The 115343-nt window shown below is 45.6% G+C and carries 117 protein-coding genes, 8 tRNA genes and 2 riboswitches (2 of these 127 cut by a window edge); of the genes, 21 read left to right on the top strand and 104 right to left on the bottom strand.

Features of this window, described 5'->3' with window-relative positions; genetic code table 11:
* A protein-coding gene (locus tag M3M37_RS00900) for an Abi family protein (protein WP_252795312.1) crosses the window boundary here: on the top strand, positions 1-3 show its 3' end. It extends 897 nt beyond the left edge of the window; 3 of the gene's 900 nt are visible here — the last part of the coding sequence; its start codon lies beyond the left edge, outside the window; its stop codon occupies positions 1-3.
* Between the two features lie 267 nt (positions 4-270).
* A complete protein-coding gene (locus tag M3M37_RS00895) occupies positions 271-744 on the top strand; it encodes a glutathione peroxidase (RefSeq protein ID WP_252795311.1) in 474 nt (157 codons plus the stop codon).
* 52 nt (positions 745-796) lie between these two features.
* On the opposite strand, the gene M3M37_RS00890 is transcribed toward M3M37_RS00895, so the two are convergent.
* The 12 genes from M3M37_RS00890 to M3M37_RS00835 form a co-directional block, all read right to left on the bottom strand.
* Positions 797-1945: an oxidoreductase gene (locus M3M37_RS00890; protein ID WP_252795890.1), complete on the bottom strand. Its 1149-nt coding sequence runs from the start codon at positions 1943-1945 to the stop codon at positions 797-799.
* 515 nt (positions 1946-2460) lie between these two features.
* Positions 2461-3495: a protein NO VEIN domain-containing protein gene (locus tag M3M37_RS00885; RefSeq protein ID WP_252795310.1), complete on the bottom strand. Its 1035-nt coding sequence runs from the start codon at positions 3493-3495 to the stop codon at positions 2461-2463.
* Between the two features lie 413 nt (positions 3496-3908).
* Positions 3909-5291: a 23S rRNA (uracil(1939)-C(5))-methyltransferase RlmD gene (gene rlmD / locus M3M37_RS00880; RefSeq protein ID WP_252795309.1), complete on the bottom strand. Its 1383-nt coding sequence runs from the start codon at positions 5289-5291 to the stop codon at positions 3909-3911.
* 54 nt (positions 5292-5345) lie between these two features.
* Positions 5346-6293 carry a diacylglycerol kinase gene (locus M3M37_RS00875; RefSeq protein WP_252795308.1) on the bottom strand — a complete coding sequence of 316 codons (948 nt, stop codon included), beginning with the start codon at positions 6291-6293 and terminating at the stop codon, positions 5346-5348.
* A gap of 16 nt (positions 6294-6309) precedes the next feature.
* Positions 6310-7734 carry an Asp-tRNA(Asn)/Glu-tRNA(Gln) amidotransferase subunit GatB gene (gene gatB / locus M3M37_RS00870; protein ID WP_252795307.1) on the bottom strand — a complete coding sequence of 475 codons (1425 nt, stop codon included), beginning with the start codon at positions 7732-7734 and terminating at the stop codon, positions 6310-6312.
* 2 nt (positions 7735-7736) lie between these two features.
* Positions 7737-9194 (bottom strand): Asp-tRNA(Asn)/Glu-tRNA(Gln) amidotransferase subunit GatA, encoded by a 1458-nt coding sequence (gene gatA, locus M3M37_RS00865; protein ID WP_252795306.1) that lies wholly within the window; start codon positions 9192-9194, stop codon positions 7737-7739.
* Positions 9194-9502, bottom strand: coding sequence for an Asp-tRNA(Asn)/Glu-tRNA(Gln) amidotransferase subunit GatC (gene gatC, locus M3M37_RS00860; protein ID WP_252795305.1), 309 nt, complete (start codon positions 9500-9502; stop codon positions 9194-9196). Before gatC ends, gatA begins: the two co-directional genes overlap by 1 nt.
* Before the next feature lie 24 nt (positions 9503-9526).
* Positions 9527-10642 carry a CamS family sex pheromone protein gene (locus M3M37_RS00855; protein WP_420842968.1) on the bottom strand — a complete coding sequence of 372 codons (1116 nt, stop codon included), beginning with the start codon at positions 10640-10642 and terminating at the stop codon, positions 9527-9529.
* Between the two features lie 19 nt (positions 10643-10661).
* Positions 10662-12689: an NAD-dependent DNA ligase LigA gene (gene ligA, locus M3M37_RS00850; protein WP_252795304.1), complete on the bottom strand. Its 2028-nt coding sequence runs from the start codon at positions 12687-12689 to the stop codon at positions 10662-10664.
* Positions 12690-12704: 15 nt separating this feature from the next.
* Positions 12705-14966 (bottom strand): DNA helicase PcrA, encoded by a 2262-nt coding sequence (gene pcrA, locus M3M37_RS00845; protein WP_252795303.1) that lies wholly within the window; start codon positions 14964-14966, stop codon positions 12705-12707.
* 89 nt (positions 14967-15055) lie between these two features.
* The gene (locus M3M37_RS00840; protein ID WP_252795302.1) at positions 15056-16153 is read right to left on the bottom strand and encodes a 5-(carboxyamino)imidazole ribonucleotide synthase; all 1098 of its coding nucleotides are present in this window, start codon (positions 16151-16153) and stop codon (positions 15056-15058) included.
* Positions 16153-16809, bottom strand: a complete 657-nt coding sequence (locus M3M37_RS00835) for a glycoside hydrolase family 73 protein (RefSeq protein ID WP_252795301.1) — start codon at positions 16807-16809, stop codon at positions 16153-16155. The genes M3M37_RS00840 and M3M37_RS00835 overlap by 1 nt, the downstream gene beginning before the upstream one ends.
* A gap of 112 nt (positions 16810-16921) precedes the next feature.
* Here M3M37_RS00835 and M3M37_RS00830 point away from each other — a divergent pair, with 112 nt between their 5' ends.
* Positions 16922-17197, top strand: coding sequence for a DUF2187 family protein (locus tag M3M37_RS00830; protein WP_252795300.1), 276 nt, complete (start codon positions 16922-16924; stop codon positions 17195-17197).
* Between the two features lie 45 nt (positions 17198-17242).
* Here the strand turns inward: M3M37_RS00830 and M3M37_RS00825 are convergent, their stop codons facing one another.
* The 6 genes from M3M37_RS00825 to thrC form a co-directional block, all read right to left on the bottom strand.
* The gene (locus tag M3M37_RS00825; protein ID WP_252795299.1) at positions 17243-18088 is read right to left on the bottom strand and encodes an SPFH domain-containing protein; all 846 of its coding nucleotides are present in this window, start codon (positions 18086-18088) and stop codon (positions 17243-17245) included.
* Positions 18075-18416: a hypothetical protein gene (locus tag M3M37_RS00820; RefSeq protein ID WP_252795298.1), complete on the bottom strand. Its 342-nt coding sequence runs from the start codon at positions 18414-18416 to the stop codon at positions 18075-18077. Before M3M37_RS00820 ends, M3M37_RS00825 begins: the two co-directional genes overlap by 14 nt.
* Before the next feature lie 20 nt (positions 18417-18436).
* A complete protein-coding gene (locus M3M37_RS00815; RefSeq protein WP_252795297.1) occupies positions 18437-19270 on the bottom strand; it encodes a hypothetical protein in 834 nt (277 codons plus the stop codon).
* Positions 19267-19848: a hypothetical protein gene (locus M3M37_RS00810; protein ID WP_252795296.1), complete on the bottom strand. Its 582-nt coding sequence runs from the start codon at positions 19846-19848 to the stop codon at positions 19267-19269. Before M3M37_RS00810 ends, M3M37_RS00815 begins: the two co-directional genes overlap by 4 nt.
* Positions 19849-19953: 105 nt before the next feature.
* The gene (gene thrB, locus M3M37_RS00805; RefSeq protein WP_252795295.1) at positions 19954-20829 is read right to left on the bottom strand and encodes a homoserine kinase; all 876 of its coding nucleotides are present in this window, start codon (positions 20827-20829) and stop codon (positions 19954-19956) included.
* A complete protein-coding gene (gene thrC / locus M3M37_RS00800; protein WP_252795294.1) occupies positions 20822-22348 on the bottom strand; it encodes a threonine synthase in 1527 nt (508 codons plus the stop codon). Before thrC ends, thrB begins: the two co-directional genes overlap by 8 nt.
* Before the next feature lie 66 nt (positions 22349-22414).
* On the opposite strand from thrC, the gene M3M37_RS00795 reads away from it, so the two are divergent.
* Positions 22415-23587 (top strand): homoserine dehydrogenase, encoded by a 1173-nt coding sequence (locus tag M3M37_RS00795; protein ID WP_252795293.1) that lies wholly within the window; start codon positions 22415-22417, stop codon positions 23585-23587.
* 11 nt (positions 23588-23598) lie between these two features.
* Here the strand turns inward: M3M37_RS00795 and M3M37_RS00790 are convergent, their stop codons facing one another.
* The 41 genes from M3M37_RS00790 to rpsL all read right to left on the bottom strand — a co-directional run bounded on the left by M3M37_RS00790 (position 23599) and on the right by rpsL (position 49040).
* Entirely contained in the window at positions 23599-25365 is a 1767-nt protein-coding gene (locus tag M3M37_RS00790) for an ATP-binding protein (protein ID WP_252795292.1), read from the bottom strand.
* On the bottom strand, positions 25355-26524 hold the full coding sequence (locus M3M37_RS00785; protein WP_252795291.1) for an SIR2 family protein: 1170 nt from the start codon (positions 26522-26524) through the stop codon (positions 25355-25357). Before M3M37_RS00785 ends, M3M37_RS00790 begins: the two co-directional genes overlap by 11 nt.
* 23 nt (positions 26525-26547) lie before the next feature.
* On the bottom strand, positions 26548-27351 hold the full coding sequence (locus tag M3M37_RS00780; RefSeq protein ID WP_252795290.1) for a hypothetical protein: 804 nt from the start codon (positions 27349-27351) through the stop codon (positions 26548-26550).
* Positions 27352-27440: 89 nt separating this feature from the next.
* On the bottom strand, positions 27441-27833 hold the full coding sequence (rpsI, locus tag M3M37_RS00775; RefSeq protein ID WP_252750509.1) for a 30S ribosomal protein S9: 393 nt from the start codon (positions 27831-27833) through the stop codon (positions 27441-27443).
* A gap of 13 nt (positions 27834-27846) precedes the next feature.
* The gene (gene rplM, locus M3M37_RS00770; protein WP_252795289.1) at positions 27847-28290 is read right to left on the bottom strand and encodes a 50S ribosomal protein L13; all 444 of its coding nucleotides are present in this window, start codon (positions 28288-28290) and stop codon (positions 27847-27849) included.
* Positions 28291-28414: 124 nt separating this feature from the next.
* Positions 28415-29215, bottom strand: coding sequence for a tRNA pseudouridine(38-40) synthase TruA (gene truA, locus M3M37_RS00765; RefSeq protein ID WP_252795288.1), 801 nt, complete (start codon positions 29213-29215; stop codon positions 28415-28417).
* Positions 29216-30013, bottom strand: coding sequence for an energy-coupling factor transporter transmembrane component T family protein (locus M3M37_RS00760; protein ID WP_252795287.1), 798 nt, complete (start codon positions 30011-30013; stop codon positions 29216-29218). It lies immediately after the preceding gene.
* The gene (locus M3M37_RS00755) at positions 30010-30870 is read right to left on the bottom strand and encodes an energy-coupling factor transporter ATPase (RefSeq protein WP_252795286.1); all 861 of its coding nucleotides are present in this window, start codon (positions 30868-30870) and stop codon (positions 30010-30012) included. The genes M3M37_RS00760 and M3M37_RS00755 overlap by 4 nt, the downstream gene beginning before the upstream one ends.
* The gene (locus M3M37_RS00750; protein WP_252795285.1) at positions 30849-31673 is read right to left on the bottom strand and encodes an energy-coupling factor transporter ATPase; all 825 of its coding nucleotides are present in this window, start codon (positions 31671-31673) and stop codon (positions 30849-30851) included. The genes M3M37_RS00755 and M3M37_RS00750 overlap by 22 nt, the downstream gene beginning before the upstream one ends.
* Positions 31674-31839: 166 nt before the next feature.
* A complete protein-coding gene (gene rplQ, locus M3M37_RS00745) occupies positions 31840-32220 on the bottom strand; it encodes a 50S ribosomal protein L17 (protein ID WP_252766906.1) in 381 nt (126 codons plus the stop codon).
* Between the two features lie 22 nt (positions 32221-32242).
* Positions 32243-33199, bottom strand: coding sequence for a DNA-directed RNA polymerase subunit alpha (locus tag M3M37_RS00740; RefSeq protein WP_252795284.1), 957 nt, complete (start codon positions 33197-33199; stop codon positions 32243-32245).
* A gap of 60 nt (positions 33200-33259) precedes the next feature.
* Positions 33260-33646, bottom strand: a complete 387-nt coding sequence (gene rpsK / locus M3M37_RS00735) for a 30S ribosomal protein S11 (RefSeq protein WP_252766904.1) — start codon at positions 33644-33646, stop codon at positions 33260-33262.
* A gap of 27 nt (positions 33647-33673) precedes the next feature.
* Positions 33674-34024: a 30S ribosomal protein S13 gene (gene rpsM, locus M3M37_RS00730; protein ID WP_252795283.1), complete on the bottom strand. Its 351-nt coding sequence runs from the start codon at positions 34022-34024 to the stop codon at positions 33674-33676.
* Between the two features lie 26 nt (positions 34025-34050).
* The gene (rpmJ, locus tag M3M37_RS00725; protein WP_252795282.1) at positions 34051-34170 is read right to left on the bottom strand and encodes a 50S ribosomal protein L36; all 120 of its coding nucleotides are present in this window, start codon (positions 34168-34170) and stop codon (positions 34051-34053) included.
* Between the two features lie 26 nt (positions 34171-34196).
* Positions 34197-34415 (bottom strand): translation initiation factor IF-1, encoded by a 219-nt coding sequence (infA, locus tag M3M37_RS00720; RefSeq protein ID WP_252766902.1) that lies wholly within the window; start codon positions 34413-34415, stop codon positions 34197-34199.
* A gap of 106 nt (positions 34416-34521) precedes the next feature.
* The gene (locus M3M37_RS00715; RefSeq protein ID WP_252795886.1) at positions 34522-35175 is read right to left on the bottom strand and encodes an adenylate kinase; all 654 of its coding nucleotides are present in this window, start codon (positions 35173-35175) and stop codon (positions 34522-34524) included.
* An 18-nt stretch (positions 35176-35193) separates the two neighbouring features.
* Entirely contained in the window at positions 35194-36507 is a 1314-nt protein-coding gene (gene secY / locus M3M37_RS00710) for a preprotein translocase subunit SecY (RefSeq protein ID WP_252795281.1), read from the bottom strand.
* Positions 36507-36938: a 50S ribosomal protein L15 gene (gene rplO / locus M3M37_RS00705; RefSeq protein WP_252795280.1), complete on the bottom strand. Its 432-nt coding sequence runs from the start codon at positions 36936-36938 to the stop codon at positions 36507-36509. Before rplO ends, secY begins: the two co-directional genes overlap by 1 nt.
* A gap of 30 nt (positions 36939-36968) precedes the next feature.
* A complete protein-coding gene (rpmD, locus tag M3M37_RS00700; protein WP_252795279.1) occupies positions 36969-37154 on the bottom strand; it encodes a 50S ribosomal protein L30 in 186 nt (61 codons plus the stop codon).
* Positions 37155-37167: 13 nt separating this feature from the next.
* Positions 37168-37671 (bottom strand): 30S ribosomal protein S5, encoded by a 504-nt coding sequence (rpsE, locus tag M3M37_RS00695; RefSeq protein WP_252766898.1) that lies wholly within the window; start codon positions 37669-37671, stop codon positions 37168-37170.
* 21 nt (positions 37672-37692) lie between these two features.
* The gene (gene rplR, locus M3M37_RS00690; protein WP_252766897.1) at positions 37693-38049 is read right to left on the bottom strand and encodes a 50S ribosomal protein L18; all 357 of its coding nucleotides are present in this window, start codon (positions 38047-38049) and stop codon (positions 37693-37695) included.
* A gap of 31 nt (positions 38050-38080) precedes the next feature.
* Positions 38081-38620 (bottom strand): 50S ribosomal protein L6, encoded by a 540-nt coding sequence (gene rplF, locus M3M37_RS00685; protein ID WP_252795278.1) that lies wholly within the window; start codon positions 38618-38620, stop codon positions 38081-38083.
* Between the two features lie 31 nt (positions 38621-38651).
* Positions 38652-39050, bottom strand: coding sequence for a 30S ribosomal protein S8 (gene rpsH / locus M3M37_RS00680; RefSeq protein WP_252795277.1), 399 nt, complete (start codon positions 39048-39050; stop codon positions 38652-38654).
* Positions 39051-39082: 32 nt separating this feature from the next.
* Complete coding sequence (locus M3M37_RS00675; RefSeq protein WP_252750528.1) at positions 39083-39268, bottom strand: type Z 30S ribosomal protein S14; 186 nt, start codon at positions 39266-39268, stop codon at positions 39083-39085.
* An 11-nt stretch (positions 39269-39279) separates the two neighbouring features.
* Entirely contained in the window at positions 39280-39822 is a 543-nt protein-coding gene (gene rplE, locus M3M37_RS00670; protein WP_252766894.1) for a 50S ribosomal protein L5, read from the bottom strand.
* Between the two features lie 31 nt (positions 39823-39853).
* A complete protein-coding gene (gene rplX, locus M3M37_RS00665; RefSeq protein ID WP_252766893.1) occupies positions 39854-40162 on the bottom strand; it encodes a 50S ribosomal protein L24 in 309 nt (102 codons plus the stop codon).
* A gap of 34 nt (positions 40163-40196) precedes the next feature.
* Positions 40197-40565, bottom strand: coding sequence for a 50S ribosomal protein L14 (gene rplN / locus M3M37_RS00660; RefSeq protein WP_252766892.1), 369 nt, complete (start codon positions 40563-40565; stop codon positions 40197-40199).
* A gap of 57 nt (positions 40566-40622) precedes the next feature.
* Positions 40623-40889 carry a 30S ribosomal protein S17 gene (rpsQ, locus tag M3M37_RS00655; RefSeq protein ID WP_252795276.1) on the bottom strand — a complete coding sequence of 89 codons (267 nt, stop codon included), beginning with the start codon at positions 40887-40889 and terminating at the stop codon, positions 40623-40625.
* A gap of 28 nt (positions 40890-40917) precedes the next feature.
* Positions 40918-41112, bottom strand: coding sequence for a 50S ribosomal protein L29 (gene rpmC / locus M3M37_RS00650; RefSeq protein ID WP_252766890.1), 195 nt, complete (start codon positions 41110-41112; stop codon positions 40918-40920).
* Positions 41102-41536: a 50S ribosomal protein L16 gene (rplP, locus tag M3M37_RS00645; protein ID WP_252766889.1), complete on the bottom strand. Its 435-nt coding sequence runs from the start codon at positions 41534-41536 to the stop codon at positions 41102-41104. The genes rpmC and rplP overlap by 11 nt, the downstream gene beginning before the upstream one ends.
* A gap of 2 nt (positions 41537-41538) precedes the next feature.
* Complete coding sequence (gene rpsC / locus M3M37_RS00640) at positions 41539-42201, bottom strand: 30S ribosomal protein S3 (RefSeq protein WP_252766888.1); 663 nt, start codon at positions 42199-42201, stop codon at positions 41539-41541.
* A gap of 3 nt (positions 42202-42204) precedes the next feature.
* Positions 42205-42561: a 50S ribosomal protein L22 gene (rplV, locus tag M3M37_RS00635; protein ID WP_252795275.1), complete on the bottom strand. Its 357-nt coding sequence runs from the start codon at positions 42559-42561 to the stop codon at positions 42205-42207.
* Positions 42562-42576: 15 nt separating this feature from the next.
* A complete protein-coding gene (rpsS, locus tag M3M37_RS00630; RefSeq protein ID WP_252766886.1) occupies positions 42577-42852 on the bottom strand; it encodes a 30S ribosomal protein S19 in 276 nt (91 codons plus the stop codon).
* A gap of 49 nt (positions 42853-42901) precedes the next feature.
* Complete coding sequence (rplB, locus tag M3M37_RS00625; RefSeq protein WP_252795274.1) at positions 42902-43747, bottom strand: 50S ribosomal protein L2; 846 nt, start codon at positions 43745-43747, stop codon at positions 42902-42904.
* A 24-nt stretch (positions 43748-43771) separates the two neighbouring features.
* Positions 43772-44059 (bottom strand): 50S ribosomal protein L23, encoded by a 288-nt coding sequence (rplW, locus tag M3M37_RS00620; RefSeq protein WP_252795273.1) that lies wholly within the window; start codon positions 44057-44059, stop codon positions 43772-43774.
* A complete protein-coding gene (rplD, locus tag M3M37_RS00615) occupies positions 44059-44682 on the bottom strand; it encodes a 50S ribosomal protein L4 (RefSeq protein WP_252795272.1) in 624 nt (207 codons plus the stop codon). The genes rplW and rplD overlap by 1 nt, the downstream gene beginning before the upstream one ends.
* A gap of 18 nt (positions 44683-44700) precedes the next feature.
* A complete protein-coding gene (gene rplC, locus M3M37_RS00610; RefSeq protein ID WP_252766881.1) occupies positions 44701-45336 on the bottom strand; it encodes a 50S ribosomal protein L3 in 636 nt (211 codons plus the stop codon).
* A 29-nt stretch (positions 45337-45365) separates the two neighbouring features.
* The gene (gene rpsJ / locus M3M37_RS00605) at positions 45366-45674 is read right to left on the bottom strand and encodes a 30S ribosomal protein S10 (protein ID WP_252766880.1); all 309 of its coding nucleotides are present in this window, start codon (positions 45672-45674) and stop codon (positions 45366-45368) included.
* 270 nt (positions 45675-45944) lie between these two features.
* On the bottom strand, positions 45945-48038 hold the full coding sequence (gene fusA, locus M3M37_RS00600; RefSeq protein WP_252795271.1) for an elongation factor G: 2094 nt from the start codon (positions 48036-48038) through the stop codon (positions 45945-45947).
* A gap of 85 nt (positions 48039-48123) precedes the next feature.
* Positions 48124-48594 (bottom strand): 30S ribosomal protein S7, encoded by a 471-nt coding sequence (rpsG, locus tag M3M37_RS00595; protein WP_252766877.1) that lies wholly within the window; start codon positions 48592-48594, stop codon positions 48124-48126.
* A gap of 26 nt (positions 48595-48620) precedes the next feature.
* A complete protein-coding gene (gene rpsL / locus M3M37_RS00590) occupies positions 48621-49040 on the bottom strand; it encodes a 30S ribosomal protein S12 (protein WP_252795270.1) in 420 nt (139 codons plus the stop codon).
* A 175-nt stretch (positions 49041-49215) separates the two neighbouring features.
* On the opposite strand from rpsL, the gene M3M37_RS07455 reads away from it, so the two are divergent.
* Both M3M37_RS07455 and M3M37_RS00580 read left to right on the top strand, forming a co-directional pair.
* A complete protein-coding gene (locus tag M3M37_RS07455) occupies positions 49216-49890 on the top strand; it encodes a prepilin peptidase (RefSeq protein ID WP_420842967.1) in 675 nt (224 codons plus the stop codon).
* 12 nt (positions 49891-49902) lie between these two features.
* Positions 49903-49998, top strand: a riboswitch (purine riboswitch).
* 35 nt (positions 49999-50033) lie between these two features.
* Positions 50034-50606: a xanthine phosphoribosyltransferase gene (locus tag M3M37_RS00580; RefSeq protein ID WP_252795268.1), complete on the top strand. Its 573-nt coding sequence runs from the start codon at positions 50034-50036 to the stop codon at positions 50604-50606.
* 64 nt (positions 50607-50670) lie between these two features.
* Here the strand turns inward: M3M37_RS00580 and rpoC are convergent, their stop codons facing one another.
* From rpoC to M3M37_RS00520, 12 genes are all read right to left on the bottom strand, one after another.
* A complete protein-coding gene (gene rpoC, locus M3M37_RS00575; RefSeq protein WP_252795267.1) occupies positions 50671-54315 on the bottom strand; it encodes a DNA-directed RNA polymerase subunit beta' in 3645 nt (1214 codons plus the stop codon).
* Positions 54316-54339: 24 nt separating this feature from the next.
* Positions 54340-57939, bottom strand: a complete 3600-nt coding sequence (gene rpoB, locus M3M37_RS00570; RefSeq protein ID WP_252795885.1) for a DNA-directed RNA polymerase subunit beta — start codon at positions 57937-57939, stop codon at positions 54340-54342.
* 293 nt (positions 57940-58232) lie between these two features.
* Positions 58233-60698, bottom strand: coding sequence for an ATP-dependent Clp protease ATP-binding subunit (locus M3M37_RS00565; protein ID WP_252795266.1), 2466 nt, complete (start codon positions 60696-60698; stop codon positions 58233-58235).
* A 19-nt stretch (positions 60699-60717) separates the two neighbouring features.
* A complete protein-coding gene (locus tag M3M37_RS00560) occupies positions 60718-61191 on the bottom strand; it encodes a CtsR family transcriptional regulator (RefSeq protein ID WP_252795265.1) in 474 nt (157 codons plus the stop codon).
* 145 nt (positions 61192-61336) lie between these two features.
* Positions 61337-61410: transfer RNA gene (locus tag M3M37_RS00555), tRNA-Pro, on the bottom strand.
* Between the two features lie 6 nt (positions 61411-61416).
* Positions 61417-61490 (bottom strand) — tRNA-Arg (locus M3M37_RS00550).
* Between the two features lie 5 nt (positions 61491-61495).
* Positions 61496-61581: transfer RNA gene (locus M3M37_RS00545), tRNA-Leu, on the bottom strand.
* Positions 61582-61596: 15 nt separating this feature from the next.
* Positions 61597-61668 (bottom strand) — tRNA-Gly (locus M3M37_RS00540).
* A 4-nt stretch (positions 61669-61672) separates the two neighbouring features.
* Positions 61673-61746: transfer RNA gene (locus M3M37_RS00535), tRNA-Thr, on the bottom strand.
* Positions 61747-61758: 12 nt separating this feature from the next.
* A tRNA-Leu gene (locus tag M3M37_RS00530) sits at positions 61759-61841 on the bottom strand.
* A 25-nt stretch (positions 61842-61866) separates the two neighbouring features.
* A tRNA-Lys gene (locus tag M3M37_RS00525) sits at positions 61867-61939 on the bottom strand.
* A gap of 6 nt (positions 61940-61945) precedes the next feature.
* Positions 61946-62018 (bottom strand) — tRNA-Val (locus M3M37_RS00520).
* 248 nt (positions 62019-62266) lie between these two features.
* Between M3M37_RS00520 and M3M37_RS00515 the strand changes: the two genes are divergently transcribed.
* Positions 62267-63223, top strand: a complete 957-nt coding sequence (locus M3M37_RS00515; protein WP_252795264.1) for an L-lactate dehydrogenase — start codon at positions 62267-62269, stop codon at positions 63221-63223.
* A gap of 59 nt (positions 63224-63282) precedes the next feature.
* Here M3M37_RS00515 and M3M37_RS00510 read toward each other — a convergent pair whose 3' ends face one another.
* Complete coding sequence (locus M3M37_RS00510; RefSeq protein WP_252795263.1) at positions 63283-64449, bottom strand: aminotransferase class I/II-fold pyridoxal phosphate-dependent enzyme; 1167 nt, start codon at positions 64447-64449, stop codon at positions 63283-63285.
* Between the two features lie 123 nt (positions 64450-64572).
* Between M3M37_RS00510 and M3M37_RS00505 the strand changes: the two genes are divergently transcribed.
* The gene (locus tag M3M37_RS00505; RefSeq protein WP_252795262.1) at positions 64573-66915 is read left to right on the top strand and encodes a Xaa-Pro dipeptidyl-peptidase; all 2343 of its coding nucleotides are present in this window, start codon (positions 64573-64575) and stop codon (positions 66913-66915) included.
* A gap of 578 nt (positions 66916-67493) precedes the next feature.
* Here the strand turns inward: M3M37_RS00505 and M3M37_RS00500 are convergent.
* The 9 genes from M3M37_RS00500 to M3M37_RS00460 all read right to left on the bottom strand — a co-directional run bounded on the left by M3M37_RS00500 (position 67494) and on the right by M3M37_RS00460 (position 78752).
* The gene (locus M3M37_RS00500) at positions 67494-69455 is read right to left on the bottom strand and encodes a reverse transcriptase domain-containing protein (protein ID WP_252795261.1); all 1962 of its coding nucleotides are present in this window, start codon (positions 69453-69455) and stop codon (positions 67494-67496) included.
* A 270-nt stretch (positions 69456-69725) separates the two neighbouring features.
* The gene (locus M3M37_RS00495; RefSeq protein WP_252795260.1) at positions 69726-71387 is read right to left on the bottom strand and encodes a formate--tetrahydrofolate ligase; all 1662 of its coding nucleotides are present in this window, start codon (positions 71385-71387) and stop codon (positions 69726-69728) included.
* A 157-nt stretch (positions 71388-71544) separates the two neighbouring features.
* A complete protein-coding gene (gene phnE / locus M3M37_RS00490; RefSeq protein ID WP_252795259.1) occupies positions 71545-72339 on the bottom strand; it encodes a phosphonate ABC transporter, permease protein PhnE in 795 nt (264 codons plus the stop codon).
* Positions 72339-73130 (bottom strand): phosphonate ABC transporter, permease protein PhnE, encoded by a 792-nt coding sequence (gene phnE, locus M3M37_RS00485; RefSeq protein ID WP_252795258.1) that lies wholly within the window; start codon positions 73128-73130, stop codon positions 72339-72341. The genes phnE (M3M37_RS00490) and phnE (M3M37_RS00485) overlap by 1 nt, the downstream gene beginning before the upstream one ends.
* Positions 73130-73891 (bottom strand): phosphonate ABC transporter ATP-binding protein, encoded by a 762-nt coding sequence (gene phnC, locus M3M37_RS00480; RefSeq protein ID WP_252795257.1) that lies wholly within the window; start codon positions 73889-73891, stop codon positions 73130-73132. Before phnC ends, phnE (M3M37_RS00485) begins: the two co-directional genes overlap by 1 nt.
* 14 nt (positions 73892-73905) lie before the next feature.
* On the bottom strand, positions 73906-74844 hold the full coding sequence (locus M3M37_RS00475) for a phosphate/phosphite/phosphonate ABC transporter substrate-binding protein (RefSeq protein WP_252795256.1): 939 nt from the start codon (positions 74842-74844) through the stop codon (positions 73906-73908).
* 187 nt (positions 74845-75031) lie between these two features.
* Positions 75032-76321, bottom strand: coding sequence for a serine--tRNA ligase (gene serS, locus M3M37_RS00470; protein ID WP_252795255.1), 1290 nt, complete (start codon positions 76319-76321; stop codon positions 75032-75034).
* A 273-nt stretch (positions 76322-76594) separates the two neighbouring features.
* Positions 76595-77233, bottom strand: a complete 639-nt coding sequence (locus M3M37_RS00465; RefSeq protein WP_252795254.1) for a deoxynucleoside kinase — start codon at positions 77231-77233, stop codon at positions 76595-76597.
* A 49-nt stretch (positions 77234-77282) separates the two neighbouring features.
* Positions 77283-78752, bottom strand: a complete 1470-nt coding sequence (locus M3M37_RS00460; protein WP_252795253.1) for an amino acid permease — start codon at positions 78750-78752, stop codon at positions 77283-77285.
* 95 nt (positions 78753-78847) lie between these two features.
* A riboswitch (Lysine riboswitch) is annotated at positions 78848-79016 on the bottom strand.
* A gap of 120 nt (positions 79017-79136) precedes the next feature.
* On the opposite strand from M3M37_RS00460, the gene M3M37_RS00455 reads away from it, so the two are divergent.
* Positions 79137-79694, top strand: coding sequence for a cysteine hydrolase family protein (locus M3M37_RS00455; RefSeq protein ID WP_252795252.1), 558 nt, complete (start codon positions 79137-79139; stop codon positions 79692-79694).
* A gap of 52 nt (positions 79695-79746) precedes the next feature.
* On the opposite strand, the gene M3M37_RS00450 is transcribed toward M3M37_RS00455, so the two are convergent.
* Together M3M37_RS00450 and M3M37_RS00445 are read right to left on the bottom strand one after the other, a co-directional pair.
* Entirely contained in the window at positions 79747-80892 is a 1146-nt protein-coding gene (locus tag M3M37_RS00450; RefSeq protein WP_252795251.1) for an MFS transporter, read from the bottom strand.
* Between the two features lie 219 nt (positions 80893-81111).
* The gene (locus tag M3M37_RS00445; RefSeq protein ID WP_252795250.1) at positions 81112-82527 is read right to left on the bottom strand and encodes an APC family permease; all 1416 of its coding nucleotides are present in this window, start codon (positions 82525-82527) and stop codon (positions 81112-81114) included.
* 113 nt (positions 82528-82640) lie between these two features.
* Here M3M37_RS00445 and M3M37_RS00440 point away from each other — a divergent pair, with 113 nt between their 5' ends.
* Positions 82641-83516 (top strand): LysR family transcriptional regulator, encoded by an 876-nt coding sequence (locus M3M37_RS00440; RefSeq protein ID WP_252795249.1) that lies wholly within the window; start codon positions 82641-82643, stop codon positions 83514-83516.
* Between the two features lie 53 nt (positions 83517-83569).
* On the opposite strand, the gene M3M37_RS00435 is transcribed toward M3M37_RS00440, so the two are convergent.
* Positions 83570-84235, bottom strand: coding sequence for a phosphatase PAP2 family protein (locus M3M37_RS00435; RefSeq protein WP_252795248.1), 666 nt, complete (start codon positions 84233-84235; stop codon positions 83570-83572).
* 140 nt (positions 84236-84375) lie between these two features.
* Here M3M37_RS00435 and M3M37_RS00430 point away from each other — a divergent pair, with 140 nt between their 5' ends.
* Together M3M37_RS00430 and M3M37_RS00425 are read left to right on the top strand one after the other, a co-directional pair.
* Complete coding sequence (locus M3M37_RS00430) at positions 84376-85221, top strand: sulfite exporter TauE/SafE family protein (RefSeq protein ID WP_252795247.1); 846 nt, start codon at positions 84376-84378, stop codon at positions 85219-85221.
* The gene (locus M3M37_RS00425; protein ID WP_252795246.1) at positions 85221-85601 is read left to right on the top strand and encodes a DUF1634 domain-containing protein; all 381 of its coding nucleotides are present in this window, start codon (positions 85221-85223) and stop codon (positions 85599-85601) included. The genes M3M37_RS00430 and M3M37_RS00425 overlap by 1 nt, the downstream gene beginning before the upstream one ends.
* Positions 85602-85633: 32 nt before the next feature.
* On the opposite strand, the gene M3M37_RS00420 is transcribed toward M3M37_RS00425, so the two are convergent.
* Positions 85634-86095, bottom strand: coding sequence for a threonine/serine exporter family protein (locus M3M37_RS00420; RefSeq protein WP_252795245.1), 462 nt, complete (start codon positions 86093-86095; stop codon positions 85634-85636).
* Between the two features lie 10 nt (positions 86096-86105).
* Positions 86106-86885 (bottom strand): threonine/serine exporter family protein, encoded by a 780-nt coding sequence (locus M3M37_RS00415; protein WP_252795244.1) that lies wholly within the window; start codon positions 86883-86885, stop codon positions 86106-86108.
* Positions 86886-87042: 157 nt separating this feature from the next.
* Between M3M37_RS00415 and M3M37_RS00410 the strand changes: the two genes are divergently transcribed.
* A complete protein-coding gene (locus tag M3M37_RS00410; protein ID WP_252795243.1) occupies positions 87043-87390 on the top strand; it encodes a hypothetical protein in 348 nt (115 codons plus the stop codon).
* A gap of 55 nt (positions 87391-87445) precedes the next feature.
* On the opposite strand, the gene M3M37_RS00405 is transcribed toward M3M37_RS00410, so the two are convergent.
* The 6 genes from M3M37_RS00405 to M3M37_RS00380 form a co-directional block, all read right to left on the bottom strand.
* The gene (locus tag M3M37_RS00405) at positions 87446-88420 is read right to left on the bottom strand and encodes a type I phosphomannose isomerase catalytic subunit (RefSeq protein WP_252795242.1); all 975 of its coding nucleotides are present in this window, start codon (positions 88418-88420) and stop codon (positions 87446-87448) included.
* Positions 88421-88530: 110 nt separating this feature from the next.
* Positions 88531-89430, bottom strand: coding sequence for a cation diffusion facilitator family transporter (locus M3M37_RS00400; RefSeq protein ID WP_252795241.1), 900 nt, complete (start codon positions 89428-89430; stop codon positions 88531-88533).
* A 62-nt stretch (positions 89431-89492) separates the two neighbouring features.
* On the bottom strand, positions 89493-89933 hold the full coding sequence (locus M3M37_RS00395; protein ID WP_252795240.1) for a nucleoside 2-deoxyribosyltransferase: 441 nt from the start codon (positions 89931-89933) through the stop codon (positions 89493-89495).
* Positions 89934-89954: 21 nt separating this feature from the next.
* On the bottom strand, positions 89955-90356 hold the full coding sequence (locus M3M37_RS00390; protein WP_252795239.1) for a hypothetical protein: 402 nt from the start codon (positions 90354-90356) through the stop codon (positions 89955-89957).
* A 19-nt stretch (positions 90357-90375) separates the two neighbouring features.
* The gene (locus tag M3M37_RS00385) at positions 90376-91251 is read right to left on the bottom strand and encodes an RluA family pseudouridine synthase (protein WP_252795238.1); all 876 of its coding nucleotides are present in this window, start codon (positions 91249-91251) and stop codon (positions 90376-90378) included.
* A 75-nt stretch (positions 91252-91326) separates the two neighbouring features.
* On the bottom strand, positions 91327-92553 hold the full coding sequence (locus tag M3M37_RS00380) for an MFS transporter (protein ID WP_252795237.1): 1227 nt from the start codon (positions 92551-92553) through the stop codon (positions 91327-91329).
* 166 nt (positions 92554-92719) lie between these two features.
* On the opposite strand from M3M37_RS00380, the gene M3M37_RS00375 reads away from it, so the two are divergent.
* Positions 92720-93673, top strand: a complete 954-nt coding sequence (locus M3M37_RS00375; RefSeq protein ID WP_252795236.1) for a DUF4097 family beta strand repeat-containing protein — start codon at positions 92720-92722, stop codon at positions 93671-93673.
* 55 nt (positions 93674-93728) lie between these two features.
* Here the strand turns inward: M3M37_RS00375 and M3M37_RS00370 are convergent, their stop codons facing one another.
* From M3M37_RS00370 to helD, 4 genes are all read right to left on the bottom strand, one after another.
* Entirely contained in the window at positions 93729-95885 is a 2157-nt protein-coding gene (locus M3M37_RS00370) for a heavy metal translocating P-type ATPase (RefSeq protein ID WP_420842966.1), read from the bottom strand.
* A gap of 3 nt (positions 95886-95888) precedes the next feature.
* On the bottom strand, positions 95889-96344 hold the full coding sequence (locus tag M3M37_RS00365; RefSeq protein ID WP_252795235.1) for a CopY/TcrY family copper transport repressor: 456 nt from the start codon (positions 96342-96344) through the stop codon (positions 95889-95891).
* Between the two features lie 121 nt (positions 96345-96465).
* Positions 96466-97380: a type I pantothenate kinase gene (coaA, locus tag M3M37_RS00360; protein WP_252795234.1), complete on the bottom strand. Its 915-nt coding sequence runs from the start codon at positions 97378-97380 to the stop codon at positions 96466-96468.
* A 3-nt stretch (positions 97381-97383) separates the two neighbouring features.
* Positions 97384-99699: an RNA polymerase recycling motor HelD gene (gene helD / locus M3M37_RS00355; RefSeq protein WP_252795233.1), complete on the bottom strand. Its 2316-nt coding sequence runs from the start codon at positions 99697-99699 to the stop codon at positions 97384-97386.
* A gap of 122 nt (positions 99700-99821) precedes the next feature.
* On the opposite strand from helD, the gene M3M37_RS00350 reads away from it, so the two are divergent.
* The 3 genes from M3M37_RS00350 to M3M37_RS00340 all read left to right on the top strand — a co-directional run bounded on the left by M3M37_RS00350 (position 99822) and on the right by M3M37_RS00340 (position 103357).
* Positions 99822-100472 (top strand): histidine phosphatase family protein, encoded by a 651-nt coding sequence (locus M3M37_RS00350; protein ID WP_252795232.1) that lies wholly within the window; start codon positions 99822-99824, stop codon positions 100470-100472.
* Entirely contained in the window at positions 100472-101734 is a 1263-nt protein-coding gene (hflX, locus tag M3M37_RS00345; RefSeq protein ID WP_252795231.1) for a GTPase HflX, read from the top strand. The genes M3M37_RS00350 and hflX overlap by 1 nt, the downstream gene beginning before the upstream one ends.
* Positions 101735-102013: 279 nt before the next feature.
* Positions 102014-103357 carry an APC family permease gene (locus tag M3M37_RS00340; RefSeq protein WP_252795230.1) on the top strand — a complete coding sequence of 448 codons (1344 nt, stop codon included), beginning with the start codon at positions 102014-102016 and terminating at the stop codon, positions 103355-103357.
* A 38-nt stretch (positions 103358-103395) separates the two neighbouring features.
* Here M3M37_RS00340 and M3M37_RS00335 read toward each other — a convergent pair whose 3' ends face one another.
* Complete coding sequence (locus M3M37_RS00335; protein ID WP_252795229.1) at positions 103396-104340, bottom strand: NAD(P)H-dependent flavin oxidoreductase; 945 nt, start codon at positions 104338-104340, stop codon at positions 103396-103398.
* 155 nt (positions 104341-104495) lie between these two features.
* On the opposite strand from M3M37_RS00335, the gene M3M37_RS00330 reads away from it, so the two are divergent.
* Complete coding sequence (locus tag M3M37_RS00330; protein WP_252795228.1) at positions 104496-105158, top strand: SDR family oxidoreductase; 663 nt, start codon at positions 104496-104498, stop codon at positions 105156-105158.
* A gap of 60 nt (positions 105159-105218) precedes the next feature.
* On the opposite strand, the gene M3M37_RS00325 is transcribed toward M3M37_RS00330, so the two are convergent.
* The 4 genes from M3M37_RS00325 to M3M37_RS00310 form a co-directional block, all read right to left on the bottom strand.
* Positions 105219-105842, bottom strand: a complete 624-nt coding sequence (locus M3M37_RS00325) for a DUF975 family protein (RefSeq protein WP_252795227.1) — start codon at positions 105840-105842, stop codon at positions 105219-105221.
* A gap of 108 nt (positions 105843-105950) precedes the next feature.
* Positions 105951-107327: an amino acid permease gene (locus M3M37_RS00320; protein WP_252795226.1), complete on the bottom strand. Its 1377-nt coding sequence runs from the start codon at positions 107325-107327 to the stop codon at positions 105951-105953.
* 333 nt (positions 107328-107660) lie between these two features.
* A complete protein-coding gene (locus M3M37_RS00315) occupies positions 107661-107948 on the bottom strand; it encodes a CsbD family protein (protein ID WP_252795225.1) in 288 nt (95 codons plus the stop codon).
* Positions 107949-108026: 78 nt separating this feature from the next.
* The gene (locus tag M3M37_RS00310) at positions 108027-108953 is read right to left on the bottom strand and encodes a metal ABC transporter solute-binding protein, Zn/Mn family (protein ID WP_252795224.1); all 927 of its coding nucleotides are present in this window, start codon (positions 108951-108953) and stop codon (positions 108027-108029) included.
* A gap of 125 nt (positions 108954-109078) precedes the next feature.
* On the opposite strand from M3M37_RS00310, the gene M3M37_RS00305 reads away from it, so the two are divergent.
* The 3 genes from M3M37_RS00305 to M3M37_RS00295 all read left to right on the top strand — a co-directional run bounded on the left by M3M37_RS00305 (position 109079) and on the right by M3M37_RS00295 (position 112798).
* Positions 109079-109714: a TetR/AcrR family transcriptional regulator gene (locus tag M3M37_RS00305; protein ID WP_252795223.1), complete on the top strand. Its 636-nt coding sequence runs from the start codon at positions 109079-109081 to the stop codon at positions 109712-109714.
* Positions 109715-109785: 71 nt separating this feature from the next.
* Complete coding sequence (locus M3M37_RS00300; protein WP_252795222.1) at positions 109786-110784, top strand: D-2-hydroxyacid dehydrogenase; 999 nt, start codon at positions 109786-109788, stop codon at positions 110782-110784.
* Positions 110785-110935: 151 nt separating this feature from the next.
* The gene (locus M3M37_RS00295; protein ID WP_252795221.1) at positions 110936-112798 is read left to right on the top strand and encodes a cation:proton antiporter family protein; all 1863 of its coding nucleotides are present in this window, start codon (positions 110936-110938) and stop codon (positions 112796-112798) included.
* Positions 112799-112848: 50 nt separating this feature from the next.
* On the opposite strand, the gene xylB is transcribed toward M3M37_RS00295, so the two are convergent.
* The 3 genes from xylB to M3M37_RS00280 form a co-directional block, all read right to left on the bottom strand.
* Entirely contained in the window at positions 112849-114345 is a 1497-nt protein-coding gene (xylB, locus tag M3M37_RS00290; protein WP_252795220.1) for a xylulokinase, read from the bottom strand.
* A gap of 90 nt (positions 114346-114435) precedes the next feature.
* Positions 114436-115230, bottom strand: a complete 795-nt coding sequence (locus tag M3M37_RS00285) for a DUF6681 family protein (RefSeq protein ID WP_252795219.1) — start codon at positions 115228-115230, stop codon at positions 114436-114438.
* A gap of 2 nt (positions 115231-115232) precedes the next feature.
* Positions 115233-115343, bottom strand: partial view of a hypothetical protein gene (locus M3M37_RS00280; protein WP_252795218.1) — the 3' portion only. 390 nt of this gene lie beyond the right edge of the window; the window shows 111 of its 501 coding nt (coding positions 391-501); its start codon lies off the right edge, out of view — the gene reads right to left on this strand; it ends in the stop codon at positions 115233-115235.

Here is a 115343-nt window from a genome sequence, read left to right as displayed (position 1 = left end):
TAGTATATTTTAAATAAGGAAAGAGCTAATGCTCGCTAGCCAATGCTCTGCTGACAGCTAGTTATCTATTTAAAAGAGGAGATTATCAATTAAGATAATCTCCTCTTTTTGTTTACAATTTAATTATTCGTTTTCGCTATTGACTATCAATGTACTTAACAATATAAACATTGCCAGTATATCCTCAAATTCAATCATTAGCTAATCCCAGACAAAAGTGATACAGTTTTAGTTGTGCACCATCAAATTTAACAGATTGGAGTCCTTCTAATGCTTAACTCAGTTTATGATTACAAAACCAAAGAACTAAACGGCGATCCGATTGATTTTGCCGACTTTAAAGGTAAGGTCATCCTCGTGGTTAACACCGCTAGCAAGTGCGGTTTAGCCGGACAATTAAAAGATTTGGAAAAGCTGTACAAAAAGTACCACGACCAAGGTTTAGAAATAATCGGCTTTCCTTCCAACCAATTCTTGATGGAATTGAAGGATTCAAAAAACATTACCGAATATTGCCAAGTTCACTACGGCGTCACCTTCCCCATCACCCAAACCATTAAGGTCAATGGTGCAGACACCGACCCGTTATTCGCCTACCTGAAGAAAGAATCCGGCCACGGTCCCCTTAAATGGAACTACACCAAATTCTTGATTGGCAAGGACGGCAAGTTGATTCACCGTTACGCTCCGATTACGAACCCAGAAAAACTGAAACCTGAAATTCAAAAGGCATTACAGGCCTAACTAAAAAAGCTCGTAGAAATGACAATCTCATTTCTGCGAGTTTTTTGCTGCTCTATTTTTTAATCGAATCACCATTTGGCAACGGTGGTAATCCGTTATCCGGCAACGAGAACGAGTCTAACAATCCCTTGGTCCAGGACGTTTGTTTCAACTGTTCCGGTGAAATCTCATGTACAATTTCATCCGCCTGATCATTAGCTACCTTGTATCCAAACAGCGGATCAATCAAACTTCCCCGGGCCATCCCGACCATGTCCATATAGTGGTTAACAGCATCCAGCGCTGCTTCGGCACTAAATACACCGCCGACCGCCAACAGCTTCGTTTCGTCATCGAGCGATTCGCGGTAAATTTGCGTGTAACTCAGCTTACTGTCTTTCGGACCATCATAGTAGTGGCCAAAGATGGAAACGTGCAGGTAATCTAGTTTTAACTTGTTCAATTCCTTCACCAACTGATTGGAATCCGCAATCGTGTAGCCACTGCCATCCTGATGCAGTTCTTCGGGACTAATCCGGTAACCGACGATGAAATCTTTCGGAGCATACTGATTTACCACGCGGAGGACTTCCTTGGCAACTGCTAGTGGAAAACGCATCCGATTAGCCAATGAGCCACCCCATTCATCAGTGCGCCGATTTGAATACGTTGACATAAATTGTTGCAGCAGGTAGTGATTGGCCCCGTGAATTTCAACGCCGTCAAAACCCGCGTCAATGGCCCGTTTCGTGGCTAAACCAAAGTCGCGAATAATCGCGTGAATCTGATCAGTCGTTAACTCTAACACTTGATAATCCAACTTCAGGAAATGGATGACACTCGGACCAAACGCATACCCGTGTTCGGCGCCAAAGCCGTTACTGCGTAACCCACCGTGGTTAATTTGCAAGATGGCTTTCGCTCCATCTTGTTTCATGTCTGTGGCAAGCGCCTTAATCGATTCCACGTGCTGATCATCATAAATCCCGAGTTGTTGCCCAAACGGACCACCGCCACTGGGTCCCCCGTTCTCACTGACGTAATGATACTCGGTGATCAACATGCCCGCTGTCTTACTGCGAGCCGCGTAGTATTGCAACGTATCTTCAGTTGCTCTTCCATCCACCGTTCCCGACGAGGTCAACATTGGTGGCATAAATAACCGCCCGTTTACTGTAACCCCGCGGCGAAATGTGACTGAATCCGTTAGTTTCCGTACGATAATGGATTCCTCCTTCTCAAAATCTCGTTCTGACTAAGCTAACATTTGTAGCTAAATTATAGCTGGATTCCAAGAAATAGAAATGATATTGATTACTTTTAGTAAGTTATACTGAAAATAAAAGCATGATGCTAGTATCAAACGAAGATCATCCTTTTGTCATTTCTATCTAGTTCTCAAAAATTCAAACACTAACAATAAAAAATTGATAATTCTAAACATATTTAATGTTTAACCGTCTATTTATCTTTGCTCTAATTTCTTCTAGTAATTTAAAAGCTGGATTAATTTCTTAGGTTTCAATTATTGAAATGGTGGATTTTGGTTTTCCTACTATGCTAAGCAAATTTTGCCTGCAAAATATGCCGCTAATTATAAATTATATTATACAAAAATACAATTAGTTTATACGTAAATTTATTGATATTACTTAAAACAATCTGATCTGCTTTAATAAGAAAATAATTCACCAATTGATAAAAAATATCCAATATCTCACAATTATAAGGTATTTTTTACTTTTGATATAACTTATATGAGGTAGGAACCAGCTTAAAACTTTCTTCAATTATTGGGCCATCGTATATTTTAAGTTTACATTTACAAGTTTTAATGTTTAGGTCGTAGATTCGATAAATCTTGTAGTTACTATTTTCAACTAGTGATTCTTTTACTTCGTTATCTGTAATATCAAATCCATCTGCTTGTTTTCTGATTGAGGTTTTAACTTCTATATGAATTTCATTTCCTACAGCATCAAAAGCCAAAATATCATATCCCAAGCCATCACCTCTTGTAACCGAAACTTGCTCTGGGATTTTAAGTCCCTTTTGATTAGCTTTTTTTGTAAGCATATCAAGAATAATAAATTCTCCAATTTTACCGGTCTTATTTTTGGCTCTTTGAACTTTAGTAAAATCAATCTTCCTGGCAATTCTTGTATATCCATATTTTTCTCGTCTACTAGATCCGTCATTCTCAACAACAGTAATTTCAAATCCAGATGTTGGTTCATCCTCATCTTCTAATTCCTGAATCTCGGAATCCGTAAGATTATCTTCTTTATTATCATTAATTGCAGATTCATCAAAAGGAACACAGTTCTGTCCTTTAACTAGAGCCCAGAAATCTTTCATAGAGATACTATTCATACCATATTGATTCCAGAAGTGTTCCCATGAACCTTCTTTTTTCTTTTTACTATCCCATTTGAAATTTTCGAGAAGGGATTCTCCCTGCTTCAATGGTGTTGCAAACGTAAATGCATGAGTAATAGTTGCTATTACGTTACCATTGTCATCTGGTTCAGTAATATTCTTAACATATCCGCCAGAGTAAATTTCAAACTTTCGATCCTTCGTAATCTTACCAGGATGACGATTTAAGACATATGCTCCTTCGTGAAGCTTATTAAACCGTTTAATATTCCATCCATAACTAGTCATATCATCTTTATATTTTAGTGATCCATTTTCGTTGGTTTTACCATGATCAAGAATAAATGCTTCTTGATTTGATACTGGTGATGGCAAAATATCTTCTATTTTCATAATATAAACATCTCTCTCATTTTCAGTCTGGACATTTTCCGTCCTGATTGAAAAATAGCACAGATAAATATCATAGTCAACAATCAGGACTATTTTTGTTCTGATTTGAGTCAACAAACAAATAATTAGAAACAGTTGTCATACTTATGAATCTTGAGGATAGGTGATAACATTGCATTATTGGTAAATTAATCATTAGAGTAGACATAACCAACATCATCAATCATATGATTAGATACATATTGAAAAAATTTATTGTTAATATTTATTCACATATATGCAAGTATCCTTGCTTTATACGCTAAATTAGCAATGTGGAAACTAGAATCGTAAAAGTAATACAAATGCCATTATTTCAACAACATTAAAAATAAGGACATTAAAATCTTTAATCAATCTTACCATGACAAGGTTTAGTTAGTTTTCGTAAACACCGTCACACTTTCCACATGTGGAGTCTGTGGGAACTGGTCTACCGGTTGAACCGGCTGATCAATCGTGTAACCACCATCAAGTAACAATTGCGCGTCCCGTACCAGCGTGGCTGGATTGCACGACACGTATACCAGTCGTTCCGGCTGCATCTTCAACGCACTCTCAATGAAACTAGCATCGAGACCTTTGCGAGGTGGATCCACTACAATCACATTCGGTTTAATTCCTTCCACTTCCCACTTTTGCATCTGGTCTTCGGCCTTTCCAGTGACAAAGGTGGCGTTTTCAATGTGGTTCAACTTGGCGTTCGTCCGCGCGTCCTGAATCGCTTCCTTGACCACGTCAACACCGTAAACGTGTTTAACTTGCGGCGCCATTGCCAACGAAATCGTTCCAATTCCACAATAAGCATCGATTACGATGTCATCCTTAGTCAACTGGGCCTTTTCAATTGCTAACGAGTACAGTTTTTCCGTCTGCACCGGGTTAACCTGGTAAAACGACAGTGGTGAAATTAAGAACTTCGTGCCTAACAGTTGGTCCATGATGTAGTCTTTGCCGGCAAGCACCATGCTTTTATCCCCCAGTAACCGGTTCCCCGTACTCTGGTTCACGTTAACCACGAGGCTATCCAAGTTGGGCAACGCTGATTCAATCGCTTCCGTAATTTCTGCTGCCCGTGGTAAATGCCGGTCGTTAATCACCAGCACCACCATCAGTTCGTGACTATACTTCCCGTAACGAACCATGATATTGCGAATCAGTCCCTGGTGCGTGGTTTCGTTGTAGGCCGGAAGCTGAAATTCTCGTAAGACGTCCCGAACCTTCACAATCGCATCATCAATCGCTGGATCTTGAATGTAGAAGTCTTCAATTGGAATCAAATCATGACTATGCCGCCGGTAAAACCCAGTTTCCAGTTGTCCATGTAGTTCTCGGACCGGAATTTGAGCCTTGTTCCGGTACTGGACCGGATGCTCCATCCCAATCGTGGGTGCTACTTCAACCTGATCTAAGTGGGCCTTTTGGAACAATTCGGCAATTTGGTGTTGCTTAAACTCCAGTTGCTTGTCGTAACTGAGGTGTTGCAACGGAGCAATTCCCGATTGCGTTAGCTTTTTGTTCACGATGGCCACTCGATCTGGACTAGCCTGGTTAACCTTTAGCAACTTGGCAAAGGCAAAGTTCTTCTTTACCTTAATCACCTTCACCGTGACTTGTTCGCCCGGTAGTGCGTCTTCAATGAACAGTGGATAACCGCCGTCAACTTTCGCCACCCCCATTCCTTCGTAAGTCAGGTCGGTCACGTCCACGTCGAGCGTTTCGTTTTTCGTTACTGGTGCTTGTTTATTTTTGCTCATTCTTACTCCTTAACAAAAAGTTTTGCCGCCGATCACGACAAAACTTTTTTTAGTTTATTCTAATAATTGCTGCGGTTGTTGCTTGGGCAGGTTCGAAAAAATTGAAAGATGTTCCTTCAGATTTTCAAACTGCATCGGCGCACTACCCCCGTATTCCCCATCCAGATTGATGGGCATCGGGCGTTTCGTGTCCTTTTGCTCCACCGTGAAGTTCCGCGTTTTCTTGTAGATAATCCGCGAATCATTTACGTGCCGACCACCATTCAAAGCCTTCGTCAAAAGCTGCAAAATCTCCATCATGTTCCCGGTCTTCACGATAATCATGGTGAAGTTTCCGTCATTTAACGAAGCATTTGGCACGGCCTGTTCAAACCCACCGACCGAGTTGGTCATGGCGAGGAAAAACATCGACGCCTTTCCTTCGTAATGGCCGCCATCGTACGTGACCTTCATGTCAATCGGACGCGCCTGCGGCAACATTTCCACGGCCTTCACCAGGTAGGCAATGTAGCCAAAGACGGTCTTTAAGTCGGACGGCACGTCGTAGGTCAGTTCGGTTAACCGACCACCAGCAGCAATGTTAATGAAGTACTGCGTCATCTCATCATTGCTGGCTTTACCAACATCCATCGGCAGTAACTGCCCCCGTGTCATTACCCGCGCGGCTTCAACCAGGTCATCGCGCGGAATCCCGAGGGCCCGAGCAAAGTCGTTGGTCGTCCCGGCCGGGATAATCCCGAGCTTTGGTCGATGGTCTAACGGTGCAATCCCGTTAATCACCTGGTTAATCGTGCCGTCACCACCAGCAGCCACCACCAAATCAAAACCTTCCCGAGCGACCCGCGTGGCCTCATCACGAGCTGAATTTTCCTGGGGAGTCGTAGCGTAGGCACTGGTTTCGTAGCCACCCCGTTCCAAAACGTCTAAAATATCGACCAACTTGGATTTGAGCGTTTCTCGTCCAGAGGTTGGGTTATAAATTACGCGTGCTCGTTTTCGCATGTGGTGCCACCGCTTTCTATTGGTTTAGTGCTTGCATCAGGATTTGGTTCACAATCTTCGGGTTGGCCTTTCCTTGGGTCCGTTTCATGATTTGACCCACGAGGAAGCCGACCGCCCGATCCTTCCCATTGTGGAAGTCTTCGATTGATTGAGGATTGTTAGCTAAAACGTCGTCCACGATTGGTTTCAATTCGGCAGGATCAGACAGTTGGATTAAGCCCTTTTCCTTCACGAAGGCTTCGGGATCTTCACCCTTGGTAATGGCCTTAAAGACCTTCTTTGCCATTTTAGTGGAAATGGTTTCGTCCATCAACATCTTAATCATGGCGGCCAAGGCTTCCGGCGTAATCTTAGTATCTTCTAACTTCACTTGTTGGTCGTTCAGGTAGGCGTTCACGTCCCCTTGCAGGTAGTTTGAGGCCATCTTCGGATCGCTGCCCAGTTCAATTAACCGGTCAAAGAAGTCAGACATTTCCTTGGTCTGGGTTAAGACCATGGCGTCGTAGTCGGTTAAGCCGAGTTCGTTGACGTAGCGAGCACGCCGTTTCCCCGGCATTTCTGGCAAGGCAGCGCGTAATTCGTCAATCCAAGCATCCGAAATGTCCAAACTAGGCAGGTCTGGTTCTGGGAAGTAACGGTAATCGTCTTTCCCTTCCTTAACCCGCATCAGATAAGTTTTCCCGGTTAATTCGTCGAAACGACGGGTTTCAGTGCCAATCGTCCCACCGGCCATAATCACTTGCGCCTGGCGTTGTTCTTCGTAGGCCAATGCTTTGCGGACGTAGTTAAACGAGTTCAAGTTTTTCAATTCAATCTTTTGGCCGAGTTTGTCACTACCAACTGGTCGAATTGAGATGTTACAGTCCACCCGCATCGAACCTTCTTCCATCCGCACGTCGGAAATCCCGGTAAACTGGATTCGTTCCCGGAGCCCTTCAAGGTAGTCGTAGGCTTCTTGCGGCGTCGTCATTTCAGGCTTCGACACAATTTCAATCAACGGCGTTCCCTGCCGGTTCAAATCCACGTAGGAATATTTATTCCCGTGGGTATTCTTTCCGGCATCTTCTTCGACGTGCAGTTCTTCAATCCCGATTTTCTTGGTTCCACCGTCAGCCGTCTTAACTTCAATCCAACCGTTGGTAGCGGCCGGCGTATCGTTTTCCGTGACCTGGTAGCCCTTGGGGTTATCGGGATAGAAATAGTTCTTCCGGTCAAAGTGGGGGTGCTTTTCGATATCAGCGTGCAGGGCTAAAGCAGCCGTAATTCCGTTGGCAATCACTTGCTTATTCACCCGAGGTAAGGTCCCTGGGTAACCCCAATCAATCACGTTGGTATTTTCGTTGGCTTCTGCTCCGTAGCTGACTGGTGAAGGACTGAAAATCTTCGACTTGGTCTTTAATTCCACGTGGACTTCTAGTCCAATTGTTGTTTCAAAGTTCATCCTTATTTACCTCCCAACTGTGGGGTTTGCTTGTGAAAATCAGTGTTTTGTTCAAAGGCGTGCCCCGCTTGGTAAATCGTGCTTTCGGCGAATGGTTTTCCAATTAATTGCATTCCAATTGGGAGACCGTTGCTAAAGCCAGCGGGTAAGGACATTCCGGGGAGCCCAGCCAGGTTCACTGGAATCGTCATCACGTCGTTCATGTACATTTCGGTTGGGTCGGTACTTTCAGCGCCGACTTTAAAAGCGGTCGTTGGTGCTGTAGGTCCCATAATCAGGTCATGATCTTGGAACACCTTTTGGAAGTCTTCGATGATCAACGTCCGAATTTGAGCGGCCTTCTTGAAGTACTTGTCAAACGAACCAGCGGAGAGCGAAAAGGTTCCCAGCATGATCCGGCGCTTAACTTCGTCACCAAATCCTGTCGAACGAGTTTTCACGTACAGGTCTTCCAGATTCTTCGGGTCTTCCGCACGGTAACCGTAGCGAATCCCGTCAAACCGTTCCAAGTTAGAGGAAGCCTCTGAAGAAGCCAAGGCGTAGTAAGCCATCACACCGTACTTGGCGTGCGGTAAGGAAACTTCGTCAATCGTAGCGCCCAGTTCTTCGTACTTTTTGGCAGCGGCTTGAATGGCATCCTTCACGGATTGATCAATGCCATCGCTCAGATATTCCTTCGGTAGAGCAATCCGCATGCCCTTCACTCCTTGGTCGATTCCGGCCGTAAAGTCGGGTACTTCTTTATCAGAGGAAGTGGCATCGTGATCGTCGTGACCGGCAATCGTGTTTAAGAGGTAGGCGTTATCTTTCACCGTCCGCGTGAACGGTCCAATTTGGTCAAAACTAGATCCAAATGCAATTAATCCCCACCGCGAAACTCGTCCGTAGGTAGGTTTCATTCCAACCACTCCGGTAAAGGAAGCGGGTTGCCGAATCGAACCACCGGTATCGGATCCCAAGCTAGCAGGAACTTCGCCGGCCGCAACGGTCGTAGCTGAACCACCAGACGAACCACCGGGCACCGTATTGGTATCCCACGGATTGCGCGTGGTCTTGTAGGCCGATTTTTCGGTCGAGCTTCCCATGGCGAATTCATCGAGGTTGGTCTTGCCGACAATCACAGCGCCAGCAGCTTGCAGCTTTTCAACTACCGTGGCGTTAAAGAGGGAGTGGAAATTTTCCAACATCTTGGAAGCCGCCGTCGTGGGCATGTTGGTCGTCACCAGGTTATCCTTGATGGCTACCGGTACTCCAGAGAGCACGTTGTCAGGGTCAATCCCAGCCGCATCAATTTTTTCTGCTTGTGCTACGGCCTCGTCGTTCATGGCCAGGTAAGCTTGCAAATCCGCTTCGTGGGCATCAATGTTAGCCAACGTTTGCTTGGTTAGTTCCACGGACGTCGTTTCGCCGTCGACCAACATTTGGTGGACGGACTCTAAATCACGGTCAAAATAGTTCATTATTCGTCCTCACTTTCGTCAATAATGGTAGGAACTCGAATCAAACCATCAACAGATTCCGGAGCGTTGCGTAACAAGGCATCGCGTTCGCCCCAGTTATTCGCAACGTCAGGCCGCATCACGTTGATTTGGTCGGTTACAGAGTAGGTCGGTTCGACCCCTTCCGTATCTACCGTTCCCAGTTGATCCAACATGTCGAGCATGTCGTTTAACTGTTCCGTAAACTGATCGAGTTCTGCGTCAGCAATTTTCAGCTTGGCTAACCCGGCAATGTGTTGGGTCCGGGCTTGATCTACTTTTTCACTCATCAAACTTCCTCCTTACCTGATTTCCTAATAGTTGTTAAATACATGCGTGGTAAACTTCCGGGCATCCCGATCCCGGTTTAAGTAACTTTGGACCCCGTTCGTGGAACCGACCGTGATTTCAATCGGCACGTTGCGAGGTAAGTACTTCTGGGCGGCCGTCTGCAGGTACTGGGTGAAACTGTTAATTTCCGTGTAGCTGTAGAACTGGGTCGTGATGTTCACGTGCATCCCGGTCAAGGTCCCGTCCGTGTATTGTGCTTGGGCCGTGACCCCACTCAGGTTCGGGAAGTAACTCTGCGCCTTGTTTTTGAATTGTTCAAAAGCGGACTCATCGTTGGCGTTTGGTACCTTTTCGTTCCCGGCCGTTGGAAAGACGTAGTTCTTTTGGTCAATCTTATTCCAAGTATCGACGCTCTTCGAGCCGGTTCGGTTCATGGAGTAGGCAAAGAAGTTTCCGCCGACCAGGCTGTCATCCGGAGCGGCCTTGTACAGGGCAATCACAATTGGAATGTCCTTGGTTTCCGGTTTCTCGCGCATCCGTTTCAAGACTTCGTTAGCCATTTCTTTCCCTTTGGCTTGAATCTCGTCGTCACTCAGTTTCTTGGAATATTGTGCTCCGTACTTTTCCTTAGTGTAATAGTACACTGAATTCAAGCCTAAACCAATTGTCATTCCCTTTAACTGGAGCTTGCCACCGGTTTGTTGCAAGAAATCCTGTTCGTCGATTTGTTGCAGGTATTCCGGGACCACCTTTTTGTCCGGTTGTTCGGGGTTTAACCCATCTGGATTATCCTTGGTTTTGCGCCCCAACCAGTTATAGGTTTGTTCGGTTGAGATTTGTTGACCTTCTTGAAAAACGTACTTGCTCGGGGCGAATTCCTTTTTGGAAATGTCGAGCAAGCCGTGTTGAAATCCTTCTAGGTTAAACTGGTTACTCGTTTGTTGTTCGTTGACTCCAGACGACTTACTAGTTTGGTAATGGCCGTCCTGAATCACACTTTGGTAGTTTTCACTGGAGTTTGAACCAGTTAATTCGGTTTTGGTCGAGCCACTGTTAGAGCTCATCTTATTTTGATTACCACAGGCTGCCAGTACGACCGCACTGACCGCCAGCATAATCCCAATGCCGACTTTCTTCACAACTGCACCTTCCTCTTCTTTATTGTTCAGCCATGGCGGCGCTAAATCGTTGTTCGTCCCAGACGGGCACGCCTAACGACTGCGCTTTGGTTAACTTACTGCCGGCGGCTTCTCCGGCAATGACTAAGTCTGTTTTTTTCGAGACGCTACTGGTAACGGTGCCCCCCTGCGCTTCAATGAAAGCTTGGGCTTCTCCCTGCGTCATCTCCTGCAGCTTGCCGGTGAGCACAACTTTCTTGCCAAAGAAGAAGCTGTCGCTCTGGGTGACCGGCGCCTGACCTCGGTATTCAAAGTTCACGCCGGCATCCGCTAATTCCTGCAAGAGTTCCTGACTGTTGGCTTCGGCAAAGTAAGTCACCAGGCTGTCAGCAATCGTGCCTCCGATGGAGTCAATTGCTTCAATTTCTTCAGCGGTCGCCGCTCGGAGCTGTTCTAACGATCCAAAGTGCTGGGCTAGCAATAAAGCCGCCTTGCCACCGACATGTCGAATCCCCAGTCCAAACAGCAAACGTTCTAACGAGTTCGCTCGACTCTGATCAATGGCCTGTAACAAGTTCTGAGCGGATTTTTCTCCAAACTTGTCAAGCGTAACCAAATCGTCAAATTGCAGGTGATACAAGCTAGCCACGTCCTTAATCAAGTGCTTAGCAAAGAGCTGTTGCACAATTTTAGGACCGAGGCCTTCGATGTCCATCGCGTTGCGCGAGGCAAAGTGGGTCACCTGTTCGGCTAGTTGCGCCGGACACTGTGGATTAATGCACCGCAGCGCCACTTCATCATCTAGGTGAACTAGCTCGGCTCCACACGAAGGACAAGTAGTCGGAATCACGTACGGTTGTGCATCCGCCGGCCGTTCTTGAGGTAGATAGTGCTCCACCTCGGGAATGATGTCCCCGGCCTTGTAAACAACCACGGTATCACCGATTCGAATATCCTTTTTTTCGATGTAATCAGGATTGTGGAGCGTGGCCCGGGACACCGTGGTTCCGGCTAACTTCACCGGGGCAAAGACCGCCGTGGGAGTCACCACCCCGGTCCGCCCAATCGTCCATTCAATTGCATCAACCTTAACGTGAGCTTCTTCTGGAGGAAACTTGTAGGCAATCGCCCACTTGGGCACCTTTACGGTGTGACCAATTTCCGTTTGCAACGCCAGCGAGTTGGTCTTAATTACGATGCCGTCAATCCCATAACTCAACTGATCTCGCTGCGCCTGGTACTTTCCAATGTAAGCATTGATTTCGTCCAGCGTGTGGGCAACCTGATAGTCCGGGTCAACGCTAAAACCAAGATCTTTGAGTTCCGCCAGCAATCCACTCTGGGTGGTGGCCTCTAAATCATCGTAGTCCGCGACGTTGTACATGAAGGTACTCAGGTGCCGGGCGGCGGTGACCTTGGGATCTAACTGCCGCAGACTGCCCGCCGCAGCGTTTCGTGGATTGGCAAAGGTCGCCTTGCCCTCGAGTTCGCGGCGCTCGTTGAGTTTCAAGAAGGCATCTTTGCCCATGTAACACTCGCCCCGCACCTCAATGTCAATTGGCCGACTCAGCCGTTGCGGAATCGAGGCAATCGTTTTGACGTTCGCCGTGATGTCTTCTCCAATCAATCCGTTTCCCCGCGTTGATCCCTGGACCAACCGACCCTGTTCGTACCGCAGTGAGATGGAAAGCCCGTCAATCTTTAATTCGCAATTAAATTCCTGGACCGCTGGGTAATCTTTTTGCAGGCGCACCACGAATTCGTTTAGTTCATCCGCAGAAAAGACGTCCCCTAAAGATAGCATCGGAATCGGGTGCGGAACTTTGGTAAATTCACTATCAACCTGTCCCCCGACTCGTTGCGTAGGCGAATCCGGCGTCACAATTGCTGGAAAAGCCGTTTCGAGTTGCACCAATTGGTTGTAGGCCTGATCATACTCCGCATCGGGCACCGACGGCTGGTCATTTTCGTAGTATTCTTTGCCCCACTGCAACAACTGGGGGCGCAATGCTGCCGCCCGTTGTGCTGCTTCGGCTTCAGTTAGCTGATTTAAATCAAGTTCCTGCACGACCGGTGCTCCCTTCTATTGTTCTACTTTTTGAATGGGCGCAAAGGCCGCCAGAAGTCGTTTGACTCCCTTCGCCTCAAACGCAATGTCTAGTTCCATGTCTTCGCCAGTCCCGTTGACCTTCACGACCGTTCCGGTGCCCCAGGCTTTGTGGGTCACTTGATCCCCCACTTGCCAACTTTGCCGGTCGGCTCCGGTTCCCTGTGGTTTTGCCACTGGTTGCCGAGATTGATATGTCGGTTGGGTGGCAGCGGCGGTCCGCCGGCGGTAACGATCACTATCAAACGGCGTCCGCGGTCCCCGTGGGGTCGTGGGTTGGCTCATCTCATTTTCTAATAAATCGGTATTAATTTCATCCATAAAGCGCGACGCGGGGTTATTTTGTTGCCGACCGTATAACATCCGGGCGTAAGCGTTCGTCATGTATAACTTTTGTTGGGCGCGCGTAATTCCAACGTACGCTAAGCGACGTTCTTCTTCTAATTCATCGGGATTCTCAGCAGCGCGAGCCAATGGGAAGAGATTTTCTTCCATTCCGACCATAAAAACGACCGGAAATTCAAGTCCCTTCGCAGCGTGTAACGTCATCAAGGTTACTTGCGGAGCCGTTTCGTCGACGTCATCCTGAGCAGAAACCAGCGCCAGGTCGGCTAAGAAGTCCACCAACCGGTTCCCCGTTTCACTCTGATCCGGATCAAATTTTTCGTCAAAGTCCTGGGTCACGGTCAGAAATTCTTCGATGTTTTCAAGGCGGGCCTGGGCTTCCAAGTTGTTTTCCTGACGCAGGCTAGCCACGTATCCCGTTTTTTCCAGTAACGTTTCGGTAATCTCTGTGACCGATTTGTCGGCTACTTCGCCGTGCAATTGCGCCATCGTGACCCCGAAGTCCTCAATCGCGTTTCGAGCTCGAGTAGAGATGTTAGTAGCCAAAGCCACGTTTTGGGCGGCTTCGGAGAATCCCCAGCCGTTTTCCTCCGCAAAGTCACGAAGTTTCTGGAAGCTGGTGGCCCCAATTCCCCGTTTTGGGACGTTAATCACCCGTTCAAAACTGAGCGAATCGTTTGGGTTAGCAGCCAAGGTCAGGTAGGACAGAATGTCCATGATTTCTTTACGTTCGTAGAACTTGTGACCCCCGACCATGGTGTAAGGAACGTTTGCTTTCAGGAAGGTTTCTTCGATTACCCGGGATTGGGCGTTGGTCCGGTAGAGGACGGCAAAATCACTGTACTTGTAGTGGTGTTGCTTCATTTCTTCCTTAATCTTAGCCACCACGTACTGGGTTTCATCCCGTTCACTTTGCGCCCGGTAGTAGGTAATCTTTTCGCCCTGCTGGTTTTCCGTCCACAGGTTTTTATCCTTACGTTCCTCGTTGTTTTGGATTACTTCATTGGCGGCCTTTAAAATCGTTTTGGTCGACCGGTAGTTTTGTTCTAAGAGGGTCACGTGCGCATCTGGATAGTCATTTTCAAAGTCCAAAATGTTGTTCATGTTGGCGCCCCGCCAACCGTAGATACTCTGGTCCGCGTCCCCTACCACACAGAGGTTATGGTACTTATCGGCAAGCATCGTTACCAACCGATACTGGGCTTCGTTCGTATCCTGGTATTCGTCCACGTGAATGTAGCGGAATTTTTGTTGGTAGTAATCTAAAACATCTGGAAATTGTTCCAACAATTGAATGGTCAACATGATTAAATCGTCAAAGTCGACCGAGTCATTGGCATGCAGACGTTTCTGATATTCCGCATAAACGTCCGCAACCACCGTGTGAAACGGATTGCCGTCATCGTGCTTTTGGCGGTAATCAGCTGGAGTTTCCAAATCGTTTTTGGCGTTAGAAATCGCACCCAGAATCGCTCTAGGATCGTTCTTTTTCGGATCTAAGTTAAGGTCCGCTAAAATTCGTTTTACAAGCGTCTTTTGTTCACTAGTTCCGGCAATCGAAAAGGCTTGGTTATACCCTAACTTTTCGATGTGACGGCGCAGGATTCGAACCCCTAACGCGTGGAAGGTCGAAACCCACACGTCGTCGCCACCAACCTCTAAGAGTTGGTTAACCCGGTCTTTCATCTCGCGCGCCGCCTTATTCGTGAAGGTGATCGCCAAAATGTTCCAGGGCAAAACGTGTTTTTCTTCAATTAAATAGGCAATGCGGTGGGTCAACACACGAGTTTTCCCACTGCCGGCTCCGGCCATGATTAACAGCGGGCCATCGACGTGTTCGACGGCTTCTCGTTGTTTCTCATTCATGTTCTGTAGCAAGTCTGCACGCGCCATTCGATTCGTCCTTTCAAATTTCTCAATACGTAGTTTAATTATAGCAAAAATAGAGCCAGCTGATTTGCTGACTCTCCTTTTTTTCTGATTTATTCTTCATGCGGTAGTAACCGGGCTCGTTGAATCCGTTCGTTGGTCAACGCCGGCTCATCGACGGGAATCCAGACGTCGCCGAGGATTTCTGGATGATCGTCTCGATAGCTAAAGTCAAAATCCCAATCCGGATGTTGCCGTTGCGCTTCGAGCGCTGCTTCTAGTTGCGGCTTAGTCAAGCTCAGCCACCGTTCGGATTGGAACTGGTGGATGGGCGTTAGTGGTAAGCCACGAATGGCCCGTAAGTGTTGATCCGCTGGTGTGGTGTTAAGACCCCGTTGCAAGACGTTCACTGGTAGGTCCAGCGCGGGTAATAATCCCTGAACGTACAAGATATCGGTGGTGGTCACTAACAGTGATACCGCAAAGTTACCCACCACGTGCAGTGCTTCTCCAATCTTTTGCATCGTTTTTTCGATTTCCGTTTGAACCTCTGGTGAGATTAACTTGGTGTCCTCAGTGAGGCTGGTAAACGAGCGTCCCTGCTGGTTGATTTGAACCAGCGGAAACGATTCAATCTTCCCTTGGACACTCTTCGTGGCGCTGGCAACCAAATGGTGTTTAACCGGCAAGTCGGGAACAAATAAATAGCTCCCGCGTCCGGCAAGGGAGATAAACTTGGCCACGTCGTCCTTCGTCTTCAGATCCAACGGTTGCTGGTTGGCGCTCCGCTTTGAAATTGGAATAATCCGGGCTGGTAAGCCTAACGTGTCAATTCCTTGTTCCACGTCGCTTGTGTTAATCACCGTACTAAACGGCACCCCGTTTAAATTCAGGGATTGAAAAAAGGCTTGTTCTAACGCCCGGTCTTGGCTGATTTCGGTCAGTTCCGTTCCCTGCGGAAATTCCGATCCGGTTGCGATGGTTTCCAACGATACCAACGGAACCGACTCCGTAATGGCGGTCGTCACGTCACTTTGCTCGGCAAAGGAGTGTAAGAAATCCGCATCAGTTAAGGAATGCGGATGTTCAGACGTCGAAGTGGGATACAATAAAACTTTTAACTCCGTCCGACGAGCAGTATCCGCGAGTTGCTGCAGTTGGTATCCTTTTCCGATGATTCCCAATGTCATTCCTGGATTTAATGGTTTCATTATCGCTGGCCCTCCTGGTGATCGTATTGATTAAGGTGATACTTTTCAATGATGGCAATGACTTTGTCAGCGTAGGCGGGATCGGTCGCATAACCACCTGTGCTTAGGGCTCGAGCGGCATCCTTATAGTTGTCGGCCCGAACGACGTCCTGATACTGCAGGTTATTCCAATCTGTTCCGTTTGCCAGTAGTTTGGCGTGTGCTTCAATCGACTCGTCCCAGCTAGCGTAAACTCGGAAGCGACCCGTCACGTTTTCCGCCTTGCCGTTGGTAAACTCCGTGGTACTTAATTCTACACTAGGTTGGTTGGCAGTGGCTTTCACACCAAACAGATTGTGGTACTGGGCAGACAATTGACTTTGCCCCCAGTTCGATTCCAAAATCGCTTGGGCAATCGTGATGCTGGGCAGAATTTTATATTCCCGCTGAGCGCGTAACGAAGCCGGTAAAATTTGATTGATAAACTTTTGGTGCTGTTGGCTGACGTTTGACTGGGAATAACGAGGTTGAGTGATGTAATTAATCCCCCAGATGGTACCGGCTAACAAAGTGACAATCACAATAATGAGAATAAAACCGCTAAAATTATTGGACTGAGGTCGTTTCTTCTTCGTTGTTTTTCGTTTCCGGCGGGGCCGTCGTCGCTTTTTTGTCACATTTACCACCTAGCTTGTCTTAGATGTATAAATTGTACTACAAAATGGTTAAGAATTGACAAAAGTACGGGAATCGTTTATATTTCATAGGTTAGCAATCCTTGAGGAGGCGATGATTGTGCCAAAGAAAAACGATGAACAAACCGCAACCGAAAAATCACCCTTTGAAGTCGGCGATGAAGTAGCCTTTCAAATTAAGAAACAAGACTTTACGGGAACGATTGAAAAAGCATACAAAAATTCTTTTCTAATTGGGTTTGAAAGCAGTGATCCAGACATCATTGATACCTACCACAACAAAACCGTGATTAACTGGCAAAACCTGAAAATGGTGAAGCAAGGTCCCCGGCCGAAAAAAGAAGAAGAGTCCGCTGAGGATGATAAATAGAGTTACGTAAAAAATGACCACCAACTTCAAATTGGTGGTCATTTTTTATTGGTCTTGTTTGTGTAGCAGCTTGCTAAAAGTGGCAAGTTGTCCGTAGTCAGCGTTGCTATCGTTCGGAACAATAATCAGGTTCCCCTGTTCTCCGGCCACCTTCAATGCGTCAATTGACTGTGCGTTTAGATATTTTTGATCAATGTTAGCCAAAGCAGCTTGCAGTTGTTCAATCCGATACTGGTCGGCTTCTGCTTGTACCTTAGTAGCGTAAGCGGCGGCATCCGCGTGAATCTCCGTCTGTTGCTTGTCGGCTTTGGCAGTCGCAATCTTGGCCGCATTCTTAGCTTCGGTGTTCAAACGAATCTGTTCGGCGTTCCCTTGTGCCTCTGAAATCGTGGCTTGCTTGTTCTTCGAAGCTGTGATTTGATTTTCCATCGCTTCACTCACTCCTTTGGAAGGAGTCAGGTCGCCAATTTGCACCCGTTCAATCATGATTCCGTAGGTGTTGGTGAGGTCGCCGATATTTTGCATCAACTTGGTATTAATTTTGTCAGTCGAATTCAGAACGTCATCGAGGTCCATGCTCCCGATGATGTCCCGCAACGTTCCACTAACTTGGTAAGCCATCGATTGAATCGAGTTACTGTTGCCAAAGGTGTAGCGCTCTGCGTTGGTAATCCGGTAGTTCAACGTCACTTGGATGCTGATGCTGGCGTTATCACGGGTAATTCCGGTTTGCACGGGAAGTGCCAGCGGTTGCGACTGGAGACTAACCGTTTTCACCCGTTCAAAAAACGGAATGTAGAAGTGCAGTCCACTTTCAAATTGACGAGCGTACTTTCCCAAGAAAGTTACCAGTCCGACGTTATTTTGTTGTACAACTTTAATTCCCAGCATGATATTCTCCTTTAGCGACTAAATACACTTTTTGATCAGTTACATCCGCCACCACGTATGTTTCATGATGGTGCCGTTTCGTATCCACGAGTTGGTAAAAGTATAACACACCGTGAAGTTTCACTAAGCCGTCATCCTGAAGCTGGTGATCTGTAATTTCGGTTCCCACCAAGTCTGTAATGCCAACGAGTTCGGGCTTGGCAAAATGCTGGGTGAGGATGGATTCAATTTCGGCAGAGACGCTGATACCTTTGGCGCTGGCCAGCATGGTGATGGTGTGGAGGAGATCGTTATTGAGTTGGATGTTGAGGTTGGTATGGTCGGACATGAGGGACCTCCCTTTGTAAATCAATCACCAATATCTATAACTGAATTTGCAATCCTTCTATAATTGTGAACTTCAGTTGTGTAATATCTTTCTTGAATTCCATATATTAAATTTTTTAAATCCTTATCTGAACTAATTTCCACACGATTAAAACGGTTTATATTTAATTCAGTGTATCTTCCTAAATAGTGTTCTAAATCATCTATATCATTATTAAAATCAATATTTTGTTCATTAACTAATATTGCTATTCTTTTACGATTTTGATCCCTAACATCTCTATAACCAAATCCTCCTACACACTCAATAAATTGTTGATTCAAAAATTCAATAATTTCATCATCAGTTGCATCTCTATATAAAATATATATTCCATTAAATATATTCTTTATTCTCGAGAATTTTTTAAAATAAAGTGTATCATTTTCTTTATTATAAGTTGCATCCGGTTCATCATTTATTGAAATAGATTGACTATTATTAAATACCTCGAATCTATTCCCATCATTTAAAAATCTAAGAATTTTTTTAGTACCTAACATACTTTTAGTGATTTTTTGAAAGTAAAATACATCATTATCATATTGAAGAAGCAATTTCTTATCTAATGCGGCATTAAAATTATCAAAATCAATTGTATTAAAATCATTTCTTAAAATATCCAAGCAAAATTCATATTCAGAAAAATTTTCAATATAATAAATTTGATTATCATCAATAAGAACGTTAGGATTGAATTCAATAAAATCATAACGATTTAAGTCAAAATCATTAAAAATATTATTTTCAATTCCAGCTACTCGAAAAAAATCTCCATCATTATTTAAACTAGACTTAACTAAAAGAACACTCATTTTTCATCTCCAATATTTTTACAACCAATATAACTTAAATTGTTTATTCTAAGTAAACTAATATTCTTTAAATCTTCTGTCTTTCTAATTACATTCCTAGTATTTAAAATAAAAATTGCCGTCACGTTATTAGCAGTCTGTATTTTATACATGTGGTAATTAAAAAGAATAAAAATTGGATTAAAATATTCAATACCTGAAAAAAATACAAAAATAAAAATCAAAAAATAAAAACAAAGCATTTCTAAAAAATGAGTTGCATTCATAGCTACAAAAAAATATCCCAAATATACCGGAATAAATGAATTATCAATTAAATCTATGGATTTTACTTTACCAACTATTTCATCAGAATTATTATGATTACATTTATAAATATAATAAATTGGAACAATTAACATAACTACTGTCCCAATTGTATCAAAAGCAAGTATAAAGGTTAATATATTTAATTTTGATAAGGCTTTTAATATTGTACTATAATAAATTTTACCGTCGATGAATTTTTTTAAATAGTAAACTAGTACAAATACCCACGTTGATGAAAAAGTAAGAAGTATTCTTTTTAATATGTTCAAGTTTTTTTCCTTTAATATTTACTAAATATTCTATAAATGGCTCAATCCAATTTTATCATCTTCTCCATTAAAAAATCGTCGTCCCGCTTGGACGGCGATTTTTATTTACTCACGTTCTACTTGAATGCCAGCTGTGTCTACCGCGAATGGGAAGATCTTCCAATCCGGTAGTTGCTTCATCAACTTTTGCCGTAACATTCCGCGAGTCGGTGTGTCATCCGTAATTGCGATTAACGTCGAACCGCTTCCACTAATATACAGGCTGCTTTCAAAATAATCACACGCTTCCGCCACCACATCGTAGTTAGCAATCAATTTTTTGCGATATGGCTCATGTAGACGGTCGTCAAGGGCCAAGCGTAAGTCAAATAAGTTCCCCGTCATCAACGCGCGCACCAGTAACAAGCTATGACTAATCTGATGCGTCGCAGTGGCATAGCTCACCGAATTCGGCAACAACGCCCGCGCCTCATCTGTAGATACTGTAAAATCAGGCACGATGGCCAGAAAATCCAGGTCATCAGCTACGGGATAGGAAAGCACGGAGATTCCTTCATCCGTTTGTACCCCGGCACACAAACCGCCGTAAATCGCGGGAGTCACGTTATCAGGATGGCCCTCAAAGTCCGTGGCCAATTGCACCAATTCGTTCTGCGTAAACGGGGTTTGAAACCACTCTCCAGCAGCGGCTAGTCCTGCGACGATGCAAGTAGCGGAACTACCGAGTCCCCGGGAAACAGGAATCGGACTGTCAATCTTAATCGCTAACGGTGGAACCGGATCCCCTAACGCTTCACAACCCGCTTGAAACGCTCGATAAACAAGATTGTTTTCATTTTGAAATTGCTCGGGACAACCGGTAATGGTTAATTTTGATGCTGGTTGAAATTGAAACGTCGCCCGCAAATCGAAGGCAAGACCCAAACAATCGTAACCCACGCCCAGATTGGCGCTCGTAGCTGGAACCGTCACTTTAATCATGCTTAAACACCTCGTTCGTTTCCCGTACGACCCACGCGGTCATCTCAGCTGGTTGTAACTGCGGAGCCTGAACCGGAGTTAAATCCCACAGTTTTTGTAAGGCTGGTGGAACTGGCACATTGGTATAATCAGCTATTTGCTGCGTCGTAGCTTGTGCATCCGCCGCATGCTGACCCAGCACCGCATCCGCCACCGCGTCCACAAACTTGTACGGACTCGCCGTACTCAACAGAACCATCGGCGTGTCTGGATCGGATTGTTGATACTGGCGCATCACGTGGTACCCCGTGGCGGTGTGGGGATCCATGAGGTAATGGTCGTCCACAAACACCTGCCGAATCGTGGCTTCAATTTCTGCATCGGTCGTAAACCCACTGGCAAAGTCATGGCGTAATTTTTCCAATAATGTAGCCGGGACTTGGTACTTCCCCTGATGATCCAAGTCGTTCATCAATTGACCGACTAACTGCGTATCGCCATCACTTTCGTAATACAACAGTCGTTCTAAGTTACTGGAGACCTGGATATCCATGCTGGGCGCCAGCGTTTGGTAAAACGGTCGGTTCCGGTCATAAGTCCCCGTCTGCCAAAAGTCCGCCAACACGTTATTTTGGTTGCAGGCAATTACCAGTTTCTTAATCGGTAAGCCAAGTTGCTTAGCATAAAAACCGGCTAACACATCGCCAAAGTTTCCGGTCGGCACCGTGAAGTTAATCTGATCACCCAATTTGATTTTCCCCTGCTCCAGTAACTGTTGGTAAGCACTAAAGTAGTAGACCACCTGTGGAATCAGACGCCCAATGTTAATGGAATTGGCGCTGGATAAACGCGTTCCCGCTGTCAATTGCTCATGTACTTTTGCATCATTAAAAATCCGTTTCACGTTGCGCTGCGCATCATCAAAGTTCCCTTCGATGGCAGCCACTCGGGTATTCTTGCCCGTCGTGGTTAACATTTGCCGTTGCTGCACGGGGCTGACCCCGCCATCTGGATAGAAAACGGAAACTCCCATCCGAGCTTGGTTGCGAAACCCGTTCAAAGCGGCAGTCCCGGTATCACCACTGGTGGCGGCCAATACCATGACTTGTTCGTTTGTTGCCACCGCTCGTTGCATCAACTGGGGCAGTAATTGTAACCCCACGTCCTTAAAGGCGGCGGTCGGACCGTGAAATAGTTCTAACACCTGGAAGTCGCCGACGGCTTGCAAGGGGGTAATTTTAGGATCGCTAAAACTGTGGTCATATGCAGCTGCGATTGCTGCCTTAATTTCCGCCTGGGAAAAATCCGGCAACAACCGTTCTAACACCGCCTGTGCAATCGTTTGATAATCCATCCCGGCTAACTGCTCCAACGGAAAAGGATTGGCACCTAAATCAGGGAGTACAAATAAGCCCTGGTCTGCGGCAAAACCAGTCACAATTGCCTGTTTGGAACTCACGTGCAGTTGGTCATCTCGGGTACTCTGATACAAAGAAGTCACTAAATTTTCCTCCGTTCCTTGTTTTTCAATTATGAACATGGTAACCTGTTTTTATTAATAAAACAAGTGTATATAAAATAAATACAGAAAACGGAGGATATTACGATGCAAATTGCGTTACTAGGATACGGAACGATTGGTCATGGAGTGGTGAAAATCATCGAGTCCCAGGCCACAAAACAATTACGCCGTTTGCACGTTAGTCAGATCTGGGTGCGTCCCGAGAAGGTGGATCAGAATCCCCTTTTTACGGCTGATTATCAAGAAATTCTTGCAAATGACAAGATTGATACAATCATCGAAGTGTTGGGCGGATTAGATCCCGCTTATGCCATGATTAATGATGCGTTGGAACACCATAAAAACGTGGTAACCGCCAACAAGGCCGTGGTGGCCCGCCACCTCACTGAATTTACGACGCTGGCACGGCAAAACCACGTGAAGTTTTACTTTGAATCCAGCGTGGGTGGAGGCATTCCCTGGATTATCAATCTCGAACGGGCGTTGCGCATTGACCAGATTGATTCCATTCATGGAATTTTCAACGGAACTAGCAACTTCATCCTGGACGAAATGATGGAAACCGGAGCCCCCTTCGATGTAGTGCTGGCGGAAGCCCAACGACGTGGTTATGCCGAAGCGGATCCGAGTGCTGATCTCGATGGTGATGACATTGAAAATAAACTCTGCATTAGTGCCTCGCTTGCCTATGATACGGAGATTAAACCGAACGATAACTTGTTGAAGTTCGGAATCCGAAATATCACTGCGGCAGACGTCAGCTTCTTTAAAAAACATCACTGGGTCGTAAAATTAATTGGACGTAGTTTCCGGCGTGATAATCGCTACAACTTTGTGATTGAGCCCACGCTGTACGCTCCCGGTGAAATTGAAGCCGGTGTGCACCAGAATTACAACTACGTTGGGTTACGGGGAACCACGATTGGTAAACTGAGTTTCAACGGCCAGGGAGCCGGGGAACTCCCCACTGCGCACGCTTTAATTCAAGATCTCTTGGATTTAGAGCTACACATGGAGCACCTAAATCGTAATTTCCAGCAAGAACTGGAACTGGATAACAACTCCAAGTTACTGGATTACGTGATTCGCAGTGAACAAGATGTTGCGAGTCTCCTACCCGATTATGAAGTAAAGAAAGAAGAACACGATTACTGGATTGTGAAGCAGATTTCTGCGGAAGCTGCTCATGAATTGATTCAGCAACTGGAACAAACAGAAAAACCGTTGCTGGCTGCGATTAGCCAACAACGGTCATAGATATAGCTATACTAATTTTTTATTGGAGATAGTGTTGAGGATGATTTATCGTTCCCATTAGGATCAATATTAATTTCAAAAGGAATTTCAAAAGAATTCCCTGACAATAGTGCACTACCAGGTAAAAGAACTGGTAGTCTTGACACCATATCATATGAAACAGAAGGTACATTCTTTCTTATATATTCTAAGTCAACGGAATTTTGTATCCTATGAATAAAAAAAGAACCAACTTGCGATAAAATTATACGAGATAATTCACTTGGAATTTGACTTATTACACCAATATAAATATTAAACTTTCTACCTTCTCTAGCAATTCTATCAAAAATAGTCATATCATCTTCGTCAGACTCCATGATATATCTGTGAGCCTCATCAAAATATAAATAGTTAAACGGCATTTTATTTCTATTAGAAATATCATAATTATTCAAATTATATTCAAATAATTGTCTAGAAAAATAATTAGATACTAATCTAAGTGCATCATCATCTAAAGAAGTAAGATTTAAAATATGAATTATCTCACTTCCATTATGGATATTTTTATCTAACACTAATTTTTGACCATTTTTAGCATTTAAAATACCATTTTTAATCCCGTATTTATTTTTTAAATTTCTAAATCTTGAAATCATTGTTTCAGAATTATTCCTTACTTTTCTATTACCTTGTACCTCCTCTTCACCAAAAACTATATCAAAAGCTTCCTCTAGATCATCTAAAGTAAAAGATTCGTTATTGTCCTCGCTTATTATATCGTTTATGGTTTTATATTTTTCCTTGTCTAATGATTCTTTAACTGATTTTAATATAGGAAGATTGTCATTATCATTTCCATAATTCAATTTCCATTTTTCTATTTTGTCAACTGTTTCATCATCTAGTACGCCATTTAATTTCCGACACCATTTTAATACACTTCTTTTTAAAGATGAAAAATTTTCTTGAGTACTATCCTCCAATGCCATTTTAATTAAAATTAAATATATATTTTCACGATTAGACCTTATAAAACTTGCTACATTAATTGCTCTAATAAGGAACGGCTTTTGAGTTTTTTCACTAGGTAATAAAGCGGCGCACCAATCATCTATTTTAAGATTCTCTAAAGGTATATGATAATTTTTAATATTTATATTTTCAGAAAAAGGTAAATCCCCATAGTCTCCATGAACATCGAATACAAAAATATCTAAATTTGAATTTAAATGGTTCTTAATTTTATTAATTTTATCCAGTAAAACTCGTAAAGTTGTAGATTTACCAGATCCAGTATTACCTAATATTGCCAAATGTGATGTTAAAATTTTAGACAAATTTAATTTAGGGACAACTCCAGGATAATTATTAACACTTCCTAAACTAATTAAATGATCACTAACACTATTAAAAAATTTATTGAGTATATCATCTGTAACACCATAAATTTTCTCACCAACCATTGGTAATTTTAAAATACCTGAATAAAAGGTATTATCTTTTAATATTCCCAATGGTCTAGCAAAAAACATACATTTGTCTAAATTACCCAAAGAATTAGGATCTAACCCAGAATAGTTATAAGTAGCTGATGTTATTTTAAATATCTTCATCAACACAAAAGAATCGATATCAATTTTGGAATAAACAAAATCATTTACACCATTGATTTTTAATAATTTTCCATCATAAAGATAATCTTTTGTATCACTGAAATTCACAGAAAATGTTATAAGATTTTCTTCTACTGACTCAATTAATCCTATTTTCCAAAACAAATTATTATTCATCATCACGTACCTCAAAAGGATCATTAAAAGACAATAAATTAGACAATGTCTCAAAATGATGAGCATCTTTAGCTTCGTTTTCTTTTCCATTAGTTATAAAAGAAGCTTCAGAATTCGGACCAACTTGCTGCATAAAATTAAGTGTATTTTTATTGTCCTCATCAACAAAAGCAATTAATTTAAAATCTGTTCTTTGAAGAGCCTGTTTTATAAAATCATTTATATGCTGATCCCCAAAACCAAATCCATTAACTAACAAAATTGAATTAGGTTTTGTTAACTCAATTGAAAACTCTCTAAATAAATCTGAAAATGGAGATCCTTGACTATCAGCATATTTTGAAGATGTAGGTGCAATAACTGTTTTATCTGCTCCTAATGTATCAGAGGAGACTAAGTTATTGTTTCTTTTTATACCATTTTGATCTCTTTTCCAATTTAAAGAACCGTGTAATTTATAAATCCTAAAAAATGGTTTTATAACCGACCATTTATCTCTAAATCTTTGAGTTATGTCTACTGGCCTTCTATTAAATTGTGAAGTGTCGAAATAAGGATTAAATGAATTACGAAAACCATCTGTATAGGAAAAACCAATTTTATCTAACGACTGTTCTAAAAATAAATCATAATTTGGTGTAAAAATATTTATTATGTCGTTTTGATCATTAGACATTTCTTTTAAAAAAACCAATCTTTTTAAAAAGCTTTCATAATAACTTTGGGTTTTTCTATTGTTTTCTGAATCATTATCAAATCCATCATATATAGATTTGATAAGTTCATTTATTATATAATATTTTATTTGTTTTTCATTTAAATTTAGTTCGCCATCATCAGCACCATTTATTCTATTTCCTAACCACGACAAAAATAACTCAATATTTTCAAAATTTTCATCATTTTTCCCTAAATAACTTTTAGTATACTTTTTTTTCAAATCAGATAATTCATCAGTATATTGTCCACTTGTTTTAATATCATTAAAAGTTCTACCCATTGTATTAATAGCTGGCAGAGAAGCTCCAGATCCAATTAAAACATTAAAGTTAACATTTGATGATAAGAAATTTTTCAAATAGTTTTTTATATCATCTTCATCCTTTTCTTTACCATTACCTTCTGTATAACCTGATTCGTAAATTTTAAAATTCTTAACCATATCTGATACCCATCTCCCAATTATTATACTTTTTTCCTGTGTAGTCTTTCTGTTTCCTCAAATCCAACAAAATCATATTCATACAAATTTTTATCTTTAGTCTTATTTTCTAAATAAGTTTTAGTTTTTTCATATTTAAGGTTCTCATTGCATGCAAATCCATAGGTAGATCTATCTATACTAAAAAATAATCCTTGCTGTTCTCTAAGTTCATTTAAAAAATATATATTTATGTATCTCAATTCTTTAAATTTGTCTACTGAATCCAATATATAATATTTACTAATTAAAAACAATTCAGTTCTGGGCGGTATTAAATCTATTTTAAATACTTCCTCTTCATGTTCATATTTAGCTATAATTTGAACAGCAATCATCTCTTTATTAGATACATTGTTAATAGGTATCATATTTGCATTCAAATCTTGTTTTTCTAATAATTTACTTCTAATTTTTTCAACTTCAAATTTTAAATATTCATCTTTTTTTAGGTATCGCTGTGAAGTAATATAAAGTCTATTGCGTCTGTCACCCCTATTTTCGGGATTACCATAACGTATCCTATCCTTTCTAAATCGAATTAAAAAAAATGGCCTGCTTTTCATGAATTGACTTTCACGTGTATCAGCAATTTGCTTATCGGTATTATTAATTGAATTTTTAATTTGCTTATTATTGTTACTAATAGAATTAGCAATTTGTCTATTATTATTAATAATTGATATAACAACGGGAATGAGCCCAAATAACGAACCAAAAATTGATGGAAATAATGGAAGGATTAATTTATAGATATAATCAAAAAATTCATGCAAGATAAAATACATAACTATTCACTCCAAAATTTTTAGTTTAATTATAACAAAAAAACACCCACACCAACGTGTGAGTGTCCAAAATAAGATTGAATATAATCTTAACGTTTTGAGAATTGACCAGCCTTACGAGCTTTCTTAAGACCTGGCTTCTTCCGTTCTTTCATCCGTGGGTCACGAGTTAACAGACCAGCAGTCTTCAAAGCTTCACGGAAGTCAGGATCTACTTCGAGTAAAGCACGAGCAATTCCGAGACGGATTGCACCGGCTTGACCTGAGAATCCACCACCATTTACGTTAACTAACGTATCGTAGTTACCGAGCGTTTCCGTAACGTTGTATGGTTGTAAAATAACTTCACGCAAGTTTGGGAATGGAATGTAATCTTCAACATCGCGTTTGTTGACGATTACTTTACCAGTACCAGGTACTAAGCGTACACGAGCAACTGAATCTTTACGGCGACCTGTGCCAGTATATTGTACTTTAGCCAATTGTGTTTCCTCCTTAAATTAGGTTGTTAATATCTAAAACTTCGGGTTTTTGAGCATCATTTTTGTGTTCTTCACCTGCATAAACGTGAAGTTTCTTAGCAATCTTACGTCCTAATGTACCATGAGGAAGCATTCCTTTTACGGATTGCTCAATTAACTTAGCTGGCTTTTCTTCGCGTAACATGCCAAATGATTCTTGCTTAATCCCACCAATGTATTGAGTGTGGTGGTAGTGCATCTTATCTTTTGCTTTGTGACCCGTTAAAGCCACTTTTGAAGCGTTGATAATAATGACGTGGTCACCAGAGTCAACGTGTGGTGTGTATGTGGGTTTGTTTTTACCGCGTAAAACTGAAGCAGTAACACTAGCAAGACGACCTAAAGGAACGCCTGCTGCGTCAATGATGTACCATTTGTGTTCAATTTCACCGGGCTTAACCATGTATGTTGTACGCACTTTTTCTTCCTCCATGTTTCTGTGTTTGTTCGACACCTTATAAGTTTCCGGGGCTTATGTGGGGCAAACAATACCAACTACCATAATACAAATAATCCCCCGGAATGTCAATCTATTCACGGAATTAATCCCGAACTGGGTGCTTTTTTTCGCTGTGTTCTGGATCATCCCCTGGGTAATAAACACGTTCTAAAAATAAGCCATGGGCCGGCATCGTTAATCGCGCCTGCTGCCGATCCTGGATGGCTAGCAAGCGCTGAATGTCATTAACCGGTCGTTTCTTCATCCCAATTTCAACCAGGGCCGCGGTCATAATCCGAACCTGATTGTACATAAAGCCGTCACCATAGAATTCCAACTGAATCTCATGATTGGCTTCGTCATTAATCGCTTTGGTACTAAAGATGGTGCGCACCCGACTGCCGGGTTTGGCACCGGACGCCACAAACGACGCAAAGTTATGGGTGCCGACCAAGTCCTGAATCGCCGTTTCCATCCGCGCAAAATCCAACGGAAAGCGCCAGTGCGCAGTATAGAAACGCTTGAATGGGTCGGTAAATGGCCCTAACGACAACCGGTACAGATACTTCTTACCGGTCACGTCATAACGGGCATGAAAAGTATCCGAGACAATTTCCACGTCCTTAATCTGAATGTCTAAGGGACACATGCTGTTGAGACCCTTCAACATCTTGTCAGCGGGAATCGGAAACGGGAAGTCAAAATGAGCGACCTGCGCTAGGGCATGCACGCCGGAGTCAGTCCGACCCGAACCGTAAACTCCCAACGTTCCATCCGGCTGCTTAGCCATCTGGTTCACAATTTTAGTGAGCACGCCCTCCACGGTCCGTTGGTGTGGTTGGCGCTGAAAGCCGGCAAACTGCGTGCCGTCGTGGGCAAACGTAATCTTATAACGTTGTGTCATCTACACCCCTCGCAATCCCACTACCAGGACCCCAATCAGAAAAACGCCCACTAACGCCAGCGTGTCCAAAAGGTGCCATTGGTATTGATAATAACTACTCCGCGGTTGACTGGCATCATAGCCACTCGCGCCCAGCGCATCCGCCAGGTTATCCGCATGGCGAAAGGCCGACACCAGCAACGGAATAATCAGCGACAACACGTTTTTAACCCGTTGCCAAAGACTACCACCGTTAAAGACCACGCCCCGCGAGCGTTGCGCGTTCATAATCGTCTGCATTTCGGACAAAAGCGTCGGAATGAACCGAAGCGCAATTGACAACATGATCCCAATCATTGCCACCGGTACCCCCAGCTTTTTCAACGGCGTGAGGAACGTTTCCACCCCTTTTGCAATCGCATTGGGGGAAGTTGTCACCGTCAGGAGCATGGCCACAACGATAATCAGTAGAAACCGGACAAAAATCAATCCGGCCGTGGTCACACCAACGCTGGTCACGTTCAAGGGACCCCAGTGCCAGTATGTTGTTCCGCCGTGCCCAAATCCAAGCTGAATCAAGACGGTAAACGCGATTAGCCACACAAAGGGACGGAGCGACGAGAAGAGCATTCCAAACGGCACCTGGGCCATTTTCACTAACGCTAGAATTACCACGGTTAGCACGGCGTAATTGGCCCAGTTATTGGCTAATAAGGTCCAAGTAATCAACGACACTAAGCCGATAATTTTACCAGTTGGGTGCAAACGGTGCAGCAGGGAATGGCCCGGCAAATAGTTTCCAAAGACCATGTGGTTCATGCCGTTCCCCCCTTTGCTAACCGGTGCACGATGCTTGCCACCAGCTCGCGACGCGTTAACGGCAGCTGATCAAAAGCAACCCCATTAGCTTGTAGCGCCCGTCCCACTCGAACGGCGCCGGGTAACACAAACTGGTTCTGGGTGGTTTGAAAGAACTGACGGGGTGTCGTATCCTGTTCAATCCGACCATGCTTCATCACGACCACCCGTTGTGCGTACCGCGCCACAATGTCCATCTCGTGAGTAATCATAATAATCGTGATGTGGTGTTCCTGGTTTAAGCGCCGCAACATTTCCAAAATGGAACGACGTCCCCGCCCATCCAAGCCAACCGTGGGCTCGTCTAAGACTAATACCCGTGGTTGGCTGGCTAATACACCGGCAATCGCGACCCGCCGCATCTGACCGCCAGAAAGTTCAAAGGGTGAACGATCCAACAATTCAGTTGGGATCCCGACTTGATCTAAACTAGCCCGGGCTTGCTGCTCGGCTTCCGTAGGACTGGCGCCAAAGTTCAGCGGGCCAAATTGGACGTCCTGCAAGACGCTATCAGCAAAAAGTTGCTGTTCAGGGGATTGAAACACCATCCCCACCTGGGAACGCAGTTGCTTTAAAGCAGCTGCTTTCACCTTGGGATGCAAAGTTACCCCTAATACCTCCACCGTGCCTGATTGGGCAAACTGGAGTCCATTTAGGAGCTTAATCAGCGTCGACTTTCCACTCCCGGTCGTCCCAATGATGGTCACAAAGTCACCCTGCTCCACAGTTAAACTAACGTCGCGTAAGGCTTGGTGCACTACGGGCGTCTTTTCGCCATAGGTATAGTTAACGTGTTTTAAAGTAACTTGGTGAGCCATACAATCAATTCCTTTTCGTTTAAATCGGTAGCAGGGAGTGGCACCTGCTGGGCGGCTAAATCACGTTGCACCTGTAAACTAAAGGGAAGTTCCAGCTGCATGCGCATTAGCAAATCTTCCTGACGAAACAACTCGGCGGCCGTGCCCGTGAACGCCACCTGTTGCTGATCGAGCGCAATCACTCGCTCTGCCAACGCCAGCATCTCTAAGTCGTGCGTAATTAAGATGATGGTTAAACCTGCTTGCTGTTGGAGGCGTTGAATGATCTGGTTCAATTCCTGCTTGGCTTGCGGATCCAACATGCTCGTCGCTTCGTCCAAAATCAAAATTTCGGGCGTAATGGCCAAGGCACTAGCCAAAGCAACCCGTTGCTTTTGCCCACCCGACAGGAGTCCCGGTTCACGATCCCGGTACTCCCACATTTCGACCTGCTCTAATGCCGTTTGGACCCGTCGTTGCATCTCCGGACGAGGAACGTTACGATTTTCCAGTCCAAAGGCCGTATTTTCGGCAACGGTTGCCCCGACAATTTGATCATCGGGATTCTGAAAGACTAATCCGATGCGTTGGCGCAGTTCCGCCATATTTTGCGGTGTGAGGGTGATTTGATCAACCAAAATCGAACCATGATTGGGCGTCAACAAGCCGGTTAGTAACTTAGCAATCGTGCTTTTCCCGCTCCCGTTGGCACCCACCAGCGCCACCGTTTGGCCCGGCTGCACTTGAAACGAAACGTGCTTTAGCACCGGGACCTCGGGCTGGTAGGAAAAATCCACATCCTGAAATTCAATTTTTGGTTGCATCGCTCACACCTCTTTTAGCTTAAATTTATGTATAAAAAAATCACTAAAAGATTGAGGCGCATGGTTAGACCACATTCAAGCTAGACTTGGACCTTCCATCATCATAACGCTTTATACCTCAACCTTAGTGATTCAGTGAAAATATGAAATTAGTGGTTCGTTACCATTAAACGAATTCTAAGATAACCATTTGGGCACCATCACCGCGACGGGGCATGGTCTTCAAAATCCGAGTGTAACCACCTTGACGATCTTGGTACTTAGGTGCAATTTCGTCAAATAATTTTTGCAATGCCGTCGTAACTTTGATGTCATCTCCGTCTTCTTGAACGTCAGCAATTTGGTTTTGTAAGTAAGCAGCAGCACGCCGACGAGCAGCTAAATCACCCTTCTTACCTAATGTCACCATTTGTTCAGCTAAAGAACGAACCGTCTTAGCTTTTGCTTCCGTGGTTTCAATCCGATCGTTAACAATTAAGTCAGTAGTTAAGTTACGAAGCATAGCACGACGAGGGCCTGATTCGCGACCAAATTTACGATAACTCATAAGTGGGAGCCTCCTTTTTTAATTAGTCTTCTTTCCGAAATGATAATCCAAGTGCTTCTAACTTCTGTTCGATTTCTTCCAGTGACTTGCGTCCCAAGTTCCGAACTTTCATCATATCAGCCATAGATTTATCAGTTAATTCTTGGACGGTATTAATTCCAGCCCGTTTCAAACAATTGTAAGAACGAACGGAAAGATCCAGTTCTTCAATTGACATTTCGAGCATTTTTTCTTTATGGCTTTCTTCTTTTTCCACCATGACGTTAGCTTGTTGGGCCTTGTCGGTCAAGTCCACGAACATTTCCAAGTGTTGTGATAACACTTTGGCAGCTAAACTAATCGCTTCAGAAGGAGTAATTGAACCATTAGTCCAAACATCGAGAGTCAATTTATCGAAGTCATCACGCTGTCCAACACGCGTGTCTTCAACTTGATAGTTAACACGTTCGATTGGGGTATAGATAGAATCGACTGGTAGCACACCAATGGGCATATCGTCATTTCTAGCCTTGTTTTCTTCAGCTGAGACATAACCGCGACCCTTGTTGGCCGTGACCGTCATGTGTAAGGTGGCACCTTCAGCAACCGTTGCGATGTGTAAATCAGGATTTAGAACCGTTGTATCACTATCGGTTGCTAAATCGGCTCCGGTTACATCGGCCGGACCAGTTACGTTGATACTCATCGTATGAGTTTCGTTCTGATCGTCGTCACCATCGATTTTCAACTTCAACTTTTTCAAGTTCAAAATGATTTTTGTCACATCTTCTGTGACACCTTTAACAGTTGAAAATTCGTGTAAAACACCATCAATTTGAACACTGGTAACTGCAGCGCCTGGTAAAGAAGCTAGCAAAACCCGCCGTAACGAGTTCCCTAAGGTTGTTCCATAACCACGTTCTAATGGTTCTACAACTACTTCACCATAGTTATTTGTTTCTTCAATTTTATGAATGTTTGGCTTTTCAAACTCAATCATTCTAACCTCTACCCCCTTCAAACAGCGTTGAGTCCATTACAAAATGAGCTTGCATTAATATTAAACTCGACGACGTTTTGGAGGACGGCAACCGTTATGAGGAACTGGAGTAACGTCACGAATTGCGGCAACTTCCAGACCAGTAGTTTGTAAAGCCCGAATTGCAGATTCACGACCTGAACCAGGACCCTTAACTGAAACTTCCACAGTCTTCATACCATGTTCCATTGCGGCCTTTGCAGCTGCTTCAGCAGCCATTTGAGCAGCAAATGGAGTGGATTTACGACTACCACGGAAACCTAATGCACCAGCTGATGACCAAGCAATCGCGTTTCCTTGAACGTCAGTAATCATAACCAAGGTGTTGTTGAACGTTGAGTGAATGTGAGCCACACCAGATTCAACGTGCTTTCTTGCTTTACGCTTGCGAGTATTTTTCTTAACCATAGGGACTGATAACCTCCTTTTTAATTATTATTTTTTCGTTCTCTTACCTTTTCTGGTCCGAGCGTTGTTCTTAGTGTGTTGACCTCTAGAAGGCAAACCACGACGGTGACGTAATCCACGGTACGAACCGATTTCTGACAACCGTTTGATGTTCATGCTAACTTCACGACGTAAGTCACCTTCGATGGTGTAGTCGTCGATCGCTACCCGGATCTTATCTTCTTGTTCAGGAGTTAAGTCTTGTGTCCGAACGTCTTCTGAAACCCCAGCTTGTTTCAATACTTTTTGGGCAGTTGTGTTCCCAATTCCGTAAATGTAAGTAAGGGCAATGACAACACGCTTGTTACGTGGTAAATCTACTCCGGCAATACGAGCCATTAATGTCCACCTCCTCTATATAGTGATTATTTTCCTTGGCGTTGCTTGTGCTTAGCGTTAGCTGAGCAAATAATCATTACGCGGCCTTTCCGCTTAATGATTTTGCAGTTTTCGCACATTTTTTTGACTGATGGTCTTACTTTCATTTTATAACCCTCCTAGATAAAAGGTCTTACTTAAATCGATAAGTAATGCGACCCTTAGTTAAATCATATGGTGACATTTCAACAGTTACACGGTCTCCTGGAAGTATCTTAATGTAATGCATTCTAATTTTCCCAGAAACATGGGCTAAAATTTCGTGCCCGTTTTCCAGTTCTACTCGAAACATTGCATTGGGTAGTGTTTCAGTAATTTTTCCTTCAATTTCAATTACGTTGTCTTTCGCCACAACAATCCTCCAAAAATTAAATCCATCAAGTTCTGTTCCAAAAACCGTTATCAATACCTACCAATATAGCATATTAGCGGTGATTCGACAACGAAGCTGTTATTTGTTAATGAAGATCAGACAGAACTTGGTTGATTTCCTGCGTAACATCTGCGATTGGTTGATTTCCGTTCACCGTGTGCAACAAGTTGCGTTGTGAGTAAAAGTCAATTAAAGGGGTATTCATCTTTAAATTAACTTCTAACCGATTCTTAACGGTTTCCGGTTTATCATCGCTCCGTTGATAAAAGGCATGTCCACCACAAACATCACACGTACCTTCAACTCGAGGTTTTTTGTACAATTTATGATAAGTAGCACCACAGTTCTTACAAATGAACCGACCAGAAAGTCGTTCCACCAAAGTATCCGGAGCAACATCAACGTTTAACACCGCATCCAATGGCTTAGCTAATTTCTGCGTCATCTTTTCTAATTGTTCTGCCTGAACAATCGTCCGGGGAAATCCATCTAACAGGTAACCGGATTCCGTGTCTGGTTGTTGCAACCGTTCTTCCACAATTCCACAGGTTACATCATCAGGAACTAATTCCCCTTGATCAATATACCCTTGGGCTTTAACCCCCAACGGTGTTTGTTGTTTAATGGCCGCCCGGAAGATGTCTCCGGTGGAAATATGAGGAATCCCATACTTCTCAACAATAAAATCTGCTTGGGTTCCTTTCCCGGCACCGGGAAGACCCATAATTAACAAATTCATTGACATTCCATCGTCCTCCTACTTTGCGTCTGAATCATTCCGAATAAATCCAGTGTATTCTTGCCGCATCGTTAATCCTTTAATCTGGTTCATGAATTCAATCGTTACTCCGACGATAATTAGGAGGTTCGTTCCCCCTAACCCAATGGAGCTATTTAAATTCCAGACGTTTTGCGCAATTAAGGGAATAATCGAAACAATTCCTAAGAATAGTGCTCCAATTGTACTTAACCGCATCAATAAACGAGAAATATAGTCCTGGGTTCCTTTGCCGGGCCAAACTCCGGGAATATAGCTACCTTGCTTTTGCAAGTTTTCAGCTAGCTTCTGGGGATTTACCTGAACAAAGGCGTAGAAGAACGTAAAGACCACGATTAAAATGGTATAAAAGGTCGCTCCCATTGGAGTTTGCATGTTAAACAGTTTGGTCATGAATTGGAACCAACCAGCATCACTATAGTTCTTCGTAAAGAACATCAAAATAGTTTGCGGTGTTGAAATAAAGGCACTCGCGAAGATCACGGGAATCACTCCCGCTACGTTCACTTTAAGTGGTAAGTAACTAGATTTAGCAGATCCAGCCGCCCGGCGGGTATATTGAATTGGAATTCGCCGTTCCGCTTGTTGCACCCAGGTAACAAACGTAACCACAATTAACATCACAATGACTAAAGCGCCCAAGAAGAGCACTGGCTTCCAGATTTGATCCATCGGCGTGCCTTGCACGTATTCCCGGTAGATGCTTTCAAATCCAGTCGGGATGTTGGCCACAATCCCGGCAAAAATAATCATAGAAACCCCTTGACCAACCCCTTTATCGGTGATCATATCACCCATCCAGGTGGTCAGCATGGTTCCAGCCGTTAAAATCAGACCGATGCTAATGTAAGTCATAATTCCAGGGTTTTTTACCAGGTTTAAACTACTTAAAGCGTTAAACCCGGCTGTAATTCCAATTGATTGGGCAAAGGCTAACACAATCGTTAGTCGCTTGGTGACCTTGTCCAGCTTAAGCCGACCAACTTCACCTTGCTTCCCCCATTCAACGAATTTTGGCACGATGTCCATTTGTAATAACTGAACCACAATTTGTGCAGTAATATAAGGCGAGACTCCCATTGCAAAGATGGAATAATTCGTCAAACCTCCACCACTGAACATGTTCAAAACGTTAACTAACCCTGAAGAAGCGACTTCTTGAAGTGCTTTCGCGTTAATTCCAGGGACTGTAATGTAAGCGCCCAGCCGAAAAACGGCAAGAACTAACAGCGTGAACAAAATTTTGTTCCGAATGCTCTTGTCCTGAAAGGCACTTTTTAAGGTTGATAACATTAGATCACCTCAGCTTTACCGCCGGCATTTTCAATTGCTTGTTTAGCAGTTGCTGAGAATTTATTTGCTTGAACAGTTAACTTCTTGTCCAGTTGACCGTTACCAAGGATTTTTACTCCGTCCTTCAGGTTCCGGATAATTCCCGTTTCTACCAATGCTTCAGGAGTTACTTCTGCACCGTTGTCAAAAGCGTTTAATTCGTTCACATTCACAATCACAATGTCCTTGCGGTTAATGTTTGTGAAACCACGTTTTGGAATCCGACGGTACAATGGCATTTGACCCCCTTCAAAACCTAAACGGGTCTTGCCACGAGCTTTTTGCCCTTTTTGTCCTCGACCAGAAGTCTTACCTTTACTTCCAAGACCACGACCCTTACGAGTCCGGCTGGCACGAGAACCTGCAGCAGCTTTTAATTCGTCTAACTTCATGAATTGCACCTCCTCTTACTTTAAATGTAATTAATCTTTAACCTGTTCCACTTCAATCAAGTGAGCAATTTTGAACAATGCTCCCCGAGTGGCTGCATTATCAGGCTTGATCACACTACTGTTAATTCGACCTAATCCTAAGGCTTCCACAATCTTACGTTGCTTGGGAAGACGATGAGCAGCACTGTGAACTAAAGTAATCTTTAATTGAGCCATCTGTATCTCCTCCTTATTCAGCTAAGTGGTCAGCAGAAACACCACGAAGTTCAGAAACTTCTTCGGCGCTCTTTAGACCCTTAAGGCCTTCGAAAGTTGCCCGGATAACGTTGATAGCAGTGTCAGAACCAAGTCGTTTACTAGTAACATCGTTGATTCCGGCTAAGTCCATAACGGCACGAACAGCACCACCAGCGGCTACTCCAGAACCTTCTTCAGCAGGTTTTAATAAAATCTTACCCCCGCCGTAAACTCCCAGAATTTCGTGAGGAATGGTCGTTCCCACGATTGGAACTTCGATCAGGTTCTTTTTAGCAGCTTCAACAGCCTTCCGGATGGCTTCTGGAACTTCTTGGGCTTTCCCCGTTCCGAAACCAACGTGACCATTTTTGTCACCAACTACGGCTAAGGCAGCAAACCGTAACCGACGTCCACCTTTAACAACCTTAGTAATTCGGTTGATGGCAACTACGTTATCATCTAAATCCAATTTGTTCGGATCAATAAATTTAGCCATGCGCGTGTCTTCCTCCTTTGATTAAAATTCGAGTCCATTTTCGCGAGCGCCCGTAGCTAAGGCAGCCACACGACCATGGTATAAGTAACCACCACGGTCAAAAACAACTTTTTTGATGTTTTTGGCAGCGGCCCGTTCAGCAACTAACTTCCCAACACTAGCAGCTTGTTCGGTTTTGTTGCTTCCAGTTACTTCTTTGTCAAGAGTTGAGGCACTAGCTAGCGTTACACCCGCTACGTCATCAATAACTTGAGCGTAGATGTTTTTGTTAGAACGGAAAACGTCTAAACGTGGGCACTCAGCAGTACCAGCAATTTTACTACGAACACGAGCATGTCTTACTTTTCGTGTTTTGTTCTTGCTTGGTTTTGTAATCAAAATAGTCACCTCTATATTATCAATTTAAAAACTACTTACCAGTCTTACCTTCTTTAAGCACAATGTGTTCGCCTTCGTAACGAATTCCTTTACCCTTGTATGGTTCTGGAGAACGAATGGCACGAACTTTGGCTGCAAAGTCTCCAACGTGTTGCTTGTTGATTCCTTCGATTTCAATCGTGGTGTTGTCAGGAACCTTAACGTCTAAGTCTTCTGGAAGGGGAACTTCAACTGGGTTTGAGTAACCAACGTTTAAGATTAACGTCTTACCCTTTAATTGCGTCCGGTAACCAACCCCAACTAATTTCAAGTTTTTCTTGAAGCCGTTGGCGACCCCTTCAATCATGTTATTGAAGTTAGCCCGAGAAGTTCCGTGCATAGCACGTTCCTTGTTGTCGTACTTACCAGTGGGTTCAAAATTAACTTCGTTACCTTCCACTTTCATTTCCACTAATGGAGAGAAAGTTTGGGTTAATTCACCCTTAGGACCCTTAACGGTCACTTGATCACCGTCACGAGTTACAGTAACTCCTTCAGGAATTACAACTGTTTTGTAACCAATTCTACTCATCTGTTAAACACCTCCATTTCTTGTGTAATGATTACCAAACGTAAGCTAACACTTCGCCACCGACTTTTTTGTCGCGAGCTTCTTTATCAGTAATAACTCCGTTTGAAGTTGAGATGATTGCGATTCCTAAACCATTTAAGACCTTCGGAACATCATCTGATTTAACGTAAGAACGTAAACCTGGTTTAGAAATCCGTTTTAAGCCGGAAATAACCCGTTCGTTGTTCTTACCATATTTAAGGTACACTCGAATTACGCCTTGTTTATCGTCTTCGATGTATTCTACTCGACTGATAAATCCTTCGCGCATCAAGATTTCAGCAATATTACCTTTGATTTTAGATGCAGGTACATCAACCGAAGCATGGCGTGCCATGTTGGCATTCCGAATTCGAGTTAAAAAATCTGCAATTGGATCTGTCATTGCCATAAGCGTGGAACCTCCCTTTTAGTTTGTTTTTTCTACCAACTAGCTTTCTTCATGCCAGGAATTTGACCCCGGTGAGCAAGTTGCCGTAAGCAAACTCGGCATAAGTGGAACTTTTGGTAAACCGCACGAGGTCGACCACAACGTTCGCAACGAGTGTAGTTTTGAGTAGAGAACTTAGCTGGACGCTTGTTCTTTTCTACCATTGATTTTTTAGCCAAATTAAAACCTCCTATTTAGCAAAAGGCATGCCAAATTGTTTGAGCAATTCGTGGCCTTCTTCATCAGTTTCAGCGGTAGTAACTAGGACGATATCTAAACCGCGAACCCGGTTAACATCATCGTAGTTGATTTCTGGGAAAATTAATTGTTCCTTGATTCCCAACGTGTAGTTCCCGCGTCCATCAAAAGAACGGTTAGGAACCCCGTGGAAGTCACGAACTCGTGGTAACGAAACGTTAATTAATTTGTCCAAGAAGTCGTACATTTTGTCACCTCGTAAGGTAACTTTAGCCCCGATTGGCATTCCTTCACGCAGCCGGAAAGCAGCGATGGATTTCTTTGCCTTAGTAACCAAAGGCTTTTGACCAGAAATTAGAGTCAGTTCGTTAACAGCCTCATCTAAGTTCTTGGAATTTGTTACAGCATCACCAACACCCATATTCAAAACAATTTTTTCAAGTTTTGGTCCTTGCATAATTGATGAATAGTTGAATTTTTCTACTAGTGCTGGGAGAATTTCTTTCTTATATCTTTCTTCTAAACGAGTAGACATGCGAATTGTTTCCTCCTTTCACTGACAATCGTTAGTCGATTGCTTTGTGTGATTTCTTTGAAATACGAACTTTTTTACCATCTTTAACTTCGATGCCAACCCGAGTTGGTTCGTTAGTTGATGGGTCGATTAACATGACGTTAGATGCGTTAATTGGTGCTTCAACGTCAAAAACTCCACCTTGGGGGTTACCTTGGGAAGCTTTTTTGTGTTGTTTTACTTTGTTGATTCCTTCAACAACTACGCGGTTATCGGCAGCAATGACCTTGGTGATGTTTCCATCTTTACCCTTGTCTTTACCTGCGATCACACGAACTTTGTCACCAGTTTTCAAGAACATTAATCTGGCACCTCCTTATTTTTGTGAATTGGTTTTAGAGTACTTCGGGCGCTAATGAAACGATCTTCATAAAATTGTTGTTCCGTAATTCACGAGCAACCGGTCCAAAAATACGGGTACCTTTCGGGCTCTTGTCATCATTAATTAAAACGGCGGCGTTTTCATCAAAACGAATGTAAGAACCATCGTTACGACGAGAAACAGCTTTAGTTCTTACGATTACGGCTTTAACGACGTCCCCTTTTTTGACAACGCCACCTGGTGTTGCTTGTTTAACAGTAGCAACAATTACATCACCAGTACCGGCGTAACGAACTCGTGAACCACCTAAAACTTTGATAGTTAAGAGTTCACGGGCTCCAGAGTTATCAGCAACCTTTAAACGACTTTCTTGTTGGATCATGGTAAGTGTGTCCTCCCTTCAACTTTAAAATCAGAATACGATCAAAATGACACAAAGCTAGATGATGATAGCTTCTTCAACAACGTCAACGAGACGGAAGTGGACCGTTTTTGATAGTGGACGCGTTTCCATGATTTCAACAATATCGTTTACCTTAGCACGATTGTCTTCGTCACGAGCTTTGTACTTCTTTGTGTACTTAATCCGTTTTCCATAAGTAGGATGAGTCTTTGTCGTTTCTACGGCAACGGTAATGGTTTTGTCCATTTTGTCAGAAACAACGCGACCTCTGTAACGTTTACGTTCATTACGTTCTGTGCTCATCTAAATAAACCCTCCTTTTTTCGGATTCTTACTTGTTCAATTCCTTTTGCCGCAAAGCTGTTTTGAGCCGGGCGATTGTTTTCCGGACAGTTCTCAAACGAGCGGTGTTTTCTAATTGACCAGTGGCTAATTGAAAACGAAGATTAAACAATTCTTTTTTGTAATCTTGTTCCTTAGCCAACATTTCGTCAGTGGTTAATTTACTGATTTCTTTAGCCTTCATTTGATTCGCCACCTACTTCCTCACGTTTAATAATCTTAGTACGAATTGGCAACTTGTTTGAAGCTAAAGTTAAGGCTTTGATAGCTGTTTCTTCGTTAACACCAGCAACTTCGAAAAGAATCTTTCCGCGCTTAACTGGGGCAACCCATCCAGCTGGACTACCTTTACCTTTACCCATTCGAACACCAATCCCTTTTTCCGTGTATGACTTTTGGGGGAAGATTTTAATCCAAACTTTCCCACCACGCTTCATGCAACGGGTAATGGCGATCCGGCAAGCTTCAATTTGTCTGTTAGTAATCCAATGTGAATCAATGGCTTGTAAACCATATTCACCGAAAGCAACGCTGTTTCCGCCTTTAGAGTGACCGCGTAACTTACCACGGTGTTCACGACGGTGCTTAACACGTTTTGGTACAAGCATGTTTACTTACCTCCCTTGCGATTTTCCTCAGGTTTGTCAGGTAAAACTTCACCACGGTTAATCCAAGTTTTAACTCCGATTGATCCGTAAGTAGTGTGAGCTTCGTTCCATGAGTAATCGATATCTGCCCGTAAAGTGTGCAGTGGAACTCGACCTTCGGAATAACTTTCGATTCGAGCCATGTCAGCTCCGTTCAAACGACCGGCTGATTGAGTCTTAACTCCGGTAGCACCGGCACGCATAACACCCTTCATGGCACCACGCATCGCCCGACGGAATGCAACCCGGCCTTCAAGTTGACGAGCAATGTTTTCACCAACTAAGTCAGCTTCTAAGTCTGGCTTCTTAATTTCCACAATGTTGATGTGAACCCGACGACCCGTTAATTTGTTTAAGGCTTGCCGAAGGCTTTCGACTTCGGAACCACCCTTACCAATTACCATTCCTGGCTTAGCAGTGTGGATGGAGATGTTAACCCGTTTAGCAGCCCGTTCGATGTCAATTTCTGACACAGAAGCGTCCGCTAACCGTTTTTCGAGGTAGCCACGAATCTTCAAATCTTCATTTAAGTATGAAGCGAATTTATCGTCATTTGCAAACCATTGAGCTTGCCAACCACGGGTAACACCAATTCGTAAACCATTAGGATTAATTTTTTGACCCATGTTCTATCCCTCCTTCTTTTCTGATACTACGATTGTGATGTGACTAGTACGTTTGTTAATCGGAGAAGCAGAACCTTTTGCCCGGGGACGGAACCGTTTTAAGGTTGGTCCTTCGTCGGCATAAGCTTCGCTTACAACCAGGTTTTGACCATCAAGATCAAAGTTGTTTTCTGCGTTAGCAACGGCAGAGTGCAACACTTTTTCCACAACTGGAGATGCACCACGAGGGGTGAACTTCAGAATCGAAGTTGCTTCTGCAACGTTCTTGCCTCTAATAAGATCTAAAACAAGGCGGACCTTACGAGGGGCAATGCGAACAGTTCTAGCGATTGCTTTTGCTGATGTAACTTGTTCAGCCATTAGATATCCTCCTTGTTATACAGTTTTCTTATCGGTATTTCCATGCCCGTGGAATGTCCGAGTTGGTACGAATTCACCAAGTTTGTGGCCTACCATGTCTTCTTGAATGTAAACTGGGACGTGGGTTCTACCGTTGTAAACTGAGATAGTGTATCCAATGAAACTTGGGAAAATAGTTGAACGGCGTGACCAAGTCTTGATAACCGTTTTCTTTTCTTGGTCTTTTTGCGCGTCAATCTTCTTTAAGAGCGATTGATCGGCAAAAGGGCCCTTTTTTAAACTACGACTCATTAATGAAACCTCCTCTTCGTGTACTTGTTGTACTTAAGATGTAACGAAATTACATCTTCGAACCTTTACGACGACGGACAATAAACTTAGTTGAACGTGCAGACTTCTTCCGCGTTTTCTTTCCGACCGTCTTCTTGTGCCATGGAGATAAAGGAGATGGGTAACCAACTGGGGCTTTCCCTTCCCCACCACCATGGGGGTGATCGTTAGGGTTCATTACTGATCCACGAACGTGAGGTCTTTGACCACGGTAACGAGTCCGACCAGCTTTACCCCAGTTAATTAAGGAATGTTCTTCGTTTCCAACCGTTCCGATTGTAGCTCGGCAAACGGAGAGGATCATCCGAACTTCACCAGAAGGAAGTTTAACCAATGAGTACTTGCTACCTGGTTCGTTACTCAACAATTGAGCAGAGTTACCAGCAGAACGAGCTAATTGTCCACCCTTACCTGGTTTTAATTCGATGTTGTGAATGGTACTTCCCACAGGAATGTCTTGTAAAGCTAAGGCGTTTCCGATCTTGATGTCAGCATCTTTACCAGATTCGATGACATCTCCGACCTTCAAGCCTTTTGGTGCTAAGATGTATGATTTAATCCCATCTTCGTAAACTACCAAAGCAATGTTAGCACTCCGGTTAGGATCATATTCGATCGTTTTTACAGTTGCAGGAACATCATCATGGTTCCGCTTGAAATCAATCACACGGTACTTGTGTTTGTTTCCACCACCACGGTGACGAACAGTCATGCGACCAGAGTTATTCCGGCCGGCAGTCTTAGAGTTAGCGGTTACTAAACTCTTTTCTGGCTTGTTCGTAGTAATTTGACTGTAATCAATACTAGTCATGTTACGACGACCGTTAGTGGTTGGTTTATATTTCTTTAAAGCCACGTTGTTTCCCTCCTATTCTATGATTTATTCTTCAGAGAATAATTTAATTTCGTCTGAATCATTGGTTAACGTTACGATTGCTTTTTTGCGTTTCTTGGTGAAACCAACGTAACGACCTTGACGTTTTTCTTTTCCGCGAACGTTCATCAAGTTCACTTTTTTAACTTTAACGCCAAAAACTGTTTCCACAGCGTCGCGAACTTGGTTTTTGTTTGCTCGTAAATCAACGTCAAACGTGTATTTCTTTTCGTCCATCCGGTCAGTTGAAGCTTCGGTAATCACCGGACGTAAAATGATATCTCGTGCATCCATTATGCGAGCACCTCCTCTACTTGAGAAAGGGCAGCCTTGGTGATGATAACTTTCTTACTGTTCAAGACGTCTAAGGTGTTAACCCCTTTACCACTAATAACCTTAACGTTATCAATGTTACGTGCCGAACGAACAGCGTTTTCGTTATCGTCTTCCAAAACTACCAGCGTCTTCGTAGCTGCATCAAGATTCTTCAACAAGTTAGCGAATTCTTTGGTCTTTGGAGTATCAAAGTTTAAAGAATCAACTACGAGTAAATCACCGTTAGCAACTTTTTCGGATAGAACTGATTTAACGGCTAATCGAGTAACCTTCTTTGGAAGGTGGTAGCTGTATGAACGAGCTTGTGGTCCAAAGACAACTCCTCCACCAACCCATTGTGGTGAACGGATTGATCCTTGCCGAGCCCGACCAGTTCCCTTTTGTCTCCATGGCTTCTTTCCACCACCGCGAACTTGTCCCCGAGACTTAGTCCCGTTTGTTCCCTGACGGAGTGAAGCACGTTGCATTACAACCGTGTCAAAGACAACGGATTCATTGGGTTCAATGTTGAAAATGGCTTCGTTTAATTCAACTTCACCATTTTTGCTTCCATCTTGTTTGTATAATGATACGCTTGTCATTTACGGTTCCTCCTTTCCTTATTTTCTGGATTCGCTAGCAGCCGTTCTGACCGTAACTAGCGTCTTGTTAGCACCTGGAACGTTTCCTTTGATCAATAAAACGTTATTATCAACATCGGCTTTAATGATTTCCAGGTTTTGAATGGTAACTGTCTTGTTACCCATCCGGCCAGGTAATTTCATTCCTTTAACAACTCGGTTGATGATAACCCCTAATGAACCAGGACGACGGTGGTAACGAGAACCGTGAGTAGTAGGTCCACGACGTTGACCATCTTTGTGGATGTTACCTTGGTAACCATGACCTTTAGTAGTACCCGTAACGTCAACGATGTCACCGGCTGCGAATGTGTCAGCCTTAACTTCGTCACCAACTTTGTAGTCTCCCAAGTCGACATCGCTGATTTCACGAATGAAGCGCTTAGGAGTAGTATTTGCCTTTTTTACATGACCTTGTTCAGGCTTGTTGCTTAATACTGAACGTTTGTCGTCAAATCCAAGTTGAATTGCTTCGTAACCGTCCGTTTCGTTGTTCTTAACTTGTAAGACAACGTTGGGCGTAACGTCAACTACCGTAACTGGAACTAATTCCCCGTTATCGGTAAAAACTTGGGTCATCCCGACCTTTTTCCCTAAGATTCCTTTTTTGGTCATGAGTACACCTCCAATGTTTTGTAATTAAATTAAAGTTTGATTTCGATATCCACACCACTAGGCAAGTCTAACTTCATTAATGAGTCGACCGTCTTGGGAGTGGGGTTCAAAATGTCGATTAACCGTTTGTGGGTTAACATTTCAAATTGTTCTTGGGCCTTACTGTATTTAAATGGTGATGCCAACACAGTGTATAAAGCTCGTTCAGTTGGCAATGGAATTGGGCCAGAAATCGTTGCCCCAGTTCTTTGTGCCGTTGCTACGATCTTGTCCGCAGCTTGATCTAAACTACGGTGTTCGTAAGCCTTTAAACGGATCCGAATTTTTTCTTTTGCCATAATTATCCCTCCTTCGTCTCTTTTCCAAAAATTGACTAACTCCGTAGAAATTACCGGCGCATCTGCCATGGCAAAGCGGCCGGGTGTGCCGCAACCTTCTACATCATCGCTATTCTCGCTTATTTGAGGGCACACTGACCCCACAAATTTAAGCACTATTCCATCTTACTTGATAAACGCTGATATTTCAAGGGTTTTCCCCGAATAAACAAAAAAAGTTTTACAAGCAAAATGCTTGTAAAACTTTTTCCTTAGCAGAGTAACTTTGGCTTAAGCTTCTCCACCGTTTTGTTTAATAATGTCTTCTTGGATGTTCTTAGGAACGGCCGTGTAGTGGTCAAATGACATTGTAAACGTTCCCCGACCTTGGGTAGCAGAACGTAAGTCCGTCACGTATCCAAACATTTCAGCCAATGGAACCATGGCGTGAATATCTTCGGCACCATCACGAGCTTCCATTCCTTCGATGTTACCACGACGAGCAGTAACTTGGCCCATTACATCACCCATGTATTCTTCTGGAACTCGGATATCAACCTTCATGATTGGTTCCAAGATCTTTGGATCGGCTTTCTTAGCAGCTTCACGCAATGCCAATGAAGCGGCAATCTTGAAGGCTGCTTCACTAGAATCGACATCATGGTAACTACCATCGTATAACTTGGCTTTCAAGTCAATCAATGGGTAACCAGCTAAGACACCGTTTTCCATGGCTTCTTTTAGACCTTGTTCAACTGATGGAATGTATTCACGAGGAACTACCCCACCGACGATGGCGTCTTCAAATTCGAAGCCTTCACCTTCGGCATTGGGCGTAAATTCAATGTAAACATCACCATATTGACCTTTACCACCAGATTGACGAACGAACTTACCTTCGGCACTAACTTGCTTGCCAAATGCTTCCCGGTAAGCAACTTGTGGAGCACCAATCGAAGCATCCACACCGAATTCACGGCGCATCCGTTCGATAATGATGTTCAACTGTAATTCACCCATTCCGGCAATAATCGTTTGACCCGTTTCTGGATCAGTGTTGGCTTGGAAAGTTGGGTCTTCTTCAGACAGTTTTTGTAAAGCAGTGTTCATCTTGTTTTGGTCGGCCTTGGTCTTTGGTTCGATCGAAACTTGGATCACTGGTTCTGGGAATTCCATTGATTCTAAAATCAGTGGGTGGTCAACGTCCGTCAAAGAGTCACCAGTCGTGGTGTTCTTCAAACCAATGGTAGCAGCGATATCACCAGAGAATACTTCTGGGATTTCTTGCCGTTGGTCAGAGTGCATTTGCACTAACCGACCGGCCCGTTCCCGCTTGTCCTTCGTTGCATTCAAGATGTACGAACCAGATTCCAAAGTTCCCCGGTAAACCCGAATAAAGGTTAACCGACCAACGTATGGGTCCGTCATAATCTTGAAGGCCAAGGCAGCGAAAGGTCCTTTGTCATCAGCCCGAACTTCAACTTGAGCGTCGTCGTTTTCTGGGTCAGTGGCCATGTAAGGACGAACTTCCAATGGAGATGGGAGGTAGTCAATCACACCGTCCATCATCATTTGAACCCCTTTGTTCTTGTAAGCAGATCCAGCGTAAACTGGGTAAAGTTCCAAGTTCAAAGTAGCCCGACGAATTCCGGCTTTGATGTCTTCTTCGGTGATTTCTTCCCCTTCCAAGAACTTGCCCATTACGTCATCATCAACGTCGGCAACGGCTTCAATCATGCTTTCACGAGCTGCTTGAGCCTTTTCTTGGTAGTCAGCTGGGATTTCAACCGTATCCCAGTTTTCTCCTTCTTTATCTTCGTCGTACACGTATGCCTTCATCGTTACAAGGTCAATGACCCCTTCGAAGTCTGATTCAGCACCAATCGGAACTTGAACCGGAACGGCATTAGCGTGTAAACGATCTTTGATGGTTTGCACGGACCAGTCAAAGTCAGCCCCCATCTTGTCCATCTTGTTGATGAACACGATCCGAGGAACACTAAAGTCAGAACATTGACGCCAAACCGTTTCAGTCTGAGGTTCAACTCCGGCTTCACCATCCATTACCACGATTCCACCATCAAGTACCCGAAGAGAACGTTCCACTTCGGCAGTGAAGTCCACGTGTCCTGGAGTATCGATGATGTTAACCCGGTAACCCTTCCATTGCGCCGTGGTTGCGGCGGATTGGATGGTAATTCCCCGTTCTTTTTCTTCTTCCATGAAATCCATTTGCGAAGCACCATCATGGGTTTCACCAATTTTGTGAATGCGACCCGTGTAGTACAAAACCCGTTCCGTGGTGGTCGTTTTCCCAGCATCAATGTGGGCTACGATCCCGATATTACGGGTTTTGTCTAACGGAAATGCACGTTTGTTAGCCATTTTAAACTCCTTTAATTTTTAAACATTCGAAAAAAGTGGCTAAATAATTAGCCACTCGCCTTGCCAACCTGTAATCAGCAGCTGATTACCAACGGTAGTGAGCGAAAGCCCGGTTGGCTTCGGCCATCTTGTGGGTATCTTCCCGTTTCTTAACTGCTGCTCCAGTATTATTGGAAGCATCGATAATTTCTTTTGCAAGCCGTTCCGTCATGGTGTGTTCACCACGAAGCCGAGCGTAACTTACGATCCAACGTAAACCTAAAGTAGTTCTCCGGTTGGGACGAACTTCGATCGGAACTTGGTAGTTTGATCCACCAACCCGCCGTGCCTTAACTTCTAGCACTGGCATTACGTTTTTCATTGCTTCTTCAAAAACTTCCACTGGATCGTTACCAGTTTGGTCCTTGATTTCTTCGAATGCACCATATAAGATTTCTGATGCAGTTCCTCGCTTACCATCTAACATCAAGTGGTTGATTAACTTTGAAACCAACTTTGAGTTATAGATTGGATCAGGAAGGATTTCGCGTTGTTGAACTTTTCCTTTTCTAGGCATCTAAAGGTCCTCCTCAATTAGTCGATTTATTTCTTGTCCTTAGGCCGCTTTGTACCGTACTTCGAACGTCCTTGACGACGATCTTGAACTCCGGCAGTATCAAGCGCACCACGAATAACGTGGTAACGAACCCCAGGCAAATCCTTAACACGACCACCACGGATTAAGACCACACTATGTTCTTGCAAGTTGTGACCGATACCAGGAATGTAAGCCGTAACTTCGTACAAGTTAGAAAGACGCACACGAGCGTATTTCCGCAAAGCAGAGTTAGGCTTCTTTGGTGTCATCGTACCCACACGGGTAGCAACTCCCCGTTTTTGTGGTGAAGAGTTGCGAGTTGGTTTCTTCTTGTAACTGTTGTAACCAAAGCCCAAAGCTGGGGACTTTGATTTAGAACTTCTAGATTTACGACCTTTTCTAACTAATTGGTTAATTGTAGGCATCTAAAAAGTCCTCCTTTCGTAAAATTTGAGTTGTAAGTCCACACATCCAGGTGAACCATTTTTTGGGATAAAAAAATCGCTTAACATTTATAAGCACAATGAGTAGAATACCACGGTGCAGAATGGATGTCAACTGAACTTGCGTATTTCTCCTTACTAAAAAGGAGGATTCAGCATGTTATTTTTTTGGTTTTACGTCGGTTGCTGCTGCGGTTCATTTCTGACCGTAGTCGCCACCCGCACCGTGCAAGGAACATCATTTCAAACGGGGCGGTCTCATTGTCAGTGGTGCCAACGACCGTTACGATGGTGGGAACTACTGCCCGTTCTCAGTTTCACCTGGCAACGGGGCCGTTGTCGCACCTGCCACCGGCGGCTCCCGTGGTCTTTGTTAGTCTGGGAGGTAACCGCTGGGTGGTGCTTTTGGCTCAGTCCACCCGTCAATCAAACCAGTTGCTCCTGGCTCCTCTTTTTACTGAGCTTTCAACTGCTGAGCACCTTTGACAGCATCTGCTGGGGTTTCCCCACGTGGTTATTAGTCTTTCCAAGCTGCTTGGCCTTCGTGATTAGTCAAAAACCACTCCCACTAGTCATCAGCTACACTTTGTTATACCTCCTACTCCTCATGATTAATCGCAAGGGCAATTGGATTGGCAACGGTGATCTCGATTTATTATGGCTCCTGCTTCTTGTTTTTCCCCTAACCGCCTGGTGTGGCATCGTCTTACTAGCCTCGCTATTCGGCTTGGGTTGGCTACTGAGTACGCGCAAGCGCGCGTTGCCTTTTTTACCCCTGTTATTTGGCAGTACTCTCCTCTACCTCACCGGACTGGTTTGCTTCTCAGCTTGATTCAGAGTAAGATTAAAGAAAATTGTTACTGCTTATATATGGTCAGAATCGGCTGACCGTCTCTACTCAGAACCGCAATTCTGAACTATAAGTGGGAAGTCGCCCACTATCAACGTGGGCTTTTTTTATGGAGGAATTTGACTATGGACGCACTAAAACACGCCATTGAAACGAACGGAACCGTTTTACCGGGCAACATTTTAAAGGTTAATTCCTTTTTAAATCATCAAATTGATCCCCAGCTGATGCAACAAATTGGGCAAGCCTTTGCGGATTACTTTCAATCGGCTGGCATCACCAAGATTCTAACGGTAGAAGCCTCTGGAATTGCGCCAGCCGTTTTAACCGGCTTAGCCATGCACCTTCCCGTCGTGTTTGCCCGCAAGAGTAAATCACTGGTAGTTAAGGATGACGTGTACAGTGCGGAAGTTTATTCTTACACGAAAAATACCAACAACCACATTTACATTGAAAAACCATTTTTGGATAATACTGACCGAGTACTCATCATTGATGACTTTTTAGCCAACGGAGAGGCCACCAAGGGCTTGATTAAGATTACGGAAGCCGCTGGAGCCAGCGTCAGTGGAATCGGCATCGTGATTGAAAAGACCTTCCAACCTGGAGGAACATACCTACGTGACCACGGTTACAACGTACTGTCGCTAGCTCAGATTGCCTCTTTAGATAACCAGCAGGTCACCTTTGCAAACTAGTTTAGGGAAAGAAAACACAAAAAAGGACGATTACATTTTGTAATCGTCCTTTTCGTTTGGTTAATTATTCAGCGTCGTCGCCATCAGCACTGGTCGTCTGGTCAGAAGGAGCAGTCACTCCTTGATCAGCGGTTTGACCCAGTTCTTCTGGTTCGATGTCTTCATATTCATGAACACCCGTTCCAGCTGGTAACAACTTCCCAATAATTACGTTTTCTTTCAATCCAATCAACGGATCAACCTTACCGCGAATAGCAGCATCGGTCAGAACCCGCGTCGTTTCTTGGAAGGAAGCAGCTGATAAGAAACTGTTCGTTTCGAGGGCAGCCTTCGTGATTCCGAGGAGCACCGGACGAGCCGTAGCTGGCACCTTTCCAGTCATAACGGCATCCCGGTTCCGTTCCTTGAAGTCATCGATGTCAATCAAAGTTCCTGGCAAGATGTCAGTGTCACCCGGATCCATGACCCGAACTTTTCGTAACATTTGCCGAACCATGATTTCGGCATGCTTATCGTTCACTTCCACCCCTTGACGCCGGTAAACTTCTTGGACCGCCGTTAACAGGTAGGTTTCCGTAGACAGAGTATCTCTGATCTTCAGCAATTCCTTTGGATCAATCGAACCTTCATTCAAGGCTTCCCCACGGCGAACCGTGTCACCTTCAGCAACCCGCATCCGAGCTGTCAATGGAACCTTGTACTTTCTGGTATCGGCTTTTCCTTGGATGGTGATTTCCTTAACCCCTTCAGCCGGATCCTCTTCGATTAATTCAACGACCCCAGTAACTTCACTGATGGTTGACTTACCTTTTGGATTCCGGGCTTCAAAGATTTCTTGCACCCGGGGAAGTCCCTGGGTGATATCGGTGTTACTTGCAACCCCACCGGTATGGAAAGTCCGTAACGTTAACTGCGTTCCGGGTTCCCCGATAGATTGAGCAGCAACCGTTCCGACTGCTTCTCCAACTTCCACTTCGTCACCAGTAGCCAAGTTTTGACCGTAACAACGTTCACAAACCCCGTGAGGCGTGTTGCAAGTGAAGGCCGAACGAATTTCGACGGCTTCAATCCCAGCGTCCACGATGGCTTGGGCCTTCTTGTCGTCAATCATTTCGTTCCGATCCACAATTACTTCACCAGTTTGTGGGTTCGTCACGGTCTTCATGGCATTTCGGCCTAAGATTCGGTCGTAAAGTGGTTCGATCATTTCGTTACCTTCCGTAATGGCAGTAACCGTCAAACCACGATCAGTTCCACAATCCTTTTCCCGAATGATAACGTCTTGCGCCACGTCAACTAACCGCCGGGTTAAGTAACCAGAGTTGGCAGTCTTCAAGGCCGTATCGGTCATCCCTTTCCGAGCACCGTGGGTCGAAATGAACATTTCCAAAACGGACATTCCTTCCCGGAAGTTCGAAGTGATGGGCAGTTCCATGATTTTACCATCAGGAGAAGCCATCAAGCCCCGCATTCCAGCTAACTGCGTAAAGTTAGAAATGTTACCCCGGGCTCCAGAATCACTCATCATAAAGATGGGGTTTTCGGGGTCGAAATTCTTCATCAATTGGTCTTGAATTTCATCACGAGCTTCGTTCCAAACGTTCACAACCCGTTCGTAACGTTCTTGATCAGTAATCAAACCACGCCGGAATTGCTTGGTAATGGTGTCCACCTTCTTGTGGGCAGCTGCCACAACCTTCGGCTTTTCGTGGAGGTCCATGATGTCAGACATTCCGACCGTTAATCCAGACTTCGTTGATTCATCGTTACCAAGGTCCTTGATCCGGTCCAAGAGCTCGGAAGTTTCCGTTACCTTGTATTGATCGTAAACTTCAGCAATGATATCCGATAAGAAGCCCTTCTTAAAGGGACGAACCAATTCGGCATTGGCAATATGTTCATGAATGTCTTCGCCCGGTTCCAAGAAGTATTCGTCTGGAACGTAACCGTGTAAGTTAGTATCGGTTGGTTCGTTCAAGTAGGTAAAGTCCTTCGGCAGGATTTGGTTGAAGAGAACTTTCCCAACCGAAGTTACCATAATCTTATCTTGTTGGTCATCCGTAAACGGCTTGTTTGGGTAAGCAGCCGCTTTAATCCCAATTCGACTGTGCCAGTGCACTAGCCCGTCCCGATAAGCTAATTCCACTTCATCAGGATCGTTAAAGATCATGCCTTCCCCTTCACGGTTGGGTTCTTCCATGGTGAGGTAGTAGTTCCCAATCACCATATCTTGGGATGGAGCCACAACTGGTTTCCCGTCTTTAGGCGCCAAAATGTGCCCGGCAGCGGCCATCAAGAGCCGTGATTCTGCTTGTGCTTCTTCTGACAGCGGCACGTGGATGGCCATCTGGTCTCCATCAAAGTCGGCGTTGTAAGCGGCACAAACTAGGGGATGCAACCGCATCGAGTTCCCACTAACCAGCACGGGTTCAAAGGCTTGAATTCCTAACCGGTGCAAGGTTGGGGCCCGGTTCAACAGCACTGGGTGTTCCTTGATGACATCTGGTAAGACGTCAAAGACCACGTCGTCCTTGCGTTCAATTTCACGTTTAGCATTCTTCACGTTGGAAGCCAACCCGCGTTCTACCAATTCGTGCATGATGAATGGTTTGAACAGTTCAAGGGCCATAGAAACGGGAAGTCCCATTTGGCTCAACTTCAACCATGGACCCACGTCGATAACGGAACGACCAGAGTAGTCGACCCGTTTCCCAAGCAGGTTCTGACGGAACCGCCCTTGTTTCCCCTTCAAAAGGTGGGAAAGGGACTTCAACGGCCGGTTTCCTGGACCGGCAACCGGACGACCACGCCGTCCGTTATCGATTAGGGCATCGACAGCTTCTTGCAACATCCGCTTTTCGTTTTGCACGATAATGCCGGGAGCATGCAAATCCAGCAGACGTTTCAACCGGTTGTTCCGGTTGATTACCCGCCGGTACAAATCGTTTAAGTCAGAGGTCGCAAACCGACCCCCTTCTAGTTGTACCATGGGCCGTAAGTCAGGTGGCATCACTGGAATGGCATCCATGACCATCCAAGTTAGTTGGTTTCCAGAAGTCAGAAAGGCTTCCAAAATGTCTAACCGCCGAATGGCCCGGGTCCGTTTTTGTCCGGTCGCAGACTTCAATTCGTCTTTGAGTTCAGCAACTTCCTTTTCGAGATCAACGTCAGCTAACAACGTCCGGATGGCTTCGGCCCCAATTTTGGCTTCAAAGCGCGTTCCGTATTCCCGTTTTTTATCCCGGTATTCTTGTTCCGTTAAGAGTTGCTTCTTTTCCATGGGCGTGTTACCAGGATCGGTTACAACGTAGGCGGCAAAGTAAATAACTTCTTCAAGTGACCGCGGACTCATGTCTAAGACCAAGCCCATCCGGCTCGGAATTCCCTTGTAGTACCAAATGTGGGTAACCGGAGCTGCTAATTCAATGTGGCCCATCCGTTCCCGCCGGACCTTAGCACGGGTAACTTCTACACCACAACGATCACAGACGATTCCCTTGTACCGGATCCCTTTGTACTTTCCACAGGCACATTTCCAGTCCTTGGTTGGTCCAAAGATCCGTTCGTCGAATAAACCGTCTTTTTCCGGTTTCAACGTCCGGTAGTTAATGGTTTCTGGCTTCTTAACTTCTCCAAACGACCAACTGCGGATCGTTTCTGGGGCTGCTAAACCAACTTGCATGCTCTTAAATTTGTTCACATCAACCATTGGCGTTCCCTCCTTATTCAGGTTTTACTGATCTTGTTGCTCGTTATCATCCTGACCGGCAGCATGACTAGCTTCTTGTTTTGCTTCAGTTTGTTTTTCAGCTTGTTCGTGTGCGACCTTGTTTAAGGCGTTCACGTTTACCACTTCGTCATCTTCATCCATATCACGTAAGTCGATGGCTTGGTGGTTAGCCCCTAAGACCTTCATATCCAGTCCTAAGGCTTGTAATTCTTTGACCAACACACGGAATGATTCTGGAACGCCTGGCTTTGGAATTGGATCGCCCTTTACGATGGCTTCATAGGTCTTGACCCGACCAACGACGTCATCAGACTTGTAAGTTAAAATTTCTTGCAAGGTGTGGGCAGCTCCATATGCTTCTAAAGCCCAAACTTCCATTTCACCGAACCGCTGACCCCCAAATTGGGCTTTCCCACCCAGTGGTTGTTGCGTAACCAAGGAGTAAGGTCCAATGGAACGAGCGTGAATCTTATCTTCTGACATGTGGTTCAGTTTCAGATAACCCATGACCCCAACGGCCACTGGTTTATCAAATGGTTCTCCGGTCCGACCATCGTACAGAATGGTTTTAGCATCGTGTGCCATACCGGCTTCGCGAACGGCGTCCCACACGTCGTCACTGGTAGCCCCATCAAAGACAGGAGAAGCAACGTGGATTCCCAGTTTCTTAGCTGCCATTCCGAGGTGCATTTCCAGTACTTGACCAATGTTCATCCGGGAAGGCACACCCATGGGGCTTAAGAGGATATCCACTGGAGTTCCGTCTGGCATGTATGGCATGTCTTCTTCTGAAACCACAATGGAAACCGTCCCTTTGTTTCCGTGCTTACCGGCCATCTTGTCACCGACTTGCAACTTCCGCTTCTGGGCGATGTAAACCCGAACCATCTTGTTCACACCTGGTTGCAGTTCGTCCCCGTTTTCCCGAGAGAAAATCTTGACGTCTTGCACCACCCCGTCGGCACCGTGGGGCACCCGGAGGGAGGTATCACGAACTTCACGTGATTTTTCCCCGAAGATAGCGTGCAAGAGCCGTTCTTCGGAGGACAGTTCGGTCATTCCCTTTGGAGTAACCTTTCCGACCAGAATATCACCGTCGTGCACTTCAGCCCCAATCCGCACAATTCCGTTTTCATCGAGATCCTTTAAGGCATCCTCTCCGACGTTAGGAATTTCCCGGGTCATTTCTTCAGGTCCCAGTTTCGTGTCTCTGGTTTCTGATTCGTACTCTTCAATGTGAATCGAAGTGTAAGCATCTTCTTTGACCAGTTTTTCGCTAATGGCGATGGCATCTTCGAAGTTGTATCCTTGCCAAGTCATGAAGGCCACCGTTGGGTTTTGCCCCAAGGCTAATTCTCCACTTTCCATGGCTGGACCATCTGCGATGATTTCGTCGGCATCCACGTGGTCACCGGTCTTAACGATTGGAGTTTGGTTATAGTTCATTCCATTGTTAGACCGCATGAACTTCGTCAGTTCGTACGTATCTAAAGTACCGTTGTCACGGCGAATCTTGATTTCACGAGCATCAACGTATTCAACCGTTCCGGCGTATTTCGCAATCTTAGCCACTCCGGAGTCATGGGCGGTCTTGTATTCCATTCCCGTTCCCACTAGTGGAGCGTGTGGATTTAACAGCGGAACCGCTTGCCGTTGCATGTTTGATCCCATCAGAGCCCGGTTGGAGTCATCATTTTCCAAGAACGGAATACATGCAGTGGCGACGGAAACCACTTGTTTGGGTGAAACGTCCATGTAGTCCACGTCGACCGTATTAGCTTCCACGTATTCGGACTTATCCCGCGCCATTACTTGTTCGTCGCGGAAAGAACCATCGGGGTTCAATGGTGAGTTGGCCTGGGCAATCACGTACTTATCTTCGTCGCCAGCCGTTAGGTAGTCAATCTTATCGGTTACCTTGTGGGTGTTCCAATCCACCCGCCGGTATGGTGATTCGATAAAGCCGTACTTGTTGACCCGCGCGTAACCAGAGAACGAGTTAATCAACCCGATGTTTGGTCCTTCGGGCGTTTCAATCGGACAGATCCGGCCGTAGTGGGTATAGTTAACATCCCGCACTTCGTAACCGGCCCGGTCCCGCGTAATTCCACCAGGTCCTAAAGCCGATAAACGCCGTTTGTGGGTTAATTCTCCCAATGGGTTAGTTTGGTCCATGAACTGCGACAATTGTGAGGAACCAAAGAATTCCTTCACGGAAGCCACGACCGGACGAATGTTAATTAACTGTTGTGGCGTAACCGTCGCAGTGTCTTGAATTGACATCCGTTCGCGGACCACCCGTTCCATCCGAGATAATCCAATCCGGAATTGGTTTTGAAGTAGTTCCCCCACGGAACGAACCCGCCGGTTACTCAAGTGATCAATGTCGTCGACAGATCCCAGTCCTTCTTGTAAGTTGAAGAAGTAGTTGATTTGTGCCAACATGTCAGCCGGCGTAATGTGTTTGTAGTCCAAGCTAATGTTGTCGTTACCCACGACGGGAACCACTTTTTCTGGGTCCGTGTTGGAGTAAACTTTAATGATTTGAACCGTCACGGGATCAGTTACCACTGCTTCTGAAGACGGATTAAAAGTGTAAGCCTTAAAATCTTGCCGGTCTAAATAAGGCGACAGTTTCTTCATTAATTCTTTTTCCAAGATGTCGCCCTTGTTGGCAATGATTTCACCCGTATCAGGATCAGCCAGCGTTTCTGCTAGAGCAGCGCCCATCAACCGGTTCTTCAAGCTCAACTTTTCGTTGGTCTTGTAACGACCCACAGGTGCCATGTCGTAACGCTTCGGATCAAAGAAACGCGTCGTTAACAGGTTCCGAGAGGATTCAGCGGTTTTTGGTTCACCCGGACGCAAGCGTTCGTAAATGTCCTTTAAAGCTTCTTCAACCCGGGAGTCACTGGCATCCTTGTGGACGTCTTTTTCCAAAGTCAAGTTCAAAGTGTCGCTAGTGGAACCAAAGATGTCCGTAATTTCGTCATCAGAGCCAAACCCAAGGGCCCGCACTAATTCCGTGATCGGCAGTTTCCGCGTCCGGTCAATCCGGATATAGGAAATGTTTTTGGCATCCGTCGCAAATTCCATCCAAGCACCCCGGTTAGGAATCACCGTAGCGCTGTAAGATTCACGACCGTTTTTATCTAATTCTTTGTGGTAGTAAGCCCCAGGGGAACGAACTAATTGGGAAACGATTACTCGTTCTGCACCATTAATAATGAAAGTTCCTTGATCCGTCATCAACGGTAGGTCACCGAAGAACACGTCTTGGGTCTTAATTTCACCAGTTTCGTGATTAGTTAATTTTAAGGTTACGTGGAGAGGGGCGGAGTAGTTAACTTCGTGAGCCCGTGCTTCTGCAACCGTGTACTTTGGTTCTAATAATTGGTAGTCAACGAAGTCTAACGATAACTTTCCTTGAAAGTCGTCAATGGGCATGATGTCTTTAAACATCTCACGGAGTCCTTCGTCTAAGAACCAGTTGTAAGAATCAGTTTGGACCTCGATCAAGTTTGGTAAATCTAAAACCTTCTTGATTCTGGCGTAACTACGCCGGGTTCTGTGTTTACCGTACTTAACAACGTTACCGGCCATTGCTTGTGGTGTGTTTACCTTCAAGTCTTCTGCCAAGTTGTTCACCCTCCTTATAAATCTTGCGAACCGAAATGTTACAATTTGATTACAATTAGGGATTTACCCTAAATTTAAGCAAAAAAAATCCAAAAATAAGTTCATTTACTTATTTTTGGCTTCGTATAAACGTAATTGCGGACAATAGATCGCAATCACACATTTCAATTCATAGTCAATACTTCTGTAGTATACAACGTTAATTAATCGTCGTCAACCAAAAAGCCTAACGATCCTAGGACCGTTAGGCTTTCGTTTTAAACTAGTTTGGGAGCTTTGCTAGTAATGGTAATTTCGTTTTTCCGCGCACCGACTGTAATCCGGTCGCCCTTTTCGAATTTACCAGCTAAGAGGTCTTCACTCAACGGATCCTCAATCAGAGTTTGGATGGCCCGCCGTAACGGCCGAGCTCCGTATTCTGGTTGGTAACCCTTGGCCACCACAGCGTCGATGGCTGCTGGGGTTAAGCGAAGTTCGTAACCCTGGGCTTCCACCCGGGTAACCAGCTTGTGCGTCAGTAACTTCACAATTTGGTGCAGTTCTGACTTAGTCAGGGAGTGGAAGTAAACCGTTTCGTCAATCCGGTTCAAGAATTCCGGCCGGAAGAACTGTTTGACTTGTTCATCAATGACCTGTTTCATTTCCCGATCACGGTTTCGCGTCTGGTCCGTTTCAAACCCAACCGTCTTTTGCTGTTGCAAGGCCGTGGCCCCCAGGTTCGACGTCATGATGATAATCGTATTGCGAAAATCAACCTTGCGCCCCTTTGAATCAGTCAGGTACCCATCATCTAAGACCTGCAGTAGCATGTTAAAGACGTCGGGATGGGCCTTTTCAACTTCGTCAAGTAGAACCACTGAGTACGGGTGATTCCGCACCTTTTCGGTCAATTGACCACCTTCGTCGTAGCCCACGTAACCAGGTGCAGACCCCACCAACCGACTAGTCGAGTACTTTTCCATGAATTCACTCATGTCGACCCGAATCATGTCGTCCGCCGAGCCAAACATCGTGGCAGCTAGTTGCTTGGCCAGTTCCGTTTTTCCAACCCCGGTTGGTCCCAAGAAGAGGAACGACCCAATCGGCCGGTTTGGATCCTTCAAACCACTCCGGGCCCGTCGCACGGCTCTCGCCACTGCCGAAACGGCCTGGTCTTGGCCAATGACGTGTTTGTGTAATTGCGTTTCAAGGTTAATCAGCTGTTCAGTATCAGATTTCTGGAGCTTCGTAACTGGAACCCCCGTCCACTCAGCCACAATCCGGGCCACATCTTCAGCAGTTTCGCGTAAATTGTACTGGTGCTCGTTGTTTTCACGTTGCCGTTGTTGGTCACTTTGCTTTTGCAGCTTGGCTAACTCTTGTTCCAACTCTTGCTCGTGTGCCCGAATGGAAACGGCGTCGTCGAAGCGTTGGTCTTCGATGGCTTGATCCTTGTCGCGCCGGGCTTCTTCTAATTCTTGTTGTTTCTTCAAGACCGGACTCGTGCCCTGCAGTTCGTCAATGCGAACTTTAGCGGCTGCTTCATCCATTAGGTCAATGGCTTTATCCGGCAGAAAGCGGTCACTAATGTAGCGGTTAGATAGGTCCACGGCGGCATCGATGGCCCCGTTTGTGATTTGCACGTGGTGGTGTTCCTCATATTTCGGTCGTAACCCGCGCAGAATTTCTTTCGCCTCTTGTACTGATGGCTCATTGACTTGAATCGTGGCAAACCGCCGTTCTAACGCTGCATCCGATTCAATGTGTTTTTGGTATTCGTCTAGAGTAGTGGCCCCCATCATTTGGAGTTCGCCCCGGGCTAATGCCGGTTTTAAGATGTTCGAAGCATCAATGGCTCCTTCAGCTCCACCAGCCCCAATCAAGGTGTGTAGTTCATCCACAAACAGGATTACATTCCCGCTAGTTTGAATTTCGTTGATCACTTTCTTTAACCGATTTTCAAATTCACCCCGGTACTTAGTGCCAGCCACTAAGGAACCCATGTCCAGCATCATAATCCGCTTGTTCAACATTTCTTCTGGAACTTTCTTTTGGACAATCTTTTGGGCTAGTCCTTCTGCAATTGCGGTTTTTCCAACCCCTGGTTCTCCAATTAAAACGGGGTTGTTCTTCGTCCGGCGACTCAAGACTTGGATGGCCCGTTTGATTTCGCAGCTCCGCCCAATAATTGGATCCAGTTGACCATCGCGAGCCGTCTTAGTCAAGTCCTTTGCCAATGAATCTAACGTAGGGGTTTGGCTTTCCTCGTTTTGTTGTTCGCGCGCGGCGCCCACACCCTGATCCGGTACGCCCATCTTACGAATCGTAATCTTGCGAACTTCTTCAGGGGTAGTACCAAGTCCGGCCATGATTCGGGCAGCAACTCCCTTTTCGTCAGTCGTTAAGGCTAACAACAGGTGTTCCGGTCCGACCTTTAGGCTTCCATATTGTTGCGCAATCCGGGCGGCCAAGGCAATGATTTCCCGCATCTTGGGCGAGTAACTTAGGTACGTGGTCTCTTCTGCATCCAAATTTCCGTAGCCAACTCGTTGTTCGATTTCTTCAAAAACATCTTGATCTGTAATTGAGAGCTGCGTCAAAGTTTCGTAGGCAATTCCAGTTTTTTCTAGCGTTAGCGCCAGCAGGAGGTGTTCGGTTCCCACCGCTTGGTGCTTAAAGCTCCGCGCTTGATCCTGCGCAATGTTTAATACTCGTTTAGCACTCGGAGTCAATGAATCTGCCATAAAGTAAGTCTCCTTTCGGTTAGCATTCGTACCGTAACCGACTCAACAGAGCGGTTAGCACGTTTGCTCGTACTTTTTCTTCGGTTTCAGCATTAGTAATTGCAATTGCTTCATGAGTTAAGATGGAAGAAATCATGTTAACTTCGCGGGTTGAAAGTAACCCGTTGTTATAAAGGGTGGTTAAAATGTCTTCTTCGTCCTTTTGGGTAATTCGGGTGCCAATGGAAGCCACTAACTGGTCAAACACGTCCGTGTCGCTCGCTAGGTCAATTTGTTCAATCCGAATGTAACCACCACCACCCCGCTTACTCTGCACGACGTAGCCGTCCCGCAGCGTAAACCGCGTTTTAATCACGTAATTAATCTGAGAGGGGACCACGTCAAAGTGATCAGCAATATCTGAACGTCTGATTTCCACTTCTGCCGTATCCGCACTAAGTAACAATTGCTTTAAATATTCTTCGATTGTATCTGACATGCTGTGATGTGTCATATCTCTCATCTCGTCTCTGACTAATGTTGACTTTAATTATATAATATCCACAGCAAATAACAAGCAAAGGGCCTTTTAAAACCATTAACTATACAAAAAAGCATTGACTACCATTAGCCAATGTTTTTAATCTATATAAGTTAAATCGGGAAGACAGGATTCGAACCTGCGACCCCCTGGTCCCAAACCAGGTGCTCTACCAAGCTGAGCTACTTCCCGAACAAATGCACCTAGCAGGAGTCGAACCTGCAACCTTCTGATTCGTAGTCAGACACTCTATCCAATTGCGCTATAGGTGCATAAATGCCGAGGACCGGGATCGAACCGGTACGGTCATTACTGACCGCAGGATTTTAAGTCCTGTGCGTCTGCCAATTCCGCCACCCCGGCATAAACATATAAAAAAGCGGAAGACGGGATTCGAACCCGCGACCTCCACCATGGCAAGGTGGCGTTCTACCACTGAACTACTTCCGCATAGTGCCGACTAGAGGACTCGAACCTCCGACCTCATCATTACTAGTGACGCGCTCTAGCCAACTGAGCTAAGTCGGCAAAAATAATGGATGCGGACGAAGGGATTCGAACCCCCACGTCGCTAAGACACTAGAACCTAAATCTAGCGCGTCTGCCAATTCCGCCACGTCCGCATGTTATTATTTTTACATTTACAAATGAGCCGTGGCAGGTTCGAACTGCCGACCCTCTGATTAAAAGTCAGATGCTCTACCGGCTGAGCTAACGGCTCATGTAATGGAAGATACAGGGCTCGAACCTGTGACCCTCTGCTTGTAAGGCAGACGCTCTCCCAACTGAGCTAATCTTCCATAAATGAGAAGCAAAACAATTACATCGTTTTGACAACTATTAAATCATAGCATCAGATCGAAAAATCGTCAACACTTTTCCCCAACTTTTTTCAGACTCAGAGTTCCTCTAATCGTTTCTTCCATAATTATTTTTAATTCACGGATTACCACCACGAAAACGGTTGCAATTGAATGTGAAAAGTAACACTTTCAATGTTATAATTTAGCTGTATCTTAATACTATTACCACTGAAAGGATGACAGTTATGACTAAGAAACACCAAAAAGTTGTTTTGGTTGGAGACGGAGCCGTGGGTTCCTCATACGCCTTTGCCATGGTGCAACAAGCATTAGCTGAAGAATTTGTCATTGTTGACATTAACAAGGATCGGACCGAAGGAGACGCAATGGATTTGGAAGATGCCATTCCATTTACGGCTGCCAAAAACATTTACTCCGGTGACTACCCTGATTGTAAGGATGCTGACCTGGTGGTTATCACAGCCGGTGCTCCCCAAAAACCAGGTGAAACTCGTCTCGACTTGGTTAACAAGAACTTAAAGATTTTAGCTTCCATCGTTAAACCAGTGGTTGACTCCGGTTTTGACGGCATCTTCTTAGTAGCCGCTAACCCAGTTGACATCTTGACTTACGCTACCCAAAAGATTTCTGGTTTTCCAAAGGAAAAGGTCTTTGGTTCCGGTACTTCTTTAGATACCAGCCGGTTCCGGGTGGCAGTTGCCAAAAAGTTTGACATTGACCCCGCTAGTGTTGATGCTTACATTTTAGGTGAACACGGTGACTCCGAATTTGCTGACATCGACGAAGCTTCCGTTGGTAACGTTCCGTTAGTAAAATACGCTGCTGATCGTGGCGTTTCCAAGGACACCCTCTTAGAATTAGAGGATGACACTCGGAACAAAGCTTACCAAATCATCAACAAGAAGGGCGCTACTTTCTACGGAGTCGGAACTTCCTTAATGCGGATTTCTCGCGCCATTCTCCGGAACGAAAACGCCGTTCTTCCCGTTGGTGCACCCATGGACGGTCAATACGGCTTGAACGACATTTACATTGGTACCCCAGCTGTGGTTAACGCGCACGGAATTGCTGATGTGCTTGAAGTTCAACTTAGTGAAGAAGAACAAGCCAAAATGGCTGCTTCCGCTAAGACTTTAAAAGAAACTGCCGAAAAAGGAATGAAAGAAACTGGTTTAGCTTAAGCTAGTTACCAAAAGAAGCGCTTCGCAACTGCGAAACGCTTCTTTTTTTATGTCATTAATTAATGTTCGTCACAATAACTTTGCAACCGTCGAATGGCTTCTTCTAGGTTGCTCATGCTGGTGGCATAGCTAATTCGCACGTAGCCTTCGCCCCCGGCGCCAAAACTTGAACCAGGAATCATGCCAACCTTCACTGTCTTCGCCACGTCCTGGCAAAAAGCAGCACTGTTCAAATGGAAACGTTCCGGAATCTTGGCAAAGAGATAAAAGGCTCCCTGGGGCTTCTCACAGGCAAAGCCCAAGCGCGTAAATTCGTTGTACACGTAGTCCCGCCGGCGTTCGTACTCCGCGCGCATCGGGGCGGCATCATCCATTCCGTTGCCAAAGGCTTCCTCGGCGGCCACCTGGGCTGCGGTCATCACGGAAGTAGACATTAATTCGCGAACCTTGGCAATTTCAGTCATCACCGGGGCCGGTCCAGCAGCAACCCCAATCCGCCAACCAGTCATAGCGTGGGATTTGGACAACCCGTTAAACAAAATGGTTTGGTCCGGTAAATACTTCGCAAGCGAAACGTGCCGGCCGGTGTAAGTTAATTCACTGTAAATTTCGTCACTAACCACCACCAAGTTTGTTTGGGAAATTACCTTTGCTAGTGCCTGAATTTGTGCTGTTGAATAACTGCGTCCAGTCGGATTAGACGGAAAGTTCACAATTAACACCTTAGCGTGGGGATGAGCATCCAGAGTGGCTTGTAACCGTTCTGGAGTTAATAAAAATTCATCGGGTTGGGTATCAATTTCCACCAGTTTTCCCTCGTTAAGTTCCACTAACGAGTCATACACGGGAAAGGCAGGCGTCGGTAGTAAGACCTCGTCACCCTTGCCCACGAAGGTTGCTAACGTTGCATACATCGCTTCCGTAACCCCGTTCGTGATGACGACCTGCGTTGCCGGGTCATAGTCGACGTCGTAGCGCTGTTTCAGGTAGTTCGCAGCTGCAGTTCGGGTGCCAATCCGGCCCCAAGTGGCGGTATAGTGACTTTCGTCAGCTGCAATGGCTGCCATCCCCGCTTTTTTGACGTGTTCTGGGGTCGGAAAGTCCGGTTCCCCAATCGTTAACGACACGAGGTCCGGAATCTGCGCCAATTGTTCACTAAACCCATAAATATCCGATAACTGGGTTTGAATGACGTTTGGTTGCACTGCATCAATTAAATTTACCATTCTTCCATTACTCCCATTGCTTGAATTAAACTTCCATCTCACCTCTAATTATTCTACACTATTCCTAACCCGATGAAATTAAATCTGTTTTAGGCTTCAGCCGGTGCCAAAGGAGAATCAGCCATGAAAATCAACCAATTTGCCCAACTTACGAACGTTCCACTTGCCCAAATCCAGCAAGAACTGGCAGACGTCGGCTTTGCTGTTACCCCGGCGCCACTCAAGGAGATGCTCTGGGCTTACTTACAAAAGGCGCACTGGCACTACACTACTAGGGAGGCCTTGTTAGACCATTTCAACCAGTACCTGGCCACTCCCACCACTACCCTAGCGCAATTCTTCACTGACGACCAACCCCTGACGACCGAAATTTTCACTCTCATCGGCCTCCAGTTACTGGGCTTTCAGGTCGGTCCCGATTTTAAAGCGGAAACGCCCCAGGCCAGTTGGCAACAGTTAGGCCTTGCACCCCTACCTGAAATTACGGATGCTGATTCATTAGAGCGCGCTTGGTATCAGCTGCTCACCACGCACACTCCGCAGGTTTTAACCTACCTCGACCAATTAGCGACCCAGGGCTACTTTATCCAAGCGCAGTTTGACCACCAGCATCCGCTGTACTTCAATGGCAAGGCCCAGGCCGTTTTCAACGTCCGGGACTTTCACTACGAAACTGTGTTTGTGGAAACGGATTTTGACTCCGATAAAGACGGCCAAACTGACCTGCTGAAAGTTGAAATCACTCGTCCCGACGCCTTAACGCCAGTCCCGGCGGTCTACACTGCTTCTCCCTACGACCAGGGCATTAACGAAACGTTGGGTGAACAGCTCACCCACGACGTGAACGTAGATTTACAACCCAAACCCGCTAGTCAGTTTCAGCCCCAACCGACCGTGACCTTAACATCAGGACAAGCCCACGCTGTCCACGGCCAGGCTAACGACGCCACCTTAACTCATGAACCCCATCCGGGCTACACCCTCAACGATTTCTTGTTACCCCGAGGCTTTGCCAGCGTGTATGCGGCTGGGATCGGAACAATTGATTCGGATGGCCTGCAAACCTGTGGTGATCCCTACCAAACTGCTAGTACCATCGCGGTAATCGAATGGCTCCACGGCGACCGTCGGGCCTTCACCAACCGAACCGATGGCATCACCATCAAAGCCGACTGGTGTAACGGCTCCGTCGGAATGACCGGCCGTTCTTACCTGGGAACGTTAGCGATTGCCGCCGCCACGACCGGAGTTCCTGGTCTAAAAACCATCATTCCAGAGGCCGCCATTTCGTCCTGGTACGATTACTACCGCGAAAACGGATTGGTCGTGGCCCCCGGTGGTTTTCAAGGTGAGGATGCCGACGTGCTGGCCGGTGAAACCTTCTCGCGCAGTCTTTGTGCCGGAGATGAACTCCGAACCAAGCCGGCCTTTACCCAGCAACTGCAGGACCTGAAAACGGGTCAAGAGCGTCAGACCGGCAACTACAACCAGTTCTGGGACGACCGTAACTACCGCAACCACGACCAACGGGTGCAAGCCGACGTGCTGTTAGTTCACGGTTTAAACGATTGGAACGTGAAGCTCAAGAATGCCGGTCACTTTTGGCAGGACATTCAAGCACTTCCGATTAGTAAAAAACTGATTCTGCACCAGGGTCAACACATGTACCTAAACGCCTTTCCGTCCTTTGACTACTCCGATTTGGTAAATCTGTGGCTCAGCAACAAGCTGGCCGGCGTGGAAAACGGGGTAGACGAGACTGTGCCCGCAGTAATTGTGCAAGACAACGTCACTCCCGAAACCTGGCACGCTCAACCCAACTGGCTCACAAAGGCCCCCACGAAACATTCGTTACAGTTTAATCGCCAGCACTGGACGCAATCCTACTCTGAGGACCAATTCCACACCTTTAGCACGCATCCCGAGCAGTGGGAACAAAAACTGCTCAGTTTGGCTGACCAGGAGCTGGATCCGCAACGAACGGTGGCTCTGTTAAACCTTGATCACGAACTCACCATCAACGGAACCGTCACCCTCGACGTCGCCGTCAGCAGTGATCAACCAGTGGGAATGTTGAGTGCAGTCCTCCTGGACGTGGGGAACGCCCGTCGCTTACAGCCCGCCCCGACCGTTTCGGCTCCCCGAGGCCTGCCCTTAGGGTACCAATGGTATCGAGATGACATCCGCGAGTTTCAACTGGAAAAGTTCCCGAGTGACCACAAAATTATTTCCCGGGTCCACCTCAACCTGCAAAATCGGACCAGTCCGGCTGTGACGGAAACGATTGACCCCGGAAAGTTCTACCAATTGCATTTGGATTTTCAACCGGTCTACTACCATTTACCGAAAGACCGGCACTTAGCCGTGGTTCTCTATGCCACCGACTTCATGATGACCAACCGAAACCGGCAGGCAATTAATTACCAGTTGCAAACAAAGAATGCCCAAATCCACCTGCCCCAATAGTAAAAATATTCAAAAAATTCAAACTATAAAATATTATAAATGTAAACATGCAAAAAATACTCCACGAAAATTAATTATAATCTAATTTTCGTGGAGTATTTTAAAAATTATAAATAATAAATTTAAAATCAATTCAAAATCTTCTATATTTGTTTATTAAGCTATCGATGATTTTTTAATAAACTTGGTTATATTTATACTGTATTCTTTATCATTGTACAGTATTTATAATAACCGTATGCTAAACCATCATTTATTTTTGTATTACTTTTTTGCATATCATTAAATAAGAAATGAGTTATTTGAGATAAACAAATTGTTAATAAAATTTTAGCAATAATCCCCGCCTACAAGTAAAAACATACAAGGACAATACAAATTATTTCACTTAGAAATATAAAATACTTTATACTTTATAATTTAATTTTAAATACCACTAGCGATAAATAATTTTTAATTACTGTACAATTTAAAAACACGGACAAATATTAAATCCACCATTAAAAAGATGAAGTATAAAATTGTAAACTGAACTCCAAACAATAATTTGAAAATAAAAATATATTAATGACAAGAAGTCAATCAATATCTGATATTTCATTTAGCTTTTCATTTGTAAATTTATATAATATTGATGAACTATCTAGATAATTCATTTTTTCAAAAATTAATCTTCCATAATCAACTCTAATTTTATCAAAAATCAAAAAAAGTTCTTTAAAATTCTTAAATAAATCTTTGTCATTTATTCTTGATCTCACATATGAAGAAAATTCATTTTTTTCGATTTTATTTACACTTGAATTCTGCAGATCAGGGGCATTTTCAAATTGTCTTTCTTTTTGATTCTCATTATCTACATATTTAGGATCTGAAGCATATGGATGATTTAAAAAATCATCTGGAAAATAATTTTCGATTGCTATATCACTTGATTTACATTTTTGAAATGTAGTTGCAATATATAGATTCCCAATAATATGACTATAACCAAAATTTTTTATATTATGTTCTATATCTTTAAAATCAATAGTATTATTTTGAGAATTAATTAACCTTGATTTAATAAAATTAAGAGCATGACTTAATGGTGAATTATTAGAATTAATTTCATAGTCAAATAGAATTATACTTGGTCTAATTGGGATTATTTTTTGTGAAAAATAATCCCAATACGAAGTTAAATTGGTTGTCATTTTTGAAGTCGAAAATCCTGCGTTTCCAAAATACATTTCTAATATTATCTTAAGACTTCCTCCACCACCTGATAAAGAAAATATTTTTTTAAATGTAGTATTTTTGTTTTTTTGTGACTCAAAATCAATTAATTTAATTTTACTATTAATGTTCAATGAATTCATTGCTGCCTTAATATATCTAGGATCAGTTTTCCCCTCACAAAATATATATGAATCTAATCCTGATAAAAAGAATTTGTAAAATAAAAATCTACTATAAGACAACATTTTTCCAGAATATATACCCAGTCTATTATTTTTATAGCTTTCTTCTTTAAAATATGTTGGGGTTATTCCATTATACTCAGAACCATTTTCATGACCAATATACATATTTCTATTTTTATCTTCAATATCCTTAATAAATGCGTATCGTCCACTAATTTTCTGAATTGCAATTCTAATGCTTTTTTCAGAATTTAGCTTACAAAAATAAGAACCATCAAAAAAGAAATTTTTAACATAAATGTTATTAACCATCGCTCTAGTTTTTTTGTAAAAATCATCAGTAACGGAAACTCTTTTATTATTCGATAGCCCTGTAACTTCATGTCTTACATTTGGACCACTAATTATTGTTTTCTTATCATTTATTTTGAAACCATTTTTATTTACTATTTTATAAATTTCAGACTTAAAAGAAAAAAGTTTATTCCTTATAATATTTGAATCATTAGTTGAAAATGTTAAATCATCTGCATATCTAGAATAAGTAAAATGAAATTTTAATGCTACTCTAACTATCTGTTGATCCAATCTTTTACCGATTAAGTTAGAAATTATTGGAGATGTAGGTGACCCTTGCGGTAATTCGCCCTTATAGGTAAGAATATTAGCAAAAAAAAATGCCATTTGTTTATTTAATCCAAATAGATAACTTTTATGTAAGAGCCCGCTAACTCTTCCAAAATGAATAGTAGGAAAGAAATTTTTTAGATCAAGATGTAATAAATACTTTTTATTTCTATGCATTTGTGCATTAGTAAATATTCCTTTTTTATCTTGGTAAGCCTGTACATATTTTTCAAACTTAAAAGAATTAAATTTTAATTGCGCTTTAATTAATTCATTTATTATTTTTTGTAAATCTTTTAAATCTCTGTCTGGAACAGTTAAACACCGTTTTTCATCACTATACTTTTTGGATATATGGGCTTTATGATATAATTCATCATTTTTATCAAATAAAGAAGAGAGTGATAATTTTTCATTTCTAGTTTTATTATTCTGATTAATAAAACCAACACTATGTAGGTAATTTATAAAATCATTTCTGTTATTAAAATCTGAAATTTTTTTCATACTTTTACTCCAAAAATATTCAAAAAAAAAACAGGGCTGCCATTCCGCGACAAGCGACTGTAAATTAACTAAAGATTACCCTCTTCGGTAACCAGTAATAAATTAATGATAGATTAGTAAACTCTGATAGTGGTCAGTATCAACCCTACCATTTTTTTAAAATCCTAAGAAACTTAGGACATAAACCAGCCCTGCATTTTCATTATATCATAATACATAGTATGTTTATATAAATAAAATTATTGTAACAATTTACATATGATAATCACTCTAGTACAGACCACTAATCGTTCCATCGTCCGTAATTTCAATCTTTTCAGCCGCCGGATGTTTCGGCAAACCGGGCATCGTCAGGATGCTCCCGGCCATCGCCACAATAAATCCGGCCCCTAGTTTCGGCACAAACTCCCGAATGTGAATCTTAAAGTCGGTCGGTGCCCCCAAGCGTTTGGCATCGTCCGTTAGTGAGTACTGGGTCTTCGCCACAATCACTGGCAAGTGATCCCAGCCCTGGTCGACTAACTGACGTAGTTGCTTCTGCGCCTTGGGTTCCAATTCAACTCCCTGGCCCCCATAAATTTGGGTGACAATCCGGTTCAACTTGGTTTCCACGTCGTCCGTGGGTTCGTAAAGCGGTGTGAAGTTCGCCGGTTGATCCGCAGCAGCAATGACCCCTGCTGCTAATTCTTGCGCTCCATTTCCCCCTTGACCCCAGACATCGGCTGGGTAAGCAGGAACATCGTGTTCATTGGCATAATCCACAACCATCTGGAGTTCGGCATCCGTATCGTTGGTAAACCGGTTTACGGCTACCACCACGGGAATCCCATAGCGTTTCATGCTGTGGAGGTGCCGGCTGAGGTTAGCGAGCCCCTTGTGCAAAGCATCTAGGTCTTCGTGATCAAGTTGATCCTTCGCCAGCCCCCCGTGCATTTTAAGTGCTCGGACCGTGGCTACCACCACGATCGCATCCGGATGCTTGCCCAGTAACGGCGTCTTAACGTCCAGGAATTTTTCCCCTCCGAGGTCGGCACCGAAGCCGGCTTCCGTAACGGTATAGTCAGCTTTTTGCAGCGCTAACTGCGTGGCCTGAATCGAGTTGGTTCCCTGTGCGATGTTGGCAAAGGGTCCCCCGTGAATCAAGGCTGGGGTGTGCGCAATCGTTTGCACGAGGTTCGGTAAGATGGCGTCCTTTAATAGGGTCGCTAAGGCGCCCCCGACTCCCAGCTCGGCTACCGTGACTGGTTGACGATCATAGGTATAACCCACCACGATCCGGTTAATTCGTCGTTTCAAGTCCGCCAGGTCAGTTGACAGGGTTAAAATCGCCATCATTTCAGAAGCAGCTGTTATTTCAAAGCTCCCTTCCCGAGGTACTCCACTGGTCCGACCACCTAGTCCAATCACGATGTGGCGCAAATCCCGGTCGTTAACATCTAAGACTCGTTTTACGATGATTTGGCGGGGGTCCAGATTTAACGGATTGCCCTGGTAAATGCTGTTATCAATCAGGGCCACCAACGTATTCTGGGCCACGGTTAGGGCGTGAAAATCGCCCGTAAAGTGCAAGTTAATGTCGTCCATTGGGATGACTTGGGAGTAACCACCCCCGGTAGCGCCCCCCTTCATTCCCATCACGGGACCTAAAGATGGTTCCCGGAGCGCTAACATGGTTTGCTGCCCCGCTTGTTGCATGGCGTCTGCCAAGCCCACTGCCACCGTCGACTTCCCTTCGCCAGCCGGCGTCGGGTTAATCGAAGTCACTAACACGAGCTTACCAAATTGATCCCGATCCACTGGTTGTTTTCGTTCAATTTTAGCTTTTTCTCGGCCGTACGGTAACACTTCTTCTGGTTGAAAGCCAGCGGCGGCTGCCACCTTTTCAATTGGCCATGGTTCCGCTGCCTGAGCAATTTCAATATCACTTTTCATGGGGCATCCTCCTCTACGACCAGAACCCAGTCGCTCTTCCTAATTTACTTGGTTTCATTCTGACCGATATCCGGTCGAAAAGTCAACTCTGTTTATAGCTTATGAATCCACAAATATTTCGAAAAAAAAGTCACCCGTAAATGCGGATGACTCTTAATTAACCTAATCGTTTTCTAATTGCTGAAGAACAGGTATCAATCACAATCACCATGACCACAATTCCCAAGAGAATGATCCCCGTTTTGGACCAATCCCGGGTTTGCAATGCAAACATCATCGGCGTCCCGATTCCACCGGCTCCCACCAAACCTAAGATAGAAGCCGACCGAACGGAAATTTCAAACCGATACAGGGTGTACGACATTAACGCCGGCAAAATGGTCGGCAGGGTGGCAATCCGAAAGGTTTGTAGTTTCGTCCCTCCGGCAGCAATGATGGCCGTTTCAGCACTCCGGTCCATTTCTTCGATGGCTTCGGAGAAGAGCTTCCCCAGCATCCCGACCGAGTGCACTCCGATTGCCAGCACTCCGGCAAAGGACCCCGGTCCTACCATTTTAATGAAGAGAATGGCCAAGACCACTTCCGGGAAGGCCCGGATGGCCGTTAAAATCACTTTTCCAATCGTAGACCGCGGGTGAAAGAAGTTCTTGATAGTTTGCGCTGCCAAGAAGGCCAACGGCACACTCAGAATGGCCGAGATGATTGTCCCCAAAAAGGCAATCGCCAAGGTAATCACCAGTTGTGAAACCAGATCTTCTCCACTTCCGTTATAGACGTAGGACCACTCCGGATGGATAATCCCCTTGAAGATTGCCATGCTAACGCTGCTGGCTGATTTTTGAATCCCGGTAAAGGGAATCCCATTAATGGACCAGATGTAGATGATGATAATCAGGGCGGCTACGATGAGCCACTTCAAGCGTTCGAATGCGGTTGTTTTTGTTTTATTCATTATTGAAGTCGCTTCCTTACGTAATTACTAATTGCGTCGATGACTAGAACAACGGCAAAGATTGCCAGAATAATCACGGCCGTCCGCGGGTAATCGAATTGGTCGAGGGTTTGTTGTAAGTACAAACCAATTCCCCCGGCTCCTAAGTAACCTAACACGGTTGAGGACCGCACGTTAATTTCTAGGGTGTACATGAAATCACTCATGAACTGACCAGCGATCTGGGGAATAATTGCCACCCGAATCGTTTGCAACATGGTGGCTCCAGTGGCCCGTAAGGCCCGCACCGGTCCCATGTCAATCGTTTCGATGATGTCGTAAAACAACTTAGCAATCATTCCAAAGGAGAAGAACGCCAGGGTAATCACCCCGGTCATTGGTCCAATCCCAAACACGGCTACGAATAAAGCGGCCAACAGCAAGGTTGGTAACGTCCGAATCAACGATAAGATCAAGCGAATCAGCCACCGACCCACCGGATTTTTCACAATGTTCCGGGCGGCTAAGAAGGAAAACGGTAGGGCAAAAATCGTCCCAATCGTCGTCCCCAAGATCGCCATTTGGAGGGTCTGGGCTAACGTTCCCGTGATTTTAGTTAGGTACGGCCAGTCCGGGTGCTTCATTTGCCCCAGCACGACCCCAAACTGATCGGCATTTTCAAAGAAAGCGTTCACGTCCACGCCGGTAATGATGGCGGAGTAATACATCAAAATGATGATTACCAACGTAATCGCAATCCCCACCACGTGAAAGCGGCGGATAAACGATTGTTGCGGTACTTCCGGTTTCATTAGTTATCCCTCCCGTGTTCGTAAACATCACGCAGGTCGGCTTCGTTCGCTTCGGCAATCGGTTTGTTGTAAACCAGTTTCCCATCCCGGAGCCCGATAATCCGATCCGCGTACTTCAACGCTAGCTCCATCGAGTGCAGGTTCACTAATACGGTAATGTGTTCGTGTTTCTTAAGGTTGTAAAGGTCGTCCATCACACCCTTACTGGTCTTCGGGTCCAAAGAAGCCACGGGTTCATCGGCCAGCACTAACGTGGGGTTCTGCATCAGGGTTCGCGCAATTGCTACCCGTTGCTTTTGTCCCCCAGAAAGTTGGTCTGCCCGCCGGTATAGTTTCTTGACCATATTCACTTTTTCCAGTTGGGCCACTGCTTGTTGTTTGTCTTCCTTAGAGTAAATTCCCAGTAAGGTTTTCCAGGTTGAGTAATAACCGGTCCGCCCGGCCAGTACGTTTTTTTGCACTGTAGTCCGGTCGACCAGATTAAAGCTTTGAAAAATCATTCCAATTTTCCGTCGCATCCGCCGCAGTTGTTTCCCGTTCACCTTGGTAATGTCTTCGCCATCAACCAGAACCTGACCGTCAGTCACATCAATCATCCGGTTAATCGAGTTAAATAACGTACTCTTTCCGGCTCCCGACAATCCGACCACGGCCACGAATTCACCCTCGTGGACCGCAAAGTTAATGTCGTCTAATCCCTTGACCCCATTTGGGTATACCTTATTCACGTGTTTGAGTTCTAATACAGTTTTTGCAGCCACTAGTCTATCTCCCCTTATTCATCTAATCGTCCGACTTTGCGTAGGTATGTTCGCACAATGTCAAAGTCACTATCTTTAACTGGAACGTAGCCTTGGTGACTATAGATTTCGTAAATAATCTTGTGTCCCTTTTTCGATTTAGCAATTGTTTGAAAGGCATTGGCAATTTTCTTATCCCACTTGGGACTCATATCCCGGCGCACGGAAATCGTATCGTTCGGGATTGGCTTGGTTTTGTACAAAACCGAAGTATCCTTCATCACGTTCGGATCATCCTTGGCGGCAATCTTACGCGCCCCTTGGAAAACAAAGGCCGCATCGGCGTTGCCGTTGTAAACGGATAAGACCCCTTGATCGGCTCCCTTCACCGTGAAGGTTTTAATCCCGTTTTTGTGGATGTTAATCCCATGTTCCTCTAACTCCACCGCTGGGAAAATGTAGCCCGCCGTCGAAGTCGTATCTTGAATCGCAATCTTCTTTCCCTTCAAGTCGTTGAGGTTCTTGACTTTCCCATTCTTCCGGACCACGATCTCACCTAAATACGTGTTCGTGGGGATGTTAGTCACGGCTTCCGTTGAATCCGGACCGTACTTATACCGGGTGGCCTGCAAAATAGCTTTGACTCCGTAGTTTGCGTGGCCTAAAGCATAAGCAGTGGGCGCTAAAAAGGCCACGTCGGCCGTTTTAGAACCCAAGGCTTCCACCATCGAACTCCCGCTGGTAGAAACTACCACTTTAACGGGAATGTGCAGTTGTTGCTCCAGCATTTTTTCCAGTGGTTTCGCCCGAGCCTCCATCTTACCGGCATTGGAAGATGGATTAAATTCCACCACGAGCTTCTTGGGTTGGTAATTTTCAGCGTTTGAGTGTTTCTTACAACCACTCAGTCCACCTCCGACCATTAGCAGGACCAACGCCAATAATCCGAACTTTAATACCCTGTTGACCTTCATTACGCTCCTCCTCAAGTTAATAATGAACTCATTTTAGCACAATTTCACCGACAAAGGCAATACAAAATTCGATAACGTTCGTTTTTTACCGAACATTAGAGAATAACTTACTTTTTCATAGCCACAAAATAGCGATAATCCCGAATTTTCGGTAAACAAAAAGAGCGCCGTTCCGACGCTCTCCTGCTTAAAAGAGTTGTTGTTTGGTAATTTTCTTCATGCCGTGCATGTATGGTTGCAAGGCGTCCGGAATTGTCACCGAACCATCTTCGTTTTGGTAGTTTTCCAAAATGGCAGCAACTGTCCGGCCCACGGCTAATCCCGAACCATTCAGAGTGTGGACGTACTGTAATTTCCCGTTTTCATCCCGGTACTGAATGTGAGCCCGGCGAGCTTGGAAATCAGTGGTATTCGAACAACTAGAAATTTCTCGATAACGGTTTTGCGCTGGCATCCAAACTTCCAAATCGTGGGTCATGGCGGCCGTAAAGCTCATGTCACTCGAAGTTAACGTAATGACGTGGTAGGGCAAGCCCAATTTTTGCAGAGAACTTTCTGCTTGGTGCGTAATGTTTTCCAGGGCATCCCAGGACTCTTCAGGTTTCGTGAATTGCACCATCTCGACCTTGTTAAACTGATGCAACCGGATTAATCCCTTGGTATCCCGCCCGGCACTTCCAGCTTCGGAACGAAAGGCCGGGGTTAAAGCCGTAAACTTCACTGGTAGTTTGTCTGCGGGAATCACTTCATCACGATAGAAGTTCACTAAGGGAACTTCGGCCGTCGGAATCATGGTTAAATCACTATCAGCGATTTCAAAGCCGGCCTTGGTTTCCAAGAACTTCGGAAATTGTCCGGTCCCGTACATCGAATCCGAGTTTACCATGTATGGTGGTAAGACTTCCGTGTAGCCGGCCTTATCGTTTTCATCCAGGTAAAAGTTATAAACGGCTCGTTCTAGCATGGCTCCGGCCCCAAGGTAGTAAACAAACCGGCTCCCCGCTACCTTGGCACTGCGTTGAAAGTCCAAAATATCGAGATTTTCTCCGATTTCCCAGTGAGCCTTGGGCGTAAAGTCAAATTGACGGGGGTTTCCAACTTTACGTAATTCGACGGCCCCCTCCTCAGTTAAGCTAACTGGCACCTGGTCGTTCGGAATGTTGGGTAAGTGGGCCGCTACATCATGTTGTTCGGCTTCTACCTTTTCCAAGTCCTGGTCCAACTGTTTGATTTCAGCACCGACTTCCCGCATCCGTTTGATGGGAGCTTCGGCATTCTCTTTGTTGCGTTTTAATTGCGAAATTTGGTCCGAAACCTCATTCCGTTCGGCCTTTAACTGTTCGGTTTGCACAATTAAATCCCGTCGGTGTTGGTCTAATTCCAATAATTGGTCAATCGTTTCTGGACTTACGCCCCGGGTAGCCAGTTTTTCCTTAATCCAATCTGGTTTTTGCCGAATTAACTTAATGTCTAACATCGCTAGTAACCTCCTCGTGTTCGTTGCTATTTTTACGTATGAAAAAAGACCCCGCCCCACAATTGGGACGAAGGTCTTTATTCGCGGTACCACCCAAGTTCCTGACTGACTCTAGTCAGGCCCTCAACTTGATTGGTAACGGAATCACCGTGCAGGATTAACTGCCCTTAAAACGTAGCGGAAAATTCGAACGATGACTTTCACCAACCGTCATCTCTCTACGGTTCTACTAAAACTACGCCATTAGTTTTCGTTTTCTTTATTATACAATACTTACCCCAAAATTTGGGCAATTTTTTGATCAACCAAACGAAAAATTTGCTCCCGCGCTTGCTGATTTTCCACAAATTCCAGTTGATCACCGTCAATTTCTAGCTTGGGCGACAGGTCATACTGAGCAAACCACTGATCGTAACGCCGGTTAAGCTCCCGGTAGTAATCATACAGACTCGCATCGTGCTCAATCTGTTCATAACTCCGACCCCGTTTTTTAATCCGAGCTAACATGATTTCAAAGGAAACGTGCAGGTAGATTAAAAGGTCGGGAATCTTTTGGTAATCATCGGGAGATACTGGATCCAACATGTTGGCTAGTAACGAGTCGTACGTTTCTACTTCCGTCTTGGTAGAACGTCCCAGATCCGCATTCAAATGGAACAACAATGAGTCTTCAAATAAGGACCGGTCCATCACACTGTACCGGTTGTCTTTAGCCTCCTTAATTGCATCCAGTCGTTTGTTTAAAAAGTAGATCTGCAGCAAAAAGGCGTACTTTTGCGGATTCTGATAAAACAACGGCAGAATCTCGTTATCATCCACTGATTCATAAAAAGCGGGTGCGTTCCAATGTTCCGCCAACAGCGTGGTTAACGACGTCTTGCCCGCTCCAATTGGTCCCGATAAAACAATCATGGTGCATCCTCCATTGACACTGATTTACAAAGCACCTTCCATTGTAGCATTAATCCTGGTCCTTGTTTTCCTGACTTAAGTCCGCCGGAGCAACGTCAACCTGGTCCAATGGAATCAAATGCGTATGCTTAACCAGTTTGTAACCAATGTAGAGCGCCAAAACCAGCGGCACACTGATGTAGGTCACCGCAATCTGGAACCATTGACCGTGAACAAAGGCGCCCACGTCTTGACCAAAGATTACCACGATACACAAAATCAAACAGAGAACCGGTCCAAATGGGAACCAGGTCGCGTGATACTTCAGTTCATCGAGATGGTGTCCCTGGGCAATAAAGGCCCGCCGGAAGCGGTAGTGGGAAAGCGCAATCCCGAACCAGGCAATGAACCCCGTTAATCCGGAAGCCGCCACTAACCACAGATAAATCTGCGGACCCATGAAACTAGTTAAGAAAGTTAATAGCGCCACAGCGGTCGTAGCTAACAAGGCTAGGAAAGGAATTCCGCGTTTGGAAACCTTGCCAAACATTTTCGGGGCGTAACCCTCATCCGCCATGGAATAGAGCATTCGGGTCGAAGCATACATTCCGGAGTTCGCCGACGAAATCACGGAGGTTAAAATAACCGCGTTCATAACACTGGCCGCCGCCGCTAATCCAGCCCGTTCAAACACAATTGTAAAGGGACTGATTGAAACGTCACTCGCCGATGAACCTAGCAGGTCCGGACTCGTATACGGAATCACCGCCGCAATTACAAAAATGGCGAGGAAGTAAAAGAGAATAATCCGCCAGAACACTTCGTGAATGGCCTTGGGCACACTCTTGCGTGGATCATCAGCTTCTCCGGCCGTAATCCCCACTAGTTCAGTTCCCTGAAACGAGAACCCGGCAACCACAAACACGCTGATGATTCCCGGAATTCCGTTCACAAACGGTGCGTTCTTATAGGTAAAGTTGCTCAACCCGGTGGCGTGACCACCCATAATCCCAAAGATGGTTAAGAAGCCCACGATGAGGAAGATGATGATGGTAATCACCTTGATTAACGACATCCAAAACTCGGTTTCTCCAAAGGCCGACACGGCTAACGCGTTAATCACAAAGATTAGCGTTAACGCAATCGCACTCCAAATCCAGGCCGGGAAATGTGGGAACCAAAACGCCATGACTAACGAAACGGTCGAAACGTCGACCGCCACGGTAATCGCCCAGTTAAACCAGTAGTTCCAGCCCATCGCAAATCCCAATGCGGGATCCACGTACTTGGCCGCGTAGGTCGAAAACGACCCAGAAACCGGCAAGTTCGTGGCCATTTCTCCCAAACTAGTCATCAAGAAGTACACCATGATCCCCATTAAAATGTAGGCGACCAGGGCGCCTCCCGGACCAGCCTTACTGATGGCTCCTCCACTGGCAACAAACAAACCAGTTCCGATACAACCACCGAGGGCAATCATCGACACGTGCCGGGACTTTAAGCCCCGCTTCACGTGCTGAGTTACCTTTTCTTCTGCCATTCTTTTTCCTCCTCTTATATGTCGGATCCCATAGTTTGCAACTAAAAAGGGACCCTTCCTAATCCAGAAGAGTCCCCACTTTGATATTCGGGTTAGTCCGTTAAAGCGCTCCGCATCAAGTGCGACAGTCCTTGATTTCTTCAACCAAGGCCCAACCAACCCGGTTCCACCCGGCTAGTTTCGGCAACGTTCCCTTTCCAACTATTTCTTCGGAGTGGTCCCCTCCCTAGCTGTACTAATGAAAATTGCTCCTCTTCTTAGATTCTAAGTTATTTAATTCTTCCCCAGTATATGGGTTTCTGCATGGAATTGCAAATCGGCTGAAACTCCACCCCGGATCTGGCTCTGTTATACTAAGGTAAAATTACTAAAGGAGTGTTTCTGATGACCACCAAGCAGGCTTTACTGATTATTGACTATACCAACGATTTTGTTGCGGATGACGGAGCATTAACCCTGGGCAAACCGGCGCAAGTGGCTGAACCCGCCATTATCGACCTTGCCAACCAGTTCGTTGAACGAGGCGACATCGTCATCCTCCCCACTGATTTACACCAACAAGACGATCCTTACCATCCAGAAACTAAGCTCTTTCCCCCTCACAACCTTAAAGATACTTGGGGACGGGAATTTTACGGGCGGCTCCAACCCTGGTACAACGAAAACCAATCCAACCCCAACGTGTGGGAAATGGACAAAACCCGGTACAGTTCCTTTGCTGGGACCGACTTAGACTTGCAGCTGCGGGCCCGTGGCATCACCGAACTTCATTTAACCGGAGTTGCTAGTGACATCTGCCTGCTACACACTGCGGTCAGCGCCTACAACCTGGGTTACCAGCTGGTAATCCATCCTAAAGCAACCGCCGGCTTTTCGCCTGAAAACCAGGAATTCGCCCTACAGCACTTTCAAAATGCCCTCGGAGCTCGCATTGCAGATTAACTAAAATCAAACGTTCTTCTGGTTTAATGCGGAAGAGAGTTTTTTGCTTGATTTATTTAGATTCACGGTGCCAGCCGACCCATAAACTTAGCAATGCAACCGCTAGTAGAAACATCCCCAAATAACTAACCACATTCACCAGCTCCATTTTCGTAGTTAAGAGGCTTACTAGCGCAGACCCCACCGTCAAGATGACCGATTCAGAGAAAGTGGCTAACGAAAAAGCCGAAGCCCGGGTTTGTTCATAGGTCAACGTTTGCATCTGGTTTTCAAACAGCAAATGCCACATTTCAAAAACGATGTTAATGACGACCAAGCCAATCACAATAATAACGTGATTATGCAGTAAGAAAGCCGCAAAAAGTCCCAAACTAAGGATTTGCAACCCCATAATTAACGTGGGAGCGGAAATGAAACGCGTTAATCGTTCCACCACTAGCACCAAACCGGCAGCCACCACCGCTAACAACCCAAAGAGCACGGAAATCATCTGCGTGGAAAAATGCAGTTCTTGCAGAATTAAGGGACCGTATTGGTAGCTTAACGTCACGGCGGCCGCAGAACAACTCATGGCCACCACCAAGAAGCGAAATCTGCGTTCGTGAACTAAAAAAGCGGCAAAATTGTGCAGCACGCTTTTAAACGTAGGCGCTGAACTTTCTTGCAGCGCTTGCCCATCAATTCCCAAAACTAAGAATCCAGAAAGAACTCGAACTTCGATTGACAGTCCAAATAAGAGTGACCACGAATAACTCGCAATAATTCCTCCCGCTGCATTTCCGAGGGCCATTGCCAAAATGCCAACAAAGTTAAAGTAACCTAGAGCTTTTAAATACTGAGGTTGCTCTTCCTTTGCCACCGTTTCATACACCAAGGAAACGTCGGTTCCAGAAATTAACGCCAGTCCTAACGCAAACAAAATCATGCCCAGATAAATTAACCAGTGAATGGAAGGAAAAAAATACGTCGTGAGGTACAAAATACAGACCGTTTCTCCCATCAGCAAAGCCGCTTTATGCCCAATTCGATCTGAAATGACCCCCGCCGGAAACTCAAATGCGGCCTGTGCAATGGTAAAAAGTCCCTCTAGAAAAGCAATTTCGGCTACGGACCAACCCTGCTCCTTGAGATAGATCATCCAGACAATTACTTCTAACATGACGTTTGAAAAGCCGTTGTACAGTAATAATTTTTTCATGTCCCACTCCTAGGTTTTCGAAGTTCGTCTGCATTTAATTGATTCGTTTAAACAAAAGTAATTATCATATTATAAGTGAATAAACAGCGTTTGCCAAACTAAATCAAAACATTATTAATTTTATAAGCATTAATTTCCAAATTTAACCAAACAACCAGGAAAACTCATTTTAAAAAAGGCGCTTTCTAAGTTAGAAAGCGCCTTTTTATTCAACTTGTCTCACTCAGCTTGATCTCGTTGTTGCAACTTCGAATGCCACACCCCATAGGCAAAGTACACGATTAGTCCAATCACAATCCACAATCCAACCGCCAGCTTGGTTGCATTCGGCAGCATGATGATGAAGTAGATACTACACAATCCGGCCAGAATTGGAAGGACTGGGTACCACGGCATCTTAAACCCATCGTTCGGGATGTCCTTGCGCTTTCGCAGCGGAATAATGCCAAAGGAAATGCAGGCAAAGGCCAGCAACGTTCCGGCGTTAATTAGTGAAGCCAGTTGTTCCAGTGGTACCACTCCGGCAAAGAAGGCTTGCACAATCAGGGCAATTAGCACGGCGTTCTTAGGCACGTTCGTCTTTTTATCTACCTGGCCCATTTTCTTGGAAAGCAAACCGTCACGACCCAGCGCATAGACCAACCGGGAACCCCCAAAGAACATCGTTACCATGGCGGTAAAAATGCCAAACAGTGCTCCAATTGTAATCAACTTGTTCCAGCCGTCGAGGTGGACAACGTGCAGGGCGTAGGCAGCCGGATCATCAACGTTTAGTTGCGTGTAGTGTACCATTCCAACCAAGACCAACGAAAAGGCCACGTACAGGACCACCGCAATTAACACGGTCCCCAAAATCCCGCGGACCACGTTGCGTTTCGGGTTAATCGTTTCCGCTGAGTTGGCAGCCAACGCGTCAAACCCAATGAAGGCAAAGAACACGGTGGCTGCCGCGGTTGAAATTCCTCCGAGTCCGAAGGGAGCACCGTGAAATTGTTTCGGATAAAACGGCACGTAGTTACTGGACTTAATGTAAAAGACGCCAAGACCAATAAAGACAATGATAATGGCCACTTTTACCACCACGGCGGTGTTTTCCACCTTCTTCGAGAGATCCGCCCCCTTGGCGATGATTAAGGCAATCACCAAAATAATCAGGACAGCCGTCACGTTCACCACTCCTCCTTCGAGCGGACCAGCCTGCAATGCAGCAGGTAATTTCACCCCAAGGGGAGCCAACAAGTTGTTGTTAAAGTAGGCGGCAAACCCGGTTGCTTCGGCAGAAACCGCCAAGAAGTACTCCAAGATTAGCGCCCACCCGATAATCCAGCCGACAATTTCACCGTAGACCACCGTTCCAAACGAGTAGGCCGACCCCGCAATCGGCATGGCGGAGGAAAATTCGGCATATGCCATGCCCACGACCCCCGACAGTAAAGCTGCCAGTAAGAAAGCAATTGCAACCGCCGGCCCGGCGTGTTGCGCCGCTTCGTGACCCGGCAAAATAAAGATTCCAGTTCCAATCACCGCTCCAATTCCTAGTGCGACCAAGTCCCATGCCCCAAGCGTCCGCTTTAACCGCGCGTCGGCCTTCATGTAATTAGTAACTGATTCTTGTTTAAAAATTCGATTCCGCATGGATTTCTCCTTTCATTTCTAATTAAATTTTAATTGATGTTTCTTATCTTAACGGCTAGACTTAGATAAGTACAATTAATCTTTTTGATAGAAACATTAGGAGAACTAATATAATGAATCGCTTTGCCGTCTTACAAAAAATCATCGAAACGGGTAGTTTCACGCGCGCTGCCCACGAGTTGGGCTACACTCAGTCATCCGTTAGTCAAACCGTGGCAAACCTAGAAGCCGAATTTAACGTCCGGCTATTACAACGATCCCGGCGGGGGGTTCGCTTAACGCTCGCGGGGAAAAAACTGTATCCCGAATTCCAACAACTATTACGTCAGTACGAAACAGCCCACACACTGGCTGACCAAATCAACGGTTTAGAAACCGGAACCGTCCGCATTGGAGCCAGTAACAGTACCTCCCGTTACTGGCTCCCGGGCTTAATTAAGGGCTTTGAAGCCCAACATCCCCACGTACATTTCACCCTGTATCAGGGCGATTACGATGAAATCCTCGCAGACGTCAAGCGGGGCAAGGCGGACCTCGGTTTTATCAAGCAGACCCTCACCCAAGGACTATTCACCAGTCCGCTCAAACGCGAGCGACTGGTTGCGGTCATGGCCCCGGATCACCCCCTGGCCAACCAATCAGTGGTCAGCCTCGCCGACCTCAAAGCCCATTCAAACAACATCATCCTAATCCCCGAGGGATTGCACAGTGACGTTAGGTCTGCCTTTGAAAAAATTGGTATCAATCCCGAGATTAAGGATCAGATTCAAGACGATTACACCGTGATGGCAATGGTGGAAGCCGGTTTGGGAGTTAGTCTCGTTTCCGAATTAATGGTTGGTAACTCCGATTTCAACATTAAGACCGCCCCCACGGAACCAGAGATTGTCCAAGATATTGAAATTGCCTACCAAAATCCAACTGGGCTCTCCCTCGCCAGTACCCATTTTCTCAAATACGTCATCTCGCAGCGAGATCAGTTAGCCTAAAAAATCCCCTTAGTTAGCTAAAATCAGCCAACTAAGGGGATTAATTTTAATCATTAGTAATTACTGCGCTGGAACAACTTTGCTTGCGCTAAGCTGGGAGCATTCCAAACGTATAGATATTCTGCAATTTGCAGCCAGAAGTAAGCCAAAGTAACTGCTCCGATCACGTCTGTAAGGAAGTGCGCGTTGAGGTAAACCCGGGAAATCATGACCATAATTAACCAAATTACCAAGATAGTGCGCACAATCCACATACTATTTTTCTCGTTAATCATAGGCACTAAGATAATCCAGACGACGCTTAAGACCAGCATCGTCCCTAAGACATGCCCACTTGGGAAGCTGTAACCCGTGTCCTTGGCTAAGTGCATGACCGGACGAGCACGACCCACCAAGTTCTTTACGACAAAGCCCAATGCGTCACCCCCAACCAACAAACATAGTGAGAACAGCGCCGGAATTCTTGCCCGGCAGCCCCAAAGAATGAAGGCCAACAGAATCATCCACACTACGTCCATTTTCGGACTGGCAATGAAACTCACGATTGTGAAGAAACTCGTCCAAAAGTTCGAGTTCCATTGTTGGGCTATTCCCACTCCAATCATATCTAAAAAGTTAATGAAGCCCCAGTTAAACTTGATTGCAAGTACTAAAATCAGGGTAATTAACCCTGAAATAATCAGTTTATAGTGACGACTTGGATCTCTTTTAATCATCATTTTTCTTTTTCCCTCCGCATTAATTCAGTAGTGCTAGTATAGCATACTCGACGGAATAACCTCGAATGGAACCAGAGAATTCTGCGTTAGAGTACTTTTTGCGTTACAATAACCTATATTTAGGCTAAAGGAGAATAACCATGTTCAATAGTATTGTGATTATGCTGGGCGTCGGCGTCTTAGTCGGCATCCTCGGCGCCATCTTAGGAATCGGAGGCGGAATGATTATCACTCCAGTTCTGACCCTCGGAATGGGACTAGATATCAAGTATGCAATTGGAGCCAGTCTAATCGCGGTGATTGCCACCAGTTCAGGTGCTACGATTGCATATCTGCGCGATAACGTCTTAAACCTCCGAGTGGCCATGTTTTTGGAAATTGCGACGTCAGTTGGGGCCATCGTTGGTGCTCTCTTAACTGGAGTGCTGAACCCCATCTTCCTCTACATTTTGTTCGGTTTCCTGTTGTTCTTTTCTGGAGCCAACATGGTTCGTAAACTCTGGGGGAAAAATAGTGATCAAATTACCCATACCGATGACAAGCTTGCCAAGGACCTCCGGCTCAGCGGTTCGTACTACGACAAAAATCTCCACAAGGAAATTGACTACGGTGTGACGAACGTACCGACTGGTTTTGGAATTATGTTTGGAGCTGGCGTAGCCAGTGGGTTGCTAGGTATTGGTTCGGGGGCTTTTAAAGTCATCGCCATGGATACCTTTATGAAGATGCCACTCAAACCATCCAGTTCAACTAGTAACCTGATGATGGGAGTCACGGCCGCTGCTAGTGCCACCATTTACTTCTTTAACGGTTCGATTCTGCCCCAGATTGCGGTACCACTCGCCCTCGGCATCATCGTTGGCGCCGCCATTGGTTCCCGGGTCATGCAGATTATGCCGACCCGCTTGATGCGGATTATTTTCATTCCAATTCTCTTGTACCTCGGATTACAAATGATTTTAAAAGGATTTGGGGTGACCATCTAATGAAAACCAGTAAACCTGCTACCAACGAAATACAAGCCGTCGAACAAACCATCGGCAAAATCCTCCGTTGGGGAGTAATTGTGGCCGCGACCATTATGATTTTGGGTCTCTTGCTCTACCTGATGAACGGCAGCTTGGGCGTCGCCACTCATTACCACGTCAAGAACTTCTCCGAGTTATTGCAAGGACTGCTGACCGGGAAACCGTACGCCGTGATGATGACCGGAATTTTTGCCCTCATCCTCACGCCGGTGCTCCGGGTGGTTGTTTCGATCTATTCGTTTTACCGCGAACACGATTCGTTGTACGTTGTGATTACCAGCCTGGTGCTCATAATTCTAATGGCTAGTTTCTGGCTTGGCATCGAATTTCACCTTTAAAAATAAAATAACAATTAAAAAAGCTGAACCACTCACATGTGGTCCAGCTTTCTTAGTATCTGCCGTCTGGTGTAATAAAACAGTTGAATAAATAATTCAGAGAGCAAAAAGCCCATTGCAATCGAACCCGCAATCATCACGACCTGAGTTAAATAGTAAAAGGCCATGTGTGGCTGATTCATCGCGACGTATTTCATAACCTGATAAGCCTGACCACCAGGAACTAGTGGCACTAACGCGGGGGTATTGAACACAATCACCGGCATTTTTTTATACCGGGCGGCCATCATACCGAAAATTCCGATGGAAAAGGCCCCGAAAACGTTCCCCCCCACGTAACCACCAACAAAGGTGGAATAAGCTAGATAAACAAGGTACCCGGCTACCGCAACGACCCCGCCAAGGTTAAGTGCCCGGGGTGAAACGTTGATTAACAAAGCAAAGCCAATGGTGGCACTGTAAACGCCCACGATTACAATGAAAAAATGGAGCATTTTAATTCACCTACCCTAACCAAATTAGTGCTAGCGACACGCCAAACCCGAGAGCACAAGCACAAATAAAGGCTTCAATTCCTCTAGCTGGTCCACTAATTAAGTTTCCAGAAATCAGATCCCGCACGGCATTCGTAATCGGCACCCCAGGAACCAGTGGCATGACAGCTCCAATGATGATATTATCAACGCTTTGACCCAAACCAATCTTCACCGCATAAATGGCCATCGCGCCAATTGACATCGCAGCTACAAACTCACTAATGAAACTCGCATGCACCCGGATACTAACCTCACGAAAGATGAGCCAGCCAAACATTCCCACCAAACTGGTAATGAAAAAATCAGGAATGTCATTGTTAAAGACCACGGTGATGGCCCCAGAGAGCACCGATGCTGCAACCATCAATAGCCAAAACGGATAGTATAATCCGATATGTTCCACCTTCAATAACAAGCGGTAAAACTGGTTAATGGTTAGCTTTTTTTCTGCAAATCGGCGGGACAGCTTATTGACGGCCGCAATTCGGCGCAGGTCAAAGTCCCGCTTTTCAATTTCTTTAATTTGGGCGCCTGCTTCGTCGTTCGCAGAAATCATGAGCCCCGTGATGGTAACGTAGGCGTTTAAGTCCTTTAATCCCGCGTTGTCAGCAATTCGTTTAATCGTATCAGATACCCGATTTAGTTCGGAGCCATTTTCGATTAAAATTTTTCCGGCTAACAAACAGGTTTGGACTACTTTATTACTGTAGGCCTGCTTTTTTTTCGAAACATGTTCATGCTTGCCCACCACAGTCACCACCTTTACTCGCGTCGATTTCCTTCCCTGCCTACTCTACTATATTTGTCCAAATTTTAAAACTAGCAATTAAAATGATTTTACGGATTTCCTGGTTATCGTTATAATAAAGAACGATACTACGCGCGGATAGCACAGGAGGATTAGCATGAGCGATAATTTATCATTTTCCGAATTAAGTGACACGGCGAAGGCCAAGGCCCTCAATGACTTTGTTCCCTTTTACTTTACCTTACTAACCAACGAAGAACTAGATGTAATGGCTTCCTTTGACTTTAATCATGTCATTGCTGACATTAACCGGACCATCATGGACGTTAGCAACCAGGTTCCTGAAGAGATTTGTGCCTTTTCTGCTGACTTCAACCGCAATGATTACCACAAACTCCTCAGTCAATTACCCCAAACCTTCTTTGACAACGGGAACCCGACCACGGATTGGCGCGAATGGTACGTGGAAGAAACCAACAAGCTTGATCCATTTGCCACGCTGTAAGCTACCAAAACAAAAAGCAATCTCGATTTGAGATTGCTTTTTGTTTTGGTCAATTTTAAACGGTTGCTTGAACGATTTTGAGATTACCTGTGAGTTGGGCGACCGGAAAGCCCACCGGCAACACAAACGTCTGCCCGATGTGAATTGGGTAAACTCGATCCCCCACGGTTAAATCACCCTGTCCAGCAATAACTACGTTAATCGACCACTGGGTTTGCGGTTGCAGTTCCACTTGCGGGTCACTATCCAGTTCGGCCACCTGAAAGTACTGAGACCGTAAGATTTCCGTTCGTCCCGGTTGCTGCGGATCAACCCGTGCTTCTGTAACCGTTGCCTCCAGTGCTTGCACCGGAAAGTGAGTAGCTGCCAGTGCTTCCTCAATTTGTAACGGCCGTTTTTGTCCGGTTTGTTTGTCGACCCGGTCAAAGTCATAAAAACGGAGCGTGTTATCAGAACTTTGTTCCACTTCAAGCGCCACGATTCCCGCTCCTAGAGCGTGCAAAGTTCCCCCCGGAACGTAAATGATTTCTCCGGGATGAACCGGACGAGTAATCAAGTAATCGTCCAAGCGGTGTTCTACAATTGCTCGTTCTAACTCTGCCTGAGTTTGCGCCCGATGCCCATAATAAGCCCGCGCCCCTGGTTGCACGTCTAAAATGTACCAGCATTCCGTCTTCCCGTTGGGTTCATGAAATAAGGTACGAGCCGTTTGGTCGTCGGGGTGCACTTGAATCGACAGGTTCTCATGAGCGTCCAGTAATTTAACCAGCAACGGAAATTCGACCCCTGCTGGATGAGCAAACAACTCCGGATGCTCGTTCCACACTGTTTGCAGCGTCTGCCCGGCACAAGGTCCAGTTGCCACTTTGGACTGAAATTGACCATATGTAGAAGCCGCCCAGGATTCTCCCATCCCCTTCGTCTGTAACTCTGGATAATATTTATGTAAAGCATCGCCGCCCCAAATCTTTGGTTGTAAAACCGGGGTTAAAAATAACGGTTGTGCTTGCAACGTTTCACTTGTTTCCATCTACTAAAACCTACTTTCTTTTTTCCGTACATTTCAGCATAACATGAAAGCGATTACACCAACGTTAAATTCCGGTTACAAAAAAAGCCAACTCCGTCAGAGTCAGCTGTTTAAATGTCATAATCACGATCGTAAAAGAAGGATTCATCCTCTCCATGGGTGGTTTCTGGTTGAATCGTCACGTGATCAACGTGGTATTTAGTTTTTAACATCTGGTTAATCCGCGCGTAAATCGCCTGTACCTCATCCAGGTCCATGTTATTCATGTTGACGTGAGCCGAAAACACAATGCTATTTTCGTCCACCATCAGAGCGTGCACGTGGTGGACTTTTTTAACGCCGTCAAGCGCCAGCAGATCTCGGTTAATTCCCGCGTAATCTAGCTGGGGCGCACATTCCATTAGAATCTGCACCGTCTTTTTAATCACCGGCCAACTTTCATAGATGATATACACGGCCACTAAAATCGTAATAAGTGGATCAATCCAGTACCAACCGGTCACCATGATGACCAAGCCCCCGATAATAATGCCGACAGATGCCAAGGCGTCACTCAACAAGTGGAGGTAGGTTGCCTTCAAGTTTAGGTTGTGCTGGGCACCCCGGTTCAATAACACGGTTGAAAGTAGGTTAGCGGCAGCACTAATCACCGCTACCCAAATCATCACCCCACTGGCAATTTTTTCCGGGTGGAAGAGGCGGCTCCCCGCTTCAACCAACAGGAGCACTGACAAAATTACCAAAAACAACGAATTAAACAGGGCCGAGAGGATTTCGGCCCGCTTAAACCCGTAGGTATTAACCCGGGTTTGCTTGCGCTTACTTAGAACATGAGCTCCGTAACTAAAGATAATCGAAAGTGAATCGCCCAAGTTGTGGGCCGCATCCGATAGTAGCGATAAACTCCCAGACAGTAATCCACCCAAAAATTCCAACATGGTAATCGTCGCGTTTAGCAACGTCACCGCCAAAAAACGGCGCCCCGTTAGTTGTTCTTCGTGTTCGTGCATCAAAAGTCTCCTTCATCATTCGACTTCAGTTGATTCCAATGGTTAATTTTTAAGTTGATTGGTTAAATAAATTTCCCGTCGTATTCACTGGTGGGCATGGTCTTAAAATCATATTGCGCCACTGCTTCCGGGGTCTTCAAGTAAGCATGTAGACTTTCGCCAATCATCAGGTTCACCGTGCCGGTCTTTTCGTGAAAGACCACGACGGGCGTCCCCTTTTGGACGGCATACCCAATTTCGAAAGCCGTTCCACTATCCACGTGTTCCCCTTCAAAATCAATGATAGCAACGACGGCCTCTGCCGCGTCAATGTTGGACACGTCAATGTGGTAAATATCCGTGGCCCACGGTTTCGTGTACGGTTCGTTGTCCGTTTCCTGGTTTTTACGGGGCGAAAAGAAATCCTTTACCGTCGGATTTTGCGTTAATGCGGCCTCAATCTTTTCAATCCGGGCTACTTGTTCGTCACTAAAAAAGGGACTTGCTAAATAAATTTGTGCCATCTGTCTCGCTCCTTTGCGTCTTTAAGCTTGGACCATCCGCCAATCACCTTCGTTGGCCTTTGAAATCTGATTTAAGAAATGGAGGACATTTTCGGCCCGGTCATGATCATGCTCCTTTAGTTTATTTAACCCGAGCCCCGTGTTCATCGGTTGACTAAGGGCAAATTCCCCCTCTTCATCTTCCGAACCAGTCGCAAACGCCATCACGGTTTCTCCGGTCTCAATCTTGGTCACGATGAAAAATAACGAAAATTCATCGTCATCCTGCATGTACACCGGCATCGCCCAGATGTCTGGGGCAATTTCCGTCATTTCATACTCCATGAACTTGTAATCTTTGTGGTTCTTTTGGGTAACCGGGGTCTTAAGCGTAAACATTAGGTTGGCAAATGCTGCTCCCCCGAGCTTGATTCCATCTTCCACGGTCAGTCCTCCTTTATTCTCATTCATATTTTAGCATATCAGCTGGCAACGGCGCGTGAAATTCAAACAGTCGCTGACTAAAGGGGTCAACGAAGGTCAGTTGAATCGCATGTAATGCCTGCCGCGTAATCCCTTGGTCTAAAGGTCCGCCGTAGAGTTGATCCCCGAGTAAGGGATGTCCCAGGTGGGTAAAGTGAACCCGAATTTGGTGCGTCCGACCGGTATGAAGCTGCACTCGGACCCGAGTAGCTTCCGGAAATTCCCGTTCCACCCAGTATTCCGTTTGGGCGCTTTGGCCCGCCGGGATTACCTGCCGGGCAATCTCCGTTCCAACCCGGCCAATCGGCAGGTCGATTAGGCCGTGTTCCTGGTCAAGGTGGCCCGCTACGACTGCCTGGTACTCCTTTTGGAGCTGGTGCTGCGCCAACATTTGGTTGGCTAATCCAGTCGCCATCCGGTGTTTAGCCACCAGTACCACTCCACTGGTAAAGCGGTCGAGTCGAGTAATCACGTGGGGACGTAGGTCGGTCGCCCCCGCTCGTTCGAGGTGTCCCTTAACCCGGTTCACTAAGGTATCAGTTCGGTTACTAGGACCAGGGACGCTGGTGAGACCCGCCGGTTTGTTAATCACCAGCCAGTTATCGTCTTCAAAGAGGATTGCCAGTGGTTTGTTACTAACGGGCACCTCTGAATCGCCGGTTTCTGGAGGAAAAGTCACGGTCAGGGTTTCTCCAGGCGCAATTAAGCGGGTCGGCGCAATCACCGTTCCAGACACGGCAAAACTAGCCGATTGCCGCTTAGTCACCTCATAGAACCGTTTACTTACCCCTGCGTTAGTCAGGATTTTTTTGACGGAGAGGGGCTGCTCCGTTTGATTTTGAAATTGAGCTTGCATGTTCAGCCTCGCTTTTCTTGCAAGTGAAAAAAATTTCCCATCACCAACTGGCCATGGGAAATTAACGTAATTTAATTAACGAAATAGTTTGTGGCGAATGAAGAGTAAGTCATAGATTCCGATGGCACCCATCACGAGCAAGGCAATTCCGGAAACCCAGAAAGCTAACCGTGGGCTATCAGAACTAAAGACTTGGTTAATTCCACCAAGCACAACGGGGGCTAAGAAAATCCCGATGTTACTTCCGATTAAGAGAATCGAAGTCGTGACGTTCAGCGTTCCCTTCGGTGAAATATCCGAAGCCACATTTAGAATGTACGTTACCACCATCGTATCTAGCATGGTAATTAAAAACATTCCTAAAGCAGCTGTAAAGAAACCGTGCGCCATTCCCACGACTAACTGGCTAAGCCCCGTCGCAATCAGGGCCAGTGGCAACATAAATTTCCGGAAAGTGGTCAGCGCATTTCCAAATAGGATTCCTCCCATCAAACCAAAGAACGGCGCAATACTAATGACCATCGCTGATTGGGCAATCGTCCCTAAGTTAGCGTGTTCAATAAAGGAGGATAAACGTACCGTAGCACCCACGTACGTGACCTGATAAGCAGCCAAAAGCATCGTCCAAAAGATGACATCCGGATTTAACCGCGGTGAGCGCTTGTCGACCTCCATTTTCGGTTCTTCCTTGGGTTCCGGCACAAAGTAGTAGAAAAGAACCGCAACCGGAAAAGCGATGGCGTACACCAGAAAAGAACTGTGCCAACCATGGTCTACCAACAGGGCTCCGGCAATGTAGGAACAAATAGCGTTCCCTAACATTTCAAACCCACTCCGATAACCCATCAGGCGATCTTTAAGCTTTCCTTCAAAGAAGGTTCCAATTAAACTCACGGCTAAGCCGTTAATTAACCCTAATCCAATTCCAAAACAGAAACGGGACAATAACACCACGTAGTAATTCGTGGCAAATAGCGGAATCATTCCAAAGACTCCACTAATGATTAGACCCACAATCACCGTTCGTTTTGGTTTCATGTACTTGGCCACCCAGTTACTCAAGAGCAGCATAATAATTACCGCTAACGCGGGCATCGTTGCAATAATCTCAATTGCAGAATATGAATGACCTGGAAAGGCCCTCTGCCACTGTGGCACCGCAGCGGACACTGAGAGGGCACTTGCTAGCACCAGAGAAACTGATAACAGGGAAAACCGCATCATGGGTGAATACGTTCCTCGTACCAGATCAGAAAATCTGAAGCGTTTCATTTTTTCCACGCCATTGTTTCTTTTTGCCATGCCGTTTCTCCTTTTGCTTTTTTATGATTGGAGACCCATGTTTGGGGCTTCTCGTACCAGTATAGGAAAAGCCAGACGGAAATAAAAGGTTTCTTCATAATTTCTTGCTTGTGAAGTAAAAAAAAGCGTGCTAAATTTAAAGGAAAGCCGAGAAAGGAAGTTTTCCATGTTTAAAAAAATCATGGGGCTGGCCGTTGCAAGTTTAGCCGTGGGTACCTTTGTGACCGTTACCACGCCAAAACAATCATTAGCTGCCCCCCAAACAACGCAAAAAGTGAAGAACACCGCCCAGTTAGACACCCTAAAGGTCAACGTTCCCGCTCAAGTGACCGTCAAAACGGGGGACGAGTTTACCGTCACATCAAACTTTGACGGCAAACAAAAACCTAACGTAATCAAGAACGGTGATCACATCGACGTCACGTTCAAAAATCAGCAACTGTGGGACCAATTAAAGCATAATCATAAGCTGAAAACCGAAGTCGTGGTCACAATTCCCAAGATTACCAATCCTAACACCGTCAAAATTAATGCCAGTGACGTTACCTTCAACACGCCTGCTAAAGTTAAAAACCTCCAAGTTAACAGTAACGGCGGAAATGTAACATTAAATAAGACGAAGTTAACCCAAACCACGATTAACACTGCTAACGGAGATGTAACTAGCAACGACAGCCAACTGGGAAAAACGGACATTAAATCTGCCAGTGGGGATGTTCGCTTGCGCAACTCGAACCCCACTGAACTTGCAATTGAATCTGGGAGTGGTGATGTCACGTTACACAAAGTGGATACCGTCAAGCCAGTTAAAATTAACAGTAGCTCCGGCGACGTAGCTTTATCCCAAGCCAACCTCAATCAGGTTAAGGTTAATTCTGGAAGTGGTGAGATTGAGACCCATGATTTAGCCGCCAAAAACCTAATCTTTAACAGCGGTTCTGGAGATGTCACCATCGACAGCAAGAAACAAGCCAATTACCACCGGGTTAAAATCGACAGTAACTCCGGTGACGTCCAAATTAAGAACGCCAAGATTAATTACAGTGAAATTAATACCGACGGTGGTGACCTCGATTTAAAGAACGTCGCCATCAAACACAAAGATACTGAAACTAAATAGTTTTAACCAAAAACAGGTGCCCTTCCGCATGGAGGGACACCTGTTTTTTAATTTACTAATCTTCTTTTTTCAAGTGTAACGTCAATGCGTTGACCGCCACAATCACCGTTGATAGTGACATGATAATGGCTCCCACCGCTGGGGAAAGAATAATTCCAATTGGAGCTAAAATTCCAGCAGCCAGTGGCATTGCAATGATGTTGTATCCGGCTCCCCACCAGAGGTTTTCGACCATCTTGCGGTTGGTAGCCTTCGCTAAGTTCAAGAAGTTAATGATATCTTCTGGGTCACTGCGCACCAAGACCACGTCAGCAGAGTCAATTGCCACGTCGGTTCCGGCCCCAATGGCGACCCCAATGTTAGCGCGTGATAAGCTCGGAGCATCGTTGATTCCGTCTCCCACCATCATCACGTGGTTACCAGCAGCTTCGGTCTTTGCTACGACTTTTTCCTTATCAGCCGGTAGCAGTTCAGCGTGGTACTCAATGTCACCGAGTTCGTGCGCCACTCGTTTAGCCGAGAGGTCGTTATCACCCGTTAACATCACTGGTTTGATGTGCATCCGTTGTAACTGACTAATCAACCGTTTGGATTCGGGACGGAGGACATCGCCTTGGGCTGTCAAACCAAGCACGTTATCGTCTTGAACCAGGTAACTGATCGAGTTTCCAGCCCCGGCTAGTTTAGCAAACTGGTCGTGATCGTAAGCAATCTGGTGTTGATCCAGGTACTTGGCGGACACAATTTGGTAGAATTTGCCATTGACGGTTCCGGTGACTCCGACCCCTTGAATGGCTTGCATGTCCGTGGCTGGATCAATCGTTAAGCCTTGCTTTTTGGCTTCATTAACCACCCCAACGGCCAACGGGTGGCTCGAGTTAGCTTGCACGTCGGCAAACAGATTTAACAGGTCTGTTTTGGGAAGGTCACTAGTGCTGACCAAGTCATTTAACTGGAAGACCCCTTGCGTCAAGGTTCCCGTTTTATCCATGAAGACGTAGTCGAGTTTGTTAACCTCTTCAATCGCCTGCCGGTTTCTAATCAACAAACCGTTTTGAGCGGCAATCGACGTACTCCGGGCAATTACTAGTGGAACCGCTAATCCTAAAGCGTGGGGACAAGCAATCACTAAGACCGTCACCATCCGTTGCAGTCCAACGCTTAACCCACTAATGATCGTCCAAACTACCAGGGCTAAAATCCCAATGCTGAGGGCAGCGTAGAACAACCACCGCGCCACCTTGTTGGCTAACGTTTCGGCCTTCGATTTTTCCTTTTGGGCTTGTTGAACCAGGTTAATTACTTGGGACAGATACCCATCACTACTCGTGGCCGTTACTTGAACCCGTAAACTTCCATCACCGTTGACGGAACCACCAATCACCTTGCTGCCCTTGTTTTTGGCAACTGCCTTGGCTTCCCCGGTAACTAACGCTTCGTTCACATCACTTGCTCCCGAAACGACTACTCCATCAGTAGGAATCTTTTCTCCAGGTTGCACGACTACGATTTGTTCCTTTTGTAGTTGACCTACGGGAACGTCCTTAGTTTGGCCTTCCGCCGTCACTAAGTGTGCTGAATCGGGAAGTAACGCCGCCATCTTCTGCAAGGCATTCCCAGCATTCATCACTGCACTCATTTCAATCCAGTGCCCCAGCAGCATAATGACAATTAAGCTGGCTAGTTCCCAGAAAAAGTCCATCACGTGCGCTTGCGGATTGATGAAGGTTTTAATCACGAAGGAATAGAGACTGTAGAGGTATGCAACCGAAATCCCCATCGTAATCAACGTCATCATGGCGGGTGCATGGGACTTTAATTCCCCTTTAGCTCCGGAGAAAAATGGTTCGCCTCCGTAGAAGAATAGAATCGTCGATAAAATCATAACGACCCAGTTGGAGCCGGGGAACGTAATTTGGAAGGGCAGGACAATCCCCATGAAGGGAGATAATAGGAGAATCGGAATCGCTAGAATTAGTGAAATCCAAAAGCGACGCTTAAAGTTCCCCATGTTCATCATGTGGCCGCCACCCATGTCCATTTCCATTGAGCCAGGACTCATGTTCATCCCGCCCATGTTCATCGACCCATGGTTCATCTGCATGCCGTGCATGTCTTTTCCGTCAGATTTCATATCCATGCCCTTCATGTTCATCGAATCACGATCCATTTGCATGCCGTGCATCTCATTCTTGTTTTCGTCTGGTTTCATAACCTACTCCTTTCCGTGTTCCTGGCAGTTTGCCATCCGATCTGGTAAGCAATTACAATCAACTTCCTCGGGGGCCGTCGGCAACTTCTGCGCTAAAGCAGCTTGCAACGTCTGAATGTCTCCTCGACTGATTTCTGATTTTTGGACGAGATCTAACAGCACCTGCCCCTTGTGCATCTCACACAATTGGGTAAACAGCGCTTCCGCCGTCTCGTTCATCGCTAGTTGCTCGCTCACCTGCGGATGGTACATAAATTGCCGTCCGTCCTTAGTGGTGGTTAACAAATCCTTGTCGCACAACCGCCGCAATAAGGTCTTAATCGTCGACGTCTTCCAATCCGACTGCCGTTGCAGCTCCGTAATGATGTCCGTTGTCGAACTCGACCCCAACGACCAGATTAACCGCATCACCTTCCACTCGGCTGGTGTAATGTCAATTTGGTTAGTTTCCGTTGCCATCTAGTCACCCCGTTTCGTCTACATTTGTAAATTTCATTGTTAATCTTAATCTACAACTGTAAACTTTGCAACCATTTTGCCCATAAAAAACACCACCTCTGAAAATGGAGGTGGCGTTTGGTTAGTATTTACGCAGGTACAAGCGTTCAATCATGTGCTGTGGACCCTTATGAATAATCAAGTTGGCCCGATCCCGAGTCGGCAAAATGTACTCGTTAAGGTTTGGGAGGTTAATCTCCTGCCAGGTTTGTTTGGCAATCGCCAGCGCCTCAGCCTCCGAGTACTTCGTGTAGCGGTAAAAATAGTTTTCCGGGTCGGTAAAGGCCGTTCGCAGTAACTTTTGAAACCGGGTTAGATACCAACTTTCAATCAAATCCGGGTTCGCGTCAATGTAAATCGAAAAATCAGTAAAGTCACTGACGTAGAGATGTGCCTCAGCGGGAATTTGCAACGTATTAATCCCCTCAATAATCAAAAAATCGGGGCGTTCAATCCGCGTTACTTGATCTGGAACGATGTCATAGGTCTGGTGGGAATAAACCGGAGCTTCCACTACCGATTCCCCCGCCTTGACCTGGAGCAAGAAGTCAATTAAACGAGCCATGTCATAGCTCTCCGGAAATCCCTTCCGGTCTAAAAGCCCTCGTTCCGTAAGGGTTTTGGTCGAGTACAAAAATCCATCAGTCGTCACTAACTGAGTCTTACGATTCGGCAGCAGCTGGGTCAACAGATACTGCAACAGACGCGCCGTGGTCGACTTTCCCACCGCGACACTCCCCGAAATTCCGATGATAAACGGAATCGTCTGGGGCGTTTGGTGCAAAAAGTCACTCTTGCGTTGCTGCCACTGGTGATAAGAGTCAAAAGCGCCCCGTAGCAATTGAATCAGGGGCATGTAAACCTGCTGCACGTCCGTAATCGAAATTTGGTCGTTAAAGGCTTTTAATTGGTCTAGCGTCGTCGCGTCAATCGGTTGGAGCGTGGTCGGATAAAACTGGGCCCAAGTGGCCTTATCGTACGCGTCAAAGTTTTCCATTGCTTACTCCTTTACCAGCTGGTAATCGGCCGGGTTCACCGCTGCAAAGAGGGGTGATGGCTGGCCAATGGAAATGATTTCCAAGCGATGCATGGCCCGGGTACAAATGGTGTAGACCAGCTTGTCATCCTGATCGGTTGGATAGTTATCCTTGGAACCGTCCCACATTACCACGGCATCAAATTCGAGCCCCTTGGCGAGGTAGGCTGGCACAATCACAACCCCCTTCGCCAGGCGTTGGTTTTCCGTTTGAATTAGCGTCGTGGAGACCTCACGGTCCTTTAAATCCGCCGCAATTTGACGACATTCGGCAAGCGTCTTGCCAATCACCGCGGTGGTTTCTTCGGCCTTTTGATTGGTAACAATAGTTTGGAATAATCTCTGGATCGCTTGCTCGTGGTTCTTAGTCACGGCAAGCACCGGAACCTCACCCTGACGCGCATAGGCTTCGATGTCTTGACCATCTGGAATTAATTGCTTGGTAAAGTCCGTAATCTGGGCCGTTGACCGGTAGGACTTCAACAGCTTGATGACCCGAATCTTGTCGGGATTAAAGAGCTGCCGCAAGTCTGCCATCAACGTTTGACTGCTGTCCCGGGTAAAGATGGCCTGGTTTAAATCCCCGAGAACCGTAAACTTCGCCCGCGGGTAGTTCCACTGTAAGTAGGCTAATTGAAACGGAGTGTAATCCTGCACTTCATCAATAAAGAGGTAGCGCATCTTGAGATCTGGTTGTTTTCCCGTTACCAGGTCAAACAAATAGAGGTAAATGGAAACGTCCGCCATACTGATTTTGCCGGCTTGGAATCGTTTCACCGTAGCTCGCACGCTAGTCTGCCATTCAGACAACGTTACGTGCCAATCGGACAGGTTAACTAGTTCCGGAACTTGACGTAAAAAGTTAACGAACTGCTGGTTAATGTTAAAGAAGCGGTTCCGTTTAATCTGTTGGTGAACCTTAGCAAAGGCCGCTTTGACTACCTGGCGCGCTAAGAAGCGGGCATCACGATCATCATCTGTCCGTTGCCGCCCAGCGTTCGCGTGCAATATCTCAATCTGCTCGCTACTGAGTCCTTCCACGGCTTCTTCCACCCAGCGTTTCTTCATTTCCATGCCCATCCGTTGCTTCAAAATCTGCAGCAGCTTTTCCTTAGTGGCCTCTAAGCGATTTCGCAGCCGGTAGTTCGGGTTAAAACTCCGGTAAATTTCATTAATTTGTTCCTTAGAAATGAAAACCTTACCTTGAAACATGATGTTCCGAAAGGCCGCCCCCGTTTGATTTAAGGAGTCCGCGTACTCACCTTCGGCCTTAAACAACGCCAAACTATTTTTCAACGTCGTCACGTTTTGGGTTTCGTCCGTCAGGCTTTCGTCAAAACGTTGTTCCAGGGTTTCCACCGTTAATCGGGGCACCCGCCGGCGCATAAACTGGTAGTAGGTCATCTGCACCATGTTTTGTTCGCCTAGTTCGGGCAGCACTTGGTTAATGTAGTCGTTAAAGAGTTGGTTCGGCGAAAAGAGAATTACCTGCCCCGGCGTTAGCTTGCCGCGGTACCGGTACAACAGGTAGGCGACCCGTTGTAGCACCGCCGCGGTCTTCCCGGATCCAGCGACCCCCTGCACAAACAAGAGGTCCGAACTAGTATCCCGGATAATCGCGTTCTGTTCCTTTTGAATCGTGGTTACGATGCTCTTCATCTTGGTGTCTGATTGGTGTTGCAGGTTTTCCAGTAACACCCGGTCCCCGACCGCTTCGTCGGTGTCAAAAACCTGGATCAGCTTGCCATTCTTAATTTGGAGCTCCCGCTTTAAGGTTACATCCACCCGTTGCGGCCCACTCGGTGCGTTGTAGGTCATTTCTCCGACACCACTGTCGTAGTACACGCTACTGATGGGAGCTCGCCAGTCGTAAATGAGGTACTCATCGCTATCATTCGGATTGACAAAGGAAGACAACCCAATGTAAATCTTTTCGGGCTGTGCTTCTCCATCTTCCTTCAGGTCAATCCGGGCAAAGTAGGCGTTTTGGTATAACTTTTGCAACGTCTCCATGTCCCGCGTTGCCGACTGCCACCGGTTTTGCCGTTGTTCCAACATTTGTTGTTGCTGCCGGACGGAGACTCCGGTTTCCATTTGACCTTCGTAAGTACTGGTCTTTAAGCGAACATCATCATAAAAATGATCCTCTAAATCCTTTTGACTCTGCTTGGCCTTCGTAATCGTTTCGGCCGTTATTTCTTCTGCAATTTTAATCTTGCCCCGCACGTAGTCGAGGTGGGCTTGTTCTGCTTGTTTAATCTTGGTGTCTTCTGTCGCCATCGTGCACCTCCGTTAGTTTAATCGATGAACCATTCTACCATATCTAGCCGCTAAACACGATGAAACAACCGGTAAGTATGGTAAACTGAAGCTAAATTATGCCGTAGAAGGAGGAATTTCCCATGACTGGAATCAACCTGTATTTTGTTCGTCATGGACAAACCCAACTAAATCATTACCACCGCATTCAGGGGTGGGCCGATTCTGATTTAACTGATAAAGGCGTGCAAGACGCGGTTACAGCCGCAAACACCCTCAGTCAGATTACTTTTGACCAAGCGTATAGTAGTGACACCAAGCGGGCTAGTCGAACCGCTCGGATTATTTTAGAGGCTAATCCCGCCCCACTCACCGAACCCATCCAAAAGCCGGCGCTGCGTGAAGAAAACTTTGGTTACTTTGAAGGCAACGATACCGGCCAAACCTGGAGCATCGTCGGGGGACGAACCGGCTGCTACTCCTACCCCAAGTTAATTGAAACCTTTGGAATTGAAAAAACCCGAGATTTAATTGCAGAAGCGGATCCCTACGGAGAGGCCGAAAACGACCAACAATTCTGGGCTCGTTTGCAACCCGGACTAGACGAAATCGTCGCCAAAGCCGAACCCGGTCAAAACATCCTGGTGGTCGCCCATGGAACCCTAATTAAGAGTGTCGTGAGTCAATTTAGTGACTTAGACATTCGGGATTCCATTTTAAACGGCAGCATCACCAAGGTCATTTTCGAAGACGGAACCTTTACCGTCGACTACTACAACCACAAGGAGCATTAATGGAACCAACACCAACCCCGGTCATTACGATCGGACTGAACGTTAATCACCCCAACTTTGACTACTCAATGGCTGAATTAGAGCAGTTAGTGATCGCCAACCACATGCAAAGTATTGCCACCCTCGTGCAAAAACTAGATCATCCAGACGCCGGTACCTACTTTGGGAAGGGCAAGATTGAGGAACTAGCCGACCTGGTGCGCAGTACGGATGCCGACACGATTGTCGCAAACGACGAGCTTAGTCCCAGTCAGATCCGCAACATTGAAAATGCCACCAAGGCCACGGTGATCGACCGGACCGGCCTTATCTTAGAAATCTTTGCCAACCGGGCTCACACCAAAGAAGCCCAGTTGCAGGTTCAACTCGCCAAGTTACGCTATCAACTGCCTCGTTTACGAACTAGTGCCAGTCAACGCCTGGACCAACAGGCCGCGGGAGGTGGCTTAGCTAACCGGGGAGCCGGAGAAACCAAGCTCGAATTAAACCGGCGAACGATTGAACACCAGATTAGCCACGTTCGCCACGAACTAAAAGAACTCGGCCGTTCTTATGAAACGCAGAGCCAACGCCGCAAGGAAAATCGGGTGAAAACCGTGGCCCTGGTCGGTTACACCAACGCCGGCAAGTCCACGATTATGAACGAGCTGGTCAAACGCTACGGTGAAAACGAGGACAAACAGGTCTTTGTAAAGGACATGCTGTTTGCCACCCTAGATACCAGCGTGCGAAAACTCGAATTACCCGGCAACAAGCAACTTTTACTCAGTGATACGGTCGGATTTGTCAGTGAACTCCCCCACCAATTGGTGGAAGCCTTCAAGTCCACGTTAAAGGAAGCCGCCACGGCTGATCTCTTGGTCCAGGTGGTCAACTATTCCGACTCTAACCAAGAACTAATGATGGAAACCACGCAACGGACCCTCCAAGAAATCGGCGTGCCTAACCTACCGATGATTACGGCCTTTAACAAAGCGGACCGGACCGGTAGTCGTTTCCCCGAACGAGCAGGTGAAAACCTGATTATGTCAGCCTTGGACCCCGCTTCGATTAATGAGTTAGTGGCTATGATCAGCGCCCAGCTGTTTTCTGACTACGTGCAAAAGACCTACCTCTTCCCGTTTCAAGCCGGAGACCTCGTTTCGACCTTTAACCAGGAATTCGACGTCCAACAAACGGAATATCAAGCTGACGGCACCAAACTAACGGTTTCCTTACCCGCTAGTGCCGCCGAACGCTACCAAAAATATGAAATTGACTAATTAATTAACATTGATTGTTGACAACTGTTCAGGTTCTGTATACAATAATGTCATTGCTTAAAGATGAAATTGGGATGAACGTCTGTACAGAGAATCCACGGAGCTGGGAAGTGGATCAGACGAGCCCTTTAGCCACTTTAAGCCTCATGAACGTTAATCAACTAAAAGTGCTTCCAATCATTTGGAAGAATTTGGGTGGAACCGCGCGTCACAACGTCCCTAACAATTGGGTTAGGGGCGTTTTTTGTTCGGTTCCGACCGTTTTAAGGAGGAATCATCATGGAAAAACCAACTTCACAAGCGGATGTTTCGTTAAACCGATCGCTGGGCCTCTGGTCGGCGCTCGCCCTCGTGGTGGGAACCATCATCGGGGTCGGAATCTTCGTCCGCCAGGCTGCCGTCATTAACGACGCGGGCTCTGCTAAGGCCGCCCTCTTTGCCTGGCTCGCCGGGGGTCTCTTAACCCTGGCTGCTGGACTGACAATTGCAGAAATTGCCTCCCAGATTCCTAGTACCGGGGGACTCTATGCGTACATGGAAGCCATCTACAATAAATTCTGGGGCTTTTTGTCCGGGTGGATGCAGATTATTGTTTACGGACCAGCCATGATTGCAGCACTTGGTTCATACCTCGCCATCTTGGTCCTGGACTTCTTCCACTTGCCATCATTCTGGACCCTGCCAATTGCACTGGGATCGATCATCCTGGTGGGAATTTTAAACATCTTTCCCAACCGGTACGGTGGTGCTTTTGCCATCATCACCACGATCTGTAAGTTGGTGCCGGTGGCAGCGTTAATTATTTTTGGGCTCTTCTTCGGTCACGCCGACGCCTTTTCGCAAAGCGTGGGTGACCTACACACCACGGCCGGTGGCTTTGGAGTTGCCATGTTAGCCACCCTGTTTGCCTTTGATGGTTGGATTTTAGTGGTCAACCTGGGGGGAGAAATTAAAAATCCAAAGAAAATGTTGCCACGCGCTATTTCTTTAGGAATCATGCTGGTCATGGTCATTTACCTGCTGGTTTCCTACGGGGTCCTCAAGAGCATTGGTCCCGCTAAGATTCACGAACTGGGAACAACTGCCATTCCTTACATTGCTAACAAGGACTTTGGCGTTTGGGGTGGAAAAGCGCTCAGTATCGGAATCATCATTTCCATCATCGGGTGCATGAACGGAAAAATCATGACGTTCCCCCGGATTATGTACGCGATGGCTGAAGAAAAGCAGTTACCGGGTTCAAAGTGGCTGTCCTACCTGAATCCGAAAACACGGACTCCGGTCTTTGCCATCATCGCCACCTTAATCATTGCCGGCTTGATGATTTGCTTCACCAATCCCGACCGGATTTCTGAACTTTGTATCTTTACCGTGTACTGTTTCTACGTGATGGCCTTTGTCGGCGTCTTCTTACTGCGGAAACGGAACCCGAACCAAGTCCGGGTCTTCTCCGTCCCACTGTTTCCCTTCACGCCCATCGTGGCCATCTTGGGTTCCCTCTTTGTAATCATTTCTGAAATTACGTCTGATCCCATCGGGGTTCTCGTTTCATTAGGCATCGTAGCCATCGGGATTCCGGTGTACTACTTCAAAGTGATGCGTCCGCGTCAAGCAACTAAATAACACGCAAAAAAGGAGCAACCGCGGTGGTCGCTCCTTTTTTAGTGGAAATCTTGCATTAATTCGTTGATTAGTTCGGCAACGGTCGGTTCCGTTTGGATCAAATCCAAACCGGTGTTAACGGTAACTTCACCGGCTTCCAGTTCACCATGCAACATGGCTGGTCGGACGCCCCCGAGTTCTAGAGTTTTGCGGAAGGTCGTGTGGTCGCCCTCCCGAAATTGAGTGGCAAGTTCTTCCATCAGCCGATTGCGAAGTGAGCGCTTATTGGGCGCCACCAGCAACAGATCTTCCGCGGTACTAGCCATAATCTTTTGTTTGGTAACTGGAGCCGTCCGGGCTTCCTGCGTCACCAAAAAGCGACTACCGACAAAGACGCCTTCGGCTCCCAGCGACATGGCGGCTCGCACGCCGCGGTCATCGTTAATGCCACCGGCCGCTAACACCGGAATCGAAACGGCATCCGCAATCCGGGGCACCGTAGTAAAGGTCCCGTTCCCATGGGTCGGAATCACGCCCCCTTCGTCATATCCAGTCGCAACGATTAGATCAGCCCCCAGTTCGACCTGCCGTTGGGCCTCCGCGGGCGTCGGATTATAGCTACGGGCAATCAACGTGGCGTCCGCCGCCTTGACCTCGTGATAAATGGTTTCGTCCGGTTCACCACCCACCAAAAAGTAACGAATCCCAAGGGCTAACGAACGCTCTAACACTTGTTGCGCGTAGGATTGATCTTCTCCCTGCGGGTTCAAGCCCAGGGTCATTGCAATCGGTCCGTTAGTGAGTTCCTGGGCCATTTTAATCTGGTGTTCCATGATTTCCATGCCATTCTGCTTTAAAGAATCCCGGCCGGCATTGGGTCCAAACGTCCCTAATCCGCCCGCATTGGTGACAGCTGCGACTAACCGCGCATCCGTCAGCCAGTTCATGGGTGCTTGAATCAAGGGATACCGAGTTCCTAAAATCTCTGTTACACGATTTTGCATTTTGTTTCCGTCCTCTCTACTTACTTTTAGTAATTAATACTACTAGACCTGCTACTTGAACACAAGAAACCCGGCTTCATAAGCAAACCATTCGAAAAAAAGCGGTTAAGTAGTTATAATGACCCTTTAGAATGGCAGAAAAGGAGAGCTTTATTATGAAAATTATGATTATTGGTGGTTCCGGACGAGTGGGAACTGCCTTAACGCACGACTTGCTCCAGAATCCAGCAAACGAAATTACAATTGCCGTCGGCCATCCAGAAAAGGAAGCAGCCCAAGCCCTGGCTGCACTGGACCACGTAACGGTTGAAAAGTTGGAACTGGGGACCATCGGTTTACCAGAACTTACTAACCTGGAAACCGGCTTTGATGCGATTTACTTTGTCGCTGGCTCGCGGGGTCACGATTTGGTCAACGTCGATAGCTTTGGAGCCATCAAAACGATGATTGCCGCCGAAAACGCGCACGTCGACCGCTACATTATGCTCAGTTCGTTTGGCGCTTTAGACATCGATAGTTGGCTTAACAACGAGCACTACGCTAGTTTACAAGCCTACCAAGCTGCTAAGTTCATGGCTGACGACTATTTGAGTCACCGAACGAACTTGAATTACACCATTTTACAACCTAGTTCGTTAACGGAAGAACCAGGGACGGGCTTAGTGACCCTGAATCCCGCTCACAACACCGCTAGCAATCCGATTCCCGACGTAGCGGCCGTGTTAGCTGCTAGTCTGCAGGATCACCACGCAGACCATCAAGTAATTACAATGGAAAGCGGTCAAACTCCGATTGAAACAGCGCTCGATCAACTTTAATCGAGTGCATAGAAAAAGCCAGTTGCTGACGTTTAATCAGTGACTGGCTTTTTGACTGGTTTAAATGACATCTCCACCTGCGACCAAAGCTTCATGGTAGTTCACCATTGTGCCCATGTAGTACGGAACCAGCCAGAAAAAGCCAATTCCCAAGGTCATAAAGGACAAAATTCCCCATCCGATAAAGGATAGATTTAACCAGAAAAATTCTAGCTTATGCCCGTTCATGAGGCGCCGACTTTCCGTGATGACCTCATTGATGTCAGGATCAGTTTCACCCCGTAACACGTGATCGCGGTAGATAAAGAGTGCTTGTGAGTAAGCTAATCCCTTCACGATTCCCGGTACAATCAACAGTAACGACCATAGAATCATAAACCCATAAACAACGATGCAAAGCAAAAATGGTCCCCACGGTTTGGGCGTTGAGAACATGTTACGAAAAGTTGCAGTTAAGGGGGCTTTCGGGACCTGGTTAAAGTCAAACCATTCGCTGAGGGTGAATACCATTCCCACCAAGACCAAGATGCCCAAAATGGCTAAAATGGCTAAAATGAAAGATAAGAACCGGAACCGAACTGTAGCATAATTCATAATTACATATGGTAAGCCAATTAAAATAGCGGCCACCCAGTTCCCGGCAAAGTTATGTAACGTTTTTTGTTTTAATAGTTGAAAGTTCATAAGTCCACCTCGTTTTGTTTTTTCATTATATATTATAGATTGTATAATATAAAGTCGCAACAAAAAAAGCGAACAATTCAGAAATTGTTCGCTTTCACTACTTTAAATTTACTTTACTTTGCGTTGCTTGTTGCGATCAAACAGGATATATCCAATGATCATCGCCGCAAAGAAGATTACGGTTGCAATCACTGAAAGCCGAGTTTGACCGTTCACCAGCAGCACTACCAAAACCACGAGATAGAACAAAATCGTGGCATAGCTAGAGCCTGGGAACCACGGCATCTTGAAGTGGTCCTCCGGATTAACGTTCGTTCGCTTATATTGAATGTGAGTAATCATGATAATAATCCACACGAAGATAAAGCTCATTGTGGCGACTCCGGTAATCAGCAAAAAGATCTTGCTGGGGTAGAAGTAGTTTAATAACACGATGCCTAGGAAGAGAAGCGATGAAAACAAAATCCCCACATACGGAACGTTGTGCCGTGATAGTTTACTAAATGACTTCGGTGCCTGGCCGTTCTTCCCTAAAATGTACAGGGTTCTAGACGTCGAAAAGATGGCAGAATTAGCAGCTGACAAGGCAGACGTTAAGACCACAAAGTTGATGATGTCGGCTGCATACCGAATTCCTAGTCCTGAGAAGATTTGCACAAACGGTGACTGGCTGGGATTAATTTGATTCCACGGGTAGACTGACATAATAACGACCATGGAACCCACGTAGAACAATCCGATCCGCATTGGCACAGAGTTAATCGCTTTGGGGATGTCCTTTTGCGGATCGCGGGTTTCCCCAGCGGTTAATCCCACCATTTCAATCCCGGTAAAGGCAAAGATTACGATGGGAAAGGCCATGATAAATCCCAAGAATCCAGTGGCAAAGAAGCCGCCATGGTCAAACAAGTTAGCTAAGGAAGCGGTCGTTCCGTGGGTATGGAACCCGACGGCAATCATCCCGATTCCAGCCAAAATCAGCGCTAAAATAGCAAAAATTTTAATGCTCGAAAACGCCGATTCTAGTTCTCCAAACCACGCTACATTGATTAGGTTAAAAATCACTAAGATCGTTACCACGATTAACGGCATGATCCACTGCGGCAGCTGAGGAAACCAAAAATGCATGTAAATCCCGGAGGCCGTTAAATCGGCCATCGCCAAACTAGCCCAACTTAGCCAGTAGGCCCAGCCAATCGCAAACTCCCATTTTTCACCTAAATACTGGCGAACAAAGTCGATGAAAGAATGAAATTTCAGATTCGACAGCAACAATTCTCCCACGGCCCGCATCATGAGGTACGAAAAAATTCCGGTAATTAAGTACGCAAGGATTAAGGCCGGTCCTGCCGACTTAATTCCCTCTCCAGAACCTAAGAACAGTCCGGTTCCAATTGCGCCTCCGATGGCAATCATCTGGACGTGCCGCGAAGTTAGACCCCGGTTTAAATCTTGTTCCTGGTTCGTTTGTGCTTCTTTTGCCATATTCAACACCTTTCTAAAAGAAAAATGCCTCCGTTTCAAATCAGGTCGGTTTGGCGTCGAGACATTTTTTTCATGCAATTTATAAACTTTTTCTTAAACAGTCTGAAAACCATCCTATCAAGATTCAGAATTAGTGTCAACCAAGTTAGCTAACTTGAGTAACATGCTACACTAAGGGTTAGGGAGGTCTTACCAATGAAAATTCGGAACTTACTGGTGGTCATCGCACTGGTACTCATCTTTTTATCAATTATGGGACTATCATGGTATGCCCAACGCTAATTTAGACCACACAAAAAGGACGGCAGCACCGCTGCGCGTCCTTCTTTGTGATTAATCAGTTAAAGCGTCTTTGGCATCTTGAACTTTTTCTTTTACAGCGCCTTTACCACTTTCGAGGTCGCCTTCCAGCTTGGCCTTGGGGTCATCCGTCAGAGCGCCTTCAATTTGTTTGGCTTTGCCTTCTGCTTCATCAGTAAAGCTATCAAACTTTTCAGCCGCCTTGCCACTTAATTCATCAAATTTTTCGGTTAAGTCTTCTAAAGCATCAGTATCCTTTAATACGACGTATCCTAATGCCACGTTGGCAGCTAAACTAAGTCCTAAAAGTACGTTTTTCATAATGAAACCCTCCTTTAATTATGCTTTAAATGTAGCACATTCTGGGTAATTCGACCACTAATAAAGTACTAATTTTCCTTATTTATTTTGTAACTCGTGTTGTTGCACGTCTAAAACTTCTTGATACGTTTTGGTAATCCACTTAACGTATTTCTGATTCTTCGGAATGGTTTCCGTTACTTTTACCACCGGTACATCGTGTTGTCGGGCTAACTTGACCATCTGACCAACCGTTTTACTATCGGTTTGGGTATTATCAACAAAGAACGCGATTCGATGGTCCGTAATGTCTTTTTTCATTGCCTTAATGCTAGCGGGCGATGGGTCCACTTCCTTTTGGGTTGCATTTTCAAAACTCTGGTTGTTAACTTCATAGCCCATCGCCTGTAAGGCATAATCAAAGACCGGTTCACTCACATCGACCTTCCGATTTAACTGGTGCTCTTTGAGGTTCTGCCGGCTAGTAGCCGCTAACTGGTTCACCTTTTGCAGGCGATCTAAGTAGTCCTGTCCGTTTTTCGTAAATTCTTGTTTGTGGTTGGGCTGCAACTTGCTGGCGTCTTTGACCAACTGGTGAACCACTTTCGGTGCGGTTTGCGGATTGTACCACAGGTGTTCGTTATCCCCATCCTTTTTGTTCATTAACTTACCAACGTTCAGCTTGACCGCTGCATCGCTGGCATTTTGATCCAACTTGTTCATCCAATCATCGTACCCGATTCCGTTTTGAATGATAATGTTAGCGTCACTAATCTGATTGGCATCCTGCGTGCTCGGGTTAAAGTCGTGCGGATCCACCCCACTATTTACTAGCGATTTCACCTGACCATGTTTCCCCACTACGGCTTGGGCCATCTGCCCGTAAATGTTAGTGGAAGCAACCACCTTGATCTGCTTGGGATGAGTCTGTTGCTGCGTTTGCTTTTTACTCGTACTACAAGCAGCTAGTCCCACCGTACACAACAGTGTTATCAAAACTAGTGCAACTCGTCGTAATTTTGCCATTTTCCCGTTTTCCCCCTATAATAAAAATAGTAATATCGATGCATTAATCCCCATCGCTTCAATTTCGTTTAATAATATAACACTGTTATCTAAATTATCGCAACCATTTATCTAGGAGTTTTTTCATGACGACTAAACAATCTACTCACGATCTGCTGTTACAAGCAGGCTTAGCGGCCTTTTTAGAGCACGGCTACGAACAAACGACCCTCAGAGAAATTTGTCGTAAAGCTCATCGCACTACCGGCGCCTTTTATCAATACTTTGCATCTAAAGCTGAGTTGCTGGACGAACTCATTGCCCCGTTGTTTAAGCAGCTCACGACTGATTATGAACACCAACTACAGCATGGCTTAGATCAACTTACGCGACACAACGCAGCTTCCTTTTGGCAGAAAACGGTCTTAAACCTCGATCAGGTGATTAGCGCGCTCTACCAGGACTCCGAACTAAAGCAGCTCCTTCTCTTTCGGACCGATGGTTCCCGCTACGACCAGCTCGCAGAAATTGCCACCCAGTACTTTACTACCAAGATCATCCAGGTCATTAGCGTGATGCAGGAACGGGGGATCATCGCAATTACCTTCCAGTTTAATTACCAGGAACTCCACTTCCACGCCTTCTCCTTTTATGCCACCGTCTGTGACATTCTCAAGCACGATTATCCCCAGCAAGAAACTCTGGTGCTGACCCACAACCTGGAACGTTTCTTCACGCCAAGTTGGCTCAAATGGCTGGGTTTACCGACCCCAAATTCCTGAGGCGAATCCTTGAAATTTGGCGCGGTGAAAATGCTATAATGAGGGCGTAAAAGCAAAGGAGGAAATTAATCATGAAGATTATTGCTTACGGAATTCGTGACGATGAAGCACCATATTTAAAGGACTGGGAAGCACAACACCCAGACGTTGAGGTCAAAAGTGAATCCCAGCTCCTTGATGAAGACACGGTCAAAGAAGCAGAAGGCTTTGACGGGGTCGTCGCTTACCAACAAAAGCCTTACACCAAGGCAGTATTAGACCAACTAGGTCAATACGGGGTCCACGCGCTCTCCTTACGAAACGTGGGAGTTGATAACGTCGATGCTGACGCTGCCAAGGCTAACGACATTCACGTTACTAACGTTCCGGCTTATTCTCCATCTGCAATTGCTGAACTAGCCGTGACCGAAATGATGCGGCTCCTCAGAAATACGAAAAAATTTGAAGATAAAATGCGGCACGGGGACTTAACCTGGGCTCCAGACATTGCCGAAGAAATGAACCAACAAACGGTCGGGGTTTACGCCACCGGTCGAATTGGACGCGAAGTGGTTAAGATTGTGAAGGGCTTTGGCGCTAAGGTCATTGCCTACGATCCATTCCCCAACTCTGAACTGCAAAAAGAAGGCATCTACGTTGATACCCCAGCAGAGTTATACGCAAACTCCGACATTTTGACTTTGCACGCCCCCGCTTTAAAAGAAAATGACCACATGATTAACGATGAAACCATTGGGCAAATGAAACCTGGTATTCGGATTATCAACGCCGCTCGGGGTTCCTTAATTGATACCGATGCTTTAATTCGTGGTTTAGACAGTGGTAAAATTGCTGGTGCCGCCCTGGACGTTTACGAAGACGAAGTGGGCGTCTTTAACACCAACTTCGGTAGCTTCGACAAGATTCCAGACGCTCGGCTCAAGGACTTGATGCAACGCGATAACGTTTTAATTACGCCACACATCGCCTTCTACACGAAGGTCGCCGTTAAGAACATGGTTCAATTTGCCATGGATGCTAACTTATCCCTGTTAACCACCGGAAAATCTGATAAAGAAGTAAACCTTTAAATTTAAGGGTTTAACTAGCGGTTTGCTGCTCCCGTTTTGGGGCGGAGCAAGCCGCTTTTTATTTTTTCTTAACATTCTCGTGGACAAATCAGGTAAAATCTTTTATAACTAACTGTGAATCTTTTAATTTCACAACCAAACGGAGGAACTTATGAACCAACTGTCCTTAGTGATTATCTTACTGGCAGCCCTGTTAATTCCCTTGCTGCTCAGCCGCTTCAAAATTTCTGCGTTACCGACGTCCGTCGTAGAAATCCTGGTCGGAATTATTCTCGGTCCCAGTCTTTTGAACTGGATCAATCCGCATGATACCATTTTATCGTCCCTATCAAGCATTGGGGTGATTATCCTGCTGTTTCTAAGTGGGATTGAAATCGATTTTGACCTGTTTCGACCGAAGACCAAAAACCCCAGTCAACTGGAACAAAAGGCTCGGCAACAGGTGTCCAAGTACACGCCGGTGCGCTTAGCCATTTACGGTTACCTGACGATTGTAGTCCTTTCCTTTGCGCTCGGGTACCTGACCAAAATCACTGGGATGTTCAGTGACGTCTGGCTGGCCTCCATTCTGTTTATGACCATTTCATTAGGGATTGTACTGGCGGCCCTCAAGGAACGCAGCGCGCTCAGTACTCCCTTTGGGCAGACTATTTTGCTAATCTCGGCGCTCGGAGAAATCGTGCCAGTCTTTGGCTTAACCATTTACGCGTCCATCTTTGGATCAGATTCCAAGTCACTGTGGCTGATTTTAATTCTCTTTGCGGTCGCTGCCTTGATTTTAATGCGGTTTCACAACTTCTTTGATTACTTCGATAAGATTAATAAATCCACCACGCAAATCGACGTTCGGCTCGCCTTCTTCATCATTGCCCTGCTTTCCGTGGTAGCTGTGACGGTGGGTTCTGAAGCCGTCCTGGGGGCCTTTGTCGGTGGGATGGTTTACAAACTCTTGAAACCATCCGAATCAACCAAGGACAAACTAGATTCCATTGGGTACGGGTTCTTCATTCCCATCTTCTTCATTATGAGCGGAGTTGGTCTAGACCTTAAAAAAATCCTGGGGGATCCCAAGGCGCTCTTGCTAATTCCCTTAATTTTATTGGGATACTTAATTGCCAAAATGGGGCTCTACCCAATTTTCCGGCTCCGGTTTAACCGCCAGAACTCGATTGCCGGGATGGCACTACCAATGACCACTTTAACCATGGTGCTAGCCATCTTGAGCGTGGCCAACAACATGAAGGTCCTAACCAGCCAACAATCCGGGGCCTTCTTACTGGCCGCCATCATCACCTGTTTAATTGGACCCCTGGCGTTCAACCACTTCTTCAACCCGAAGGCTGATATTTACCACAAACTAAAGGTCAATATCTTTGGGGTGAACCTCACCACCATGCCCGTTGCCCAACAGTTAGAGAAAAGTTGGTACGACGTCAATATCTACACGGATCATGAGCAAAATTTCAAAACCTTTCACAGAGAAGCTAAAAACGTCCACTTGTTACCGAGTTTGGACGTCCAACAGCTAATTAACCAAGCTGACTTCGACTGTGACATTGCCGTTTTTGCCTACTTTGATTCGGAAACGAACTACCGGTTGGCGAAGGCTGCTAAGCAATACGGGGTCAAACGGGTGATTGCCCGGTTTGAGGACCGCAATATTTTAAACAAACACGAAAAGGAACTTACCAGCCTCGGGGTGGAAGTTTACAACACCTTTGCCATTAACATTGCCATGCTGCGCGAAATGATTGAGGTCCCATCAACCTTCAACATGATTAAATCCAACAGCATCGAACTGCACGAAGTTAATCTCCAGAACCGGAAATTTGTCGGCACGCGCATTAAAGACCTCCCGTTTGGGGAAGGCATTACCGTCAACCGGATCTTCCGAGACAAACAAATTATCCAACCCACTGGAGATACCATCCTGCGCCTAGGTGACAAAATTATTTTCTCTACCGATACGGACGATAGTGCCAAGATTCGGGAAGAAATGGCAAAATTAAATTAGCATTTATGCAAAAAACCGCTCAGAAAATTAATTCTGAACGGTTTTTTAGTTTATTTCAATGCTTGGAGTTGGTGCGTCAATGACTTAGTTTGGGGGTACACTTCGTGGTACAACCGGTAAATCTGGTTGTAGCGCGCAACGTTCGCCGGAATTGGTTGGTAAACCTTGTCAACGTGCACAAACTGGTCCGCGCAAGCTTGGTAATCCGGATACCAACCGAGGCCAACCGCGGCAATCATGGCCGCTCCCAAACCGGGACCCTGTTCGTTGGCTAGTTTTTGCACGGGAACGTTGAAAATATCAGCCTGCATTTGTAGCCACATGGGACTCTTGGCTCCACCTCCGATAGCTACCACTTGCTGGAAGTGCGCGCCAGCCTGCCGATAAATTTCCAGTAAATCCCGGAAACTAAAGGTGACCCCCTCAATCACGGCACGGGTAAAGTCGCCCCGTTTTTGGGTGGCATCAATCCCAATGAAGCTTCCCCGCACGTCTGCATCTGCGTACGGAGTTCGTTCCCCGACGATGTACGGCGTAAAGAGTAACCCCTTGGCACCGATTTCTGATTCTGCTGCTCCGGCCATCATCTGGTCAAAGGTAATGTCTGAACAGAAGGTCTTTTTAAACCAACTCAAAGAATAGCCGGCTGCGAGTGTCACTCCCATCGAGTAGTAGGCATCGTTAACCACGTGGTCTTCCATTTGGACCTGGCCGTGATAGGCATCCGTCGGTTGATCTTCATACTTCAAGATTACTCCGGAAGTCCCAATGCTAGAAAGCACTACTTCGGGACGAAGAATTCCGGCTCCAAGGGCTCCACAAGCATTATCGGCTCCCCCAGCAAAGACCTTGGTTGCTTGACTCAAGCCCGAGAATTCCGCGTATTCAGCGGTAATCGTTCCTGCTTGGTCGTCCGAATGCAGCAGGGGTGGAAGAATGCTTTCTGGAATGCCTAACCGGTCACAAATCTCCGTACTCCATTGATTCGTGTGGATGTCTAGCAATGTGGTTCCGGTTGCATCAGAATAATCAATCCCCAGTTGTCCCGTCATCCGATAGCGCACGTAGTCCTTTGGCGTTAAAAAGACGGCTGTTTGCTGCCATAGTTCTGGTTCGTGCTTTTTCACCCACAAGAGTTTTGGCAACGTGAACCCTTCGAGCGGCCGGTTCCCCGTAATTCGCACGAACTCGTCGCCCATAATCTGTTCAATTTCTTCGCGTTCCGCCGTAGTCCGGGTGTCGTTCCACAAAATGGCGGGCCGTAGCACGTGGTAATCCTGATCCAGGAGCACTAAGCCGTGCATCTGGCCGGAGTAGCTAACCCCGGCAATGTCATTGGGGTCAATGTGATCATCCAAAATCAAACGGACAATGGCGACCGTGGTCGACATTACCCAGTCGTTGGGATTTTGTTCACTGTAACCTGATTGGGGTTGGCTTAACGGATAGTCAAACGACTCCTGGGCAATAATCTTTCCGGACCGATCCACCGCAGAAACCTTCACCGCACTGGTTCCCAAGTCAATTCCTAACACACACTCTGTCATAACGTTGTCCTCCTCATCTTCTTTTCTCTATTATAGATGATTTAAGCGCTTCCAACGCAAAAAACCACCCCATTTGGGATGGTCTTTTGCTTAATTGGTGGCCTTTGAGGCAATTTCTAGTTCAATGTGATAATCAGCCGGTTGTTCCAGAACGCCCCGACGCCCTAACTGTTTAAATTTTCCGCCGGTTAAGTACGCCGCAGCTAAAAAGATTTGGACGTGATTAGCGTCGACTTGGTCAATGCTCTGCAACCCAACTTGAGTCACCGTTCCGATTGGTTGCGCATGGGCTTCGTTGAGTCCCGCATACACCACGTGGTGACCGTTTTCGGCCTTCATGGCAAAGTACGGCAAGAGGGTTCCCTGACCAATGGCATCCACCCGTGGTTCGTGTTGCAAGCGTTGCTTCAACTCCCGATCACTTAAGCCTTCATAGTTAGCTTTCAGCAGTCCTTGTTGTAACAACTCAGCAGCTAATTGGTTGATGAACTGTTGCTCTGGTGCATTACTAGTTAACTTACCGGGCATCGTTTTACGCTTATCGTAAATCCCATTCGCAGGGATGTTGCGGACCTTAGGGCCTTGTGCCTGCGGCTGTGGTTTAATGTGCAAGATCTTGTAAATCCAGGGAGTTACGTCAATCTTAGAGGTCCGATTGGTAAAGTAATAAATCGTGTTCAGGTACAAGAAGTAGGCCAACACCACCGTCACCACTAGAAGGAGTAAACCGCGCGCCCAAAAACCATTCGCGAGGAACCGGTAGGTAATGTAAGCCATGTAGAGTTCTCCTAAAAACGACAAGATGTCGTAAAGGCGACCCTTAGTCCTTGGTTCAATATTGATATACCCTAGCCACGAATTAATCGCATCTAAAAAGCTAAACATGCTTAGTTACCCCCTTCCTGACTCTGATTGTTGCTAGTTGAGGACGAGCTTGCTGGTTGATTGGAAGTGGAACTACCTGTACTTCCTGAGCTTTGTTTGTTGTCAGAATTAGA

Origin of the sequence: Fructilactobacillus carniphilus (genome assembly GCF_024029675.1) — a bacterium.
GTDB classification, from domain to species: domain Bacteria; phylum Bacillota; class Bacilli; order Lactobacillales; family Lactobacillaceae; genus Fructilactobacillus; species Fructilactobacillus carniphilus.
The sequence above is the reverse complement of the archived record's forward strand: the minus strand, read 5'-3'. Positions and strand labels throughout refer to the sequence as shown.

Excerpts from the sequence above, each read along its gene's own strand:
- M3M37_RS00895 (WP_252795311.1), top strand. The coding sequence starts at position 271 with ATGCTTAACTCAGTTTATGATTACAAAACCAAAGAACTAAACGGCGAT.
- M3M37_RS00885 (WP_252795310.1), bottom strand. The coding sequence starts at position 3,495 with ATGAAAATAGAAGATATTTTGCCATCACCAGTATCAAATCAAGAAGCA.
- rlmD (WP_252795309.1), bottom strand. The coding sequence starts at position 5,291 with ATGAGCAAAAATAAACAAGCACCAGTAACGAAAAACGAAACGCTCGAC.
- M3M37_RS00875 (WP_252795308.1), bottom strand. The coding sequence starts at position 6,293 with ATGCGAAAACGAGCACGCGTAATTTATAACCCAACCTCTGGACGAGAA.
- gatB (WP_252795307.1), bottom strand. The coding sequence starts at position 7,734 with ATGAACTTTGAAACAACAATTGGACTAGAAGTCCACGTGGAATTAAAG.
- gatA (WP_252795306.1), bottom strand. The coding sequence starts at position 9,194 with ATGAACTATTTTGACCGTGATTTAGAGTCCGTCCACCAAATGTTGGTC.
- gatC (WP_252795305.1), bottom strand. The coding sequence starts at position 9,502 with ATGAGTGAAAAAGTAGATCAAGCCCGGACCCAACACATTGCCGGGTTA.
- pcrA (WP_252795303.1), bottom strand. The coding sequence starts at position 14,966 with ATGGCGCGTGCAGACTTGCTACAGAACATGAATGAGAAACAACGAGAA.
- M3M37_RS00840 (WP_252795302.1), bottom strand. The coding sequence starts at position 16,153 with ATGAAACCATTAAATCCAGGAATGACATTGGGAATCATCGGAAAAGGA.
- M3M37_RS00830 (WP_252795300.1), top strand. The coding sequence starts at position 16,922 with ATGATTGTGCCAAAGAAAAACGATGAACAAACCGCAACCGAAAAATCA.
- M3M37_RS00825 (WP_252795299.1), bottom strand. The coding sequence starts at position 18,088 with ATGCTGGGAATTAAAGTTGTACAACAAAATAACGTCGGACTGGTAACT.
- M3M37_RS00820 (WP_252795298.1), bottom strand. The coding sequence starts at position 18,416 with ATGTCCGACCATACCAACCTCAACATCCAACTCAATAACGATCTCCTC.
- M3M37_RS00815 (WP_252795297.1), bottom strand. The coding sequence starts at position 19,270 with ATGAGTGTTCTTTTAGTTAAGTCTAGTTTAAATAATGATGGAGATTTT.
- thrB (WP_252795295.1), bottom strand. The coding sequence starts at position 20,829 with ATGATTAAAGTGACGGTTCCAGCTACGAGCGCCAATCTGGGCGTGGGT.
- thrC (WP_252795294.1), bottom strand. The coding sequence starts at position 22,348 with ATGTTCATAATTGAAAAACAAGGAACGGAGGAAAATTTAGTGACTTCT.
- M3M37_RS00795 (WP_252795293.1), top strand. The coding sequence starts at position 22,415 with ATGCAAATTGCGTTACTAGGATACGGAACGATTGGTCATGGAGTGGTG.
- M3M37_RS00790 (WP_252795292.1), bottom strand. The coding sequence starts at position 25,365 with ATGATGAATAATAATTTGTTTTGGAAAATAGGATTAATTGAGTCAGTA.
- M3M37_RS00785 (WP_252795291.1), bottom strand. The coding sequence starts at position 26,524 with ATGGTTAAGAATTTTAAAATTTACGAATCAGGTTATACAGAAGGTAAT.
- M3M37_RS00780 (WP_252795290.1), bottom strand. The coding sequence starts at position 27,351 with ATGTATTTTATCTTGCATGAATTTTTTGATTATATCTATAAATTAATC.
- truA (WP_252795288.1), bottom strand. The coding sequence starts at position 29,215 with ATGACACAACGTTATAAGATTACGTTTGCCCACGACGGCACGCAGTTT.
- M3M37_RS00760 (WP_252795287.1), bottom strand. The coding sequence starts at position 30,013 with ATGAACCACATGGTCTTTGGAAACTATTTGCCGGGCCATTCCCTGCTG.
- M3M37_RS00755 (WP_252795286.1), bottom strand. The coding sequence starts at position 30,870 with ATGGCTCACCAAGTTACTTTAAAACACGTTAACTATACCTATGGCGAA.
- M3M37_RS00750 (WP_252795285.1), bottom strand. The coding sequence starts at position 31,673 with ATGCAACCAAAAATTGAATTTCAGGATGTGGATTTTTCCTACCAGCCC.
- rplQ (WP_252766906.1), bottom strand. The coding sequence starts at position 32,220 with ATGAGTTATCGTAAATTTGGTCGCGAATCAGGCCCTCGTCGTGCTATG.
- M3M37_RS00740 (WP_252795284.1), bottom strand. The coding sequence starts at position 33,199 with ATGATTGAGTTTGAAAAGCCAAACATTCATAAAATTGAAGAAACAAAT.
- rpsK (WP_252766904.1), bottom strand. The coding sequence starts at position 33,646 with ATGGTTAAGAAAAATACTCGCAAGCGTAAAGCAAGAAAGCACGTTGAA.
- rpsM (WP_252795283.1), bottom strand. The coding sequence starts at position 34,024 with ATGGCTCGTATTGCCGGAGTAGATTTACCACGTAACAAGCGTGTTGTC.
- rpmJ (WP_252795282.1), bottom strand. The coding sequence starts at position 34,170 with ATGAAAGTAAGACCATCAGTCAAAAAAATGTGCGAAAACTGCAAAATC.
- M3M37_RS00715 (WP_252795886.1), bottom strand. The coding sequence starts at position 35,175 with ATGAATTTGTTAATTATGGGTCTTCCCGGTGCCGGGAAAGGAACCCAA.
- secY (WP_252795281.1), bottom strand. The coding sequence starts at position 36,507 with ATGTTATCAACCTTAAAAAGTGCCTTTCAGGACAAGAGCATTCGGAAC.
- rplO (WP_252795280.1), bottom strand. The coding sequence starts at position 36,938 with ATGAAGTTAGACGAATTAAAAGCTGCTGCAGGTTCTCGTGCCAGCCGG.
- rpmD (WP_252795279.1), bottom strand. The coding sequence starts at position 37,154 with ATGGCTCAATTAAAGATTACTTTAGTTCACAGTGCTGCTCATCGTCTT.
- rpsE (WP_252766898.1), bottom strand. The coding sequence starts at position 37,671 with ATGGCTAAATTTATTGATCCGAACAAATTGGATTTAGATGATAACGTA.
- rplF (WP_252795278.1), bottom strand. The coding sequence starts at position 38,620 with ATGAGTAGAATTGGTTACAAAACAGTTGTAATTCCTGAAGGAGTTACT.
- rpsH (WP_252795277.1), bottom strand. The coding sequence starts at position 39,050 with ATGGCAATGACAGATCCAATTGCAGATTTTTTAACTCGAATTCGGAAT.
- rplE (WP_252766894.1), bottom strand. The coding sequence starts at position 39,822 with ATGTCTACTCGTTTAGAAGAAAGATATAAGAAAGAAATTCTCCCAGCA.
- rplX (WP_252766893.1), bottom strand. The coding sequence starts at position 40,162 with ATGTTCTTGAAAACTGGTGACAAAGTTCGTGTGATCGCAGGTAAAGAC.
- rplN (WP_252766892.1), bottom strand. The coding sequence starts at position 40,565 with ATGATCCAACAAGAAAGTCGTTTAAAGGTTGCTGATAACTCTGGAGCC.
- rpsQ (WP_252795276.1), bottom strand. The coding sequence starts at position 40,889 with ATGAGCACAGAACGTAATGAACGTAAACGTTACAGAGGTCGCGTTGTT.
- rpmC (WP_252766890.1), bottom strand. The coding sequence starts at position 41,112 with ATGAAGGCTAAAGAAATCAGTAAATTAACCACTGACGAAATGTTGGCT.
- rplP (WP_252766889.1), bottom strand. The coding sequence starts at position 41,536 with ATGCTTGTACCAAAACGTGTTAAGCACCGTCGTGAACACCGTGGTAAG.
- rpsC (WP_252766888.1), bottom strand. The coding sequence starts at position 42,201 with ATGGGTCAAAAAATTAATCCTAATGGTTTACGAATTGGTGTTACCCGT.
- rplV (WP_252795275.1), bottom strand. The coding sequence starts at position 42,561 with ATGGCTGAACAAGTTACATCAGCAAAAGCAATCGCTAGAACTGTTCGC.
- rpsS (WP_252766886.1), bottom strand. The coding sequence starts at position 42,852 with ATGAGTCGTAGTTTAAAAAAGGGCCCTTTTGCCGATCAATCGCTCTTA.
- rplW (WP_252795273.1), bottom strand. The coding sequence starts at position 44,059 with ATGGATGCACGAGATATCATTTTACGTCCGGTGATTACCGAAGCTTCA.
- rplD (WP_252795272.1), bottom strand. The coding sequence starts at position 44,682 with ATGACAAGCGTATCATTATACAAACAAGATGGAAGCAAAAATGGTGAA.
- rplC (WP_252766881.1), bottom strand. The coding sequence starts at position 45,336 with ATGACCAAAAAAGGAATCTTAGGGAAAAAGGTCGGGATGACCCAAGTT.
- rpsJ (WP_252766880.1), bottom strand. The coding sequence starts at position 45,674 with ATGGCAAAAGAAAAAATTCGGATCCGTTTAAAGGCTTACGAACACCGT.
- fusA (WP_252795271.1), bottom strand. The coding sequence starts at position 48,038 with ATGGCTAACAAACGTGCATTTCCGTTAGACAAAACCCGTAATATCGGG.
- rpsG (WP_252766877.1), bottom strand. The coding sequence starts at position 48,594 with ATGCCTAGAAAAGGAAAAGTTCAACAACGCGAAATCCTTCCTGATCCA.
- rpsL (WP_252795270.1), bottom strand. The coding sequence starts at position 49,040 with ATGCCTACAATTAACCAATTAGTTAGAAAAGGTCGTAAATCTAGAAGT.
- M3M37_RS07455 (WP_420842967.1), top strand. The coding sequence starts at position 49,216 with ATGTTATTTTTTTGGTTTTACGTCGGTTGCTGCTGCGGTTCATTTCTG.
- M3M37_RS00580 (WP_252795268.1), top strand. The coding sequence starts at position 50,034 with ATGGACGCACTAAAACACGCCATTGAAACGAACGGAACCGTTTTACCG.
- rpoC (WP_252795267.1), bottom strand. The coding sequence starts at position 54,315 with ATGGTTGATGTGAACAAATTTAAGAGCATGCAAGTTGGTTTAGCAGCC.
- rpoB (WP_252795885.1), bottom strand. The coding sequence starts at position 57,939 with ATGGCCGGTAACGTTGTTAAGTACGGTAAACACAGAACCCGGCGTAGT.
- M3M37_RS00565 (WP_252795266.1), bottom strand. The coding sequence starts at position 60,698 with ATGGCAGATTCATTGACTCCGAGTGCTAAACGAGTATTAAACATTGCG.
- M3M37_RS00560 (WP_252795265.1), bottom strand. The coding sequence starts at position 61,191 with ATGACACATCACAGCATGTCAGATACAATCGAAGAATATTTAAAGCAA.
- M3M37_RS00515 (WP_252795264.1), top strand. The coding sequence starts at position 62,267 with ATGACTAAGAAACACCAAAAAGTTGTTTTGGTTGGAGACGGAGCCGTG.
- M3M37_RS00510 (WP_252795263.1), bottom strand. The coding sequence starts at position 64,449 with ATGGTAAATTTAATTGATGCAGTGCAACCAAACGTCATTCAAACCCAG.
- M3M37_RS00505 (WP_252795262.1), top strand. The coding sequence starts at position 64,573 with ATGAAAATCAACCAATTTGCCCAACTTACGAACGTTCCACTTGCCCAA.
- M3M37_RS00500 (WP_252795261.1), bottom strand. The coding sequence starts at position 69,455 with ATGAAAAAAATTTCAGATTTTAATAACAGAAATGATTTTATAAATTAC.
- M3M37_RS00495 (WP_252795260.1), bottom strand. The coding sequence starts at position 71,387 with ATGAAAAGTGATATTGAAATTGCTCAGGCAGCGGAACCATGGCCAATT.
- phnE (WP_252795259.1), bottom strand. The coding sequence starts at position 72,339 with ATGAATAAAACAAAAACAACCGCATTCGAACGCTTGAAGTGGCTCATC.
- phnE (WP_252795258.1), bottom strand. The coding sequence starts at position 73,130 with ATGAAACCGGAAGTACCGCAACAATCGTTTATCCGCCGCTTTCACGTG.
- M3M37_RS00475 (WP_252795256.1), bottom strand. The coding sequence starts at position 74,844 with ATGAAGGTCAACAGGGTATTAAAGTTCGGATTATTGGCGTTGGTCCTG.
- serS (WP_252795255.1), bottom strand. The coding sequence starts at position 76,321 with ATGTTAGACATTAAGTTAATTCGGCAAAAACCAGATTGGATTAAGGAA.
- M3M37_RS00465 (WP_252795254.1), bottom strand. The coding sequence starts at position 77,233 with ATGATTGTTTTATCGGGACCAATTGGAGCGGGCAAGACGTCGTTAACC.
- M3M37_RS00460 (WP_252795253.1), bottom strand. The coding sequence starts at position 78,752 with ATGGCAGAAGAAAAGGTAACTCAGCACGTGAAGCGGGGCTTAAAGTCC.
- M3M37_RS00455 (WP_252795252.1), top strand. The coding sequence starts at position 79,137 with ATGACCACCAAGCAGGCTTTACTGATTATTGACTATACCAACGATTTT.
- M3M37_RS00450 (WP_252795251.1), bottom strand. The coding sequence starts at position 80,892 with ATGAAAAAATTATTACTGTACAACGGCTTTTCAAACGTCATGTTAGAA.
- M3M37_RS00445 (WP_252795250.1), bottom strand. The coding sequence starts at position 82,527 with ATGCGGAATCGAATTTTTAAACAAGAATCAGTTACTAATTACATGAAG.
- M3M37_RS00440 (WP_252795249.1), top strand. The coding sequence starts at position 82,641 with ATGAATCGCTTTGCCGTCTTACAAAAAATCATCGAAACGGGTAGTTTC.
- M3M37_RS00435 (WP_252795248.1), bottom strand. The coding sequence starts at position 84,235 with ATGATGATTAAAAGAGATCCAAGTCGTCACTATAAACTGATTATTTCA.
- M3M37_RS00430 (WP_252795247.1), top strand. The coding sequence starts at position 84,376 with ATGTTCAATAGTATTGTGATTATGCTGGGCGTCGGCGTCTTAGTCGGC.
- M3M37_RS00425 (WP_252795246.1), top strand. The coding sequence starts at position 85,221 with ATGAAAACCAGTAAACCTGCTACCAACGAAATACAAGCCGTCGAACAA.
- M3M37_RS00420 (WP_252795245.1), bottom strand. The coding sequence starts at position 86,095 with ATGCTCCATTTTTTCATTGTAATCGTGGGCGTTTACAGTGCCACCATT.
- M3M37_RS00410 (WP_252795243.1), top strand. The coding sequence starts at position 87,043 with ATGAGCGATAATTTATCATTTTCCGAATTAAGTGACACGGCGAAGGCC.
- M3M37_RS00405 (WP_252795242.1), bottom strand. The coding sequence starts at position 88,420 with ATGGAAACAAGTGAAACGTTGCAAGCACAACCGTTATTTTTAACCCCG.
- M3M37_RS00400 (WP_252795241.1), bottom strand. The coding sequence starts at position 89,430 with ATGCACGAACACGAAGAACAACTAACGGGGCGCCGTTTTTTGGCGGTG.
- M3M37_RS00395 (WP_252795240.1), bottom strand. The coding sequence starts at position 89,933 with ATGGCACAAATTTATTTAGCAAGTCCCTTTTTTAGTGACGAACAAGTA.
- M3M37_RS00385 (WP_252795238.1), bottom strand. The coding sequence starts at position 91,251 with ATGCAAGCTCAATTTCAAAATCAAACGGAGCAGCCCCTCTCCGTCAAA.
- M3M37_RS00380 (WP_252795237.1), bottom strand. The coding sequence starts at position 92,553 with ATGGCAAAAAGAAACAATGGCGTGGAAAAAATGAAACGCTTCAGATTT.
- M3M37_RS00375 (WP_252795236.1), top strand. The coding sequence starts at position 92,720 with ATGTTTAAAAAAATCATGGGGCTGGCCGTTGCAAGTTTAGCCGTGGGT.
- M3M37_RS00370 (WP_420842966.1), bottom strand. The coding sequence starts at position 95,885 with ATGAAACCAGACGAAAACAAGAATGAGATGCACGGCATGCAAATGGAT.
- M3M37_RS00365 (WP_252795235.1), bottom strand. The coding sequence starts at position 96,344 with ATGGCAACGGAAACTAACCAAATTGACATTACACCAGCCGAGTGGAAG.
- coaA (WP_252795234.1), bottom strand. The coding sequence starts at position 97,380 with ATGGAAAACTTTGACGCGTACGATAAGGCCACTTGGGCCCAGTTTTAT.
- helD (WP_252795233.1), bottom strand. The coding sequence starts at position 99,699 with ATGGCGACAGAAGACACCAAGATTAAACAAGCAGAACAAGCCCACCTC.
- M3M37_RS00350 (WP_252795232.1), top strand. The coding sequence starts at position 99,822 with ATGACTGGAATCAACCTGTATTTTGTTCGTCATGGACAAACCCAACTA.
- hflX (WP_252795231.1), top strand. The coding sequence starts at position 100,472 with ATGGAACCAACACCAACCCCGGTCATTACGATCGGACTGAACGTTAAT.
- M3M37_RS00340 (WP_252795230.1), top strand. The coding sequence starts at position 102,014 with ATGGAAAAACCAACTTCACAAGCGGATGTTTCGTTAAACCGATCGCTG.
- M3M37_RS00335 (WP_252795229.1), bottom strand. The coding sequence starts at position 104,340 with ATGCAAAATCGTGTAACAGAGATTTTAGGAACTCGGTATCCCTTGATT.
- M3M37_RS00330 (WP_252795228.1), top strand. The coding sequence starts at position 104,496 with ATGAAAATTATGATTATTGGTGGTTCCGGACGAGTGGGAACTGCCTTA.
- M3M37_RS00325 (WP_252795227.1), bottom strand. The coding sequence starts at position 105,842 with ATGAACTTTCAACTATTAAAACAAAAAACGTTACATAACTTTGCCGGG.
- M3M37_RS00320 (WP_252795226.1), bottom strand. The coding sequence starts at position 107,327 with ATGGCAAAAGAAGCACAAACGAACCAGGAACAAGATTTAAACCGGGGT.
- M3M37_RS00315 (WP_252795225.1), bottom strand. The coding sequence starts at position 107,948 with ATGAAAAACGTACTTTTAGGACTTAGTTTAGCTGCCAACGTGGCATTA.
- M3M37_RS00310 (WP_252795224.1), bottom strand. The coding sequence starts at position 108,953 with ATGGCAAAATTACGACGAGTTGCACTAGTTTTGATAACACTGTTGTGT.
- M3M37_RS00305 (WP_252795223.1), top strand. The coding sequence starts at position 109,079 with ATGACGACTAAACAATCTACTCACGATCTGCTGTTACAAGCAGGCTTA.
- M3M37_RS00300 (WP_252795222.1), top strand. The coding sequence starts at position 109,786 with ATGAAGATTATTGCTTACGGAATTCGTGACGATGAAGCACCATATTTA.
- M3M37_RS00295 (WP_252795221.1), top strand. The coding sequence starts at position 110,936 with ATGAACCAACTGTCCTTAGTGATTATCTTACTGGCAGCCCTGTTAATT.
- xylB (WP_252795220.1), bottom strand. The coding sequence starts at position 114,345 with ATGACAGAGTGTGTGTTAGGAATTGACTTGGGAACCAGTGCGGTGAAG.
- M3M37_RS00285 (WP_252795219.1), bottom strand. The coding sequence starts at position 115,230 with ATGTTTAGCTTTTTAGATGCGATTAATTCGTGGCTAGGGTATATCAAT.